At 55.6% G+C, this 115343-nt stretch carries 101 protein-coding genes, 4 tRNA genes, 3 rRNA genes and 1 riboswitch (2 of these 109 running past the window's edge); of the genes, 48 read left to right on the forward strand and 60 right to left on the reverse strand.

Annotation, left to right across the window (positions count from 1 at the left end; translation table 11 throughout):
- From wecC to trxA, 6 genes are all read right to left on the reverse strand, one after another.
- On the reverse strand, positions 1-252 hold the 5' portion of the coding sequence (gene wecC, locus L462_RS05385) for a UDP-N-acetyl-D-mannosamine dehydrogenase (RefSeq protein ID WP_032679222.1). 1011 nt of this gene lie to the left of the window's left edge; the window shows 252 of its 1263 coding nt (coding positions 1-252); the start codon lies at positions 250-252; its stop codon lies beyond the left edge, outside the window.
- Complete coding sequence (gene wecB, locus L462_RS05380) at positions 249-1379, reverse strand: non-hydrolyzing UDP-N-acetylglucosamine 2-epimerase (protein WP_032679224.1); 1131 nt, start codon at positions 1377-1379, stop codon at positions 249-251. Before wecB ends, wecC begins: the two co-directional genes overlap by 4 nt.
- A 55-nt stretch (positions 1380-1434) precedes the next feature.
- Positions 1435-2481: an ECA polysaccharide chain length modulation protein gene (gene wzzE, locus L462_RS05375; RefSeq protein WP_032679226.1), complete on the reverse strand. Its 1047-nt coding sequence runs from the start codon at positions 2479-2481 to the stop codon at positions 1435-1437.
- 12 nt (positions 2482-2493) lie between these two features.
- Entirely contained in the window at positions 2494-3597 is a 1104-nt protein-coding gene (gene wecA, locus L462_RS05370) for a UDP-N-acetylglucosamine--undecaprenyl-phosphate N-acetylglucosaminephosphotransferase (RefSeq protein WP_032679228.1), read from the reverse strand.
- Between the two features lie 242 nt (positions 3598-3839).
- Positions 3840-5099, reverse strand: coding sequence for a transcription termination factor Rho (gene rho, locus L462_RS05365; protein ID WP_008501566.1), 1260 nt, complete (start codon positions 5097-5099; stop codon positions 3840-3842).
- 341 nt (positions 5100-5440) lie between these two features.
- Entirely contained in the window at positions 5441-5770 is a 330-nt protein-coding gene (gene trxA, locus L462_RS05360) for a thioredoxin TrxA (protein ID WP_004386384.1), read from the reverse strand.
- 144 nt (positions 5771-5914) lie between these two features.
- Here trxA and rhlB point away from each other — a divergent pair, with 144 nt between their 5' ends.
- Entirely contained in the window at positions 5915-7180 is a 1266-nt protein-coding gene (gene rhlB / locus L462_RS05355) for an ATP-dependent RNA helicase RhlB (protein WP_014172158.1), read from the forward strand.
- Positions 7181-7186: 6 nt separating this feature from the next.
- Positions 7187-8671: a guanosine-5'-triphosphate,3'-diphosphate diphosphatase gene (gppA, locus tag L462_RS05350; protein ID WP_032679229.1), complete on the forward strand. Its 1485-nt coding sequence runs from the start codon at positions 7187-7189 to the stop codon at positions 8669-8671.
- Between the two features lie 48 nt (positions 8672-8719).
- Here the strand turns inward: gppA and rep are convergent, their stop codons facing one another.
- Positions 8720-10744 (reverse strand): DNA helicase Rep, encoded by a 2025-nt coding sequence (rep, locus tag L462_RS05345; RefSeq protein ID WP_014172160.1) that lies wholly within the window; start codon positions 10742-10744, stop codon positions 8720-8722.
- An 85-nt stretch (positions 10745-10829) separates the two neighbouring features.
- Here rep and ppiC point away from each other — a divergent pair, with 85 nt between their 5' ends.
- Positions 10830-11111: a peptidylprolyl isomerase PpiC gene (gene ppiC / locus L462_RS05340; RefSeq protein ID WP_008501570.1), complete on the forward strand. Its 282-nt coding sequence runs from the start codon at positions 10830-10832 to the stop codon at positions 11109-11111.
- Between the two features lie 68 nt (positions 11112-11179).
- Here ppiC and ilvC read toward each other — a convergent pair whose 3' ends face one another.
- Positions 11180-12655 (reverse strand): ketol-acid reductoisomerase, encoded by a 1476-nt coding sequence (ilvC, locus tag L462_RS05335; protein WP_014172161.1) that lies wholly within the window; start codon positions 12653-12655, stop codon positions 11180-11182.
- A 153-nt stretch (positions 12656-12808) separates the two neighbouring features.
- Here ilvC and ilvY point away from each other — a divergent pair, with 153 nt between their 5' ends.
- Complete coding sequence (gene ilvY, locus L462_RS05330) at positions 12809-13699, forward strand: HTH-type transcriptional activator IlvY (RefSeq protein WP_020882896.1); 891 nt, start codon at positions 12809-12811, stop codon at positions 13697-13699.
- On the opposite strand, the gene ilvA is transcribed toward ilvY, so the two are convergent.
- The 7 genes from ilvA to ilvL form a co-directional block, all read right to left on the reverse strand.
- Positions 13696-15240, reverse strand: a complete 1545-nt coding sequence (gene ilvA / locus L462_RS05325) for a threonine ammonia-lyase, biosynthetic (RefSeq protein WP_025202773.1) — start codon at positions 15238-15240, stop codon at positions 13696-13698. The two genes, ilvY and ilvA, sit on opposite strands and share 4 nt — an antisense overlap.
- Positions 15241-15242: 2 nt before the next feature.
- Complete coding sequence (gene ilvD / locus L462_RS05320) at positions 15243-17093, reverse strand: dihydroxy-acid dehydratase (RefSeq protein WP_020882897.1); 1851 nt, start codon at positions 17091-17093, stop codon at positions 15243-15245.
- 60 nt (positions 17094-17153) lie between these two features.
- Positions 17154-18083 carry a branched-chain-amino-acid transaminase gene (gene ilvE, locus L462_RS05315; RefSeq protein ID WP_025202772.1) on the reverse strand — a complete coding sequence of 310 codons (930 nt, stop codon included), beginning with the start codon at positions 18081-18083 and terminating at the stop codon, positions 17154-17156.
- 18 nt (positions 18084-18101) lie between these two features.
- Positions 18102-18365, reverse strand: coding sequence for an acetolactate synthase 2 small subunit (gene ilvM, locus L462_RS05310; RefSeq protein WP_014172166.1), 264 nt, complete (start codon positions 18363-18365; stop codon positions 18102-18104).
- Complete coding sequence (ilvG, locus tag L462_RS05305) at positions 18362-20008, reverse strand: acetolactate synthase 2 catalytic subunit (RefSeq protein WP_032679230.1); 1647 nt, start codon at positions 20006-20008, stop codon at positions 18362-18364. The genes ilvM and ilvG overlap by 4 nt, the downstream gene beginning before the upstream one ends.
- Positions 20009-20010: 2 nt before the next feature.
- Positions 20011-20061, reverse strand: coding sequence for a peptide IlvX (gene ilvX / locus L462_RS25205; RefSeq protein ID WP_102046757.1), 51 nt, complete (start codon positions 20059-20061; stop codon positions 20011-20013).
- An 86-nt stretch (positions 20062-20147) separates the two neighbouring features.
- The gene (ilvL, locus tag L462_RS24625; protein ID WP_001311244.1) at positions 20148-20246 is read right to left on the reverse strand and encodes an ilv operon leader peptide; all 99 of its coding nucleotides are present in this window, start codon (positions 20244-20246) and stop codon (positions 20148-20150) included.
- Positions 20247-20585: 339 nt separating this feature from the next.
- On the opposite strand from ilvL, the gene L462_RS05300 reads away from it, so the two are divergent.
- Positions 20586-22106, forward strand: a complete 1521-nt coding sequence (locus L462_RS05300) for a YifB family Mg chelatase-like AAA ATPase (RefSeq protein WP_032679231.1) — start codon at positions 20586-20588, stop codon at positions 22104-22106.
- 27 nt (positions 22107-22133) lie between these two features.
- Here the strand turns inward: L462_RS05300 and L462_RS05295 are convergent, their stop codons facing one another.
- Positions 22134-22472 carry a MaoP family protein gene (locus L462_RS05295; protein ID WP_014172168.1) on the reverse strand — a complete coding sequence of 113 codons (339 nt, stop codon included), beginning with the start codon at positions 22470-22472 and terminating at the stop codon, positions 22134-22136.
- Between the two features lie 118 nt (positions 22473-22590).
- On the opposite strand from L462_RS05295, the gene hdfR reads away from it, so the two are divergent.
- Positions 22591-23412: an HTH-type transcriptional regulator HdfR gene (gene hdfR / locus L462_RS05290; protein ID WP_014172169.1), complete on the forward strand. Its 822-nt coding sequence runs from the start codon at positions 22591-22593 to the stop codon at positions 23410-23412.
- Positions 23413-23510: 98 nt separating this feature from the next.
- Here hdfR and L462_RS05285 read toward each other — a convergent pair.
- The 9 genes from L462_RS05285 to btuB all read right to left on the reverse strand — a co-directional run bounded on the left by L462_RS05285 (position 23511) and on the right by btuB (position 31864).
- A tRNA-Trp gene (locus L462_RS05285) sits at positions 23511-23586 on the reverse strand.
- Between the two features lie 53 nt (positions 23587-23639).
- Positions 23640-23716, reverse strand: a tRNA-Asp gene (locus L462_RS05280).
- Positions 23717-23771: 55 nt separating this feature from the next.
- Positions 23772-23887 (reverse strand): 5S ribosomal RNA (gene rrf, locus L462_RS05275).
- Between the two features lie 63 nt (positions 23888-23950).
- Positions 23951-26856, reverse strand: a 23S ribosomal RNA gene (locus L462_RS05270).
- Positions 26857-27036: 180 nt separating this feature from the next.
- Positions 27037-27112 (reverse strand) — tRNA-Ala (locus L462_RS05265).
- 38 nt (positions 27113-27150) lie between these two features.
- Positions 27151-27227: transfer RNA gene (locus tag L462_RS05260), tRNA-Ile, on the reverse strand.
- A 70-nt stretch (positions 27228-27297) separates the two neighbouring features.
- Positions 27298-28837, reverse strand: a 16S ribosomal RNA gene (locus L462_RS05255).
- The 16S, 23S and 5S rRNA genes sit together here with 4 tRNA genes alongside, the layout of an rRNA operon.
- 383 nt (positions 28838-29220) lie before the next feature.
- Positions 29221-30072 (reverse strand): glutamate racemase, encoded by an 852-nt coding sequence (gene murI / locus L462_RS05250; RefSeq protein ID WP_020883936.1) that lies wholly within the window; start codon positions 30070-30072, stop codon positions 29221-29223.
- A complete protein-coding gene (gene btuB / locus L462_RS05245; protein WP_032679232.1) occupies positions 30017-31864 on the reverse strand; it encodes a TonB-dependent vitamin B12 receptor BtuB in 1848 nt (615 codons plus the stop codon). Before btuB ends, murI begins: the two co-directional genes overlap by 56 nt.
- A gap of 65 nt (positions 31865-31929) precedes the next feature.
- Positions 31930-32106: riboswitch (cobalamin riboswitch) on the reverse strand.
- 104 nt (positions 32107-32210) lie between these two features.
- Between btuB and trmA the strand changes: the two genes are divergently transcribed.
- A complete protein-coding gene (gene trmA / locus L462_RS05240) occupies positions 32211-33311 on the forward strand; it encodes a tRNA (uridine(54)-C5)-methyltransferase TrmA (RefSeq protein ID WP_032679233.1) in 1101 nt (366 codons plus the stop codon).
- A 41-nt stretch (positions 33312-33352) separates the two neighbouring features.
- Here the strand turns inward: trmA and L462_RS05235 are convergent, their stop codons facing one another.
- Positions 33353-33712: a YijD family membrane protein gene (locus tag L462_RS05235; RefSeq protein ID WP_020883939.1), complete on the reverse strand. Its 360-nt coding sequence runs from the start codon at positions 33710-33712 to the stop codon at positions 33353-33355.
- 9 nt (positions 33713-33721) lie between these two features.
- On the reverse strand, positions 33722-34360 hold the full coding sequence (gene fabR / locus L462_RS05230; protein ID WP_008501784.1) for an HTH-type transcriptional repressor FabR: 639 nt from the start codon (positions 34358-34360) through the stop codon (positions 33722-33724).
- Positions 34361-34556: 196 nt separating this feature from the next.
- Between fabR and sthA the strand changes: the two genes are divergently transcribed.
- Positions 34557-35957, forward strand: a complete 1401-nt coding sequence (sthA, locus tag L462_RS05225; protein ID WP_014172175.1) for a Si-specific NAD(P)(+) transhydrogenase — start codon at positions 34557-34559, stop codon at positions 35955-35957.
- Here sthA and oxyR read toward each other — a convergent pair.
- From oxyR to argC, 4 genes are all read right to left on the reverse strand, one after another.
- Entirely contained in the window at positions 35940-36857 is a 918-nt protein-coding gene (oxyR, locus tag L462_RS05220) for a DNA-binding transcriptional regulator OxyR (RefSeq protein ID WP_014172176.1), read from the reverse strand. The two genes, sthA and oxyR, sit on opposite strands and share 18 nt — an antisense overlap.
- 327 nt (positions 36858-37184) lie before the next feature.
- Positions 37185-38558 carry an argininosuccinate lyase gene (gene argH / locus L462_RS05215; RefSeq protein WP_014172177.1) on the reverse strand — a complete coding sequence of 458 codons (1374 nt, stop codon included), beginning with the start codon at positions 38556-38558 and terminating at the stop codon, positions 37185-37187.
- A gap of 78 nt (positions 38559-38636) precedes the next feature.
- Positions 38637-39413 (reverse strand): acetylglutamate kinase, encoded by a 777-nt coding sequence (argB, locus tag L462_RS05210; protein ID WP_086462987.1) that lies wholly within the window; start codon positions 39411-39413, stop codon positions 38637-38639.
- A gap of 6 nt (positions 39414-39419) precedes the next feature.
- Positions 39420-40424, reverse strand: coding sequence for an N-acetyl-gamma-glutamyl-phosphate reductase (gene argC / locus L462_RS05205; RefSeq protein ID WP_032679234.1), 1005 nt, complete (start codon positions 40422-40424; stop codon positions 39420-39422).
- An 88-nt stretch (positions 40425-40512) separates the two neighbouring features.
- On the opposite strand from argC, the gene argE reads away from it, so the two are divergent.
- From argE to L462_RS05180, 5 genes are all read left to right on the forward strand, one after another.
- Positions 40513-41664 (forward strand): acetylornithine deacetylase, encoded by a 1152-nt coding sequence (argE, locus tag L462_RS05200; RefSeq protein ID WP_020883942.1) that lies wholly within the window; start codon positions 40513-40515, stop codon positions 41662-41664.
- Between the two features lie 270 nt (positions 41665-41934).
- The gene (gene ppc, locus L462_RS05195) at positions 41935-44586 is read left to right on the forward strand and encodes a phosphoenolpyruvate carboxylase (RefSeq protein WP_014172182.1); all 2652 of its coding nucleotides are present in this window, start codon (positions 41935-41937) and stop codon (positions 44584-44586) included.
- A gap of 63 nt (positions 44587-44649) precedes the next feature.
- A complete protein-coding gene (locus L462_RS05190) occupies positions 44650-45414 on the forward strand; it encodes a helix-turn-helix transcriptional regulator (RefSeq protein ID WP_032679235.1) in 765 nt (254 codons plus the stop codon).
- Between the two features lie 128 nt (positions 45415-45542).
- The gene (gene fsa / locus L462_RS05185) at positions 45543-46205 is read left to right on the forward strand and encodes a fructose-6-phosphate aldolase (RefSeq protein WP_032679238.1); all 663 of its coding nucleotides are present in this window, start codon (positions 45543-45545) and stop codon (positions 46203-46205) included.
- A 12-nt stretch (positions 46206-46217) separates the two neighbouring features.
- On the forward strand, positions 46218-47321 hold the full coding sequence (locus L462_RS05180) for a bifunctional L-1,2-propanediol dehydrogenase/glycerol dehydrogenase (RefSeq protein WP_032679239.1): 1104 nt from the start codon (positions 46218-46220) through the stop codon (positions 47319-47321).
- A 49-nt stretch (positions 47322-47370) separates the two neighbouring features.
- Here the strand turns inward: L462_RS05180 and katG are convergent, their stop codons facing one another.
- The 4 genes from katG to metB form a co-directional block, all read right to left on the reverse strand.
- The gene (katG, locus tag L462_RS05175; protein WP_025202761.1) at positions 47371-49551 is read right to left on the reverse strand and encodes a catalase/peroxidase HPI; all 2181 of its coding nucleotides are present in this window, start codon (positions 49549-49551) and stop codon (positions 47371-47373) included.
- Positions 49552-49760: 209 nt separating this feature from the next.
- Entirely contained in the window at positions 49761-50651 is an 891-nt protein-coding gene (gene metF, locus L462_RS05170; RefSeq protein WP_014172187.1) for a methylenetetrahydrofolate reductase, read from the reverse strand.
- A 226-nt stretch (positions 50652-50877) separates the two neighbouring features.
- Complete coding sequence (locus L462_RS05165; protein ID WP_020883947.1) at positions 50878-53310, reverse strand: bifunctional aspartate kinase/homoserine dehydrogenase II; 2433 nt, start codon at positions 53308-53310, stop codon at positions 50878-50880.
- Between the two features lie 2 nt (positions 53311-53312).
- The gene (gene metB / locus L462_RS05160; protein WP_014172189.1) at positions 53313-54473 is read right to left on the reverse strand and encodes a cystathionine gamma-synthase; all 1161 of its coding nucleotides are present in this window, start codon (positions 54471-54473) and stop codon (positions 53313-53315) included.
- 276 nt (positions 54474-54749) lie between these two features.
- Here metB and metJ point away from each other — a divergent pair, with 276 nt between their 5' ends.
- Positions 54750-55067 carry a met regulon transcriptional regulator MetJ gene (gene metJ, locus L462_RS05155; protein ID WP_007369220.1) on the forward strand — a complete coding sequence of 106 codons (318 nt, stop codon included), beginning with the start codon at positions 54750-54752 and terminating at the stop codon, positions 55065-55067.
- Between the two features lie 48 nt (positions 55068-55115).
- Here metJ and rpmE read toward each other — a convergent pair whose 3' ends face one another.
- Entirely contained in the window at positions 55116-55328 is a 213-nt protein-coding gene (gene rpmE / locus L462_RS05150) for a 50S ribosomal protein L31 (RefSeq protein ID WP_003862040.1), read from the reverse strand.
- 200 nt (positions 55329-55528) lie between these two features.
- Between rpmE and priA the strand changes: the two genes are divergently transcribed.
- The 7 genes from priA (at position 55529) to rraA (ending at position 63497) form a co-directional block, all read left to right on the forward strand.
- Positions 55529-57724, forward strand: a complete 2196-nt coding sequence (priA, locus tag L462_RS05145) for a primosomal protein N' (protein ID WP_032679240.1) — start codon at positions 55529-55531, stop codon at positions 57722-57724.
- Positions 57725-57843: 119 nt separating this feature from the next.
- The gene (gene cytR, locus L462_RS05140) at positions 57844-58869 is read left to right on the forward strand and encodes a DNA-binding transcriptional regulator CytR (protein WP_020883949.1); all 1026 of its coding nucleotides are present in this window, start codon (positions 57844-57846) and stop codon (positions 58867-58869) included.
- 93 nt (positions 58870-58962) lie between these two features.
- Positions 58963-59964: a cell division protein FtsN gene (gene ftsN / locus L462_RS05135; protein ID WP_014172193.1), complete on the forward strand. Its 1002-nt coding sequence runs from the start codon at positions 58963-58965 to the stop codon at positions 59962-59964.
- 94 nt (positions 59965-60058) lie between these two features.
- Entirely contained in the window at positions 60059-60589 is a 531-nt protein-coding gene (gene hslV / locus L462_RS05130; RefSeq protein ID WP_014172194.1) for an ATP-dependent protease subunit HslV, read from the forward strand.
- Between the two features lie 9 nt (positions 60590-60598).
- Complete coding sequence (gene hslU / locus L462_RS05125) at positions 60599-61930, forward strand: HslU--HslV peptidase ATPase subunit (RefSeq protein ID WP_014172195.1); 1332 nt, start codon at positions 60599-60601, stop codon at positions 61928-61930.
- Positions 61931-61998: 68 nt separating this feature from the next.
- Entirely contained in the window at positions 61999-62919 is a 921-nt protein-coding gene (gene menA, locus L462_RS05120) for a 1,4-dihydroxy-2-naphthoate polyprenyltransferase (RefSeq protein ID WP_014172196.1), read from the forward strand.
- 92 nt (positions 62920-63011) lie between these two features.
- Positions 63012-63497, forward strand: coding sequence for a ribonuclease E activity regulator RraA (gene rraA, locus L462_RS05115; RefSeq protein WP_014172197.1), 486 nt, complete (start codon positions 63012-63014; stop codon positions 63495-63497).
- Between the two features lie 59 nt (positions 63498-63556).
- Here the strand turns inward: rraA and zapB are convergent, their stop codons facing one another.
- Positions 63557-63796: a septal ring assembly protein ZapB gene (gene zapB, locus L462_RS05110; RefSeq protein WP_008501806.1), complete on the reverse strand. Its 240-nt coding sequence runs from the start codon at positions 63794-63796 to the stop codon at positions 63557-63559.
- 398 nt (positions 63797-64194) lie between these two features.
- Between zapB and L462_RS05105 the strand changes: the two genes are divergently transcribed.
- From L462_RS05105 to fpr, 4 genes are all read left to right on the forward strand, one after another.
- Positions 64195-65040 carry an MIP/aquaporin family protein gene (locus tag L462_RS05105; RefSeq protein ID WP_014885705.1) on the forward strand — a complete coding sequence of 282 codons (846 nt, stop codon included), beginning with the start codon at positions 64195-64197 and terminating at the stop codon, positions 65038-65040.
- 21 nt (positions 65041-65061) lie between these two features.
- Positions 65062-66570, forward strand: coding sequence for a glycerol kinase GlpK (gene glpK / locus L462_RS05100; RefSeq protein WP_014172201.1), 1509 nt, complete (start codon positions 65062-65064; stop codon positions 66568-66570).
- A gap of 109 nt (positions 66571-66679) precedes the next feature.
- Entirely contained in the window at positions 66680-67690 is a 1011-nt protein-coding gene (gene glpX, locus L462_RS05095) for a class II fructose-bisphosphatase (protein ID WP_032679241.1), read from the forward strand.
- A gap of 96 nt (positions 67691-67786) precedes the next feature.
- Positions 67787-68533, forward strand: coding sequence for a ferredoxin--NADP(+) reductase (fpr, locus tag L462_RS05090; RefSeq protein ID WP_014172203.1), 747 nt, complete (start codon positions 67787-67789; stop codon positions 68531-68533).
- Here fpr and L462_RS05085 read toward each other — a convergent pair whose 3' ends face one another.
- Positions 68534-68953: a DUF805 domain-containing protein gene (locus L462_RS05085; RefSeq protein WP_025202755.1), complete on the reverse strand. Its 420-nt coding sequence runs from the start codon at positions 68951-68953 to the stop codon at positions 68534-68536.
- A gap of 112 nt (positions 68954-69065) precedes the next feature.
- Between L462_RS05085 and L462_RS05080 the strand changes: the two genes are divergently transcribed.
- Positions 69066-69662 carry a DUF1454 family protein gene (locus L462_RS05080; protein ID WP_020883954.1) on the forward strand — a complete coding sequence of 199 codons (597 nt, stop codon included), beginning with the start codon at positions 69066-69068 and terminating at the stop codon, positions 69660-69662.
- A gap of 111 nt (positions 69663-69773) precedes the next feature.
- Entirely contained in the window at positions 69774-70541 is a 768-nt protein-coding gene (gene tpiA, locus L462_RS05075; RefSeq protein ID WP_032679242.1) for a triose-phosphate isomerase, read from the forward strand.
- Between the two features lie 33 nt (positions 70542-70574).
- Here tpiA and L462_RS05070 read toward each other — a convergent pair whose 3' ends face one another.
- The 6 genes from L462_RS05070 to cpxP form a co-directional block, all read right to left on the reverse strand.
- The gene (locus tag L462_RS05070) at positions 70575-71879 is read right to left on the reverse strand and encodes an SLC13 family permease (protein ID WP_025202752.1); all 1305 of its coding nucleotides are present in this window, start codon (positions 71877-71879) and stop codon (positions 70575-70577) included.
- 73 nt (positions 71880-71952) lie between these two features.
- Entirely contained in the window at positions 71953-72696 is a 744-nt protein-coding gene (locus L462_RS05065) for a CDP-diacylglycerol diphosphatase (RefSeq protein WP_025202751.1), read from the reverse strand.
- Positions 72697-72805: 109 nt separating this feature from the next.
- The gene (locus tag L462_RS05060; protein WP_032679243.1) at positions 72806-73795 is read right to left on the reverse strand and encodes a sulfate ABC transporter substrate-binding protein; all 990 of its coding nucleotides are present in this window, start codon (positions 73793-73795) and stop codon (positions 72806-72808) included.
- Between the two features lie 209 nt (positions 73796-74004).
- Positions 74005-74967: a 6-phosphofructokinase gene (gene pfkA, locus L462_RS05055; protein WP_014172210.1), complete on the reverse strand. Its 963-nt coding sequence runs from the start codon at positions 74965-74967 to the stop codon at positions 74005-74007.
- Positions 74968-75140: 173 nt separating this feature from the next.
- Positions 75141-76034 (reverse strand): CDF family cation-efflux transporter FieF, encoded by an 894-nt coding sequence (gene fieF, locus L462_RS05050; RefSeq protein WP_020883958.1) that lies wholly within the window; start codon positions 76032-76034, stop codon positions 75141-75143.
- Positions 76035-76187: 153 nt separating this feature from the next.
- Entirely contained in the window at positions 76188-76694 is a 507-nt protein-coding gene (cpxP, locus tag L462_RS05045) for a cell-envelope stress modulator CpxP (RefSeq protein WP_032679244.1), read from the reverse strand.
- Positions 76695-76844: 150 nt separating this feature from the next.
- On the opposite strand from cpxP, the gene cpxR reads away from it, so the two are divergent.
- Positions 76845-77543 carry an envelope stress response regulator transcription factor CpxR gene (cpxR, locus tag L462_RS05040; RefSeq protein ID WP_014172213.1) on the forward strand — a complete coding sequence of 233 codons (699 nt, stop codon included), beginning with the start codon at positions 76845-76847 and terminating at the stop codon, positions 77541-77543.
- Positions 77540-78913, forward strand: a complete 1374-nt coding sequence (cpxA, locus tag L462_RS05035; RefSeq protein WP_010436910.1) for an envelope stress sensor histidine kinase CpxA — start codon at positions 77540-77542, stop codon at positions 78911-78913. The genes cpxR and cpxA overlap by 4 nt, the downstream gene beginning before the upstream one ends.
- 54 nt (positions 78914-78967) lie before the next feature.
- Here the strand turns inward: cpxA and yiiM are convergent, their stop codons facing one another.
- Together yiiM and sodA are read right to left on the reverse strand one after the other, a co-directional pair.
- A complete protein-coding gene (gene yiiM / locus L462_RS05030) occupies positions 78968-79642 on the reverse strand; it encodes a 6-hydroxyaminopurine reductase (protein ID WP_032679245.1) in 675 nt (224 codons plus the stop codon).
- Between the two features lie 70 nt (positions 79643-79712).
- Complete coding sequence (gene sodA, locus L462_RS05025; protein ID WP_014833772.1) at positions 79713-80333, reverse strand: superoxide dismutase [Mn]; 621 nt, start codon at positions 80331-80333, stop codon at positions 79713-79715.
- A 289-nt stretch (positions 80334-80622) separates the two neighbouring features.
- Between sodA and rhaT the strand changes: the two genes are divergently transcribed.
- Positions 80623-81657: an L-rhamnose/proton symporter RhaT gene (gene rhaT, locus L462_RS05020; RefSeq protein WP_020883962.1), complete on the forward strand. Its 1035-nt coding sequence runs from the start codon at positions 80623-80625 to the stop codon at positions 81655-81657.
- On the opposite strand, the gene rhaR is transcribed toward rhaT, so the two are convergent.
- Complete coding sequence (gene rhaR / locus L462_RS05015) at positions 81658-82506, reverse strand: HTH-type transcriptional activator RhaR (RefSeq protein ID WP_014172216.1); 849 nt, start codon at positions 82504-82506, stop codon at positions 81658-81660. It lies immediately after the preceding gene.
- A 73-nt stretch (positions 82507-82579) separates the two neighbouring features.
- Positions 82580-83416, reverse strand: a complete 837-nt coding sequence (rhaS, locus tag L462_RS05010) for an HTH-type transcriptional activator RhaS (RefSeq protein ID WP_025202747.1) — start codon at positions 83414-83416, stop codon at positions 82580-82582.
- A gap of 301 nt (positions 83417-83717) precedes the next feature.
- Between rhaS and rhaB the strand changes: the two genes are divergently transcribed.
- From rhaB to rhaM, 4 genes are all read left to right on the forward strand, one after another.
- Complete coding sequence (gene rhaB, locus L462_RS05005) at positions 83718-85187, forward strand: rhamnulokinase (RefSeq protein WP_032679247.1); 1470 nt, start codon at positions 83718-83720, stop codon at positions 85185-85187.
- Positions 85184-86443, forward strand: a complete 1260-nt coding sequence (gene rhaA, locus L462_RS05000) for an L-rhamnose isomerase (RefSeq protein WP_020883965.1) — start codon at positions 85184-85186, stop codon at positions 86441-86443. The genes rhaB and rhaA overlap by 4 nt, the downstream gene beginning before the upstream one ends.
- Positions 86444-86552: 109 nt before the next feature.
- Positions 86553-87383: a rhamnulose-1-phosphate aldolase gene (rhaD, locus tag L462_RS04995; RefSeq protein WP_014172220.1), complete on the forward strand. Its 831-nt coding sequence runs from the start codon at positions 86553-86555 to the stop codon at positions 87381-87383.
- Between the two features lie 27 nt (positions 87384-87410).
- Positions 87411-87725 carry an L-rhamnose mutarotase gene (gene rhaM, locus L462_RS04990; RefSeq protein ID WP_032679248.1) on the forward strand — a complete coding sequence of 105 codons (315 nt, stop codon included), beginning with the start codon at positions 87411-87413 and terminating at the stop codon, positions 87723-87725.
- A gap of 37 nt (positions 87726-87762) precedes the next feature.
- Here the strand turns inward: rhaM and L462_RS04985 are convergent, their stop codons facing one another.
- The 4 genes from L462_RS04985 to L462_RS04970 form a co-directional block, all read right to left on the reverse strand.
- A complete protein-coding gene (locus L462_RS04985; protein WP_032679249.1) occupies positions 87763-89028 on the reverse strand; it encodes an MFS transporter in 1266 nt (421 codons plus the stop codon).
- Positions 89029-89072: 44 nt separating this feature from the next.
- On the reverse strand, positions 89073-91196 hold the full coding sequence (locus L462_RS04980; RefSeq protein ID WP_032679251.1) for an alpha-galactosidase: 2124 nt from the start codon (positions 91194-91196) through the stop codon (positions 89073-89075).
- A 104-nt stretch (positions 91197-91300) separates the two neighbouring features.
- Positions 91301-92296, reverse strand: a complete 996-nt coding sequence (locus L462_RS04975; RefSeq protein WP_032679253.1) for a substrate-binding domain-containing protein — start codon at positions 92294-92296, stop codon at positions 91301-91303.
- Between the two features lie 17 nt (positions 92297-92313).
- Positions 92314-92862 (reverse strand): helix-turn-helix domain-containing protein, encoded by a 549-nt coding sequence (locus L462_RS04970; protein WP_014172225.1) that lies wholly within the window; start codon positions 92860-92862, stop codon positions 92314-92316.
- Between the two features lie 104 nt (positions 92863-92966).
- On the opposite strand from L462_RS04970, the gene L462_RS04965 reads away from it, so the two are divergent.
- Together L462_RS04965 and L462_RS04960 are read left to right on the forward strand one after the other, a co-directional pair.
- Positions 92967-93626 carry an AzlC family ABC transporter permease gene (locus tag L462_RS04965; RefSeq protein ID WP_014172226.1) on the forward strand — a complete coding sequence of 220 codons (660 nt, stop codon included), beginning with the start codon at positions 92967-92969 and terminating at the stop codon, positions 93624-93626.
- Positions 93626-93949 (forward strand): AzlD domain-containing protein, encoded by a 324-nt coding sequence (locus tag L462_RS04960; RefSeq protein WP_020883971.1) that lies wholly within the window; start codon positions 93626-93628, stop codon positions 93947-93949. The genes L462_RS04965 and L462_RS04960 overlap by 1 nt, the downstream gene beginning before the upstream one ends.
- Before the next feature lie 41 nt (positions 93950-93990).
- Here the strand turns inward: L462_RS04960 and L462_RS04955 are convergent, their stop codons facing one another.
- Positions 93991-94203 (reverse strand): YdgH/BhsA/McbA family protein, encoded by a 213-nt coding sequence (locus tag L462_RS04955; protein ID WP_020883972.1) that lies wholly within the window; start codon positions 94201-94203, stop codon positions 93991-93993.
- Positions 94204-94317: 114 nt separating this feature from the next.
- On the reverse strand, positions 94318-95154 hold the full coding sequence (fdhD, locus tag L462_RS04950) for a formate dehydrogenase accessory sulfurtransferase FdhD (protein ID WP_032679255.1): 837 nt from the start codon (positions 95152-95154) through the stop codon (positions 94318-94320).
- A gap of 383 nt (positions 95155-95537) precedes the next feature.
- Here fdhD and fdnG point away from each other — a divergent pair, with 383 nt between their 5' ends.
- The 5 genes from fdnG to L462_RS04920 all read left to right on the forward strand — a co-directional run bounded on the left by fdnG (position 95538) and on the right by L462_RS04920 (position 102241).
- A complete protein-coding gene (gene fdnG / locus L462_RS04940; protein WP_088202997.1) occupies positions 95538-98588 on the forward strand; it encodes a formate dehydrogenase-N subunit alpha in 3051 nt (1016 codons plus the stop codon).
- A gap of 12 nt (positions 98589-98600) precedes the next feature.
- The gene (gene fdxH / locus L462_RS04935) at positions 98601-99503 is read left to right on the forward strand and encodes a formate dehydrogenase subunit beta (RefSeq protein WP_014172231.1); all 903 of its coding nucleotides are present in this window, start codon (positions 98601-98603) and stop codon (positions 99501-99503) included.
- Entirely contained in the window at positions 99500-100135 is a 636-nt protein-coding gene (fdoI, locus tag L462_RS04930; RefSeq protein WP_014172232.1) for a formate dehydrogenase cytochrome b556 subunit, read from the forward strand. Before fdxH ends, fdoI begins: the two co-directional genes overlap by 4 nt.
- Positions 100132-101061 carry a formate dehydrogenase accessory protein FdhE gene (gene fdhE / locus L462_RS04925; protein ID WP_014172233.1) on the forward strand — a complete coding sequence of 310 codons (930 nt, stop codon included), beginning with the start codon at positions 100132-100134 and terminating at the stop codon, positions 101059-101061. Before fdoI ends, fdhE begins: the two co-directional genes overlap by 4 nt.
- A gap of 265 nt (positions 101062-101326) precedes the next feature.
- A complete protein-coding gene (locus tag L462_RS04920) occupies positions 101327-102241 on the forward strand; it encodes an alpha/beta hydrolase (protein ID WP_032679257.1) in 915 nt (304 codons plus the stop codon).
- Positions 102242-102269: 28 nt separating this feature from the next.
- On the opposite strand, the gene fabY is transcribed toward L462_RS04920, so the two are convergent.
- The 6 genes from fabY to L462_RS04890 form a co-directional block, all read right to left on the reverse strand.
- Positions 102270-103211 (reverse strand): fatty acid biosynthesis protein FabY, encoded by a 942-nt coding sequence (gene fabY, locus L462_RS04915; protein ID WP_020883976.1) that lies wholly within the window; start codon positions 103209-103211, stop codon positions 102270-102272.
- A gap of 44 nt (positions 103212-103255) precedes the next feature.
- Complete coding sequence (gene dtd / locus L462_RS04910; protein ID WP_032679259.1) at positions 103256-103693, reverse strand: D-aminoacyl-tRNA deacylase; 438 nt, start codon at positions 103691-103693, stop codon at positions 103256-103258.
- The gene (locus tag L462_RS04905; RefSeq protein WP_014172237.1) at positions 103690-104571 is read right to left on the reverse strand and encodes a virulence factor BrkB family protein; all 882 of its coding nucleotides are present in this window, start codon (positions 104569-104571) and stop codon (positions 103690-103692) included. Before L462_RS04905 ends, dtd begins: the two co-directional genes overlap by 4 nt.
- Positions 104565-105164, reverse strand: a complete 600-nt coding sequence (yihX, locus tag L462_RS04900; protein ID WP_014172238.1) for a glucose-1-phosphatase — start codon at positions 105162-105164, stop codon at positions 104565-104567. The genes L462_RS04905 and yihX overlap by 7 nt, the downstream gene beginning before the upstream one ends.
- 122 nt (positions 105165-105286) lie before the next feature.
- Entirely contained in the window at positions 105287-106087 is an 801-nt protein-coding gene (locus tag L462_RS04895) for a DeoR/GlpR family DNA-binding transcription regulator (RefSeq protein WP_032679260.1), read from the reverse strand.
- Positions 106088-106121: 34 nt separating this feature from the next.
- Positions 106122-107018: a sugar kinase gene (locus L462_RS04890; RefSeq protein ID WP_032679262.1), complete on the reverse strand. Its 897-nt coding sequence runs from the start codon at positions 107016-107018 to the stop codon at positions 106122-106124.
- 155 nt (positions 107019-107173) lie between these two features.
- On the opposite strand from L462_RS04890, the gene yihU reads away from it, so the two are divergent.
- The 7 genes from yihU to ompL form a co-directional block, all read left to right on the forward strand.
- Entirely contained in the window at positions 107174-108064 is an 891-nt protein-coding gene (gene yihU / locus L462_RS04885; RefSeq protein ID WP_032679264.1) for a sulfolactaldehyde 3-reductase, read from the forward strand.
- A gap of 17 nt (positions 108065-108081) precedes the next feature.
- Positions 108082-108957, forward strand: coding sequence for a sulfofructosephosphate aldolase (gene yihT, locus L462_RS04880; RefSeq protein WP_025202734.1), 876 nt, complete (start codon positions 108082-108084; stop codon positions 108955-108957).
- Between the two features lie 14 nt (positions 108958-108971).
- Positions 108972-110213: a sulfoquinovose isomerase gene (gene yihS / locus L462_RS04875; protein ID WP_014172243.1), complete on the forward strand. Its 1242-nt coding sequence runs from the start codon at positions 108972-108974 to the stop codon at positions 110211-110213.
- 16 nt (positions 110214-110229) lie between these two features.
- Positions 110230-112254 (forward strand): alpha-glucosidase, encoded by a 2025-nt coding sequence (locus L462_RS04870; protein ID WP_032679266.1) that lies wholly within the window; start codon positions 110230-110232, stop codon positions 112252-112254.
- Between the two features lie 45 nt (positions 112255-112299).
- Positions 112300-113682 (forward strand): MFS transporter, encoded by a 1383-nt coding sequence (locus tag L462_RS04865; protein ID WP_020883982.1) that lies wholly within the window; start codon positions 112300-112302, stop codon positions 113680-113682.
- Between the two features lie 43 nt (positions 113683-113725).
- Complete coding sequence (locus L462_RS04860) at positions 113726-115150, forward strand: MFS transporter (RefSeq protein WP_032679267.1); 1425 nt, start codon at positions 113726-113728, stop codon at positions 115148-115150.
- A gap of 74 nt (positions 115151-115224) precedes the next feature.
- Positions 115225-115343, forward strand: the start of a protein-coding gene (gene ompL, locus L462_RS04855) for a porin OmpL (RefSeq protein WP_020883984.1). Its footprint extends 568 nt past the window's final position; only the first 119 of its 687 coding nucleotides appear in the window; it begins with the start codon at positions 115225-115227; its stop codon lies beyond the right edge, outside the window.

Consider the following 115343-nt stretch of genomic DNA (forward strand, 5'->3'; position numbering starts at 1 on the left):
TGGCACCGCAATCAGATATGCATCCGCCTCGACCGGCGTCGTGCTGGCACGCAGGAATCCGCCATCAACCGCCTCTTTCACCACGCGGTCGAGATCGGGCTCCACGATATGAATTTCGCCACGGTTAATGGTTTCCACCGCACGCGCGTTGATATCCACGCCCACAACCTGTTTTTGACGGGAGGCAAACGCTGCCGCGGTGGGCAAGCCAATGTAGCCAAGACCAATGACAGAGATGGTAGTAAAACTCATAGCGATACCCGATTGTGTTTAAGTGCATGCAAAATACGGCCACAAGCCTGCCCATCACCATACGGGTTATGGGCCCGGCTCATCGCCTGATACTCTTCGTCGTCGTGCAGCAGGCGCGTCACCTCTTCGACGATCAGCTGTGTATTGGTGCCGACCAGACGTACCGTTCCCGCTTTCACCGCTTCCGGGCGTTCGGTCGTTTCACGCATGACCAGCACAGGCTTGCCGAGAGACGGCGCCTCTTCCTGAATACCACCGGAATCGGTCAGGATCAGCCAGGCGTGGTTCATCAGCCAGACAAACGGCAAGTAGTCCTGCGGTTCAATCAGCAGGACGTTTTCTATATGCCCAAGGATACGGTTGACCGGCTCGCTGACGTTAGGATTAAGGTGCACCGGGTAGACAATCTGCACATCCTGATTCTGCGCGGCGATTTCTGCCAGGGCATGACAGATTTGCTCAAAGCCGCGTCCAAAGCTCTCGCGACGATGGCCGGTGACCAGAATGGTTTTTTTGCCATTGTTCAGGAAGGGGTAGCGTGCGGCGAGTTCTTTCTGAAGATCGTTGTTTGACAGCACGCGGTCACGAACCCAAATCAGGGCATCAATCACCGTATTCCCGGTGACAAAGATTTTGTTGTCGGCAATATTTTCACGCAGCAGGTTCTGTCGTGAGTTTTCGGTGGGCGCAAAATGGTACATCGCCAGATGGCCGGTGAGTGTGCGGTTGGCCTCTTCGGGCCACGGCGAATAAAGGTTGCCGGTGCGCAGACCCGCCTCAACATGGCCGACTGGAATTCGCTGGTAAAACGCAGCCAGGCTGGTTGCCACCGTGGTGGTGGTATCGCCATGCACCAGAACCACGTCAGGTTTGAAGGACTCCAGAATCGGCTTGAGCTCTTGCAGAATACGGCAGGTTATCTCCGTTAACCCCTGCCCCGGTTTCATAATATTGAGATCGTAATCCGGGACGATAGAAAAGAGAGTTAAGACCTGATCGAGCATCTCACGGTGTTGGGCAGTAACACACACCTTCGCTTCAATATCAGGATCACTGGCCAGCGCATGAACCAGAGGCGCCATCTTTATGGCCTCCGGCCTGGTGCCAAATACGGTAAGTACTTTCACATCGATTCTCTTCGATTAGACGATGAAGGCCGCAGCCTTCATCGTAGACGGCGTTTTAGTTAGTGCGACGACGCGTTAACGCCACGCCAGCGCCAGTCAGTGCACCCACAATCCCCCACATGATCATCAGGAATGCGCGGCGCGGACTATCGCGTTTTACAGGCTCTTCAGGCGTTCGCAAATAACGATAGGTCTGAAAAAGCGGATCCATTGTTGGACCGACATTCAGGGTGTTCAGCATCGCGCGGTTTTGATCGTAGTCGAGGTCAAAATCAGGGCCAACGGCCTGGAGGTTTTCCAGTCGAGCCTGCAGCATTGGGCGCCCGAGAAGGAACATTTCGGAATCCGGCAGTTCATCTGCCGGCACGTCCGTCTCAGTGCGGGAAATATTGTGCTGTTCGGCAATTTTCAGCGCCTGCTCAATATTGTGTACACGGCGGGCGAAGATGGCTTTAGCCACCTCTTCCTGACGTTTAACCTGCGCTTTCATCTGGATAGTACGGGCAGCCCAGGCACCTTTCAGCTCTTCATTCAGGTGGCTTGCCGCACGCTGGCTGGCGAAGGCAACGTACTGGCGCAACAGGTTATTGGCATCCGGCGCGGTTTCGGCAATCAGCTTGACGCTGTCGTTGACGTTACGCAGCGCATCTCCCGGCATAAACTGAATGTTGTTAATCATGTCATCCAGCAGCGCGGCATCGGCTTTACTGTTGCCCACCATTCGTTGCTTGTAATAATCCGTCTGGCTCCAGAAATCACGGCGCGTATCCCAGGAAGCCAGCTGCATCACAAACTCTTTATAGGCCTCATCCATGACGGAAGTCTGGTCTGGCGTGGCCAGACTGGCTTTGATATCCAGATTACGCAGGAACTGCTGCTGGGAATAGAACCCCCCGAGCATGTTAACCGTTGGTTTATCTGTGATTGCCGTAGCGCTCCACTCTTGTTTTGCAAAGAAAGTGTATGCGAGCGCGAGGAGCGCGAATCCTAATGCGATGCCTATTATCCAAAGCTTGCCTGCCCATAGAACGCGAAACAAGCCACGGATATCCAGCTCATTCTCGGTCATCTCTGATTTTGCTCCCGCCAACGGTTGAGTCATCACAGTCCCATTTTATTTAGTTAAAGTTGGATTGTTGTCACTATCTCGACGCATCCTGCGTTTTATACGCTTAATGAAACGCGCTACTTTCCAGGCGCGTTTAATACAATAGCCGTAAAGGGAAAATGCTAGCAAGAACAGTACCAACATTACCCATTCGGGAATAAAGTGGGCATATTCCGCTGCAACTCCAATTGCGGCCAGAATAGCAGCCGCCAGCGTAATCAGAACAAAGGCCTGTCGGGAAGTGAAACCCGCTCGCATAATGAGATGATGGATATGCTGGCGGTCGGCCGAAAAAGGACTCATCCCTTTGCGCAGTCGACGATACATAATCGCCACCATATCCATAAGTGGAATAGCAATAACCCACAGTGCAGTCACCGGGCTAATGGGGTGTGTTTTACCTTGGGTGGTTTCGAGCAAGATCCAAATGATGGTAAAGCCTATAAACGTGCTACCCGCATCGCCCATAAAGACTTTATAGCGACGACCCAAAACGCCTAGATTCAAAAGGATGTATGGAAGAATGGCGGCGATCATGGCAAAACACCACATCGCGAGGCTGTATTGACCATCAAACCATAAAATGATCCCAATAGCTGCAAACGAAACACACGATAAGCCACCTAGCAGACCATCAATTCCATCTACCATATTAAACGCGTTTATCGCGACCCATACGGCAAAGAGGGTCAGGAAGTAACCAAATGGCCCAAGAACCATCTCCCACGAACCAAAAATGTACCCCAGGCTACTTAGATGAAGTTTTGCCACGGCCATCATAGCAATGCCGACTGCAGCCTGAACGAAAGCGCGAATTTTTACGCTTATATCATAGCGATCATCAAGTGCCCCAACGAAAACCAGTACCGTGGCGCAGATCAGATACAGTCTGGCATGGGGAATGTAGTAGTCGGCGATAGCGAAAGTAAAACAGATGCCTGCAAAGACGGAGATGCCACCCACCAGTGGGATCATACCCTGATGGCGCTTACGGAAGTTGGGTTTATCCACTAAGCCCAGATATTTTGCTACCTTGCGTGCAAGAAACAAAAAGCAAGTGGTAAACAAAAAAATACTGGTTAGTTCAGTAAACGTATCGAGTAGGTTCACAATGGATGTTCTCAACAAATGTCAGGCAACGAAGTATAACCATGTTGGCGCCAAGCCAGAAGGCATAAAGCATACCTCTTACAACCCCATTTGTTTATTATTCAGGCTATTAATATTTTTAACTGTGCGAATTATCTTATTGTCGCACTGACTGGTCTGAAATGGGAGTCCACATTAATAGCGTATAAGCCATAAAAGAAAAACGCCACGTAAAAACGTGGCGCTTGCTGGCTTTATTTGCGTTACGAGCGTTTCATCATATCGAAGAAATCGTCGTTAGTTTTGGTCATCGCCAGTTTGTTAATGAGGAACTCCATTGCGTCGATTTCACCCATTGGATGGATGATTTTGCGCAGGATCCACATTTTCTGCAGCTCTTCCTGGGTGGTGAGCAGCTCTTCTTTACGGGTACCGGAACGGTTGTAGTCGATAGCCGGGAAGACGCGTTTCTCAGCAATTTTACGAGAGAGGTGCAGTTCCATGTTACCTGTACCTTTAAACTCTTCGTAAATAACTTCGTCCATTTTGGAACCCGTATCGATCAGCGCCGTAGCGATGATGGTCAGGCTGCCGCCCTCTTCCACGTTACGTGCCGCACCGAAGAAGCGTTTTGGACGATGCAGGGCGTTAGCGTCCACACCCCCCGTCAGCACTTTACCGGAAGCCGGAACGACGGTGTTGTAGGCACGCGCCAGACGGGTGATGGAGTCGAGCAGGATGATCACGTCTTTCTTGTGTTCAACCAGGCGTTTCGCCTTCTCGATAACCATTTCCGCAACCTGAACGTGGCGAGATGCGGGTTCGTCAAAGGTAGAAGCAACCACTTCACCTTTAACCAGACGCTGCATCTCGGTCACTTCTTCCGGACGTTCGTCAATCAGCAGTACCATCAGTACGCAGTCTGGGTGGTTATAAGCGATGCTCTGCGCGATATTCTGCAGCAGCATGGTTTTACCCGCTTTTGGCGGTGCGACGATCAGACCACGCTGGCCACGACCGATAGGCGATGCCAGATCCAGGACGCGAGCGGTTAAATCTTCAGTTGAGCCGTTACCACGCTCCATGCGCAGGCGAGAGTTCGCGTGCAGCGGCGTTAAGTTCTCAAACAGGATCTTATTACGGGAGTTTTCCGGTTTGTCGAAGTTAACTTCATTCACTTTCAACAGCGCAAAGTAGCGTTCACCCTCTTTTGGAGGACGAATCTTACCTGAAATGGTGTCACCAGTGCGGAGGTTGAAACGGCGGATTTGGCTAGGGGATACGTAGATGTCGTCAGGGCCGGCGAGGTAGGAGCTGTCTGCAGAGCGGAGGAAACCAAATCCGTCTTGCAATATCTCCAGCACACCGTCGCCAAAGATATCTTCGCCACTCTTAGCGTGCTGCTTCAGGATGGCGAAAATGATGTCCTGCTTGCGCATACGAGCCTGGTTTTCCAGCCCCATATTTTCGCCGAGAGTGATCAGCTCAGAAACCGGCGTATTCTTTAATTCGGTAAGATTCATAATGGTGTGGGTTCTTAAACTCGGGGTGATACTCGAACTTAATGTTGTGAATGGTATGGCAGGGTCATCCATGCCTGTTTAGCGGCCATCAACTCATGTCTGTTCGCTGTCTGGTCACAGGGAAAAAACGCAGAACTGAAACGACAAGACGGATTGAGTGACAAGCCCGGAATTTAGCAACTTCACGCACTGTTTGTGTCAACAACGGGAAGTATCGGGTAAAACAAGATTCAAACAACAAGATATGTTTAAAACGAAGTCATAGCTAACTTAGCACGACTTCAGCCGGGCGTCCAGAGTTCCACATAATTTAGGCGCTCTGGACGCGCAGCAAAGAAACCTTACGCCAGGTTAGCGTCGAGGAACTCTTTCAGTTGACCTTTGGACAGTGCGCCCACTTTGGTCGCTGCCACTTCGCCGTTTTTGAACAGCAGCAGGGTCGGAATGCCACGGATACCGTATTTTGGTGCGGTGCCCGGGTTCTGGTCGATGTTCAGCTTGGCAACGGTCAGTTTGCCCTGATATTCGTCAGCGATCTCATCCAGAATCGGGGCGATCATTTTGCAAGGACCACACCATTCAGCCCAGAAATCGACGAGTGTCAGCCCGTCAGCCTTAAGTACGTCCGTGTCAAAACTGTCGTCAGTCAGGTGAATAATTTTATCGCTCATATATAACTCCACAGGAATAAGCCTGGTGCGTTGGTTTCGCCCTCATCAACGACGTGTTGATGTCGCATTAACCAACTAAAGGTTGACTTTATTTCACCGGATACGCTTTCGTAAAGCAATAGTAAGCTGATATTCTACCACACTATGAGCAAAACACATTTAACAGAACAGAAGTTTTCCGACTTCGCCCTGCACCCAAAAGTGATCGAAGCCCTTGAAAATAAAGGGTTTCATAACTGTACGCCCATTCAGGCTCTCGCCCTGCCGCTGACGCTGGCGGGACGTGACGTAGCAGGGCAGGCGCAAACCGGTACTGGCAAAACGATGGCGTTTTTAACGTCAACGTTTCATTATTTACTTTCTCATCCAGCGATTGCAGACCGCAAAGTTAACCAGCCGCGCGCGCTAATTATGGCCCCGACGCGAGAACTGGCGGTACAGATCCACGCAGACGCTGAACCCCTGATGCAGGCTACGGGCCTGAAAATCGGCCTGGCTTATGGCGGCGATGGTTACGATAAGCAGCTGAAAGTGCTGGAAAGCGGTGTGGATATCCTGATTGGTACCACCGGCCGTCTTATCGACTACGCAAAACAGAACCACATTAACCTTGGTGCCATCCAGGTTGTGGTGCTGGATGAAGCTGATCGTATGTACGATCTGGGCTTCATTAAAGATATCCGCTGGCTGTTCCGCCGCATGCCACCCGCGAATCAGCGCCTCAACATGCTGTTCTCTGCGACCCTGTCGTATCGCGTACGCGAACTGGCATTCGAGCAGATGAACAACGCCGAATATGTGGAAGTGGAACCCGAGCAGAAAACCGGCCACCGTATCAAAGAAGAACTCTTCTATCCTTCCAATGAAGAGAAAATGCGTCTGCTGCAAACGCTGATTGAAGAAGAGTGGCCAGACCGCGCCATTATCTTCGCGAACACCAAGCACCGCTGTGAAGATATCTGGGGCCATCTGGCTGCAGACGGTCACCGCGTTGGCCTGCTAACGGGCGATGTTGCGCAGAAAAAACGCCTGCGTATTCTTGAAGAATTCACCCGTGGCGATCTCGATATTCTGGTCGCCACCGACGTCGCAGCGCGCGGCCTGCACATTCCAGCCGTTACGCACGTCTTTAACTATGACCTGCCGGATGACTGCGAAGACTATGTACACCGTATCGGTCGTACCGGTCGTGCGGGTGCAAGCGGCCACTCTATCAGCCTCGCGTGTGAAGAGTATGCGCTGAACCTGCCGGCGATTGAGACGTACATCGGCCATTCTATTCCGGTGAGTAAGTACAACCCGGATGCGCTATTAAGCGAACTGCCGCCGGCTAAGCGCCTTACCCGCGCCCGCTCCGGCAATGGCCCGCGTCGATCTGGCGCGCCGCGTAATCGTCGTCGCTCAGGTTAAAAAATTATGCTCAGCTCCACCTCGCTTTATGCGGCAATTGATCTCGGTTCGAATAGTTTTCATATGCTGGTTGTGCGCGAGGTGGCGGGAAGCATACAAACGCTGACGCGCATTAAGCGCAAGGTCCGCCTCGCGGCGGGCCTGAGCAGCGATAATCACCTCTCTCCTGAAGCCATGGAACGTGGCTGGCAGTGCCTGCGACTCTTTGCAGAGCGTCTGCAGGATATCCCGCATTCCCAAATCACCGTCGTCGCCACTGCAACACTCCGCCTGGCGGTTAACGCCGTGGATTTTATTGCCAAAGCGCAGGAAATTCTCGGTTGTCCGGTGCAGGTTATCAGCGGTGAAGAAGAAGCGCGCCTGATTTATCAGGGCGTTGCGCACACCACGGGAGGCGACGATCGTCGTCTGGTTGTGGATATCGGGGGCGCCAGTACCGAACTCGTGACCGGCACCGGTGCGCAGGCAACGTCACTATTCAGCCTGTCGATGGGTTGCGTAACCTGGCTTGAGCGCTACTTTACTGACCGCAATCTGGGTCAGGAGAACTTCGACGAGGCGGAAACTGCCGCACGCGAGGTGTTACGCCCGGTGATGGACGAACTGCGCTACCACGGCTGGAAAGTCTGCGTGGGGGCCTCCGGTACCGTGCAGGCATTGCAGGAAATTATGATGGCGCAGGGCATGGATGAGCGGATCACGCTTGCCAAGCTTCAGCAGCTTAAACAGCGGGCCATTCAGTGCGGGCGTCTGGAAGAGCTGGAAATTGAAGGCCTGACGCTTGAACGCGCGCTGGTATTCCCGAGCGGGCTCGCGATCCTGATCGCCATCTTCACCGAACTGAACATCAAATGTATGACGCTGGCGGGTGGCGCGCTGCGTGAAGGTCTGGTCTACGGGATGTTGCACCTGTCGGTCGATCAGGACATTCGCAGCCGTACCCTGCGAAACGTGCAGCGTCGTTTCCTGGTTGATATCGATCAGGCAGGCCGCGTGGCACAGCTGGCGTCACGCTTCGCCGATCATGTGGCTAACGCCTGGGATCTGGACCCTTTGAGTCGTGATCTGCTGCTAAGTGCCTGTGCACTGCATGAAATCGGGCTGAGCATTGATTTTAAACAGGCCCCGACTCATGCCGCTTATCTGGTGCGTAACCTCGATTTACCCGGCTATACCCCTGCGCAGAAAAAGTTGCTGGCAACGCTGCTGTTGAACCAGACCAACGCCGTTGACCTCTCCTCTTTGCATCAGCAAAACGCCGTACCGCCGCGCGTGGCCGAGCATATGTGCCGCCTGCTGCGTCTGGCTATTCTGTTTGCCAGCCGCCGCCGCGATGATTTGCTGCCGGCACTCAATCTGGTGGCGGATGACGAGAAACTTTCGCTGACGTTGCCGGAAAACTGGCTGGATAATCATCCGCTTGGGGCGGAGATGGTCGAGCAGGAGTGTCAGTGGCAGAGCTACGTACACTGGGTGCTTGAGGTGAAATAACAGGGCGGACATGCCCGGTAACGCTACGCTTGCCGGGCGTGTAACAACCTACCCCTTCTCTTTGGCTTTCGCCAGCATGGCGCGGATGTTAGCGACGTTCGCCTGCCCCTTATGCATCCGCTCTTCAGCCGTAATCACTTTACGCTCCTGCTCCCAGATGAGGTCGTCCTGCGGAAGTTCCAGCAGGAAACGGCTCGGCTCCGGGCGCACCAGTTCGCCATATTGTCTACGCTCTTTGCACAGCGTGAAGGTCAGCTCTTTCTGAGCGCGCGTGATGCCAACATAGGCCAGACGGCGCTCCTCATCGACGTTATCTTCATCAATGCTGCTCTGGTGCGGCAGTAACCCCTCTTCCATGCCAACCAGATAGACATACGGGAATTCCAGACCTTTTGATGCATGCAGCGTCATCAGCTGAACCTGATCGGCCTCTTCTTCGCTCTCGCCGCGTTCCATCATATCGCGCAGGGTAAAGCGGGTAACCACCTGCGTCAGGGTCATCGGTTCATCAATCTCCGAGCCTTCCAGCATTTCAGTCATCCAGCTGAACAGCTGGTTAACGTTTTTCATGCGCATCTCGGCCGCTTTCGGACTGGCGGAGGTTTCATACAGCCAGGACTCGTAGTCGATACCGTGGATAAGGTCGCGCACGGCGGCGATAGGTTCGCGCTCTGCCAGCCGCTGCACTTCACCAAGCCAGTGGGTAAAGCGGGTTAATGAATCGTAGCCGCGTCCGGTGAGCGTCTGACTCAGCCCCATATCGAAGCTGGCGGTAAAGAGACTCTTATTACGCGTCATCGCCCACTCGCCAAGCTTTTGTAGCGTCGCCGGGCCAATTTCCCGTTTCGGGGTATTCACGATACGCAGAAACGCGCTGTCATCATCCGGGTTAGTGAGCACACGCAGGTAGGCCAGAAGATCTTTGATTTCGGGCCGCGAGAAGAAGGAGGTCCCGCCCGAAATTTTGTACGGGATGCGGTTTTGCATCAGCATCTTTTCAAAGACGCGTGACTGGTGGTTGCCGCGATAGAGGATCGCGTAGTCTTTGTATTCGGTTTTATTGACGAAGTGGTGGGCGATGAGTTCGCCTGTGACCCGCTCCGCTTCGTGCTCTTCATTGTTGGCGCTGAGCACTTTTAGCTCTGTACCGTAACCCAGTTCGGAGAACAGGCGTTTTTCGAACACGTGCGGGTTGTTGGCGATCAGGATATTCGCGGCTTTAAGGATACGTCCGGAGGAACGGTAGTTCTGCTCCAGTTTGATCACCTGCAGCGCCGGGAAATCTTTACTCAGCAGGACCAGGTTTTGCGGACGCGCACCGCGCCAGGAGTAAATGGACTGATCGTCATCACCGACCACCGTGAAACGCGCGCGCTGTCCCACCAGCAGCTTCACCAGTTCATACTGGCTGGTATTGGTGTCCTGATACTCATCCACCAGCAGGTAGCGGATTTTATTCTGCCAGCGCTCACGCACCTCTTCATTACGCTGCAGCAGTAGCGTGGGAAGCAGGATCAGGTCGTCGAAATCCAGCACGTTACAGGCTTTCATATGCGCATCGTACAGACCGTAGCAGTGGGCGAAGATCCGATCCCGCTCGCCTTTGGCGATCGCCGCGGCCTGGGCCGGGGTCATCAGATCGTTTTTCCAGTTGGAGATCGTTGAGATCAGCTGTTGCAGCAGAACCTTATCATCTTCGATCAGCCCCTCGGTGAGCTCCTTGAGCAGGGCCACCTGGTCGGTATCGTCGAACAGTGAGAAGTTGGATTTCATCCCCAGCGCGGCGTATTCACGTTTGATGATATCCAGCCCCAGCGTATGGAAGGTGGAAATCATCAGACCGCGCGCCTCTTTACGCCCCAGCGTCTGGCCGACACGCTCTTTCATCTCGCGCGCTGCTTTGTTAGTAAACGTCACCGCCGCGATGTGGCGAGCCTGATACCCGCAGCCGCGGATCAGGTGGGCAATCTTATTGGTGATGACGCGCGTTTTGCCGGATCCCGCGCCCGCCAGCACCAGACAGGGTCCAGTGACAAATTCGACGGCTTGTTGTTGTCCGGGGTTTAAACGCATAAATGATCACTCAATGAAAGTCAGGAGGGGAGAATAACAGCGTGGTAGTATAGCGAGCCTAATCCATACCACTCAAGGCACGATCATGGCAAAAACCGCGGCAGCACTGCATATCCTTGTAAAAGAAGAAAAACTGGCTCTGGATCTTCTCGAGCAGATCAAAAACGGCGCCGACTTCGGCAAGCTGGCGAAGAAACACTCTATTTGTCCGTCAGGTAAACGCGGCGGTGATTTAGGTGAATTCCGTCAGGGTCAAATGGTTCCGGCGTTCGATAAAGTGGTCTTTTCCTGCCCGGTGCTGGAACCCACTGGCCCACTGCATACGCAGTTTGGCTACCATGTAATTAAGGTTCTGTACCGCAAATAACAGCAAGGCCTTCTCTGAGAGAAGGCCTTGTACGTTTAGTCAGGTCAGGGCATCAGCCCGCCCGGGTATTAACCTGCTACCGCGATACGTTTCATATCGGTCATGTAGCCACGCAGTTTCTGGCCCACTTTCTCGATTTCATGACCGCGAATGGCTTCGTTTACATCACGCAGCTGCGCGTTATCCACAGCACCTTCCGCAATCGCTTTGCCCAGATCGCCCGGCTGCAGGGTTGTCATGAACTCTTTCAGCAGCGGTACGCAAGCGTAAGAGAACAGGTAGTTACCGTACTCGGCGGTATCAGAGATAACCACGTTCATTTCGTACAGACGCTTACGGGCGATGGTGTTCGCAATCAGCGGCAGCTCGTGCAGTGATTCATAGTAGGCAGACTCTTCGATGATGCCGGAATCCACCATGGTTTCGAACGCCAGCTCAACGCCAGCTTTCACCATCGCAATCATCAGAACGCCTTTATCGAAGTACTCCTGCTCGCCGATTTTACCTTCAAACTGTGGGGCGGTTTCAAAAGCGGTTTTACCGGTCTCTTCACGCCAGGTCAGCAGTTTCTTATCGTCGTTAGCCCAGTCCGCCATCATGCCGGAAGAGAACTCGCCGGAGATAATGTCGTCCATATGTTTCTGGAACAGCGGTGCCATGATCGTTTTCAGCTGTTCAGACAGCGCGTAAGCACGCAGTTTCGCCGGGTTGGACAGACGGTCCATCATCAGCGTAATACCGCCCTGCTTCAGCGCTTCGGTGATCGTTTCCCAGCCAAACTGAATCAGTTTTTCTGCGTATGCCGGGTCTGTACCCTCTTCCACAAGCTTGTCGAAGCACAGCAGAGAGCCCGCCTGCAGCATACCGCACAGGATGGTTTGCTCACCCATCAGGTCAGATTTTACTTCCGCGACGAAAGACGATTCCAGAACGCCCGCACGGTGGCCACCCGTTGCTGCAGCCCATGCTTTGGCGATCGCCATACCTTCACCTTTCGGATCGTTTTCCGGGTGAACGGCGATAAGCGTTGGCACGCCGAAGCCACGTTTGTACTCTTCACGTACTTCTGTACCCGGGCACTTCGGTGCCACCATCACAACGGTGATGTCTTTACGGATCTGCTCGCCCACTTCAACGATGTTAAAGCCGTGGGAGTAACCCAACGCCGCACCGTCTTTCATCAGCGGCTGCACGGAACGCACAACGTCAGAGTGCTGTTTGTCTGGCGTCAGGTTAACCACCAGGTCTGCCTGGGGGATCAGTTCTTCGTAGGTACCGACTTTAAAACCATTTTCGGTCGCTTTGCGCCAGGACGCACGCTTCTCAGCAATCGCTTCTTTACGCAGGGCGTAGGAGATATCCAGACCGGAGTCACGCATGTTCAGGCCCTGGTTCAGACCCTGGGCGCCGCAGCCGACGATGACCACTTTTTTACCCTGAAGGTAGCTCGCGCCATCGGCAAATTCGTCGCGCGCCATAAAGCGGCATTTGCCCAGCTGCGCCAGCTGCTGGCGCAAATTCAGTGTATTAAAGTAGTTAGCCATAATGGACTCCGTGATGTTGTGTTGTTGTGCTTATTGTTCGGTTCGCTTTTGCGAGAATGAACTTACTATATGACAGGAAATTTATTGCGGAAATTGATATATTCACAACGTCACGTTGCAATATTTGCAATGTAAAAAGGGGGAGTGAAATCAGTGGATTTACGCGATCTGAAAATGTTCCTGCATCTGGCGGAAAGCCGTCACTTTGGGCGCAGCGCCCGGGCGATGCACGTCAGTCCCTCCACGCTTTCGCGCCAGATCCAGCGCCTTGAGGAAGACCTCGGTCAGCCCCTGTTTGTACGCGACAACCGCACCGTCACCCTGACGGAGGCCGGTGAGGAGTTACGGGTCTTTGCCCAACAAACGCTGCTGCAGTATCAACAGCTGCGACACACCATTGACCAGAAAGGGCCATCGCTGTCCGGCGAGCTGCATATTTTCTGCTCCGTGACCGCGGCCTATAGCCATCTGCCGCCGATTCTTGACCGCTTTCGCGCAGAACAACCGTCGGTGGAAATTAAACTCACCACCGGTGATGCCGCCGACGCAATGGAAAAAGTGGTGACAGGCGAGGCGGATCTCGCCATTGCCGGGAAACCCGAAACCCTGCCAGGCGCTGTCGCGTTCTCAATGCTGGAGAACCTGGCGGTCGTGTTGATTGCCCCCGCGTTACCCTGCCCGGTGCGTAATCAGGTGTCGGTGGAAAAACCGGACTGGTCCACGGTGCCTTTTATCATGGCCGATCAGGGGCCGGTGCGCCGACGTATTGAGCTCTGGTTTCGTCGCCAGAAGATCAGCAACCCGTCGATTTACGCGACGGTTGGCGGGCATGAGGCGATGGTGTCAATGGTGGCGCTGGGCTGCGGCGTGGCACTGCTGCCGGAAGTGGTCCTGGAGAACAGCCCGGAACCGGTGCGTAATCGCGTGATGATTCTGGAGCGCAGCGACGAAAAAACGCCGTTTGAGCTTGGCGTATGCGCACAAAAAAAGCGGCTGCAGGAGCCGCTTATTGATGCCTTCTGGCAGATACTGCCTAACCACTAGCCCGCCAGGAAGAACCTGAACGCCGGGTTATGGGTTTCATCGTGACACTCATAGCCCAGCTCGTTCAGCCGCGTTTCGAAATCAGGCTCGTGCTCGCCCAGTTCGAAGGCGGCCAGCACGCGTCCATAATCGGTACCGTGGCTGCGGTAGTGGAACAGAGAGATGTTCCAGTGCGTGCCCAACGTATGCAGGAACTTGAGCAACGCGCCCGGTGACTCCGGGAACTCGAAGCTGTAGAGACGTTCCTGCAGCGGCTTCGACGGACGCCCGCCCACCATATAACGCACGTGCAGTTTCGCCATCTCATCGTCGGAGAGATCCACGACGCTGTAGCCACCTTCGTGGAGAAGGTGGAGGATCTCTTTACGCTCTTCCAGACCACGGCTTAACCGTACGCCGACAAAAATGCAGGCATCTCGGGCGTCGGCAAAACGGTAGTTAAACTCCGTGACTGAACGGCCGCCCAGCAGCTGACAAAACTTCAGGAAGCTGCCCTTCTCTTCCGGGATGGTAACCGCCAGCAGCGCTTCGCGTTGCTCACCCAGCTCGCAGCGTTCGGAAACATAGCGCAGACCGTGGAAGTTCACGTTGGCACCAGAAAGGACATGTGCCAGACGCTCGCCGCGGATGTTGTGCTGCGCGATATATTTCTTCATCCCCGCCAGCGCCAGCGCGCCGGAAGGTTCCGCTACCGCACGCACATCTTCGAACAGATCTTTCATTGCGGCGCAGATGGCATCGCTGTCGACGGTGATAATATCGTCGAGATACTCCTGGCAAAGACGGAAGGTTTCATCGCCAATGCGTTTAACCGCCACGCCTTCAGCAAACAGCCCGACGCGTGGTAAGTCCACCGGATGACCGGCATCCAGCGCCGCTTTCAGACAGGCCGAGTCTTCCGCCTCAACGGCAATCACTTTGATTTGCGGCATCAGCTGTTTGATCAGCACCGCTACCCCCGCCGCGAGGCCACCACCGCCAACCGGCACGAAGACGCGGTCGAGATGCGCATCCTGCTGCAGCAGCTCAAGCGCCAGCGTCCCCTGTCCGGCAATGACCATCGGATGATCGAACGGCGGCACCCAGGTAAACCCCTGTTGCTGCGCCAGCTCTATCGCTTTGGCTTTGGCTTCGTCAAAGTTTGCGCCGTGGAGCAACACTTCACCGCCGAAACCGCGTACGGCATCCACTTTGATATCGGCAGTAGCAACCGGCATAACAATCAGCGCTTTCAGCCCCAGGCGCGCAGAGGAGAACGCGACGCCCTGCGCGTGGTTGCCCGCAGAGGCGGTAATCACCCCCCGCGCTTTTTGCTCGTCGGTCAACCCGGCCATCATCGCGTAGGCGCCACGCAGCTTGAAGCTGTGTACCGGCTGGCGGTCTTCGCGTTTCACCAGAATCACGTTGTCGAGGCGCGAGGAGAGTTTTTCCATCTTCTGCAGCGGCGTGACCTGTACGGCTTCATAGACCGGTGCACGTAGCACCGCCCTGAGGTATTCCGCCCCCTCAGGGGCGGCGGATAACGGTTGCGACTCGGCCATCATTAGCCCCCAAGTTTCGATTTGTCGCGCACCGCGCCTTTATCTGCACTGGTGGCAAGGCTCGCATAGGCGCGCAGGGCGAAGGAGACGTCGCGCTGGCGATCTTTTGGCGTCCAGGCTTTGTCACCGCGAGCTTCCTGGGCTTCACGACGCGCCGCAATCTCCTGGTCGCTCAGTTTCAACTGAATACCGCGATTCGGGATATCAATTTCGATCAGATCGCCATCCTCAATAATCGCGATGTTGCCGCCGCTTGCCGCTTCCGGTGACACGTGGCCAATGGAGAGACCAGACGTACCGCCAGAAAAACGTCCGTCGGTGATCAGCGCACAGGCTTTACCGAGGCCCATGGATTTCAGGAAGGTGGTGGGATAGAGCATCTCCTGCATACCCGGCCCGCCTTTCGGCCCTTCGTAGCGAATGACAACCACGTCGCCTTCCACCACTTTGCCACCGAGAATAGCCTCTACCGCGTCGTCCTGGCTTTCGTACACTTTTGCCGGGCCGGTGAATTTGAGAATACTGTCATCCACGCCTGCGGTTTTTACAATACAGCCGTTTTCTGCAAAGTTACCGTAGAGCACGGCCAGACCGCCGTCCTTGCTATAGGCATGTTCCAGTGAGCGAATACAGCCTTCTGCACGATCGTCATCCAGCGTGTCCCAGCGGCAATCCTGTGAGAAGGCCTGGGTGGTACGAATACCTGCCGGGCCGGCGCGGAACATCTTTTTCACCGCATCGTCTTTCGTGAGCATGACGTCGTATTTGTCCAGCGACTCCGGCAGCGTCAGGCCGAGCACGTTTTTGACGTTGCGGTTCAGCAGCCCGGCGCGATCCAGTTCACCGAGAATACCCAGTACGCCACCCGCACGGTGGACATCTTCCATGTGGTATTTCTGGGTACTCGGCGCAACTTTACAGAGCTGCGGTACTTTGCGGGACAGCTTGTCGATATCGCTCATGGTGAAGTCGATTTCAGCTTCCTGCGCAGCGGCCAGCAGGTGGAGAACGGTGTTGGTGGAACCGCCCATGGCGATATCCAGCGTCATGGCATTTTCAAACGCGGCTTTGCTGGCGATATTACGCGGCAGCGCGCTTTCATCATCTTGCTCATAGTAGCGTTTGGTCAGCTCAACGATGCGTTTACCGGCATTGAGGAACAGCTGTTTACGGTCGGCGTGGGTCGCCAGCAGCGAGCCGTTGCCCGGCTGAGACAGACCCAGCGCTTCGGTCAGACAGTTCATGGAGTTCGCGGTGAACATACCTGAGCAGGAGCCACAGGTTGGGCACGCAGAACGTTCAACCTGATCGCTTTGCTCATCAGAAACTTTTGGATCCGCGCCCTGAATCATCGCATCGACCAGGTCGAGCTTGATGATTTTATCGGAAAGCTTGGTTTTACCCGCTTCCATTGGACCGCCGGAGACGAAGATCACCGGAATGTTCAGACGCAGGGAAGCCATCAGCATCCCTGGGGTAATTTTGTCGCAGTTGGAGATACAAACCATGGCATCCGCGCAATGGGCGTTCACCATATACTCCACCGAGTCGGCGATCAGCTCACGCGACGGCAGTGAATAGAGCATACCCCCGTGACCCATCGCGATACCGTCATCCACCGCAATGGTGTTGAACTCTTTCGCCACACCGCCGGAGGCTTCGATTTGCTCGGCAACGAGTTTGCCGAGATCGCGCAGGTGCACGTGGCCCGGCACAAACTGGGTGAAGGAGTTCACCACGGCGATAATAGGCTTACCGAAATCGGCGTCGGTCATCCCGGTGGCGCGCCACAGTGCGCGGGCACCCGCCATGTTACGGCCATGAGTGGTGGTGGCGGAACGATACTTAGGCATGCTTTATTTACTCCCGTCTGACTATTGAATGGGACGGTGCGTGCCGTCCCATATTTATGCTTATTGATTAACCTGATCCAGCCAGCCGTATTTATCTTCCGTTTCACCGGTGAAGAGGCCAAAGAAGGCTTGCTGAATACGTTTGGTGACCGGACCACAGCGGCCAGCACCAACCTGAATACCGTCTACGCTACGAACCGGCGTAATTTCTGCCGCGGTACCGGACATGAACACTTCATCGGCCAGGTACAGGGATTCGCGGGACAGGACCTGCTCACGGACTTCGATACCCAAATCTTTTGCCAGCTTGATGATGGCGTCACGGGTAATGCCCGGCAGAGCGGAAGAGGTAAATGGCGGCGTAAACAGGATGCCGTCTTTCACTTCGAACAGGTTTTCACCTGCACCTTCAGAGATATAGCCATTCACGTCCAGCGCGATACCTTCCTGATAACCGTGACGGCGCGCTTCGCTTCCGACCAGCAGTGAGGAGAGGTAGTTACCGCCCGCTTTTGCCGCCGTCGGGATCGTGTTTGGTGCCACGCGGTTCCAGGAAGAAACCATTGCGTCGATCCCCTGCTCCAGGGCTTCAGCCCCCAGATAAGCACCCCATGGGAACGCAGCAATGATCACATCGGTGGTATAACCGGCTGGCGGGTTCACGCCCATGCCCACATCACCTACAAACACCAGCGGACGAATATAGGCACTGGTGAGGTTGTTCTTACGAATCACGTCGCGGCAGGCTTCCATCAGCTCATCCACGCTCTGAGAAACCGGGAAACGATAAATTTTGGCTGAGTCATGCAGACGCTGCATGTGTTCGCGATGACGGAACACCACTGGCCCTTTGTGTGAGTCGTAGCAACGGATGCCTTCGAAGACAGAGGTACCGTAATGCAGCGCGTGGGACATAACGTGGACTTTCGCGTCCTCCCAGCGAACCATCTCACCATTGAACCAAATGTAATCAGCTTTTTTTGTCGTCATTTTCTCTTCCTGTCGCGCTTAAGCACGGATCTGTTGTGATGTGGTTGTACTCTGGCAGATGGCAACATGTGCAACGTCTACCAGTTTTGTTAACTGACTAAACAGTAAGTCGACCGACCGCGGGCTGGCAACGGTTAATTCGATACTGATATTTTGAGCATCAGTGGCCGTCTCCATATTCATAGAGCAAATCTGAAAGCCACGGTGACGCACCACACGCAAAACGCGTTCTAATGTCTCTGGATTGAAGCGAGCCTGCACGGCGACCTGATGTTGCATCATGATAATTTCTCCAGCATTTGTGAGTTACTGGCACCTGGCGGTACCAACGGCCAGACATTCTCAAGCTCGTCGATTGAGACATGAAGCAGGTACGGCCCTTCGCTTGACAGCATGGTGTCGAGTGCCGCTTCAACCTGGTCTTTACGGGTGATGTGCTGGCCAGGGATACCAAAGGCGCTGGCCAGAATGAGGAAATCAGGGTTATCCGTCAGGGTAGTCTCACTGTAGCGTTCCTGAAAAAACAGCTGTTGCCACTGACGAACCATTCCTAAACGCTGGTTATCGAGCAAGACGATTTTCAACGGTAACTGCTTGCGCTTAACGGTGCCCAGCTCCTGAACGTTCATCATGAAAGAGCCGTCACCGGAGATACAGATAACCGTATCGTTCGGGCGGGCAACCTGCGCCCCTACCGCGGCAGGGAGACCGAAGCCCATCGTCCCTAAGCCGCTGGAGGTAATGAAGTTTTCCGGGCGCGAGTAAGTCATGTGCTGTGCTGACCACATCTGGTGTTGGCCTACATCCGTCGTGACCACACAGTCTGCCGGTTTACGGTCGGACAATTGCTTTAACAGCAGTGGCGCATAGATGGCGTCACCAGGATGGTCGTAACGCCAGGTATGTTCAACGCGCATTTCGGCGGTGTGCTGACGCCATGCGTCGATTTTCAGAGGCTGCTGTAAAGCCGGTAATAACGCGTTGAGATTGCCCTGCAGGGCCACATGCGCCTGACGCAGTTTGTTCATCTCCGCCGGGTCGATATCCATGTGGATCACGTTGGCATTCGGCGCGAAGGTATTCAGCTTGCCGGTGACACGATCATCAAAACGGGCACCTACGGCGATCAGCAAGTCACACGCCTGCACGGCCAGGTTCGCCGCTTTGGTACCGTGCATCCCCAGCATGCCCAGATAGTAAGGATAGTCAGCATCTACCGCGCCAAGACCTTTCAACGTACAGGTGGCGGGCATTTGCGTAACCGCGATGAATTCGCGCAGGGCGGGAACGGCCTGTGCCATACCAACCCCACCCCCTACGTACAACATCGGTTGTTTAGCGTGGGCAATCATCTGCCGCGCCTCTTCCACCGCGGCGTGCGGGAATGCATCGTCGCTTTCAACGGTGGAGAAGTGCGGTTCCAGATCGCCGAGAGCAACCTGGATATCTTTCGGGATATCAACCAGAACCGGTCCAGGACGACCAGAGTTTGCCACCTCAAACGCCTCTGCCATCACACGCGGCAGCTCTTCCAGAGACTGAACGAGGAAGCTGTGTTTAGTGCAGGCCAGTGACAAGCCGAGCACGTCCACTTCCTGGAAGGCATCAGTACCAATGAGGGGTGAGGCCACCTGACCGGTGATGGCGACAACGGGAACGGAATCAAGCAGTGCATCCGCCAGGCCGGTGATCAGGTTTGTGGCGCCCGGCCCTGAGGTTGCCATGCAGACACCGGTTTTACCGGTGGCACGTGCATAGCCAATGGCGGCCATCGCAGCGCCCTGCTCGTGTCGGCACAAGAGGTGTTCCACGCCGCCGTCATACAATGCATCGTAAATCGGCATTATTGCGCCCCCCGGATAACCGAAGACAGTGTCGACTCCCTGTGCGCGCAACGCATGTACTACCCACTGTGCACCATTCATAGTTAGTTCCCCGTCATAAATCGGGAGAAACAGAATTTTGTGCTATTAGTCATTCTCTGCTCCTCGTGTAAGTTTTTTAGTCATAAAAAAACCCCCGGACCTTTCGGTGCGGGGGTCTTAGTTCGTTAAGGCTTGATTTCTAAGCCTTTCCTCGTCCAAGTGCAGCCCCGCACGGTGGGATAATAATCACCACCACGCTAATCACGACCAGGCTAATCACTCGTAGAAGGGCTGTCATTTTCAGTTCTTTTTGCATCTTGTTCGAAGGAATACCTAAAGAGGTATCACAGTTTTTAAATCAAACACAAGATTTATTTATGGCTGGTTTCGTTAGCCTGCGAATCATATTTTATGAACGCATTGTTTTATATGAAGAAATTAGATAGTGAATATTTTTCATTTTTTCAGCACGGACAGAGCGGTATGTCGCCTGTACATTTTTTTGCGAGCAGGGTTCCGCAGAAAAGAAAAGGTTACATCTTGACGTTAAAACCTCGGAAGAGGATGCGTAAATCCGCTAAATGTGGCTAAACATGCATATCGGTCACGGGCATAGTCATCTCCTGAGGAGGTGCTTATGTCACTGTCAGTTGTTTATACCCGTGCGGCCATTGGCGTAAAAGCACCGCTTATTTCGGTAGAAGTTCATCTCAGCAACGGGCTGCCCGGGCTGACGCTGGTTGGATTGCCGGAGACCACGGTAAAGGAAGCCAGAGATCGGGTGCGCAGTGCGATTATTAATAGCGGTTATACCTTTCCGGCAAAGAAAATCACCATCAACCTTGCGCCTGCAGACTTGCCTAAAGAGGGAGGGCGATATGATTTACCTATCGCTATAGCGCTCCTCGCCGCCTCTGAGCAGCTTAACAGCAGCAGACTAGGCGCATATGAGTTCATCGGTGAACTGGCGCTCACAGGCGCGCTGAGGGGCGTTCCTGGTGCCATCTCGGGTGCGCTGGAGGCCATTCGCGCTGGTCGACAAATCATTGTTGCCAATGAAAATGGTGCAGAAGTGAGCCTGATAGTCGAGAGAGGATGTCTGCTAGCCGGGCATTTACAGGAAGTGTGCGCGTATCTTGAGGGGCGACATGTGCTGTCAGAGCCGGAAGAATCAGGCGATCCCCTGGCAGAAAGCCCGGACGATCTGAGCGATATTTACGGCCAGGAGCAGGGGAAGCGGGCGCTGGAGATCACCGCTGCCGGCGGACATAACCTGTTGCTGATTGGCCCACCGGGTACAGGAAAAACGATGCTGGCGAGCAGGTTGAATGGTTTACTGCCTCCACTTAATAACCATGAAGCGCTGGAAAGCGCGGCGATATTTAGTCTGGTGAGTTCCGTGTCATTGCAAAAACAGTGGCGACGTCGCCCGTTTCGCTCTCCGCACCACAGTGCCTCACTGGCGGCCATGGTCGGCGGTGGCACCATACCAGGGCCGGGAGAGATCTCTCTGGCGCACAACGGCATCCTGTTTCTGGATGAACTGCCTGAATTTGAACGCCGCGTTCTGGATGCGCTGAGGGAGCCCATCGAATCGGGTGAGATCCATATCTCCCGTGCACGCGCCAAAATAAGCTATCCCGCGCGGTTCCAGCTGGTAGCGGCAATGAACCCCAGCCCATCGGGCCATTATCAGGGAAACCACAATCGCTCCACGCCTGAACAGACGCTACGCTACCTGGGGAAGTTATCTGGTCCTTTCCTGGATCGTTTCGATTTGTCGCTGGAAATCCCCTTGCCTCCTCCCGGCCTGCTCAGCCAGAGCAGCGCCAGAGGAGAGAGTACGGTGGAGGTTCGCGAGCGGGTTATCGCCGCGCAGGCCCGGCAGTATATGCGTCAACATAAGCTGAATGCCCGTCTGGATAACGCTGAGATTCGGCAGTTTTGTCCTCTTAAAACTGAAGATTCATGCTGGCTGGAGGATACGTTGACGCGCTTTGGGCTTTCCATTCGCGCATGGCAGCGTCTTATAAAAGTCGCCCGCACCATCGCCGATGTGGAAAAGTGCCCTGACATTGAGAGGCGGCATCTGCAGGAAGCGTTAAGCTATCGTGCGATCGATCGCTTGCTCCTGCACCTGCAAAAGTTACTGGCATAAAAAAAGGGGCCACGGCCCCTTTTCTTGTTAGTCGTCAGACTCAGTGTAGTCTTCAGCACCTTCCATCTGCGGTTTACCGCCAGACAGCGTATGGAAACGCTTTGGACGCTTAATGCGTGCCATATACTTGATCCATACACGTTCTGCTTCAGACTGTGGCTCACGCTCGCCACGGCAGACTGCGACAAACTGTTTTTCGTCTTCAGTTGCAGGCTCACGTTTACCCAGATCCAGCTCGTTAAAGGCATAACCATGACGCTCAAGCATCTGCGCCTCTTTGATGGTGAAATCGCCGTGACGAGAGAACCCGCGTGGATAATTTTTATTGTCGAAAAAACGATTAGTCGTCGTAAAGCTTTCCGCCATCCTACACGCTCCTAATTCTTTGGCCGAGCTATTTATGGCGCGGAGTATTAGTTACGCTTGACAGAGTGTAAAACAAAACATTTAAATCATAACGACAAATTATTTTGCGGAGAAAGATGTGGATACGGAATTGCTAAAAACTTTCCTGGAAGTGAGCAGAACGCGCCACTTTGGGCGAGCAGCGGAAGCCCTTTACCTGACGCAGTCAGCAGTCAGTTTTCGTATTCGACAGCTGGAAAATCAACTGGGTGTGAATCTTTTTACCCGCCACCGCAACAACATACGCCTCACGCCAGCCGGTGAAAAACTGCTGCCGTATGCAGAGACCCTGATGAACACCTGGCAGGCGGCACGTAAAGAGGTTGCGCACACCTCGAGGCATAACGAGTTCTCCATTGGGGCCAGCGCATCGTTGTGGGAATGTATGCTCAGTCAGTGGCTTACCCGGCTCTACCCTTCCCACAACCATTTGCAATTTGAAGCGCGGATTGCGCAACGTCAGTCGCTCGTTAAGCAACTGCACGAGCGCCAGCTGGATCTTCTGATCACGACCGAAGCCCCCAAAATGGACGAATTTAGCAGCCAGATTGTTGGCCAGTTTGGCCTTGCGCTTTATGCCTCCGAGCCTTCAATGATGAAAGCCGACCTGACCTATCTGCGTCTGGAGTGGGGGCCAGATTTCCAGCAACACGAGGCGGGATTGATTGCTCCGGATGATGTGCCACAGTTAACAACCAGCTCTGCGGAGATCGCCTGTCAGCAGCTCTCCTTGCTGAAGGGGTGCACCTGGTTACCTGTTCGCTGGGCAGACACGAAACCCGGGTTGCATACCGTTGTGGACTCCACCACGCTTTCCAGACCGCTGTATGCCATCTGGCTCCAGAACAGCGATAAGCAATCGCAGATAAAAGATCTTCTAAAAATTAATATTATGGATTGATGCATGCGCCAGCAGAAATGCTGGCTGCAACGTCTGAAGAGGGGACTCGGCGTCTTTCAGGCAAAAAAAAATCCTTTGCCGAAGCAAAGGATTATATATGGCAGGGGCGGAGAGACTCGAACTCGCGACACCCGGTTTTGGAGACCGGTGCTCTACCAACTGAGCTACGCCCCTAAAGTCTTTTGCCATTAAGCCTGCCGGGTAGGCAGGCTTAATGTCTTAATAAGTGGCGGAACGGACGGGACTCGAACCCGCGACCCCCTGCGTGACAGGCAGGTATTCTAACCGACTGAACTACCGCTCCACCGAAGACTGCTGTAACCACCGGATTTATGCACCGGCTTACTACGTAATTTGATGCCTGGCAGTTCCCTACTCTCACATGGGGAGACCCCACACTACCATCGGCGCTACGGCGTTTCACTTCTGAGTTCGGCATGGGGTCAGGTGGGACCACCGCGCTAAAGCCGCCAGGCAAATTCTGTAATCTGTATCAGCTGAAAATCGTCTCTCATCGCCAAAACATCTTCGGCGTTGTAAGGTTAAGCCTCACGGTTCATTAGTATCGGTTAGCTCAACGCATCGCTGCGCTTACACACCCGACCTATCAACGTCGTAGTCTTCAACGTTCCTTCAGGAGACTTAAAGTCTCAGGGAGAACTCATCTCGGGGCAAGTTTCGTGCTTAGATGCTTTCAGCACTTATCTCTTCCGCATTTAGCTACCGGGCAGTGCCATTGGCATGACAACCCGAACACCAGTGATGCGTCCACTCCGGTCCTCTCGTACTAGGAGCAGCCCCCCTCAATTCTCCAGCGCCCACGGCAGATAGGGACCGAACTGTCTCACGACGTTCTAAACCCAGCTCGCGTACCACTTTAAATGGCGAACAGCCATACCCTTGGGACCTACTTCAGCCCCAGGATGTGATGAGCCGACATCGAGGTGCCAAACACCGCCGTCGATATGAACTCTTGGGCGGTATCAGCCTGTTATCCCCGGAGTACCTTTTATCCGTTGAGCGATGGCCCTTCCATTCAGAACCACCGGATCACTATGACCTGCTTTCGCACCTGCTCGAGCCGTCACTCTCGCAGTCAAGCTAGCTTATGCCATTGCACTAACCTCCTGATGTCCGACCAGGATTAGCTAACCTTCGTGCTCCTCCGTTACTCTTTGGGAGGAGACCGCCCCAGTCAAACTACCCACCAGACACTGTCCGCAACCCGGATCACGGGTCTACGTTAGAACACCAGCCATTAAAGGGTGGTATTTCAAGGTTGGCTCCACGCAGACTGGCGTCCACGCTTCAAAGCCTCCCACCTATCCTACACATCAAGGACCAGTGTTCAGTGTCAAGCTATAGTAAAGGTTCACGGGGTCTTTCCGTCTTGCCGCGGGTACACTGCATCTTCACAGCGAGTTCAATTTCACTGAGTCTCGGGTGGAGACAGCCTGGCCATCATTACGCCATTCGTGCAGGTCGGAACTTACCCGACAAGGAATTTCGCTACCTTAGGACCGTTATAGTTACGGCCGCCGTTTACCGGGGCTTCGATCAAGAGCTTCGCGTTACCGCTAACCCCATCAATTAACCTTCCGGCACCGGGCAGGCGTCACACCGTATACGTCCACTTTCGTGTTTGCACAGTGCTGTGTTTTTAATAAACAGTTGCAGCCAGCTGGTATCTTCGACTGATTTCAGCTCCATCCGCAGGGACTTCACCTACATATCAGCGTGCCTTCTCCCGAAGTTACGGCACCATTTTGCCTAGTTCCTTCACCCGAGTTCTCTCAAGCGCCTTGGTATTCTCTACCTGACCACCTGTGTCGGTTTGGGGTACGATTTGATGTTACCTGATGCTTAGAGGCTTTTCCTGGAAGCAGGGCATTTGTTACTTCAGCACCGTAGTGCCTCGTCATCACACCTCAGCGTTAACAAGGAACCGGATTTACCTGGAACCTCCGCCTACATGCTTAAACCGGGACAACCGTCGCCCGGCTAACATAGCCTTCTCCGTCCCCCCTTCGCAGTAACACCAAGTACAGGAATATTAACCTGTTTCCCATCGACTACGCCTTTCGGCCTCGCCTTAGGGGTCGACTCACCCTGCCCCGATTAACGTTGGACAGGAACCCTTGGTCTTCCGGCGAGCGGGCTTTTCACCCGCTTTATCGTTACTTATGTCAGCATTCGCACTTCTGATACCTCCAGCATCCCTCACAGGACACCTTCAACGGCTTACAGAACGCTCCCCTACCCAACAACACATAGTGTCGCTGCCGCAGCTTCGGTGCATGGTTTAGCCCCGTTACATCTTCCGCGCAGGCCGACTCGACCAGTGAGCTATTACGCTTTCTTTAAATGATGGCTGCTTCTAAGCCAACATCCTGGCTGTCTGTGCCTTCCCACATCGTTTCCCACTTAACCATGACTTTGGGACCTTAGCTGGCGGTCTGGGTTGTTTCCCTCTTCACGACGGACGTTAGCACCCGCCGTGTGTCTCCCGTGATAACATTCTTCGGTATTCGTAGTTTGCATCGGGTTGGTAAGCCGGGATGGCCCCCTAGCCGAAACAGTGCTCTACCCCCGAAGATGAGTTCACGAGGCGCTACCTAAATAGCTTTCGGGGAGAACCAGCTATCTCCCGGTTTGATTGGCCTTTCACCCCCAGCCACAAGTCATCCGCTAATTTTTCAACATTAGTCGGTTCGGTCCTCCAGTTAGTGTTACCCAACCTTCAACCTGCCCATGGCTAGATCACCGGGTTTCGGGTCTATACCCTGCAACTTAACGCCCAGTTAAGACTCGGTTTCCCTTCGGCTCCCCTATACGGTTAACCTTGCTACAGAATATAAGTCGCTGACCCATTATACAAAAGGTACGCAGTCACCCCATAAAAGAGGCTCCCACTGCTTGTACGTACACGGTTTCAGGTTCTTTTTCACTCCCCTCGCCGGGGTTCTTTTCGCCTTTCCCTCACGGTACTGGTTCACTATCGGTCAGTCAGGAGTATTTAGCCTTGGAGGATGGTCCCCCCATATTCAGACAGGATACCACGTGTCCCGCCCTACTCTTCGAGTTCACAACCTGTGTGCTTTCGTGTACGGGACTGTCACCCTGTACCGTGCGACTTTCCAGACGCTTCCACTAACACACAAGCTGATTCAGACTCTGGGCTGCTCCCCGTTCGCTCGCCGCTACTGGGGGAATCTCGGTTGATTTCTTTTCCTCGGGGTACTTAGATGTTTCAGTTCCCCCGGTTCGCCTCGTTAACCTATGTATTCAGTTAACGATAGTGTGTCGGAACACACTGGGTTTCCCCATTCGGACATCGCCGGGTCAAAGGTTCATATCACCTCGCCGGCGCTTTTCGCAGATTAGCACGTCCTTCATCGCCTCTGACTGCCAGGGCATCCACCGTGTACGCTTAGTCGCTTAACCTCACAACCCGAAGATGTTTCTTTCGATTCACCACCGGCTTGCGAAAATTTGAGAGACTCGAACACACATAACATGTGTGTCGTTTCAATTTTCAGCTTGATCCAGATTTTTAAAGAGCAAAACTTCGCAGTGCACCTTTTCAGGTTCACTCTGAAGTTTTCTTGTTTTCGCAGTAAAAGATGGTGGAGCTATGCGGGATCGAACCGCAGACCTCCTGCGTGCAAAGCAGGCGCTCTCCCAGCTGAGCTATAGCCCCATCGTATGACCAACCTCTTCAAATCTGCATGACAGATTTGGTAGGCCTGAGTGGACTTGAACCACCGACCTCACCCTTATCAGGGGTGCGCTCTAACCACCTGAGCTACAAGCCTGTAGAGGTTTTTTACTGCTGTTTTTCATCAGACAATCTGTGTGAGCACTACAAAGGCAGGTTCTTTAAGGTAAGGAGGTGATCCAACCGCAGGTTCCCCTACGGTTACCTTGTTACGACTTCACCCCAGTCATGAATCACAAAGTGGTAAGCGCCCTCCCGAAGGTTAAGCTACCTACTTCTTTTGCAACCCACTCCCATGGTGTGACGGGCGGTGTGTACAAGGCCCGGGAACGTATTCACCGTAGCATTCTGATCTACGATTACTAGCGATTCCGACTTCATGGAGTCGAGTTGCAGACTCCAATCCGGACTACGACGCACTTTATGAGGTCCGCTTGCTCTCGCGAGTTCGCTTCTCTTTGTATGCGCCATTGTAGCACGTGTGTAGCCCTACTCGTAAGGGCCATGATGACTTGACGTCATCCCCACCTTCCTCCAGTTTATCACTGGCAGTCTCCTTTGAGTTCCCGGCCGGACCGCTGGCAACAAAGGATAAGGGTTGCGCTCGTTGCGGGACTTAACCCAACATTTCACAACACGAGCTGACGACAGCCATGCAGCACCTGTCTCAGAGTTCCCGAAGGCACCAATCCATCTCTGGAAAGTTCTCTGGATGTCAAGAGTAGGTAAGGTTCTTCGCGTTGCATCGAATTAAACCACATGCTCCACCGCTTGTGCGGGCCCCCGTCAATTCATTTGAGTTTTAACCTTGCGGCCGTACTCCCCAGGCGGTCGACTTAACGCGTTAGCTCCGGAAGCCACGCCTCAAGGGCACAACCTCCAAGTCGACATCGTTTACGGCGTGGACTACCAGGGTATCTAATCCTGTTTGCTCCCCACGCTTTCGCACCTGAGCGTCAGTCTTTGTCCAGGGGGCCGCCTTCGCCACCGGTATTCCTCCAGATCTCTACGCATTTCACCGCTACACCTGGAATTCTACCCCCCTCTACAAGACTCTAGCCTGCCAGTTTCGAATGCAGTTCCCAGGTTGAGCCCGGGGATTTCACATCCGACTTGACAGACCGCCTGCGTGCGCTTTACGCCCAGTAATTCCGATTAACGCTTGCACCCTCCGTATTACCGCGGCTGCTGGCACGGAGTTAGCCGGTGCTTCTTCTGCGGGTAACGTCAATTGCTGTGGTTATTAACCACAACACCTTCCTCCCCGCTGAAAGTACTTTACAACCCGAAGGCCTTCTTCATACACGCGGCATGGCTGCATCAGGCTTGCGCCCATTGTGCAATATTCCCCACTGCTGCCTCCCGTAGGAGTCTGGACCGTGTCTCAGTTCCAGTGTGGCTGGTCATCCTCTCAGACCAGCTAGGGATCGTCGCCTAGGTGAGCCATTACCCCACCTACTAGCTAATCCCATCTGGGCACATCTGATGGCAAGAGGCCCGAAGGTCCCCCTCTTTGGTCTTGCGACGTTATGCGGTATTAGCTACCGTTTCCAGTAGTTATCCCCCTCCATCAGGCAGTTTCCCAGACATTACTCACCCGTCCGCCACTCGTCACCCGAGAGCAAGCTCTCTGTGCTACCGTTCGACTTGCATGTGTTAGGCCTGCCGCCAGCGTTCAATCTGAGCCATGATCAAACTCTTCAATTTAAGTTTGATGCTCGTGAATTAAACTTCGTAATGAATTACGTATGTTCACTCAGAGACTTGGTATTCATTTAGTGTCCGAAGACATTAAGAATCCATGTCACTTTGAGTGCCCACACAGATTGTCTGATAAATTGTTAAAGAGCAGTTGCGACGCGGCTTACAGCTCACCGTCGCGAGGTCACGTATATTACGTTTTCCTCATTCAGAGTCAAGCATTTATTTTTGCTTTTCTCTGTTGGTGTTCATCTCTGAACCCCGCTAACCCGGCGGCTTGTAAGCCGTTGTTCCGTGTCAGTGGAGGCGCATTATAGGGAGTTCTCAGACGTTGACAACCCCTCTTTTAAAAAAAACGTTCAACCGTCTCTTTTTTGCTCAAAATCGTGCTACAGCGCCAGTTTTTCGAGCGTTTCAAAGCCATAACGGCGTAAAACGGGCAAAAGTTGCTCGGTCTCGTTGGTGATGGCCATACAAAAAGCGATGTTTGCATCGGCAGATTTTGCATCCGGGGCTTCATGTTCCAGCAACCAGGCCGTACGTCGGGCTATAGCCGCCCCCGAATCCACCAGCCGCGTGCCCTCAGGCAGAACTTCTAATAACTCTTCCTGTAATAGAGGGAAATGGGTACACCCCAGCACAACGGTGTCCGGTGGCTCCGGCATCCGCAGCCACGGGCGGAGAATACGGCGCAATTCTTCGAGCGGCACTGCCTTTCCGTGCAGCTTCGCTTCGGCGATCTCGACCAGTTCCGCCGAACCGAGCATCGCAATCTGGCATTCGTTGGCAAAGCGGTCGATTAACTCGCGCGTATAAGGTCGCTTCACCGTGCCTCGCGTTGCCAGTAAACCAACAATGCCATTTGCCGTCAGACGTGCGGCAGGCTTTATTGCAGGAACAACGCCCACAACCGGGAACTGGAATTTTTCGCGCAATGCAGGAAGCGATACTGTACTGGCCGTGTTACAGGCGATGACCGCCAGCGAGAGGGGATAACGCTTTTGTACCGCGGTGACGATTTCAACCACACGCTCAACAATAAAGTCTTCACTCTTTTCCCCATACGGGAACGCGACGTTATCAAAGGCGTAAATGTAATGGAGATCCGGCAGAAGATGTCGGATCTCATCATAGACCGAAAGCCCACCGACGCCGGAATCAAATACCAGCACGGTGGGACGCGGATTAGAAGGTGTAGCTGCCAGACAAGGTGTATTCCCGTCCTGCAGTTTGGTAGCCATAAACTGTCTCGTAATCTTTATCGAACAGGTTGGCTATTTTACCACGAACTGTAAGGTGAGAGGTGACAGGATATGAAACTGCGACATCCCACAGGCTTACGCCGCCCATTTTCACCTTTTCAGACGGGTAGGTACCAAAGTCAGTGTCGTAACGTGTTCCCAGGTAGTGGTAAGTCAGGCTCCAGTCGAATTCATAGACCTGCGTATCAAGCTGATACTTCACCTGCTGCTTAGCCCGGCGATCCAATAGCTGGTTTGTTGCCGCATTGCGTGCATCCACGTAATCGTAACCAACCGTATGAGTCAGTGGACCTGTATCAAAGGACGCTGTGGCTTCAACCCCTTTAATACGCGCCTTGCCTACGTTGTAGTATTCCTGAAGGTTGTTATTAAAGTCGATCAGGTTATCAACGTCATTGCGATAGGCCGATACGCGCCAGTTTACGCCAGCCGTCAGGCCTTCGAACGCGCCTTCCCACTGTTTACTCTCCTCAGGATCAAGATGGTCGTTGCCATAGAAACCATACAACTGCCCGAGGTTGGGTGCTTTATAGGCAGTGCCATACGAGGCAATGAATCGATAACCTTCAATGAACTCCCAGCCCGCACTGCTCTGCCAGGTGCCATGGCGACCAAACTGAGAGTTATCGTCGCTACGCGCTGCCCCTTCCAGGGTAAAGTCGCCAAACTGCTGCAGTGCAGTCAGGTAGACGCCGGTGTTACGCAGGTCATAGCCGTTTGTGACATAGCTTGTTCCTGGTTCGGTGCTCTGCTTCTGCCAGTCGACACCTGCGCCAATATTGCCATGGCCCACCTCAACGGAGTTAGTCCACTGCACGTTGTACTGTTTGATCTCATCCAGCGTGGCATTGGAATCATAACGTCCCAGATGCGGGTCGTAGTTATAATCTTTGCTGTGGCTGTAGCTGGTGAGAAGTTGTGAATGGAAGATGTCATTATTAAAGCGCAGTCCAGCGTCCCAGGTCTGGCTATAGAGCTGACGGGTATCAACCAAAACATCAGGCGTAAATGAACTGTAATAGCCGTCATAGGCGGTACGGTTGCTGTAGCCATAGCCGCGAACGAACCCACTCCACTGATCAGAGAAAGCATGCTCCAGCGCACCGTAGAGGGTTTTATTCATAAAGCCGTCACGATCGGTCTGGGCCAGACCACCGTTGTTGCCATCCGCGACCACGTCAAAGCCTTTGGTATAGGTATAATCACCCGCCAGCGTCACGCGCGTGCTGTCACCCAGGGTTTGCTGGGTGCTGCCGCCGTAATTTTGGTAGCCATGCGAGCCTACGCCCGCATTCAACGTCGTGCCGTCCTTTGCGCGGGTAGTAATAATGTTCACTACGCCACCAATCGCATCAGAACCATAGACTGCAGAGCGTGGCCCGCGAATATATTCAATGCGCTGCACCAGGGCGATCGGGAACTGACTGAGATCGGACGACCCCGTTACCCCAGCCTGGTTAAGACGGATCCCGTCGACAAGAATAAGAACATGACTGGAATTAGTCCCCCGAATAAAGAGAGAGGAAAGTTGCCCCATTCCGCCGTTTTGAGCGGTATCCACGCCAGGCAAGCGACGCATAACGTCAATGACGGTGTTTGCCTGCCAGCGATCAATATCCTCGCGCGTCACCACAGACGTTGGTGCAAGAACGGTATTAACAGGTTGCTCAAAACGGTTTGCTGTCACCACCAACGAGTCGGCGCTATCCTGCGCCCAGCCCGAAAATGCCGTGACGGACAACGCCGTCAACAGCGATACTTTTTTAATCATTGTTAAAGCATCCACAATATAAGAAGGATGCCGCAGGCTTCATCTATAGCACGCGATGACGAAACCAAATGCGACGTGATCCCGGCAGGTCTTCGGGCTAGGTGGCGTTTTGCGGATGAAGACTTCCCATTTTCACAGTGTCTACAATTCTCATCCCGCCAGTCTTTACCGCTGCGCGTCAGCTCCAGATTTTCACTGGATTCCCTTTTCACTCTCAGGAGACCGGAAACAGAATGCTACAATTAGACACGTATAGATGTCCAGATAGCTATTGGCCATTAAATCTGGACATCCACTGCACAATCCCTACAATCCCCGCGTAATTCTTTATCACTCAGGACGCATCATGACCCCCGAACACCTCCCAACAGAACAGTACGACGCACAGCTGGCAGAGAAAGTTGTCCGCCTGCAAAGTATGATGACGCCTTTCAACGCGCCCGTTCCTGAGGTGTTCCGCTCGCCCGTTAGCCACTACCGCATGCGTGCGGAATTCCGCATCTGGCACGACGGTGACGACCTGTACCACATCATTTTCGATCAGCAGACGAAGTCCCGCATTCGGGTTGACAGTTTCCCGGCGGCGAGTGAACTCATCAACCAGCTCATGACGCTGATGATCGACGGCGTACGCAACAACCCTGTGCTGCGCCACAAGCTGTTCCAGATTGATTATCTGACCACACAAAGCAACCAGGCGATCGTCTCTCTGCTGTATCACAAAGCGCTGAATGACGAATGGCGCGAGCAGGCAGAAGCGCTGCGCGATGCCCTGCGCGCGCAGAACATCAATGTTCACCTGATTGGTCGTGCAACAAAAACCAAAATCATGCTGGATCAGGATTTCATCGACGAACGTCTGTCGGTGGCGGGAAAAGAGATGGTGTACCGCCAGGTTGAGAACAGCTTTACCCAGCCAAACGCAGCAATGAACGTACAGATGCTGGACTGGGCGCTGAAGGCGACCGAAGGGTCAAAGGGCGATCTGCTAGAGCTGTACTGCGGGAACGGCAACTTCTCCCTGGCGCTGGCGCGTAACTTTGAGCGCGTCCTGGCGACGGAGATTGCCAAGCCGTCCGTTGCCGCTGCACAGTACAACATTGCCGCCAATCACATCGACAATGTGCAGATCATTCGTATGTCTGCAGAAGAGTTCACGCAGGCCATGAATGGCGTACGCCAGTTTAATCGCCTGGAGGGGATCGATCTGAAGAGTTACCAGTGTGAGACGATTTTTGTCGATCCGCCGCGCAGTGGCCTGGACAGCGAAACCGAGAAGATGGTGCAGGCGTACCCGCGTATTTTGTACATATCCTGTAACCCGGAAACGCTGTGCAAGAACCTCGAAACATTAAGCCAGACGCACAATGTTGAACGTCTGGCTCTCTTCGATCAGTTCCCGTATACGCACCATATGGAGTGCGGCGTACTTCTTACCGCGAAGTAACGTGATGGCAGGCAGGTCAACCTGCCTGCCATCACACTCTCTTACTCCGGCAGCTCGTGCTTGCGGCTACGCATGCGCGAGCCAATCCAGAACACCAGTGCCACAGAAAGTACCGCCGGCAGGAAGTTAGAACCGATATCCGGATACTCTGCACGCACCACGGTGCTATACAGCAACACGCCAAGAATAAAGCAGGCCGCGGCCAGCCCAGGCAACCCGACCGGCATGGTGCGGTTCAGGTAACGCTGATGCAGACAGTACACCGTCAGCACCAGCGCAATAAGCGGGAAAATAGAAAATGGAACGATCGAGCTGAACACAGCCGCAAACGTGCCATTAATTGATAAGCCAGCGATCAATGCCAGCAACAGCGTACCCTTATCCTGACCTGACTGTTTCATTACTCACCTTCACTCTTCGGTTTGATGTGCCAGTTTCTCTTGTTCACGGCGATACCAGTAGTACGCGCCTTTGGAGATCATCCTGAGCTGTAATACCAGTCGCTCTTCGAGCTGCTTGCGTTGTTCGATGCTGACATCCAGCGCTTCGGCACCCGCGCTGAAAACAATCGTCACCATCGCCTCAGCCTGTGCTTCAGTGAACGCACGCGGCATATGGTTTTCGAGTTCAAGATAGTCGGCAAGTTCCGCGATAAAATGCTGAATTTCACGCGCCACAGCGGCACGGAACGCGGCTGATGTTCCGGAACGTTCCCGCAACAGCAGGCGAAACGCGTTGGGGTTATTGCCAATAAATTCCATAAAGGTCGACACAGAGGTGCGGATCACGCTCCCCCCTTTAGCGATACGCTGCCGCGCCTGGCGCATAAGCTGACGCAGCATCAGTCCGCTCTCGTCGACCATGGTCAGACCCAGTTCATCCACATCACGGAAATGACGGTAGAAGGACGTTGGCGCAATCCCGGCCTCGCGCGCAACTTCACGCAGGCTTAAACTGGCAAAACTACGCTCGGCACTCAGTTGACTGAATGCGGCTTCCACCAGCGAACGCCGGGTTTTCTCTTTTTGTTGTGCTCTTACGCCCATCACGATAGTTGAATCCTTCCAAAGGCCTGATGGCACTATACCAGAGAATAAAATTAATCTGTTTGCCTGGCTTTGTGAATGATTGTTTACGTACGGTTTGTGCTCCACTGCCGGAAAAAAGCACAACGATAATTGGGTTACTCGGGCAATGATGTTATGATTCTGTTGCTTTTATGTATAAGAACAGGTAAGCCTTACCATGCCACATTCCTACGATTACGACGCAATTGTGATAGGTTCCGGCCCCGGCGGCGAAGGCGCTGCTATGGGACTGGTGAAACAGGGAGCCAGAGTAGCGGTGATAGAGCGCTACCATAACGTTGGCGGCGGTTGCACCCATTGGGGCACCATCCCTTCCAAAGCCCTCCGCCATGCCGTTAGCCGCATTATTGAATTTAACCAGAACCCTCTTTACAGCGACCACTCCCGACTTCTTCGTTCCTCCTTTGCTGACATCCTGAATCATGCGGATACCGTTATTAACCAGCAGACACGGATGCGCCAGGGGTTTTATGAGCGTAACCACTGTGAAATTTTGCAGGGCAATGCGCACTTTGTTGATGAACACACCCTGGCGCTCGAATGCCACGACGGGTCGGTCGAAACCATCACGGCGGAAAAATTTGTTATCGCCTGTGGTTCACGCCCGTACCATCCGGCAGACGTGGACTTCTCCCACCCGCGCATTTACGACAGCGACTCCATCCTGAGCCTGCACCACGAACCCCGTCATGTGATTATCTATGGCGCAGGGGTGATTGGCTGCGAATATGCGTCGATCTTCCGGGGCATGGACGTGAAAGTTGACCTGATCAACACCCGCGACCGCCTGCTGGCCTTCCTCGATCAGGAAATGTCAGACTCGCTCTCTTACCACTTCTGGAACAGCGGCGTGGTGATTCGCCACAACGAAGAGTACGAGAAAATTGAAGGCTGCGACGACGGTGTGATCATGCATCTGAAATCGGGCAAGAAGCTGAAAGCTGACTGCCTGCTGTACGCCAACGGCCGTACCGGTAACACCGATTCTCTGGCTCTGGAAAATATCGGGCTCGAAACCGACAGCCGCGGTCAGCTGAAGGTGAACAGCATGTACCAGACAGCCCTGCCGCATGTGTATGCCGTCGGTGATGTTATCGGTTATCCAAGCCTGGCTTCTGCAGCATACGATCAGGGACGCATCGCGGCGCAGGCGCTGGTGAAAGGCGAAGCGACGGCACATCTGATCGAAGATATTCCGACAGGTATTTATACCATCCCGGAAATCAGCTCCGTCGGGAAAACCGAGCAGCAGCTGACGTCAATGAAGGTGCCTTACGAGGTGGGTCGCGCACAGTTTAAACATCTGGCGAGGGCGCAAATCGTGGGAATGAGCGTGGGTACGCTGAAGATCCTGTTCCATCGCGAGACGAAAGAGATCCTCGGTATTCACTGCTTTGGTGAACGCGCGGCGGAGATTATTCATATCGGCCAGGCGATCATGGAGCAAAAAGGTGGTGGTAACACCATCGAGTACTTCGTTAACACCACCTTCAACTACCCGACCATGGCGGAAGCCTATCGGGTCGCGGCACTGAACGGTTTAAACCGCCTGTTTTAACGCATTGTCAAAATGGCCATCCATCGAACCACGGATGGCCTCTGCCAGCTGCTCATAGCGGCTGCGCAGCGGTGAACCCGGACGATAAACCAGACCAATGGTACGACGTGGCTCTGGTTTAATGCATGGCAGATAAACCACGCCGTCACGTTTACGTTCGCGCGGCACGGCCAGTGCCGGCAGCAATGTGATCCCACTGCCCGCCGCCACCATATTCCGCAGCGTTTCAAGGCTGGTTGCGCGGAAATGGGTATCCTCGTCAGCACCCGCTTCGAAGCAGAAGCCCATCGCCTGATCGCGCAGGCAGTGACCATCTTCCAGCATCAGCAGTTTTTCACCGGCCAGATCGGCCATCGGCACGCGATCGCGGTTCGCCCACGGGTGATCTTCATAGATCGCCAGCATCATGGGCTCATCAAACAGCGGCACTTCGATAAAAGCTTCGCTCTCTTTGACCAGCGCCAGAATGGCACAGTCGAGCTTGCCGCTGTCTAACTGCGCCAGCAGCTGATGGGTTTGCGCTTCATGCAGATACATTTCGAGTTTCGGGAACGTCTGATGCAGCATTGGAATGATGTGCGGCAACAGGTACGGGCCAACGGTTGGGATCAGGCCAATATGCAACGGGCCGGACATTGCCTCCCCCTGCTGGCTTGCCATTTCCTTGAGCACTTTGACCTCGCGCAGCACGGTGCGCGCCTGATCCACCAGCAGCAGACCTGCCTGGGTGAACAGTACCTTACGACTGGTGCGCTCCAGCAGCATCACGCCCAGCTCGTCTTCCAGCTTGCGGATCTGGCCGCTCAGGGTAGGCTGGCTGACGTGGCAGGAATCTGCCGCGCGGCGAAAATGGCGGTGCTCGGCTAACGCTACCAGGTATTCAAGATCACGAATATTCATTATTCATCCTCCGTCGCCACGATAGTTCATGGCGATAGATAGCATAGCAACGAACGATTATCCCTATCAAGCATTCTGTTGAATAATACACCACATAGACGAGGCGGCACGTGTTTGACCCTTGACGTCCCCGCACCGTCAGCGAGTTTCTCTCAAAACTCGAACAACTAAAGCCAACGTGAACTTTTGCGGACCCCGTGGTCCGCATTTTTTTTGCGTAAAAAAGGCCGGGGATAAAAGCAAAATGGCAACCGAAGTTGCCATTTTTAGTGTTTACTCCCTCTCCCCGTGGGAGAGGGCCGGGGTGAGGGCACCAGCCCGCACTCATCAAACCAGCCGGTTTTTCGCATCCGCAATCGCCTGCGCGACTTGCTTCGGTGACACGCCGCCTTTCGCTGCACGCTTATCCAGACAAGACTGCAACGCCAGAATCGGATACACATCATCACCGATAACCGCACTGAATTTCTGCAGGTCGGTCAGCGGCAACGCTTCCAGTGCCTTACCCTGACGAATGGCTTCAACCACCGCTTCACCGACAATGTGGTGCGCTTCACGGAACGGTACGCCTTTCGCCACCAGGTAATCGGCAAGCTCGGTCGAGTTTGCATAGCCCTGCTGCGCCGCTTCCTGACAACGCGGGCGTTTCACCTGAATGCCATCCAGCACCAGCGCGCCCATATGCAGGCAGTCCAGCCAGGTATCGAGCGCGTCGAACAGCCCTTCTTTGTCTTCCTGCATATCTTTGTTATACGCCAGCGGCAGCCCTTTCAGGGTCATCATCATGCCGGTCAGCGCGCCCTGCACACGGCCACACTTACCGCGGATAAGCTCCAGCGCATCCGGGTTTTTCTTCTGTGGCATCAGGGAGGAGCCTGACGTCACGCGGTCAGACAGCTCAACAAACCCGGCTTCACCGGAGTTGAAGAAAATCAGGTCTTCGGCAAAGCGCGACAGATGCACCATGCCGATAGACGCATTGGAAAGCAGCTCCAGCACGTGATCACGGTCAGAGACGCTGTCCAGGCTGTTACGGGTGGCTGAAGCAAAGCCCAGCCAGCCTGCCAGCTGGTCACGGTCGATTTCATAGGCCGTCCCTGCCAGCGCACCGCTGCCCAGCGGGCTCACGTCCAGACGCTTCAGGGTATCCTGCAGACGGCTTTCATCACGCGCCAGCATCTCAACGTAGGCCAGACACCAGTGCGCAAAGGTTACCGGCTGCGCGCGCTGCAGGTGGGTATAACCCGGCATCACCGCGTCCTGGTTGTTCTGCGCGGTTTCCACCAGCGCGCCCTGTAGCTGACGGTTGGCTGCCAGCAGTTCACCAACGGTATCTTTACACCACAATTTCAGATCAGTCGCGACCTGGTCGTTACGGCTACGCCCGGTATGCAGTTTTTTACCCAGCTGGCCGACTTTATCGATGAGTTTCCCTTCCACCCAGCTGTGAATATCTTCCGCATCGCTGGCGAGGATCTGCTGCGGGTCCAGACGCACCTCTTCCAGCAGGTTATTCAGCGCCTCTTCCAGCTGCAGCTGTTCGTCTGCGGTCAGGACGCCCACGGTGACCAGCGCTTTGGACCAGGCCACAGAGCCGACGATATCCTGCTCGGCCAGGCGGTAGTCGAAGCGCAAAGAGTCGTTGAACTGTTTGAACCGCTGATCCGCTGCCTGTGTAAAACGCCCACCCCAAAGTGCCATAACATGCTTCCTTAATATCTTTGAATTTCATTGCCCGGCTGCGCTGCGCTGACCGGGCCTGCAGAATCGGTAAATTGCTTACGCCAGAATACGCGTGCCAATCGGCGTGCCGTTAAACAACGCCGGGAGTTGCTCCGCATGGCGCCAGGACGCGATGTCCACCGGACGTCCAAGCGTACGCGCGGCATCCAGCGCCGCATTGACTTTGACGATCATGCCGTCGGTAATAATGCCCTGCTCGATAAGCTGTTCGGCTTTCGCTGCGGTCATTTCCGCAATACGCTGGCCTTTGCCGTCGAGAATACCGCTTACGTCAGAGAGCAGAATCAGGTCCGCGCCCAGCGTAGCCGCCAGAGCCGTTGCCGCCTGGTCTGCATTGACGTTCATCAGCTCGCCCTCTTCGGTCACCCCGATAGAGCTCACCACCGGCAGGAATCCTCCTTCCAGCAGCATGTTAATCAGCTTAGGCGAACCAGGCTGTGCCAGTCCAACGTGTCCGAGCTCTTCGTCGAGCTGGGTCACTTTTACGCTGTCACCATCGCCCAGACACAGGCCGACAGAGGCGATATGGTGTTTCTTCGCCCACGCCAGCAGCGTTTTGTTCGCCGTCCCCGCCAGGGCACCGGTAATAATATCAATCTGGTCAGCAGGCGTGACGCGCAGGCCATTTTTCTTTTTCACCGGCAGGTTGAGCCCTTTCATCAGCTCATCAACCACGCAGCCGCCGCCGTGCACAATCACCAGCGGACGTTGGTGTGATTCGCGATAGTTCACCAGCGCGGTAAAAAGACGCTCCAGCGCTTCTTCGCTGTCCAGCAGTACACCACCGAGTTTGATAATTAATGGGTTCATCATCACACCTTAAATAAGAGCCTGGGTTTCCGGGAAACCGAAACGAATATTTGCACACTGCATTGCCTGCGCGGCAGCGCCTTTAAGTAAGTTATCTTCCGCAGCCACCACAATCAGGTGCTCACCCTGCACGGCAAAGCCAATGTCGCAGAATGGCAGGCCAACCACGTTTTTCAGCGCCGGCACGCCTTTGTCGTACAGGCGCACCAGCGGTTTGTCCGCATAGGCCTGCGTAAAGGCTTCGCTCACCTGTTCGTGGGTCACGCCGGGTTTCAGGCGGCAGGTGATGGTTTCGAGGATCCCACGCGGGAAGCTGCCCAGATGCGGCGTGAAGATGACATCCGCACCCAGATGCGTCGTGATTTCAGGGTGATGGCGGTGATTGAACACGCCATACGGCTGAAGGCTCACTTCGCAGAAGCTGTTAGCGATAGCGGCTTTACGCCCCGCGCCGCTGACACCACTGGTGGCGTTGATCACCGGCCACTGGTTCAGATCCAGCAGGTCTGCGTCGATCAGCGGCTTCAGAGAAAGCTGTGCCGCCGTCGGATAACAGCCCGGCACGGCAACCAGATCCGCTTCCTTCAGTTTATCTGTGCTCCACTCCGCCAGGCCGTATACCGCTTTTTCCAGCAGCTCAGGGTGTTGATGGGTGAAACCGTAATATTTTTCGTAGAACGCGCCGTCATTCACACGGAAGGCGCCGGAGAGGTCGAACACCACACAGCCGGCCGCCAGACAGTGCGGAACCAGGTCGTGGCTGACTTCGTGCGCGGTAGCTAAAAACACCACGTCGACGCCGTCGGTGAACGCGCGGATGTCAGACATTGGCTGCAGCGGCAGATCAACAATGCCTTTAAGTTGCGGATGCAAATCGGAAATTAACTTTCCTGCATCATTGCTTTGCGCTGACACGGTCAAAGCGGTTATGGTCATATGAGGATGGCGATTCACGTAGCTTACAAGCTCTGCGCCCGCATAACCGCTAGCGCCTACAATCAGCGTATTCAACATCGGGTTCCTTTATGCTCAACGTTAATGTATTTTTATTCACATTTATTGCATGAATATTGATACTATCACGACCTAAGGTGTGTCAACAATGAAAATGAACTTACCGCCATTTATCGAGATTTACCGCGCCCTGATTGCCACACCCTCCATCAGTGCGACCGAAGAAGCGCTGGATCAGAGCAATGAGTCTTTAATCAATCTGCTGGCAGGTTGGTTTAGCGATATTGGGTTTAACGTTGAGGTTCAGCCCGTCCCCGGAACACGCCATAAATTTAACCTGCTCGCCAGTACCGGACAGGGTGCCGGCGGCCTGCTGCTGGCCGGTCATACCGATACCGTTCCCTTTGACGATGGTCGCTGGACGCGCGATCCGTTCACCCTGACCGAGCATGACAACAAGCTTTACGGTCTGGGCACCGCCGACATGAAAGGCTTTTTTGCTTTTATCCTCGATGCGCTGCGTGACGTGGACGTGACAACGCTGAAGAAACCGCTCTACATTCTGGCCACTGCCGATGAAGAGACCAGCATGGCCGGGGCGCGCTACTTCTCTGAAAACACCTCAATTCGCCCGGATTGCGCCATTATTGGTGAACCAACGTCACTGCAGCCAATCCGCGCCCACAAGGGCCATATCTCCACGGCGGTGCGCGTGCTGGGCCAGTCAGGCCACTCCAGCGATCCGGCGCGCGGCGTCAACGCCATCGAACTGATGCACGACGCCATCGGCCGCATCATGCAGTTGCGCGACTCGCTGAAAGAGCGTTATCACTACGACGCATTCACCGTGCCTTACCCGACGCTGAACCTCGGCAGCCTGCACGGTGGCGATGCATCCAACCGTATCTGCGCCTGCTGCGAACTGCATATGGATATCCGTCCGCTGCCGGGCATGACGCTGAGCGATCTCGACGGCCTGTTGACCGAAGCGCTGGCGCCGGTCAGCGAGCGCTGGCCGGGCCGCCTGACGGTCTCCGAGCTTCATCCGCCGATCCCTGGCTACGAATGTCCACCGGATCATCAACTGGTTGAAGTCGTGGAAAAGCTGCTCGGCGAGAAAACCGACGTGGTGAACTATTGCACCGAAGCACCGTTTATTCAGACCCTGTGTCCTACGCTGGTGCTTGGCCCGGGTTCCATCAACCAGGCTCACCAGCCGGATGAATATCTGGAAACGCGCTTTATCAAACCGACCCGTGAACTGATTACCCAGGTCGTGCATCACTTCTGCTGGCATTAAAATGCCCCTGAGGGTTCCCTCTCCCGGTGGGAGAGGGTCAGGGTAAGGGCAACAAATCCCGCGATCTTCGTCACATTCCCATAAGCATCTCTTATCTGACGCAAAGCGAATTAAATTTCGTAAATTACCCACATTTATTCGTTTGCTGAACCGTTTTCGCAGCAATTGACGACGGGGGTTTTACGTGGCTTTATAAAGGGAGATGACAAAATATTGTCCAAAAGATTTTCGATTGGGCATAAACAAAAATGATGGGGTGACTGGGTTTTTATGAACGAACAATATTCCGCGTTGCGTAGTAATGTCAGTATGCTCGGCAAAGTGCTTGGAGATACCATCAAAGATGCGTTGGGGGAAAACATCCTCGACCGCGTTGAAACCATCCGCAAGCTGTCAAAATCTTCCCGTGCAGGTAACGAGGCCAGTCGTCAGGAGCTGCTCACCACCTTGCAGAACCTTTCTAACGATGAGCTGCTGCCCGTTGCCCGCGCCTTCAGCCAGTTTCTGAACCTGGCAAACACCGCTGAGCAATACCACAGCATTTCGCCGAATGGCGAAGCTGCCAGCAACCCGGAAGTCATTGCCCGTACGCTTCGTAAACTGAAAGACCAGCCAGACCTCAACGAAGACATCATCAAAAAAGCGGTGGAGTCCCTTTCGCTGGAGCTGGTTCTGACCGCTCACCCAACCGAAATCACTCGCCGCACCCTGATCCACAAAATGGTGGAAGTGAACAACTGCCTCAAGCAGCTGGATAACAAAGACATTGCTGACTACGAGCGCAACCAGCTGATGCGCCGTCTGCGCCAGCTGATTGCCCAGTCCTGGCACACCGATGAAATTCGTAAGCATCGTCCAAGCCCGGTCGACGAAGCCAAATGGGGCTTTGCGGTGGTGGAAAATAGCCTGTGGGAAGGGGTGCCGAACTACCTGCGTGAGCTGAACGAGCAGCTGGAAGCGAATCTGGATTACCGCCTGCCGGTCGATTTTGTGCCGGTGCGCTTCACCTCCTGGATGGGCGGCGACCGTGACGGCAACCCGAACGTCACCGCGGAAATTACCCGCCACGTGCTCCTGTTGAGCCGCTGGAAAGCAACCGACCTGTTCCTGAAAGATATTCAGGTATTGATCTCCGAGCTGTCGATGGTAGAGGCCACGCCTGAACTGCGCGCGCTGGCCGGCGAAGAAGGTGCCAGCGAGCCGTATCGTTTCCTGATGAAAAAACTGCGTGGCCAACTGATGGCGACGCAGGCCTGGCTGGAAGCGCGTCTGAAAGGCCAGCGCCTGCCAAAGCCGGAAGGCCTGCTGAGCCAGAACGAGCAGCTCTGGGAGCCGCTGTATGCCTGCTATAAATCACTGCAGGCCTGCGGAATGGGCATCATCGCGAATGGCGAACTGCTCGACACCCTGCGCCGCGTGAAGTGTTTCGGCGTGCCGCTGGTGCGTATTGACGTCCGTCAGGAAAGCACCCGTCATACCGAAGCGCTGGGCGAACTGACCCGCTATCTCGGCATCGGCGACTATGAAAGCTGGTCTGAAGCGGACAAACAAGCCTTCCTGATCCGCGAACTGAACTCCAAGCGCCCCCTGCTGCCACGTAACTGGGAGCCAAGCAACGAAACCCGCGAGGTGCTCAACACCTGTAAAGCGATCGTTGATGCGCCAAAAGGATCGGTGGCTGCCTATGTGATCTCCATGGCGAAAACGCCGTCTGACGTGCTGGGCGTTCACCTTCTGCTCAAAGAAGCCGGTATCGACTATGCCCTTCCGGTTGCACCGCTGTTTGAAACCCTTGATGACCTGAACAACGCTAACGACGTCATGACGCAGCTGCTGAATATCGACTGGTACCGCGGCTTTATTCAGGGCAAACAGATGGTGATGATTGGCTATTCCGACTCCGCAAAAGACGCGGGCGTCATGGCGGCATCCTGGGCGCAGTATCAGGCACAGGATGCGTTGATCAAAACCTGTGAAAAAGCGGGCATCGAACTGACGCTGTTCCACGGACGCGGCGGCTCGATTGGCCGTGGTGGCGCGCCAGCGCATGCGGCACTGCTGTCACAACCGCCGGGAAGCCTGAAAGGCGGCCTGCGCGTGACCGAACAGGGTGAAATGATCCGCTTTAAGTACGGCCTGCCGGAAGTGACCATCAGCAGCCTGTCGCTCTACACCAGTGCAATTCTGGAAGCGAACCTGCTGCCACCGCCAGAGCCGAAAGAGTCCTGGTGCCATATCATGGACGAGCTATCAGATATCTCCTGCGATCTGTACCGCGGCTACGTGCGTGAAAACAAAGATTTTGTGCCTTACTTCCGTTCAGCTACCCCTGAGCAGGAGCTGGGTAAACTGCCGCTGGGTTCACGTCCGGCTAAGCGCCGCCCGACCGGTGGCGTAGAGTCTCTGCGTGCCATCCCGTGGATCTTCGCCTGGACCCAGAACCGTCTGATGCTGCCCGCCTGGCTGGGCGCAGGTGCGGCGCTGCAGAAAGTGGTGGAAGATGGCAAACAGAACGAACTGGAAACCATGTGCCGCGACTGGCCATTCTTCTCCACCCGTCTGGGTATGCTGGAGATGGTCTTCTCGAAAGCAGACCTGTGGCTGGCGGAATACTACGATCAGCGTCTGGTGAAGCCTGAGCTGTGGACGCTGGGTAAAGAGCTGCGCGAACTGCTGGAAGACGACATCAAAGTGGTGCTGGACATAGCTAACGACTCGCACCTGATGGCGGATCTGCCGTGGATTGCCGAGTCCATCCAGCTGCGTAACATCTACACCGACCCCCTGAACGTCCTGCAGGCGGAGCTGCTGCACCGTTCACGTCTGGCGGAAGAAGAAGGTAAAGAGCCGGATCCACGCGTCGAACAGGCGTTGATGGTGACGATTGCAGGCGTTGCGGCAGGTATGCGTAACACAGGCTAATCCATTGGCTTCATACAGGCCCGGCAGCGCTAACGCTGCCGGCCGATATCCGGTATTCACGCCATGCACCACGACATCAGCCCCCTTCTGACCGACCTCATTAATGGCACCGTAGCGCTACGTGACGTACGGTTTTTCACCCCGCCCGACCCACACTCCCGCACATCGCCTTGCCTGGTCATTAACCTCGATAATGCCTGCGAAGCGTGGTTTTCTTACTCTGCAGAGGGGTTACTTCATACCGGACACGCGCTCAGCATCAGCTTCGGTAAACAGCAGCTGTCGCTTCGTCTTTATCGGGATAACGTGCTTATACAGCACCAGCAGGTTGCCCGGCGCGGCCCCCGAACCGGAGCGTTTCTCCTGCAAACGCTGGCCGAACTGCAGATGCAGCCTGATGAACAGGAAACGGCCAGACTAGTGGTACTGAGTATGCTCAGCCACTGTCGCGATCTTCTTGGCAGCGACATTCATACTGACAGCCGCAGTCGTGCTTTGTTTGAAGCCATCCGGCGCTATCTCGATGAACATCACGCCTCACCGCTGACCCGCGATTCCGTGGCACGGGCGTTTTATATTTCACCCAACTACCTTTCACATCTGTTTCAGAAGACCGGGAACGTGGGGTTCAATGAATACCTGACCCAAACGCGTCTGGAACACGCGCGCCAGTTGCTCAAGGGTTATGACCTAAAAATCAAAGACATTGCCGCCCGCTGCGGCTTTACAGACAGCAACTACTTCTGCCGCCTCTTTCGTAAACATACCGAACGCTCCCCTTCCGAGTACCGCCGCCAGTATCACAGCCAGCTGACTGCCAAAAACTAGCATTGTGATCGCCCTCTCACTTCACTAAGCACATTACATTTGTCCAGTATTTGGCAAAATTGACCTGTATCCCCGGCCAGCAGCCCCACCTTATCCTTAGGTTAACCTTTCTGACTTAAGGAAAAATAATGGAACTGTATCTGGATACCGCCAACGTGGCAGAGGTTGAGCGCCTGGCGCGCATTTTTCCGATTGCCGGCGTCACCACCAACCCGAGCATTGTAGCCGCCAGCGGCGAAACCCTCTGGAATGTACTGCCGCGTCTGCAAAACGCCATCGGGCCACAGGGTACGCTGTTTGCCCAGACCATGAGCCGTGAAGCCGAAGGGATGGTGGCAGAAGCCAAACGCCTGAGTAACGCCATTCCTGACATCGTGGTGAAAATCCCGGTGACCGCGCAGGGCCTTATAGCGATAAAAATGCTGAAAAAAGAGGGCATAACCACGTTGGGCACGGCCGTTTACAGCGCCGCCCAGGGTTTACTGGCCGCGCTGGCGGGAGCGAAATATGTCGCACCGTATGTTAACCGCGTCGACGCTCAGGGCGGGGACGGCATTCGTATGGTACAGGAGCTGCAATCCCTGCTCGAACGGCACGCCCCAGAAAGCAGCGTGCTGGCCGCCAGCTTCAAAACACCACGTCAGGCGCTGGACTGCCTGCTCGCCGGATGTGAAGCAATCACGCTTCCTTTAGATGTAGCGCAACAAATGCTCGGCACCCCGGCGGTAGAGTCAGCCATAGAGAAGTTTGAGCACGACTGGAAAAACGCGTTTGGTAACCTCAACCTCTAAGGGAGATCTGTTATGGACCGTATCATTCAATCGCCGGGGAAATATATCCAGGGCGCTGATGTTCTCACCCGTCTCGGCGACTATCTAAAACCACTGGCAACACGCTGGTTGGTTGTGGGCGATAAGTTTGTGCTGGGTTTTGCACAAGAGACCTTGCTTGAGAGTTTCAAAAAAGCGGAAATTCATGCTGAAATCGCGCCCTTCGGTGGCGAATGTTCGCAAAACGAAATCGATCGCCTGAAAAAACGGGCCGACGGCGCCGACTGTATGGCGGTGCTCGGTATCGGCGGCGGGAAAACGCTGGATACCGCCAAAGCGCTGGCGCATTTTATGGACGTGCCCGTTGCCATCGCCCCGACTATCGCCTCCACCGACGCCCCGTGCAGCGCCCTTTCTGTCATTTATACCGACAGCGGTGAATTCGATCGCTACCTGATGCTGCCGCATAACCCGAACATGGTGATTGTCGACACCCGGGTGGTGGCTGGCGCTCCGCCGCGTCTGCTGGCCGCCGGGATAGGCGATGCCCTTGCCACCTGGTTTGAAGCGCGCGCCTGTTCCCGTAGTGGCGCGATCACCATGGCGGGCGGAAAATGTACCCAGGCTGCGCTAGCCCTCGCCGAGTTGTGCTACAACACGTTAATTGAAGAGGGTGAGAAAGCGATGCTCGCGGCCGGGCAGCACGTGGTCACACCGGCGCTGGAGCGCATCATTGAAGCCAATACCTATCTGAGCGGCGTTGGATTTGAAAGCGGTGGACTGGCGGCCGCGCACGCCATTCACAACGGAATGACCGCCGTGCCGGAGGCACATTCGTTCTATCACGGTGAAAAAGTGGCGTTTGGGACGCTGACGCAACTGGTGCTGGAAAATGCCCCGGTAGAGGAAATTGAAACCGTCGCAGCGCTGTGTCACAGCGTAGGTTTGCCCATCACGCTGGCACAACTGAACATTAAAGAGGATATTCCGCTTAAAATGCGGCTGATTGCCGAGGCTGCCTGCGCAGAGGGTGAAACCATTCACAACATGCCAGGCGGGGTGTCACCGGATCAGGTTTACGCGGCGCTGCTGGTGGCCGATCAGTACGGGCAACGGTTCCTGCGGGAGTGGGCGTAACCGGTATTTCCGGATGGTAAAAAAATCCCCGCCGAAGCGGGGATTGTATTTACTGCAGATCAAACCGATCCAAATCCATCACCTTCGCCCAAGCGGCAACAAAGTCGCGGACGAATTTCTCATGGGCGTCGCTGCTGGCGTAAACCTCGGCCAGCGCGCGCAGCACGGCGTTCGAACCGAATACCAGATCGGCACGCGTGGCGGTGTATTTCACTTCACCGCTGGCGCGATCGCTGCCGGCAAACAGCTCGTTTGATTCATCGGTCGCTTTCCACTGGGTATTCATGTCCAGCAGGTTCACGAAGAAATCGTTGCTCAGCACGCCTTCACGATGGGTGAACACGCCGTTCTGACTGCCATCGAAGTTCGCCCCCAGTACGCGCAGACCGCCAATCAGCACCGTCAGTTCTGGTGCAGTGAGCGTCAGCTGCTGGGCCTTATCAATCAACAGAGACTCGGTAGTGGAGGCATCAACCTGTGCACGGTAGTTACGGAAGCCATCGGCAATCGGTTCGAGCAGGTTAAACATCTCGATATCCGTCTGATCCTGGCGCGCATCAACGCGGCCCGGCGTGAACGGTACATTGACGTAAACGCCGGCCTCTTTCGCCGCCTGTTCAACACCCACCACACCTGCCAGCACGATGATATCGGCCAGTGACGCTTTGTTGGTGGTACGCTGAATAGCTTCCAGGGCGGGTAACGCGCGAACCGCTGCGGCGTTAACTTCCCAGTCGCGCTGGGGTGCCAGTGCCAGACGCGCACCGTTGGCGCCGCCACGCTTATCGCCACCGCGGAAGGTCGATGCAGATGCCCAGGCAACGGAAACCAGGTCGCTCACGGACAGACCCGAGGCAATGATTTCCGCTTTCAGACTCTCGATGTCCTCTTTGGTCGGGTTGAACACCGCCTGCGGCAGTGGATCCTGCCAGATGAGATCTTCTTTCGGCACTTCCGGACCAATGTAACGCGCTTTTGGCCCCATATCACGGTGGGTCAGCTTGAACCACGCGCGCGCAAAGGCTTCGTTAAAGGCCTGCGGATCGTTCAGGAAGCGGCGGGAGATTTTCTCGAACTCGGGGTCAAAACGCAGCGTCAGATCGGTGACCAGCATCGTCGGTTTGCGCTTTTTCGACGGGTCGAACGGATCAGGCATAATGTCTGGTGCATCCACGGCTTCGAACTGAATCGCACCCGCCGGGCTGCGGGTCTGCACCCACTCGTATTTGAACAGGTTCTCGAAGAAGTAGTTACTCCACTGGGTCGGCGTTTGCGACCAGATGACTTCCAGCCCGGAGGTGATCGCATCTGCGCCAACACCGGTACCGTGCGTACTGGTCCAGCCCAGACCCTGCGCTTCAATTGGCGCGGCTTCCGGGTCGGCACCGACATGGGTCGCTTCACCTGCACCGTGGGTTTTACCGAGGGTATGACCGCCTGCAATCAACGCAACGGTCTCTTCGTCGTTCATCCCCATGTTGCCAAAGGTGGCACGGATCGCCGCGGCCGCTGACAGCGGTTCACCGCTGGCGTTTGGCCCTTCCGGGTTAACGTAAATCAGCCCCATTTCGGTGGCTGCCAGTGGGCGCTTCGCCAGTGCTTCCGGGTCACGGTGGGTGAGCCAGGCTTTTTCATCACCCCAGTTCACGTCCATATCCGGTTCCCAGACATCTTCACGCCCGGCCCCAAAACCAAAGGTACGGAAACCAGAGTTCTCCAGCGCCACGTTACCGGCAAGGATGAAGAGGTCAGCCCAGGAAATTTTTTGACCGTATTTTTGCTTGATAGGCCACAGGAGACGGCGCGCTTTATCCAGACTTACGTTATCTGGCCAGGAGTTCAGGGGGGCAAAGCGCTGTTGACCGCGCCCTGCGCCACCGCGACCGTCAACGGAGCGATAGGTACCTGCGCCGTGCCAGGCCATACGGATAAACAGGCCCGCATAGCTGCCCCAGTCGGCTGGCCACCACGGCTGAGAGTCGGTCAGAAGTGCTTTGAGATCGCCCTTGAGCGCTGAGTAATCAAGTTTGCTGAATTCTTTGCGGTAGTCAAAGTCTTCACCCAGAGGGTTAGAACGGTTGGAATGTTGATTAAGAAGATCGACGCGGAGTTGTTTTGGCCACCAGTCGCGGCTGCCTGTGCCTGCCCCCGCGCTGTGATCGACGCTGCCCTGATGGAACGGGCACTTGCCGATTGATGCCGCATTATTGCTGTCGTCTGACGTGCTCATCGCTATGCTCCCTTTTACAGTGTTACCGTTACGATATACGCCCTTGTTGATAAGGTATAGTTGAGATAACCCACAGATTCGATAGTTAATTCCGTTTAATTTCCCATTGAAAGTATGTGCGTTCTGTACGTCAAAGGCAGCATTGCTGATATGGCGGGGAAATAAAACCCTTATAAATCAAAAAACCCTCCGAAGAGGGCTTCTATTTATTATGCGCCAGGCCGAACACCCAGCGTATGGCAAATGGCGTAACTCATTTCCGCGCGGTTGAGCGTATAGAAGTGGAAATCCTTCACTCCTTCACGACTCAAGATCTTCACCATGTCCATCGCGATGTTTGCGCCCACCAGCTTGCGTGTTTCCGGATCATCGTCCAGCCCTTCGTACATTTTAGACATCCAGTGCGGAATGCGCACATTGGTCATATCGGCAAATTTCTTCGCCTGTTTGAAGTTAGAGACCGGCAAAATTCCCGGGATAATTTCGACGTCTATGCCCGCGGACACACAGCGGTCACGAAAGCGCAGGTAGCTTTCCACATCAAAGAAGAACTGGGTAATGGCGCGGTTCGCACCGGCGTCCACTTTACGCTTCAGGTTAAGCAGATCCGCCTGGGCGCTTTTCGCTTCCGGGTGAACTTCAGGATAAGCAGCAACGGAAATGTCGAAGTCTGCGACCTCTTTCAGCAGCGCGACCAGATCGGTGGCGTACATGTCCGGTTTACCGCTCCCCGGCGGCAGGTCACCGCGCAGGGCGACGATATGGCGAATACCGTTGTTCCAGTAGTCCTGGGCAATGGCACGCAGCTCATCGCGCGTCGCGTCGATACAGGTCAGGTGCGGAGCCGCTTCCAGACCCGTACGGTCCTTAATGCCTTTAATGATGCTGTGCGTACGGTCACGCTCACCGGAGTTGGCACCGTAGGTGACGGAGACAAACTTCGGTTTCAGGCTGCTCAGGCGATCGATAGAGCTCCAGAGGGTTTGCTCCATTTCACTGGTGCGCGGCGGGAAAAATTCAAAAGAGACGTTAATCTGACCATTTACTTCGGCCAGGCTCTGATTCAGGGCTTCCCGCTGGTTGGCGTGAAAAAAGCTCATACCTTACCTCATCAATCGCGTGTCATTGTGTGTTGTGTTTCGAACTTCTATACGTTTAGACGTCCAGATGTAAAAATGACGGAAAAGCGGAGGGACGTCAACAGAAATAATCGCCAGGAATGGTGAGGAATGCTCAGGGAAGATGAAGGGAGTTCATGATGGCGGGTGAGTGCGGTCTGATGCCCTCACTCTGTCCCTCTCCCACCGGGAGAGGGAACAAGAAAGATTACAGCAGTTTAGCCAGACGGTTGATGTCGGACTGGATGGCCCCGGCGGTCACATCGCGCCCCGCACCCGGGCCACGGATCACCAGTGGGTTATCACGGTACCAGCGGCTTTCAATGGCGAAAACATTATCGCACGGCAGCAGTGCCGCCAGCGGATGTTCAGGACGAACCGCCTCGACACCCACACGTGCTTTTCCGTTCGCTTCGAAACGCGCCACGTAGCGCAGCACCAGGCCCATCTCGTTTGCCGCTTCCAGACGTTGCACCATCTGCTCGTTCAGCTCTTCGCCGTTCTCGAAGAAATGGTCGACAGAGTCGTCCTCACAGCCAGCAGGCACCAGCGACTCAACGCGGACGGCATCAGGTTCGATGTCATAACCGGCTTCACGCGCCAGGATCACCAGCTTACGCATAACGTCTTTACCGGAGAGGTCAACGCGTGGGTCAGGCTCCGTTAAGCCCTGCTGCCATGCCTGATCCACCAGGTCAGTGAACGGTACGGTGCCATCAAACTGCAGGAACAGCCAGGAGAGCGTGCCGGAGAAGATGCCACTCAGCGCCAGAATGCTGTCGCCGCTTTCAATCAAATCACGCACGGTATGGTTAACCGGCAAGCCAGCGCCCACCGTGGCGTTATACAGCCAGTGACGGCCTGTCTTTTCAAACGCGTCGTGGATTTGACGGTACTTGTCCGTGCTGCTCGCCCCCGCCAGCTTATTGGCGCTAATAACATGGAAACCGTGGCTGGCGAAATCAAGATACTGATCGGCAAGCTGTTCACTGGCGGTCACGTCCAGTACCACCAGATCGTCATACGGGTGCGCGCGCATCCAGAGGAACAGCGACTCTTCGTCCTGTTCAACCGCTTCATCGTTAAAGAAGGCCAGCGCCCGGCTGGCGTCCAGCCCTTCGTAGTTCAACAGGCTGCGGCGGCTGTCCACCACGCCCGCGAGAATAAATTCAAACCCGGTACGCGCTGAGAGGGTCACCTGCTCGCGAGCGAACAGCTCCAGCCAGCGTGAGCCGATGTTTCCTTTGCCAAACAGCACCAGTCCAATGCGTTTCTCCGCACGGAACAGAGAGGTATGCAGCCCCTGAATCAGACTCTCGGTGGGTCCTTTACGCAGTACGGCCACCAGGCTGATGCCCTCTTCCGACTGCCAGGTGAATTCAACCGGCTGGCCTTTCAGCTGCTGCCAGAAACGGTGGCAGTGCAGCGGGTTGCGGGTAACGCCCGCCCCCACCATCGCCACCAGCGCCAGACCCTGACGCAGGCGAAGCTCGCCCGGCAGGCCCGCTTCATCAAGAATTTTCAGGGCGCTGTCCGCCACTTCAGCGGTGTAGCAGAACTGCAGCAGCTGGCGATCGTTATGCACGCCAACGGCGAGCGGACGCACCTGGGCGCGTTTGAGGATCAGGTCGATGTCTTTGTGTGCCAGTTTGAAATCCTGGCCCGCCGGGACCTGGAACTCAATCAGGCAGATGTCGTCATGGCTGGTCACAATTCGCGCCCCCGTACCGGACGCCAGGACGCGTTCGATACGGGTAGAGCCTTGATCCGGGGTGTAACTACAGCGCAGCTGCAGGTCGATGTCGCTCCCGGAAACCGGCTGTAGCGTACGCGCATGCAGAACCGGTGCCGCCAGGCGTGCCAGCTCGCTGGCCTCGTCCAGACGCAGCAGCGGCAGCAGGCAGGCATCTTTCACTTTACGCGGGTCAGCACTGTAGACACCGGCCACGTCGCTCCAGATGGTGACGCGGGAAACGCCTGCCAGCGCACCAATTTGCGTCGCTGAGTAGTCAGAGCCGTTACGTCCCAGCAGCACGGTTTCACCGGCACTGCTGCGGCTGATAAAGCCGGTCACCACAATACGTTTGCCCGGATGCTGAACCAGCAGCTGTTGCAGCAGCGGATATGACAAACCTTCATCCACCTGCGGCTGAGCGGCGCGTTCGGCGCGCAGGAAGTCACGCGCGTCAAGCCAGGCCGCATCCACGCCCAGGTGTTGCAGCACGGCCGCCATCAGGCGCGCAGACCACACTTCACCGTGGCCGACCACCTCGGCATACACCGCGTCGGTAATACCGCTGTCCAGCAGGGCAGCCAGACGCTCAAGGTCATGCGTAAAGGCGCTAATCAATCCGTCCGCGACGTCCGCAGGCAGTAAGCCGGCAATCAGCTCACTCTGGTAACGACGTAAGGACTGTTGCACCTGATGCGCAGAGAGGCGATCGGTCTGACTCAGTTTGAGCCAGCTAATCAACTGGTTGGTGGTGCTGCCAGCCGCGGAGACAACCATCATGTCCCCCGGCTGCGAATACTCTGTCATGATCCCTGCGACACGCAGGTAACACTTCACATCAGCAAGACTACTACCACCAAACTTGTGCAGTTGACGACCCTTCGCCCCTGCCTGCGCTATCACACTCATGATTACCCCTTGGCTGCGACCCGGAAGCCATTTTCCAGATCGGCAATTAAATCTTCAGAATCTTCAATACCGGTCGAGATACGCAGCAGCGTCTCAGAAATACCGGCGGCGGCACGTGCTTCTGGTGCCATACCTGCGTGCGTCATGGTCGCGGCGTGGGAGATCAAGCTTTCAACCCCACCTAATGATTCCGCCAGCGTAAACAATGACAGCCCGCTCAGGAAGCGACGCAGCGTTTGCTCGTCACCGTCCAGTTCAAAACTTAACATCGCGCCAAATCCCTTTTGTTGACGCGCGGCAATCTCGTGCCCCTGGTTTTCCGGCAGCGACGGGTGATAGAGCTTTTTCACCAGCGGCTGGGTCTTCAGGAAATCGACAATCGCCTGAGCATTGCGCTGCGCCACTTCCATGCGCGGCGACAGCGTGCGGATACCGCGCAACAACAGGTAGCTGTCGAAAGCGCTCGCAGTGACGCCAATGTTATTGGCCCACCATGCCAGTTCGGTGACAACGTCGGGATCTTTTGCAATCACCACGCCCGCTACCACATCAGAATGACCGTTCAGATATTTTGTGCATGAATGCAATACCAGATCGGCACCCAGCGCAAGCGGGTTCTGAAGGGCCGGACTGAGGAAGGTATTATCCACTACACTTATCGCTCCCGCATCCCTTGCGCGCTGACAAATTTTCGCAATATCGACGACGCGCAACAATGGATTGCTTGGACTTTCCACCAGCACCAGCTTCGGTTTCTCTGCCAGCGCCTGTTTCAGCGCCTGTTCGTCGTTTTGATCGACAAACAGCACGCGGTAGCACCCGCGTTTTGCGAGGCTGTCAAACAGACGATAGCTACCACCGTAACAGTCGTGCGGTGCCACCAGCAGGTCGCCCGGCTTCAGAAATACCGTCGTCACCAGGTGAATCGCAGACATCCCGGTGTTGGTTAACACGGCGCCTGCACCGCCTTCCAGCTCCGCCAGCGTGCGCTGGGTTACGTCACGCGTCGGGTTGCCGCGACGGGAGTAGTCATGCGCACGGGGTTCATTAAAACCGGTAAAATTGTAAGTACTGGAAAGATGAATTGGCGGGACAACACAGCCGTACTGCTCGTCATCATTTAATCCGCTACGCACTGCGATGGTGGCCTGTTTACGCGTCATGGTGAAGGCTTCCTGGCTAAAAGAGGTGAAAAGTCAGGCACCAGAGTAAACACTGAAAGTATGGACGTCAATACATCTGGACATCTAAACTTCTTTGCGTATAGATTGAGCAATGCGCAAATAGCCGTTAAAATTATATGCTTTAGTGCACGCTGCAGCGGCAATATCCGTGCCACGGTATCGTCTCTACGGTAAACTACGCTGGATTACGGTCAAAACTGGCGATGACGGGTTTTGCACCTTTAGATTAATGACTGAGAGGATTAAAGGTATCTCATGGCTGAATGGAGCGGCGAATATATCAGCCCATACGCTGAGCACGGTAAGAAGAGTGAGCAAGTAAAGAAAATTACGGTTTCCATTCCTCTGAAGGTGTTGAAGATCCTCACCGATGAACGTACGCGTCGTCAGGTGAACAACCTGCGCCACGCGACCAACAGCGAACTGCTGTGCGAAGCGTTTCTGCATGCGTTTACCGGTCAACCGTTGCCAAACGATGAAGATCTGCGCAAAGAGCGTAGTGATGAAATTCCGGAAGAGGCGAAGGTGATCATGCGTGAACTGGGTATCGACCCGGATACGTGGGAATACTGAGAAGCGGATACAAAAAAGGCACCTTGCGGTGCCTTTTTTTCGGGAAACTTACTTAGCGCCCGGGATGCTGAAACGCTTGTTGAAGCGGTCAACACGGCCACCGGTTGCAACATCACGCTGCTTACCAGTGTAGAACGGGTGGCATTTGCCGCACACGTCCAGGTTCAGATCGTGACCCACGGTAGAGCGGATCTGGATAGAGTTACCGCAAGAACAGTTTGCAGTAATCATTTCGTATTTCGGGTGAATATCTTTTTTCATGGGAGAACCTCAGTTAAGGCCGCGTCGCTCTTCCAGCCCTAACGCCAGACACCACGCGATGTTGAATGTAAGTTCTTTGGCGTAAAGTACACCAAAGGCGGCGAATCATACAGAATTTGACCAACGTATGCAAACTGATCCGCACGCCGCTTTCACTAATGTGTATACTAACGCGCCACTTTTCAAGTCAGGAAGATTCGATGCCCGTCGCTCACGTTGCCCTGCCCGTTCCGCTTCCCCGCACCTTTGACTATCTGCTGCCTGACAGCATGAGCGCCAAAGCGGGCTGTCGCGTGACCGTGCCATTTGGCAAACAGCAGCGTATTGGGATTGTGGTGTCGGTGAGCGATAAGAGCGAATTGCCGCTCAATGAGCTGAAAGCCGTCGCAGAGGTACTGGACAGCGAGCCCGTTTTCTCCACCAGCACCTGGCGACTCCTGCTGTGGGCGGCAGATTACTACCATCACCCTATCGGCGATGTCCTGTTCCACGCCCTGCCTGTTATGCTTCGTCAGGGTAAAAGTGCCAGCCACGCTCCCCTCTGGTACTGGTTTGCCACTGAAGAGGGTCAGGCAGTCGATATCAATAGCCTGAAACGCTCGCAGAAACAGCAGCAGGCGCTGGCGGCCCTGCGTCAGGGGAAAATCTGGCGGCATCAGGTTGACGAGCTTGAGGTGAGCGAAACGGCGCTACAGGCCCTGCGCAAAAAAGGGCTGAGCGAACTGGCAAGCGAGGCGCCCGCCCTTTATGACTGGCGGGACAGTTTCTCCGTTTCAGGGGATCGTCTGCGACTCAACACCGAGCAGGCCACCGCCGTAGGAGCCATTCACAGCGCCTCCGATCATTTCTCCGCCTGGCTACTGGCAGGGGTCACCGGCTCCGGCAAAACAGAAGTGTATCTCAGCGTACTGGAAAACGTGCTTGCGCAGGGTAAACAGGCGCTGGTGATGGTTCCGGAAATCGGCCTTACGCCACAAACCATCGCCCGTTTTCGCGAGCGGTTTAATGCGCCGGTTGAAGTGTTACATTCGGGCCTGAACGACAGCGAGCGCCTCAGCGCCTGGCTGAAAGCCAAAAACGGCGAAGCGGCGATTGTGATTGGCACCCGTTCCTCGCTGTTTACGCCGTTTAAAAACCTCGGCGTTATCGTCATCGATGAAGAGCATGACAGCTCCTATAAGCAACAGGAAGGCTGGCGCTATCACGCCCGCGATCTGGCCGTTTATCGCGCCCATAGCGAGCAAATCCCGATTATTCTTGGCTCCGCGACGCCCGCCCTCGAAACGCTGCATAACGTTCGCCAGCGTAAATACCACATGCTGCGCCTTACGCGGCGCGCAGGGAACGCGCGCCCTGCTATTCAGCATGTGCTGGATCTAAAAGGCCAGCAGGTGCAGGCGGGGTTAGCGCCTGCGCTTATCACCCGGATGCGCCAGCATTTGCAGGCCGGTAATCAGGTCATTTTATTCCTTAACCGCCGCGGGTTTGCCCCGGCGCTGTTGTGTCACGACTGCGGCTGGATTGCCGAATGCCCGCGCTGCGACCACTACTACACGTTCCATCAGGCCCAGCGCCATTTACGCTGCCACCACTGCGACAGCCAGCGGCCGGTACCACGCCAGTGTCCGTCATGTGGCTCAACGCATATCGTGCCGGTCGGCCTGGGGACGGAGCAACTAGAAGAGGCCCTTAAGCCTTTCTTCCCTGACGTTCCTCTTTCCCGCATCGACCGTGACACTACCAGCCGCAAAGGGGCGCTGGAACAGCAGCTGGCGGAAGTGCATCGCGGTGGCGCACGCATTCTGATTGGCACGCAGATGCTGGCCAAAGGGCACCACTTCCCGGACGTAACGCTGGTCGCCCTGCTGGACGTAGACGGCGCGCTGTTTTCGGCCGATTTTCGCTCAGCAGAACGTTTTGCCCAGCTTTATACCCAGGTTGCCGGACGTGCCGGTCGCGCAGGCAAACAGGGTGAGGTGGTTTTACAGACCCACCATCCTGAACATCCGTTACTGCAAACCCTGCTGCATAAAGGCTATGACGCGTTTGCGGAGCAGGCGCTGGCAGAACGCCAGACGATGCAGCTTCCGCCGTGGACCAGCCACGTCATCATTCGCGCAGAAGATCACAACAACCAGCAGGCACCGCTTTTCCTGCAGCAGCTGAGAAACCTCCTGCAGGCCAGTCCGCTGGTGGATAACCCGCTGTGGATACTGGGGCCGGTGCCGGCGCTGGCACCAAAGCGTGGTGGACGTTTCCGCTGGCAGATTTTGCTCCAGCACCCTTCGCGCATCCGCCTGCAACATATCGTCAGCGGCGCGCTGGTGCTGATCAATACCCTACCGGAAGCGCGCAAAGTGAAGTGGGTACTGGACGTTGATCCTATCGAAGGCTGAAGACGGATCGAAAAATTTAACGCTCCTCACACTTTTTATGAAAATTCTGTAACCGATTCCATTAACTATCTGTAAAAATGGTGGCGTCAGAAGTTCGGTGTTCAGGCGAGGAGAAGACGTTGAAGTCCAGGAAAGAGGTTGCCACGGCGACCATGAAAGACGTTGCCCAGAAAGCACAAGTCTCTACGGCAACCGTGTCCCGCGCATTAATGAACCCGGATAAAGTCTCCCAGGCGACCCGTAACCGGGTAGAGCAGGCTGCGCTGGAAGTGGGCTATTTCCCGCAGGCGATGGGACGAAACGTTAAACGCAATGAGTCGCGCACCATCCTGGTGATTGTGCCGGACATCTGCGATCCCTTCTTCAGCGAGATTATTCGCGGTATCGAAGTGACGGCGGCAGAACAAGGTTATCTGGTGCTGATTGGCGACTGTGCTCACCAGAACCAGCAGGAAAAAACCTTTATCGACCTCATTATCACCAAGCAGATCGACGGCATGTTGCTGCTTGGGTCTCGCCTGCCGTTTGATGCCAGCATTGAAGAGCAGCGCAATTTACCGCCGATGGTGATGGCCAACGAGTTTGCACCCGAGCTGGAGCTGCCGACGGTACATATTGATAACCTGACCGCCGCGTTCAACGCCGTCAACTATCTTCAGGAGCTGGGGCACAAGCGTATTGGCTGCATTGCCGGGCCGGAAGAGATGCCATTGTGCCACTACCGCCTGCAGGGCTACGTTCAGGCGCTGCGCCGTACCGGCGTCACCGTCGATCCGCACTACATTGCTCGCGGGGATTTCACCTTTGAAGCCGGTGGACAGGCGCTGGAGAAGCTGCTGGATCTGCCCGAGCCGCCGACCGCGGTGTTCTGTCACAGCGATGTGATGGCACTGGGGGCATTATCGTATGCGAAGCGCCGCGGCCTGCGCATACCGAAAGATTTGTCGATCATCGGATTCGATAATATTTCGCTGTCAGAATTTTGCGATCCTCCACTCTCGACCGTGGCGCAGCCGCGCTATGATATTGGGCGTGAAGCGATGCTTCTTCTGCTGGATCAGCTGCATGGTCAAACAGTTAACAGCGGCTCGCGGTTGCTGGACTGTGAATTGATTGTGCGCGGTTCTACCCAGGCATTGACTTAAAGTAAATGTCTTTCAGACACCCTTATCTGGTCAAAGCCCCGCCGCTTAAGTAACATGGCGGGCTGACGAACGAATAAATACAGCGAAACGATAGTGGCACAACGAGATTATGTACGTCGCGGCCAGCCGGCACCTTCGCGACGCAAAAAGAGTAGCTCAAGGAAAAAGCAACGTAACCTGCCTGCTGTCTCGCCAGCGATGGTCGCTATTGCTGCGGCTGTAGTCGTGGCCTTTATTGGTGGTCTGTACTTTATCACGCACCATAAAAAAGAAGAGTCCGAGGCGCTTCAGGCCAGCAAGGTTGCCGGAAACGGCCTTCCGCCGAAGCCTGAAGAGCGCTGGCGCTATATCAAAGAGCTGGAAAGCCGTCAGCCTGGCGTACGTGCACCGACCGAACCTTCAGCGGGTGGTGAAGTGCAAAATGCCAGCCAGTTGACGGATGAACAGCGTCAGTTGCTGGCACAAATGCAGGCCGATATGCGCCAGCAGCCTACGCAGCTGAATGAAGTGCCGTGGAACGAGCAGACGCCGGAACAGCGTCAGCAAACGCTGCAGCGTCGTCAGGCGCAGCAGCAGCTCCAGCAGCAACAGCAGCAACAACAGCAGTGGGCGCAAACCCAGCCAGTGCAGCAGCCTAAAACGCAGCCGCGGGTGACGGAACAGCCGTATCAGCAGCAAACGCGAACGGCGCAGTCCCAGCCAGTGCAGCAACCGCCGAAGGCCCAGCCGCAGAAACAGGCGGCTCAGCCGTATCAGGATCTGCTGCAGACGCCGGCGCATACCACTGCTCAGCAGCCGAAAACGCAGCAGGCCGCACCGGTAACCAAAGAGACCGATGCGCCGAAGCAGACTGCTGAGAAAAAAGACGAACGCCGCTGGATGGTGCAATGTGGTTCATTCAAAGGTGCTGAGCAGGCGGAAACGGTGCGCGCACAGCTGGCTTTCGAAGGGTTTGATTCACGCATTACCACCAATAACGGCTGGAATCGCGTGGTGATTGGCCCGGTCAAAGGCAAAGAAAATGCCGACGGAACCATTTCCCGTTTGAAAGTGGCGGGACACACAAACTGCATTCGACTCGCTACCGGGGGTTGAAACCCCCAAATTCCCCCCCATCTATCATTCTATTCAGCCCTGAGCACAGGCTCAGGGCTTCTGTTTCCCGATTCTGTAACCAGGGGGTCTGCTCGTGACAACAATAGTAAGTGTACGCCGTAACGGCCACGTGGTAATCGCCGGTGATGGCCAGGCCACGCTGGGTAATACCGTAATGAAAGGCAACGTGAAAAAAGTTCGTCGTTTATACAACGACAAAGTGATCGCCGGTTTTGCAGGCGGTACGGCTGACGCCTTCACGCTGTTCGAACTATTTGAACGCAAACTGGAAATGCACCAGGGTCACCTGGTGAAAGCCGCCGTTGAGCTGGCGAAAGACTGGCGTACCGATCGCATGCTGCGCAAACTTGAAGCGCTGCTGGCGGTGGCCGATGAAACCGCTTCGCTTATCATCACCGGTAACGGTGACGTCATTCAGCCTGAAAACGACCTGATTGCTATTGGCTCTGGTGGCCCGTACGCCCAGGCTGCAGCCCGTGCGCTGTTGGAAAATACCGACATGAACGCGCGCGATATCGCGGTGAAGGCGTTGGATATTGCAGGTGATATCTGCATCTATACCAACCACAACCACACCATCGAAGAATTACCGTCTAAAGCGTAAGGATCTCCCATGTCTGAAATGACCCCACGCGAAATTGTCAGCGAACTGGACAAACATATTATCGGCCAGGACAACGCCAAGCGTTCCGTGGCTATTGCCCTGCGTAACCGCTGGCGCCGCATGCAGCTCGAAGAAGAGCTGCGCCATGAAGTGACGCCAAAAAACATTCTGATGATCGGCCCGACCGGTGTCGGTAAAACCGAAATCGCCCGTCGTCTGGCGAAACTGGCTAACGCCCCGTTCATCAAAGTCGAAGCCACCAAGTTCACCGAAGTGGGCTATGTGGGTAAAGAAGTGGACTCCATCATTCGCGATCTGACCGACTCGGCGATCAAAATGGTGCGCGTCCAGGCGATTGAGAAAAACCGCTACCGCGCCGAAGAGATGGCGGAAGAGCGCATTCTTGACGTCCTGATCCCACCGGCGAAGAACAACTGGGGCCAGGCTGAACAGCAGGCTGAGCCGTCAGCGGCACGTCAGGCGTTCCGCAAAAAACTGCGTGAAGGCGAGCTGGACGACAAAGAGATTGAGATCGATCTTGCTGCTGCCCCTATGGGTGTGGAAATCATGGCACCGCCTGGCATGGAAGAGATGACCAGCCAGCTGCAGTCCATGTTCCAGAACCTGGGCGGCCAGAAGCAGAAAGCGCGTAAGCTGAAAATCAAAGACGCCATGAAGCTGCTGATCGAAGAAGAAGCGGCGAAACTGGTGAACCCGGAAGAGCTGAAGCAGGATGCTATCGACGCGGTTGAGCAGCACGGTATCGTGTTTATCGACGAAATCGACAAAATCTGTAAGCGTGGCGAATCCTCAGGCCCGGATGTCTCCCGTGAAGGCGTTCAGCGCGACCTGCTGCCGCTGGTTGAAGGCTGCACCGTCTCCACCAAACACGGTATGGTCAAAACGGACCACATCCTGTTTATCGCCTCTGGCGCATTCCAGGTGGCGAAACCGTCTGACCTGATCCCGGAACTGCAGGGTCGTCTGCCGATTCGCGTGGAGCTGCAGGCGCTGACCACTGAAGATTTCGAACGCATCCTGACCGAGCCAAATGCCTCTGTGACCGTACAGTACAAAGCGCTGATGGCAACCGAAGGTGTGAACATCGAGTTCACTGAAGACGGTATCAAACGCATCGCCCAGGCCGCCTGGCAGGTCAACGAAACCACCGAGAACATCGGTGCCCGTCGTCTGCACACCGTGCTGGAGCGCCTGATGGAAGATATCTCTTATGATGCGAGCGACCTGAACGGTCAAAGCATTACCATTGACGCAGAATATGTGGGTAAACACCTGGATGCGTTAGTGGCAGATGAAGATCTGAGCCGTTTTATCCTATAATCGCGGTTACTGCATTCTCATCACGTTTAATGGGGGCTAAAGCCCCCATTTTTATTGGCTAAATTACTATGACTGACATCAGCCGTACTCAGGCGTGGCTCGAAAGTCTGCGCCCTAAAACTCTTCCTCTGGCCTTTGCCGCCATTATCGTCGGTACGGCGCTTGCCTGGTGGCAAGGCTATTTCGATCCGCTGGTTGCCGGGCTGGCACTGATTACCGCCGGTCTGCTGCAAATTCTCTCCAATCTCGCCAACGACTATGGCGATGCGGTTAAAGGCAGCGACAAACCCGACCGTATCGGGCCACTGCGCGGTATGCAGAAAGGGGTCATTACCCAGGCACAGATGAAACGCGCGCTGATCATCACCGTGGCGCTGATTTGTCTTTCCGGCCTGGCGCTGGTAACGGTCGCGTCTAAAACCCCCAGCGATTTCATTGGGTTCCTGGTACTGGGTCTGCTCGCCATTATTGCCGCCATTACCTATACCGTCGGTACCCGCCCTTACGGGTATATTGGGCTGGGTGACATCTCCGTGCTGGTGTTCTTCGGCTGGCTGAGCGTGATGGGGAGCGGGTACTTACAGGCACATACCCTGATCCCGGCCCTGTTCCTGCCGGCAACCGCCTGCGGCATGCTGGCGACGGCGGTGCTTAACATCAACAACCTGCGCGATATCGACAGCGACCGTGAGAACGGCAAAAACACGCTGGCCGTGCGTCTGGGGCCCGTTAATGCACGCCGTTATCATGCGTGTCTGCTGCTGGGCGCTCTGCTGTGCCTGGCGCTGTTTAACGTTATCTCGCTGCACAGCATATGGGGCTGGCTGTTTGTACTCGCCGCACCGCTGCTGATTAAGCAGGCGCGATTCGTCATGCGTGAACTCAGCCCTGCGGCCATGCCGCCAATGCTGGAACGTACGGTAAAAGGGGCACTGCTGACTAACCTGTTGTTCGTCATCGGGATTGTCTTAAGTCAGACGCTGGGTTAACTGACAAATATCAATTAACAATTGATGATTTTGCCAACAACGCATTTAGCACGATATACTGAACACATTCGCAGCAACTGAGCGTTAAACCTATGAAATACGATACCTCCGAGCTTTGTGACATCTACCAGGAAGATGTCAACGTCGTTGAACCGCTGTTCTCCAACTTTGGTGGGCGGTCGTCGTTTGGCGGACAAATCGTCACGGTGAAATGTTTCGAGGATAACGGGTTGCTCTATGATCTGCTCGAACAGAACGGCCGTGGCCGCGTTCTGCTGGTTGATGGCGGGGGCTCCGTACGTCGTGCCCTCATTGATGCTGAGCTCGCCCGTCTTGCCGTACAGAACGAGTGGGAAGGCATTGTGGTGTATGGCTCAGTGCGCCAGGTGGACGATCTCGAAGACCTGGACATTGGCATTCAGGCTATCGCGGCCATTCCGGTGGGTGCTGCAGGTGAAGGTATCGGCGAAAGCGACGTGCGCGTCAATTTCGGCGGCGTGACCTTCTTCTCCGGTGACCATCTCTATGCCGATAACACCGGGATTATCCTTTCCGAAGATCCGCTGGATATCGAGTAATAAAAAAGCCGGGTGGCGGCGACGCCTTACCCGGCCTGTTCTGCATTTCCCGAAAGAAATTACACTTCTTCCATACGCCCCAGCAGCGCCTGCAGACGATCCTGCCAGCCATTCTGCTGTTCACGCAGCTGGTTGTTTTCGCGCTCCAGTTCTTCACGGCTGTGCTGGGCGTTCTGAACTTCCTGCGCCAGGCTGTTGTTCTTCTCTTTCAGCTCTTCAATTTCCATCTGCAGCAGCGTGATGGTGTCAATCGCCTGCTGTACTTTCGATTCCAGTTTCTCAAACACTTCTAAAGACATGATCCTACCTCTCCTGAATTGCAAGGCGACGCTTTAACGTAAACGCGCACAACAGATATGCCGATTGTATGAAGCCCCGTCGCCCCTGTCCAGCGGCAGACCGCGCAGATCGTGGTTTGCAACACTTTTCGGCCTCGTCCTGGTGCGTTCGCGGCATATACCCCTAAATTGTTAACTCATTCGTTAATGAAATGATTCAGCTCACATTTTGCTATTGGTGTAAAAATGCGCTTTATGGCGCGAAAACGCTCATTTTATTGACGCAGACCACACATTTTGATTTCGATATTTCTCGTTTTTGCTCGTTAACGATAAATTAACACTATGTCTACAGGGCATCGTGGCTGTCACGGGCGGTCATGCTAACAATAAACATCAATTTCTTCAGGATTCCGATTATGAGTCAGACATCAACCTTAAAAGGCCAGTGCATTGCCGAGTTCCTTGGTACCGGGTTGTTGATATTCTTCGGAGTGGGCTGTGTTGCTGCACTGAAAGTGGCGGGTGCCAGTTTCGGTCAGTGGGAAATCAGTATTATCTGGGGTCTGGGCGTGGCGATGGCCATCTACCTGACCGCAGGGGTTTCCGGCGCACATCTTAACCCGGCGGTGACCATCGCGCTGTGGCTGTTCGCGTGCTTCGACGGACGCAAAGTTGTTCCCTTCATCCTTTCTCAGTTTGCCGGCGCGTTTTGCGCAGCGGCGTTAGTTTACGGGCTTTATTACAATCTTTTCATCGACTTCGAACAGACACATCATATGGTGCGTGGCAGTGTCGAAAGTCTGGATCTGGCAGGTATTTTCTCAACCTATCCCAACCCGCATATCAATTTTGTGCAGGCGTTCGCAGTTGAAATGGTGATTACCGCTATTCTGATGGGCGTTATCCTGGCGCTGACCGACGACGGAAACGGCATTCCGCGCGGCCCGCTGGCACCGCTGCTGATTGGCTTGCTGATTGCGGTGATCGGTGCATCCATGGGCCCGCTGACCGGGTTTGCGATGAACCCGGCGCGTGATATCGGACCTAAAGCTTTTGCCTTTATCGCAGGATGGGGCGACGTGGCCTTCACCGGCGGTAAAGATATCCCTTACTTCCTGGTACCGCTGTTTGCACCGGTTGTCGGGGCTGCGCTGGGTGCATTTAGCTACCGCAAATTAATTGGTCGCCATTTACCGTGCGACACCTGTGTGGAAGAGGAGAAGGAAACGACTTCTACCGCACAACAAAAAGCTTCGCTGTAATCTGACTACGGGACACATACCATGACCGAAAAAAAATATATCGTTGCGCTCGACCAGGGCACTACCAGCTCCCGCGCTGTCGTAATGGATCATGACGCGAATATCGTCAGCGTGTCACAGCGCGAATTTGAGCAAATCTATCCTCGTCCAGGCTGGGTTGAACACGATCCTATGGAGATCTGGGCTTCACAAAGCTCCACGCTGGTAGAAGTGCTGGCGAAAGCCGATATCAGTTCCGACGAGATTGCCGCTATCGGTATTACCAACCAGCGTGAAACCACTATCGTCTGGGAGCGCGAAACCGGTAAGCCCATTTACAATGCCATCGTCTGGCAGTGCCGCCGTACATCAGAAATCTGCGAACAGCTGAAGCGCGACGGTATGGAAGACTATGTACGTAGCGCAACCGGTCTGGTCGTTGACCCGTATTTCTCCGGTACCAAAGTGAAATGGATCCTCGACCACGTTGAGGGTTCACGTGAACGTGCAAAACGCGGTGAGCTGCTGTTCGGTACCGTCGACACCTGGCTTATCTGGAAGATGACCCAGGGGCGTGTCCACGTCACTGATTACACCAACGCCTCGCGCACCATGCTGTTCAACATCAATACCCTGGAGTGGGATGACAAGATGCTGGACGCGCTGGATATCCCGCGCGCGATGTTGCCAGAAGTCCGCAAATCTTCTGAAGTTTACGGTCAGACCAATATCGGCGGCAAAGGCGGCACGCGTATTCCAATCGCCGGTATTGCCGGTGACCAGCAGGCGGCGCTGTTTGGCCAGCTGTGCGTTAAGGAAGGGATGGCGAAAAACACCTACGGTACCGGCTGCTTTATGCTGATGAACACCGGTGAGAAAGCGGTGAAATCAGAAAACGGTTTGCTGACCACCATCGCCTGCGGCCCACGCGGTGAAGTGAACTATGCGCTGGAAGGTGCGGTGTTCATGGCAGGTGCGTCTATTCAGTGGCTGCGTGACGAGATGAAACTCATCAGCGATGCGTTTGACTCCGAGTATTTCGCAACCAAAGTGAAGGACACCAACGGCGTGTATGTGGTTCCGGCCTTTACCGGTCTGGGCGCCCCCTACTGGGACCCGTATGCACGCGGCGCGATTTTCGGTCTGACCCGTGGGGTAAACTCGAACCACATTATCCGCGCTACGCTGGAATCCATCGCTTATCAGACGCGCGACGTACTGGAAGCGATGCAGGCTGACTCCGGCATTCGTCTGCACGCCCTGCGCGTGGACGGCGGCGCCGTTGCCAACAACTTCCTGATGCAGTTCCAGTCCGACATTCTGGGCACCCGCGTAGAGCGCCCGGAAGTACGTGAAGTCACCGCGCTGGGTGCGGCGTACCTTGCAGGTCTGGCTGTCGGCTTCTGGCAGAATCTGGATGAACTGCAGGAAAAAGCGGTTATCGAACGCGAATTCCGCCCTGGCATCGAAACCACTGAGCGTAACTATCGCTACAGCGGCTGGAAGAAAGCGGTGAAACGCGCCCTGGCGTGGGAAGAGCACGAGCAGTAATTTCTCCCCTCACCCTTCCCCTCTCCCCGCCGGGGAGAGGGGACCGACCGCACCCACTCCCACTCTGTGATAAACTTCGTGCAATTCCTTTTGATTGCACGAGTACCTCATGAAACGTGAACTGGCTATCGAATTTTCCCGCGTCACCGAAGCTGCCGCACTGGCGGGCTATAAATGGCTCGGCCGTGGCGACAAAAATACCGCAGACGGTGCGGCTGTCCATGCCATGCGCATTGTGCTTAACCAGGTCAATATCGATGGCACCATCGTCATTGGCGAAGGCGAGATCGACGAAGCGCCAATGCTCTATATCGGTGAGAAAGTGGGCACCGGCAAAGGTGATGCCGTGGATATCGCGGTTGACCCGATTGAGGGTACCCGCATGACGGCAATGGGCCAGGCCAACGCGCTGGCCGTGCTGGCGGTAGGGGACAAAGGCTGTTTCCTCAACGCACCGGATATGTACATGGAAAAGCTGATTGTCGGCCCCGGCGCCAAAGGGGCTATCGACCTGAGCCTGTCGCTGGAAGAGAATCTGCGTAACGTTGCCAGGGCGCTGGAAAAACCGCTTAGCGCGCTCACCGTGACCATTCTGGCGAAACCGCGCCACGATGCCACCATTGCCCAGTTGCAACAGCTCGGCGTTCGCGTCTTTGCCATCCCGGATGGCGACGTAGCAGCGTCTATCCTGACCTGCATGCCAGACAGCGAAGTGGATGTCCTTTACGGCATCGGCGGCGCGCCGGAAGGTGTGGTCTCCGCCGCGGTGATCCGCGCTCTGGATGGCGACATGCAGGCCCGTCTGTTGCCCCGTCATGAAGTCAAAGGCGACAGCGAAGAGAATCGCCGTATTGGCGAAGAAGAGCTGAAACGCTGCGAAGCGATGGGTATTGAAGCCAACAAGGTGCTTGCGCTGGATGACATGGCGCGCAGCGACAACGTTGTCTTCTCCGCAACCGGCATCACCAAAGGTGACCTGCTGGATGGCATCACCCGTAAGGGCAATATGGCCACCACCGAAACCCTGCTGATCCGCGGTAAATCGCGCACCATTCGCCGCATTCGGTCTGTTCACTATCTGGATCGTAAAGACCCTGACGTGCAGGCGCACATTCTGTAAAACCGTTTGATCGATAGAGCTTTCCGGCCCATATGGGCTGGAAATCTTCACCACAAGTCCGGAAGATAGAACAGAGAAAAAGCACAGGAGAAGATCATGGCGGACTGGGTAACAGGTAAAGTCACAAAGATACAGTTCTGGACCGATGCGCTATTTAGTCTCACCCTGCATGCTCCCGTCCACCCGTTTACGGCCGGGCAATTTGCGAAGCTGGGACTGGATGTTGACGGCGAGCGCGTGCAGCGCGCCTATTCCTACGTTAATGCCCCCGATAACCCGGATCTCGAGTTCTATCTGGTCACCGTCCCGGACGGCAAACTCAGCCCACGCCTTGCCGCGCTTAAGCCCGGTGACGATGTGCAAATTGTGAGTGAAGCGGCCGGTTTCTTCGTGCTGGACGAAATCCCGGACTGCGACACCCTCTGGATGCTGGCAACCGGCACGGCCATTGGCCCCTATCTCTCTATTTTGCAGTACGGCAAAGACCTTGAGCGCTTTAAAAACATCGTGCTGGTTCACGCCGCGCGCTATGCCGCAGACTTGAGCTATCTTCCGCAGATGCAGGCGCTGGAAAAGCAGTACGGCGGGAAACTGAAAATTCAGACCGTGGTCAGCCGCGAAACCGCAGCAGGTTCACTGACGGGCCGCGTGCCGGCATTGATTGAGAGTGGTGCACTGGAAGACGCAATTGGCTTGCCGATGAGCGCTGAAACCAGCCACGTCATGCTGTGTGGCAACCCGCAGATGGTTCGCGACACGCAGCAGCTTCTGAAGGATACCCGGCAGATGACGAAACATCTTCGCCGCCGGCCGGGCCATATGACTGCCGAACACTACTGGTGATCAGCGGTATTTCACCTCAAGGGTGTCTTTGCCGTATTTGTTTTCGCTCTGGGTGCCGATAAACGCGCCCAGATCGACCACCATCATGACAAAAATAATGGTTGGTAGCAGTCTGCCCACCACCCAGGGAAGGATGGACGGAAGTATCGACCAGTTCCCGGCCACCAGCATCCACGCCAGAATAATCAGAAAAGCCCACGCGCCGGAACGGCCGCGATCGTGCAGACGTTTCACCACCACGGCCGCAGTTGGCCACAGTAAACAGACCAGCGCAAACGCCGCCGTTTGTGTGCTGAGCCATGCGTTGAAGGCCACGAAAAACAGAAGCAGCATGGCAACGATCCACGTCGCCATCCAGATCCAGAAGTCACGGCGTCCAATACGCCCTTTGAATGAAAACAACCACTGCTGTATGGTCATGTAAGGTTCCTTATTATCATATAGCGCGCATTTTACCCTGGAGTTGTGACCTTTTGACAAGCCGACCAGATATCGATTTAATCATGAACACTTACGGCCAGGGGCAATGTTGATGAAAAGTTCGGCACGTTCTCTTTTCCTGTGTTTAGCGATGCTCATCGCGGGTGTTCCCCTGCACGCCGCCGAAACCACTGCCCCGACGACAGCCCCCTATCTGCTGGCAGGTGCGCCCTCGTTCGATCAGTCAATCAGCCAGTTTCGTGAAACCTTCAATAAAACCAACCCCACGCTACCGCTGGATGAATTCCGCGCCATTGACAGCTCCCGGGATACGCCAACCCTGACCCGGGCTGCGAGCAAGATTAACGAGAATTTATATGCCTCCACTGCGCTGGAGCGCGGCACGCTAAAAATCAAAAGCATGCAGATAACCTGGCTGCCGATTCAGGGGCCAGAGCAGAAAGCCGCTAAGGCAAAAGCGCTCGAGTACATGAGCGCGATACTGCAGGCTTTTACGCCCGCGCTGACCAAAAAGCAAAGCCAGCAAAAGCTGCAAAAACTTCTCACCGCCGGTAAAAACAAGCGTTACTACGCCGATACCGAAGGGGCCATACGCTATGTGGTGGCAGATAACGGTGAAAAAGGACTGACCTTCGCTGTTGAACCGATTAAGCTGGCACTATCAGACACACTCGGCGGGGCGAATTAATGACAAAAAGCAAAGCCTTTCGAGGGAAAATCTCTATACTGATTCACAGACCATGCTGCCCGACAGGGCGGCCATATTCCTTAATTCGCTAATTTAGCGTGGAGAATTGAAATGCGACATCCTTTAGTGATGGGTAACTGGAAACTGAACGGCAGCCGCCACATGGTAAACGAACTGGTTGCGAACCTGCGTAAAGAGCTGGCGGGCGTGACGGGCTGCGCGGTTGCTATCGCTCCGCCGGATATGTACCTGGATCTGGCTAAACATGCCGCTGACGGCAGCCACATCATTCTGGGCGCACAGAACGTTGACGTTAACCTGTCAGGCGCATTCACCGGTGAAACCTCTGCTGAAATGCTGAAAGATATCGGCGCGAAATACATCATCATCGGCCACTCTGAGCGTCGCACTTACCACAAAGAATCCGACGAATTTATCGCGAAGAAATTCTCGGTGCTGAAAGAGCAGGGTCTGATCCCGGTTCTGTGCATCGGTGAAACCGAAGCCGAAAACGAAGCAGGCAAAACGGAAGAAGTGTGTGCTCGTCAGATCGACGCCGTGCTGAAAACACAGGGTGCTGCCGCATTCGAAGGCGCGGTTATCGCGTACGAACCAGTCTGGGCGATCGGTACCGGCAAATCAGCGACCCCTGCGCAGGCACAGGCGGTTCACAAATTTATCCGTGACCACATTGCTAAAGCGGATGCGAAAGTGGCTGAGCAGGTAATTATTCAGTACGGCGGTTCCGTTAACGCATCCAACGCTGCTGAGCTGTTCACCCAGCCAGACATCGATGGCGCGCTGGTTGGCGGTGCATCCCTGAAAGCTGACGCTTTCGCGGTGATCGTTAAAGCAGCAGAAGCGGCTAAACAGGCGTAAAAACCGACTTCCCTCCCCCACCGGGGAGGGAAATTACACTTTCCCCAGCACGCTAAACCACAGATAATCCAGCGGCAGCAGCACCAGATACGTTGCAATCGCCAGCGCCAGACAGAGCAACATCCCCGCCTTTGCAGGCACCTTCCCTAAACCCATTGCCACCACAATCGGCGACGCCTGATACGGCAGCAGCGGCGTGGAATACCCCAGTACCTGAATCATGATCACCGACAACAGCGGGAAACCGGTGGCGTCCGAAAAACTCTGTGCCAGCGTGGTATACAACGCCGGTACACCGTTCGCGGTCATAATGAAGTTGAGCGCCGTGGTAATACCGGTAAGCGCCAGGAAGCTGGTGAACGGTCTGTTGGCATCAAGCGGCATAATCCGCAATAACGCCTCCCCCACCGCGGAACCGATACCCGTTTGGGTCACCACAATCGCCAGCCCGAGAATCCCCGCCACGTAAATGCAGGTGCGCATGTTCACTCCAGCAGAAAACTCTTCACCGGTGATAAACCCAACGCGTGGCAGCATGACGATGACCGACGCCGCAAGGCCCGTCCACGCCGGTCCAACGCCGTGCCAGCTCTCTGTCACCCACATCCCCAGCACCACCGCCAGCAGCCAGGCGAGACGTTTTTCATCCCGCCCCATCGGTTCAGACGGCGTAAGATCGGTGGCCGGTTTCGGGCTGCCGGGGAACAACCAGCAGATCAGGCCGATCAGAATGCCCCCTTTCAGGATCCCGAGGACGGGTGTATGCAGCAGCAGATACGGGACATAGTTCAGATGGATCCCGTACGAGCCCTCCGCGGCGCCACTCATCACCAGATTCGGCACGTTGGCAGGCAGGATGGTCGCCGAGAGCTGGAAGGTTCCGAACCCGACGGCCAGCGCCAGGCCATACCACGCGCGGGAACCGTCGGGGATGGCGGCCCTTTTGGCCATGGCGGCGACAATCGGCATCAGCAGCGCGATACGGCCCATATTCGACGGCATCACAAACGCCAGCGCGTAGCTCAGCCCCACCACGCTTGCCACCATCAATACCCACGAATCCGTGAGTTTTGCCGACAGTGCCCGTGCGGCCCTGTCCGCCAGACCGGTTTTACGGATTGCCACCCCCAGCACGAAGCCGCTAAACACTAACCAGAATGCAGACGAGGCAAAACCACCAAAAATCACCTCCGCCGGGGCGATTCTGGCGGTCATCGCCGCCGTGAAAAACAGCAGTGCGGTGATAAATTCCGGCAATAGCGACGTCGCCCACAGCACGATGGTGACGCCGACTATCAATGAGGGCACAAACAGAGGATGCGTTAACCAGAGCGACATTCCTGTCTCCTGTCGTTTTTTTCAGCAAGTCTACGGCGACAGGCAGGACGAGTAAACGCTATTTATGGTGATATCACTTCAGGATATCGCATTGATGATCCTGCAATTCCTCAGCCGACGCGCGATTCAGGGTCAGCAAGTTACGTTCGGTCGCCAGTAAGACAAACGATCCATCCGACTGCTGCGCCATGGCCAGCGCGAAGCGCCCCATATGGTCACGCGCTTCCGGCAGCTCTTCAGCCAGCATCATAAACGGACTGCGCTGTACCAGCTCATTTTCCGTCACGCGACGGGCGAGGTACTCATGCCCTTCCAGCCCGCCCGGGAACGGTAACCACTGGGTACTGATTTGCCCCTGCGCGGCATTAAGCTTCTCGCGCACGTCCGGGCGCAGGCAGGAGATATGGATATGAAAATGGTTCTGCGTACGGCCTGTCGGGGAGTTAATGGTGAGCGAAATTGCGCTGTCCGGCACCTCGGCCCCGCGCTTCATGCTCATAAAGTTGCGTGACTGCCAGGCCAGCCAGAAGAAGTTGGGCGTATTCGGTTCGGTCAACAGCGGGCTTTCGGTTCCTTTGATACGGTAAGTCGGCATCAGGAGATACTGCAGCGGCCCGTTGCGGTCTTTAAACACCACATAACCCGCATCAGGCTTCACCTGCGCGCACGGGGCCGGGTTACGGTGCTGGAGTTGATTCGGCAGACACTGGTCGAGAACGATATGACGCAACGCATTCGGATTACCCGCTTTCATCCAGTACCAGCCACCCGCGGCAAGAATGATGACAACCAGAATCAGTAATAGTATTTTTTTCACAATGCGTTCCCTGTTTTCGATAGTGGCGAAAGAGTAACGCAAAATGATGACCAAATAAAAAACCCGGCGGATTTCTCGCGCCGGGTCACCGTGTCTGTCCTGCTAACGTTTAGCGCTTGCTGATCTGGTCGAAAGTTCCGCCGTTAGAGAAGTGCTCTTTCTGCGCTTTCGCCCAGCCGCCGAACTCTTCATCAATGGTGAAAAGCTTCAGTTTCGGGAAGACGCTTTCATATTTCTTCGCCACTGCCGGATCGCGTGGACGATAGTAGTTTTTCGCCGCAATTTCCTGGCCTTCTGGCGAGTAGAGATACTTCAGGTACGCTTCCGCCACCGTTTTGGTCTCTTTCTTCTCAACCACTTTATCAACCACAGAAACGGTAGGTTCAGCGAGGATAGATTCGCCTGGCGTAACGATCTCGAACTTGTCTTTACCCAGTTCGTGGGTGGCGAGCAGGGCTTCGTTTTCCCATGCGATCAGCACGTCGCCAATCCCACGCTCAACGAAGGTATTCGTGGCACCGCGTGCGCCAGAGTCCAGCACCTCAACGTTTTTATACAGCGCTTTCACGAACGCCTGGGCTTTCGCCTGGTCACCGTTGTTGTGATGCAGCGCGTAGCCCCAGGCCGCCAGGTAGTTCCAGCGTGCGCCACCCGAGCTTTTCGGGTTCGGGGTGATAATGGAAACGCCCGGCTTAACCAGATCGTTCCAGTCATGAATTTGTTTTGGGTTGCCCTTACGCACCAGGAAAACAATGGTCGAGGTGTAAGGCGCTGAGTTGTCTGGCAGGCGTTTGATCCAGTTTTTATCGATACGCCCACGCTCGGCGATGGCGTCGACGTCATAGGCCAGCGCCAGGGTAACCACGTCGGCTTCAATCCCGTTGATTACCGAGGTCGCCTGCTTACCGGAGCCACCATGCGACTGACGCACCACCACGTTGTCGCCGGTTTCCTGTTTCCAGTGTGCCGCGAAGGCTTTGTTGTACTGCTCGTACAGCTCACGCGTCGGGTCGTATGACACGTTCAGTAACTGGATGTCCTTAGCCAGAACGCTGGTCGATGCCAGCAATAATGTTAACCCCACGCCCCATTTATTCATCGCCCGGATCTCTTGTGTAGTGTTTTGATGCTTGCAGCGTGCCAGAAAGCTAACCAATGATTAAAGAATAAAAAAAGATTGGCTATAACGTAGAGGAATAAAAAACGAGCAGGCATAAAAAAGCCGGGCGGCGATATCGCCTTACCCGGTCTTTATGAGCGTGGACTGCGGACCCGGTTAACTCAGCGCGACCGGGGGAAAGTCACCGCTCAGTACAGTTTTTTTGCGCAGTCCAGCCAGTCACCCTTGAACGGACGCTTCATGTTTTCAATGGCGTCGATGATGTCATGGTGAACCAGTTTTTCGTTCTGAATACCCACGCAACGACCGCCATGACCCTGCAGCAGCAGTTCAATGGCGTATGCACCCATACGTGATGCCAGGATGCGGTCGTATGGACCCGGGGAACCCCCACGCTGGATGTGGCCCAGAACGGTAGCGCGCGTTTCACGTTTGGTTTCGGTTTCGATGTACTTCGCCAGCTCGTCAACGTCACAGATATGCTCGGTGATGGCTACGATGGCGTGTTTCTTGCCTTTTGCGATACCCGCTTTGATTTCAGCCACCAGATCTTCACGGCTGAATTCCACTTCCGGAACCACCACGAACTCACAACCGCCGGCGATGGCCGCAGCCAGCGTCAGGTCACCACAGTAACGGCCCATCACTTCCACGATGGAGATACGCTGGTGGGAAGAAGAGGTGTCGCGCAGGCGGTCAATCGCTTCAACAACGGTGCCCAGTGCGGTGAAATAACCGATGGTGTAGTCAGTGCCTTTGATGTCGTTGTCGATCGTACCCGGCAGCCCGATGCACGGGAAGCCCATTTCAGTCAGACGTTTTGCACCCATGTACGAGCCGTCACCACCAATAACAACCAGTGCGTCGAGGCCACGTTTTTTCATGTTCTCAATAGCCACTTCACGGACGTGTTCATCACGGAATTCCGGGAAGCGCGCAGAACCGAGGAAGGTACCGCCACGGTTGATCATGTCGGACACGCTGTAACGGTCGAGCTGAACCATGCGATCTTCATACAGGCCCAGATAACCATCATAGATACCAAAAACTTCCAGGCCTTCCGTCAGCGCTGAACGGACAACCCCACGAATTGCCGCGTTCATGCCCGGCGCATCACCGCCGCTTGTCAACACACCGATTTTCTTAATCATGACTACCTCTGAACTTAGGAATGCAAAATTGAAATCTGTTGCCGGAAGAATTTATCGACCAACGAATACTGCAAATAGTATATCAATCACTTCCAGCTGAATTGATTCAGGTCAGACCAAATGGCGGTAATTTATACACAAAATGCTGGCCTGGCTCACTTTTTTACAACCAATTACGAAAGCTCAACATGTCCGGGTACAACCGAGCAGGGATCCTGGTGAATAATGACGTCTGAACCAGGAAAACGCTGCAAAATCGCCTGCTCGACCTGCTCAGCAATAACGTGAGCCTGAACCAGTGGCAGGTTGTCTTCCATTTCAATATGAATCTGAATAAAGCGGGTCGGCCCTGACTGCCGCGTTCGAAGATCGTGTGCACCTCTGACACCAGGCCAGGAGGTCACGATAGAAAAAATTTCATTACGTTCTGAGTCCGGGAGGGCGCGGTCCAGAAGCGATTGCACCGCTTCATACCCCATCCGTAAGGCGCTATATAAAATATAGATGCCAATCCCTAACGCAAACAACGCATCGGCCCGATGCCAGCCATACCAGGCCAGACCGAGCGCAATAAGAATAGCGCCATTCATCATAACATCAGATTGATAATGAAGCATATCCGCCCGTACAGCCTGGCTTTGCGTTTTGCGAACAACCCAGCGCTGGAACGTTACCAGAACAAGTGTGCATATAAGTGCCACAATCGTCACGACCACGCCCACGCCGGGATCGTTCATCGGTGACGGCGAGACGAGATGCTGAATACCGGTTAAAAACAGAAACAGCGCGGAGCCGGAAATAAACATGCTTTGCGCCAGCGCGGCCAGCGATTCGGCTTTCCCGTGCCCAAACGTGTGTTCTTCATCCGCCGGTTGCAGCGAGTAACGCACAACCAGCAGGTTCGTCAGCGAGGCGGCAATATCCATCAACGAGTCCACCAGCGCCGCGAGAATACTGACTGAGCCGGTATACCACCACGCAAAAATTTTAATCACTAACAGGCTTGAAGCCACGATAGTCGCTGCAATCGCTGCCCGACTTACCAGTCTTCCATAGGATTGATTCATAAACGCTCCTGTCATGTCATGCCGCTAGTATAACGGAAGCATGGGGAGTCAAAGGATGAATAAACGGTTAACAAAGCAGAATGAAGGGCAAAAAAAACCCCCACATCATGTGGGGGAAGACAGGGATGGTGTCTATGGCAAGGAAAACAGGGTTTACTGGTTACTACGGGTACTGCTATTGCTACTGAAAAACGTTGTTTCTGAGCTTCGCTGCATCCGTGCAACCTCACGCAACTGGTCCATTCGCTGCTGATGTTTTGTGTTCAAAACCGCTTGCTGCTCGGGCGTTAGCAGGTGGAACATCTGGTTGCGGACCTTCGCCATCTCTACCTGGCGGGCAACCTGCTCCTGTGCCATTTTTTCGGCCTGAGCGCGTACAGCGCTTTCGTCAAATTTTTCTGCGGTGACAAGGCGGTGCATTGTCTCCATTTCGCTAACATTAACAGGGGGCTGGTCGTGTCGTGCCCTCTGCATCAGATCTCGCATCTGTTGACGCTGATGTTCGGTTAAACTTATGCCATCAAACATATGGCTTTGGCTGCTGTGCTGCGTTGCCCCCTCCGTTGAGGGCCCGTTATCGCCGGGGATAGCTACAGCGGCCTGGCTTAATGTACTGAACGCCAGCGTTGAGGCCATGACGGCAGCGGTAACTTTGCGCATCACTTGCTCCCAAAATCTTTCGTGTCGCGATTCAACGAGAGACAGTCTACGATTCAGGCTGCAAACATGCGTCAGGGGGTGTAAAACAACGTAAAGTCATGGATTAGATAGCCTTGATGTCGTAATTTCTGCCTCGGAGGTATTTAAACAATGAATAAAATCCTGTTAGTTGATGATGACCGAGAGCTCACATCCCTTTTAAAGGAGTTGCTCGACATGGAAGGTTTCAACGTTCTGGTTGCCCATGATGGCGAGCAGGCGCTGAGTCTCCTTGACGACAGCATCGATTTACTTTTGCTCGACGTTATGATGCCGAAGAAAAACGGCATTGATACGTTGAAAGAGCTTCGCCAGACACACCAGACGCCCGTAATTATGCTGACCGCTCGCGGCAGCGAACTTGACCGTGTACTTGGCCTTGAGCTGGGCGCGGATGACTATTTACCAAAGCCGTTTAACGACCGTGAACTGGTTGCCCGTATTCGCGCTATCCTGCGTCGCTCTCACTGGAGCGAACAGCAGCAGAACAGCGACAACAGTTCACCGACGCTGGAAGTCGACTCCCTGAGCCTGAATCCGGGCCGTCAGGAAGCGAGTTTTGACGGTGAAACGCTGGAACTGACTGGCACCGAGTTCACCCTGCTGTACCTGCTGGCCCAGCACCTCGGCCAGGTGGTATCGCGTGAACATTTGAGCCAGGAAGTGCTCGGCAAACGCCTCACCCCGTTTGATCGCGCCATCGATATGCATATCTCGAACCTGCGCCGCAAGCTGCCGGAACGCAAGGACGGGCACCCGTGGTTTAAAACCCTGCGTGGTCGCGGTTATCTGATGGTTTCCGCTTCATGATAGGAAGCTTAACAGCCCGCATCTTCGCCATTTTCTGGCTGACGCTGGCACTGGTTTTAATGCTCGTTTTGATGTTGCCAAAACTCGACTCACGCCAGATGACGGAGCTTCTCGACAGCGAGCAACGTCAGGGCGTGATGATCGAGCAGCACGTGGAAGCCGAGCTGGCAAACGACCCGCCGAACGATTTAATGTGGTGGCGCAGGCTGTTTCGCGCTATCGACAAATGGGCACCGCCAGGACAGCGCCTGTTGCTGGTGACCAGCGAAGGGCGCGTGATTGGCGCCGATCGCAATGAAATGCAGATCATCCGTAACTTCATTGGTCAGGCGGATAACGCCGACCATCCTCAGAAGAAAAAATACGGTCGGGTTGAGATGGTGGGCCCCTTCTCCGTCAGAGATGGCGAGGATAATTACCAGCTTTACCTGATCCGCCCGGCGAGCAACTCCCAGTCCGATTTCATCAACCTGCTGTTTGACCGTCCGCTTCTGTTGCTGATTGTCACCATGCTGGTTAGCTCACCGCTGCTGCTGTGGCTGGCGTGGAGTCTGGCGAAACCGGCGCGTAAGCTGAAAAACGCGGCGGACGAAGTGGCGCAGGGTAACCTGCGACAACACCCTGAACTGGAAGCCGGTCCACAGGAGTTCCTTGCCGCCGGGACCAGTTTTAACCAGATGGTGAGCGCCCTCGACCGTATGATGACGGCACAGCAACGCCTGCTGTCGGATATCTCGCACGAGCTGCGCACGCCGCTCACGCGCTTACAGCTCGGCACCGCGCTGCTGCGTCGCCGCAGCGGTGAGAGCAAAGAGCTGGAACGTATTGAAACGGAAGCGCATCGTCTGGACAGCATGATTAACGACCTGCTGGTCATGTCGCGCAATCAGCAGAAAAATGCGCTGGTGAGCGAAACGGTGAAAGCCAACCACCTATGGCATGAAGTGCTGGATAACGCGGCGTTCGAAGCGGAGCAGATGGGGAAATCCTTTACCGTCAACTTCCCGCCAGGGCCATGGCCGCTGTACGGTAACCCCAACACGCTGGAAAGCGCGCTGGAGAACATCGTGCGTAACGCCCTGCGCTATTCGCACACGAAGATTGAAGTAGCCTTCTCGGTGGATAAAGACGGGATCACCATCATCGTTGATGACGATGGTCCTGGGGTAAGCCCGGAAGACCGCGAACAGATTTTCCGTCCGTTCTACCGTACCGATGAGGCGCGTGACCGTGAATCTGGCGGCACGGGGTTGGGTCTGGCGATTGTGGAAACCGCCATGCAGCAGCATCGCGGCTGGGTGAAAGCCGACGACAGCCCGCTGGGTGGGTTGCGGTTAACGCTGTGGCTGCCGTTGTATAAACGTTCGTAGCCGTTTAGCCGGGCGGCGGTATCGCTGACCCGGCTTGCCTCTTCTGCGGGGAAACTATTTCCCCCACAATCTCCGCGAATTATCTTCGATCTTGCTACTTAAACGGCGTTTCTGCATCGTTCGGGTCCAGCTCGTGGACAGCCCTGCAGCGGACAAAAGCCGATGGTACTGGTCGTCATCAAACGGCATATGCCAAGCGATCGCGCAGGCGTCATATACCGAGACATCACTCAGGCGCGATGCCAGCACCAGCGGCGCATCTGCCGATACCTGACCTGCCAGCACCACCCGATATAACCAGCCCGTTTTACCCGCGCTCTGCAGCCGGGCAGACATGTCGCTGATGCCGAAATGATAGTTTAGTTTGAAGCACGGCGAGCGCGGCTGCGTCACCTGAATCAGGGCATCGCCCCAGCGGTAGATATCGCCGATAAAGACGTTTTTCTCGGTCAGCCCTTCCGTTGAGAGATTCTCACCAAACGCTGGCGCGACAAACATATCCGCCTGTTCGGGAAACTCGGTTATCCAGTGCTGATAGTGTTCCCGCGGATAGTGGCACAGCGCGCGGTCAGGCCCGCCATGGATTTTCTTTTCGGCCTGCTCATCGCCCACCAGCCCGAGGTCGGTTAACGTCAACTCGCCGTCGACCTGAATTTTGGCGATGGCGCTCGGGCGGCTGCCGTCGTACTCCCTTACCTTGCCTGTAAAGACATTCACCGGAAAATGCATCGCTGCTCCTTTCTGCAGATACAAAAAAAGCGAGTCATCAGACTCGCTTCTCACAGGCGTCAATGCAACCTTATTTTTTCGCGGCGAAACGCGCTGCTGCTTCGTCCCAGTTCACCACGTCCCAGAAGGCTTTGATGTAGTCCGGGCGACGGTTCTGGAATTTCAGGTAGTAAGCGTGTTCCCACACGTCCAGACCCAGGATAGGGAAACCGGATGCGCCAGAGATTGCTTCACCCATCAGCGGGGAGTCCTGGTTAGCCGTTGAAACAACCGCCAGTTTGTCACCTTTCAGAACCAGCCACGCCCAGCCAGAGCCGAAACGGGTCGCAGCGGCTTTTTCGAATTCCGCTTTGAAGTTGTCTACAGAACCGAAATCGCGCTCGATAGCCGCTTTCAGGTCGCCCTGCAGGGTGGTACCGGTTTTCAGGCCTTTCCAGAACAGGCTGTGGTTAGCGTGACCACCTGCGTTGTTACGCAGAACGGTTTTCTTGTCAGCTGGCAGCTGGTCCAGTTTGGTGATCAGCTCTTCAACAGGCAGGCTAGCGAACTCTGGCAGGCTTTCCAGCGCGGCGTTCGCGTTGTTCACATAGGTCTGGTGGTGTTTAGTGTGATGGATTTCCATCGTCTGCTTGTCGAAATGCGGTTCCAGTGCGTCGTAGGCATACGGCAGGGATGGCAGTGTATAACTCATAATCCTCTCCATTATTGTCGGGCGGCACAGCTGTTAATGCCGCGTAAGCAGTTGGTTCATTATAGTTAATTAAATGATATTGAAAATGATTATCAATGCCGTAGTTTTTATAAGGTTATTCGGTTTTCGGTTATTGCTGAAATTGTGAGTCTGCTCACCCGGTTAACGCGTTGATTGCCATTCAAAACCAAAGTGCGGCAACCTTCCGAAGGTTACCCGACTGCTTAATTTTTACACTCATCGGGTTGGTGGGAAGCCACCGGCATATAAAAACGATGAGGATGTAAACATGAATCATGCGATTACGATGGGTATTTTCTGGCATCTGATAGGCGCGGCCAGTGCAGCCTGTTTCTATGCCCCGTTTAAACAGGTCAAACAGTGGTCATGGGAAACCATGTGGTCCGTCGGCGGTGTGGTCTCGTGGATAATTCTTCCCTGGACCATCAGCGCCATGCTGCTCCCGGATTTCTGGGGCTACTTCTCCTCCTTTAACGCCTCCACCCTGCTGCCGGTCTTTCTTTTTGGCGCCATGTGGGGCGTCGGTAACATTAACTATGGCCTCACCATGCGCTACCTCGGCATGTCGATGGGCATTGGCATCGCGATTGGTATTACGCTGATTGTTGGCACTCTGATGACGCCGATCCTCAACGGTAACGTCGACGTGCTGATCAACACCAAAGGCGGCCAGATGACGCTGCTGGGCGTGCTGGTGGCCGTCATTGGCGTGGGCATTGTCACCCGCGCAGGGCAGCTGAAAGAGCGCAAAATGGGCATCAGAGCCGAAGAGTTTAACCTGAAGAAAGGCCTGCTGCTGGCGGTGATGTGCGGGATCTTCTCCGCAGGCATGTCATTCGCGATGAACGCCGCCAAACCGATGCATGAAGCTGCTGCCGCACTGGGCGTAGACCCGCTGTACGTGGCACTGCCAAGCTACGTGGTGATCATGGGTGGCGGAGCGGTGGTTAACCTCGGTTTCTGTTTTTTCCGTCTGGCAAACGTGAAGACCTTGTCGCTGAAAGCCGACTTCTCGCTGGCTAAACAGATGATTATCGGGAACGTGCTGCTCTCGGCGCTCGGCGGGCTGATGTGGTATCTCCAGTTCTTCTTCTACGCGTGGGGTCACGCCAGTATTCCGGCGCAGTATGACTATATGAGCTGGATGCTGCACATGAGCTTCTACGTGCTGTGCGGTGGGCTGGTTGGTCTGCTTCTGAAAGAGTGGAACAACGCCGGGCGTCGCCCGGTGGGCGTGCTGAGTCTGGGGTGCGTGGTGATCATTATTGCGGCCAACATTGTGGGTCTCGGCATGGCGAACTGATTACGCCGCGTTACGACTGCGATGACGCCACTGAACCGGCGTCATCCCCACCTCGCGGTTAAAGACCACCGAAAAATAGTTACTGTCCTCAAAGCCGCAGCGCATCGCCACATCGCTGACCATCAGTTCCGTATGCTGAAGCAGGTACTGGGCATGGCAGATGCGCAGCTGGCGCAGATAGTGGTTCACCGTCATCCCGGTCTGGGTGCGGAATTGCTGGCGCAACGCGCGCTCGCTGCACTGCGCCTGCTCACAGAATTTCTCCAGCACAAAGCTTTTGTTAAGGCTGCCCGCCAGGGTGGTAATGAGCTTATCGAGCAGGGCTTCCTGCGCGGTAGCCGACGGGTTATCAATGGCGTAGCGATGGCGCGTCAACGTCATGACCAGCTGGGCGAAAAGCAGTTCTGCCATCTGGTGAGCCTCAGGATCGCTTTTCTGGCTCTCCTGCTCCAGCTGAGAAATCACCTGTCGCACCTGCGTCATGCCGTTACTGCTCAGTCGCCAGTGCGCCGCGCACTTCGTATCATTAAAACCCGGAATGTAAGCCGCCCAGTCGACGTTGAGTTTCAGCCTGTCGGGGCAGTAAATCACGTTCTGCAGGACCAGGTCGTTGACCGAAGCGTAGGCGTGTTTGTCTTCAGCACGGATGTAAAACAGATCCCCACGCGTAATGCGGTAGGGCCGGTCGTTGAGGATATGCAAGCCATTGCCCCGCCACACCAGCACCAGCTCGCAGAACTCATGAGTGTGCTCGGCAAAGACGTTTTGCGGATAGCGATCCGCCACCGCGACGGCCTGGCCGGCGGAGGCAAAAAAATCCACTTTGCGAAGCATTAGCTGAGCAACCACGACACCACCTCGACAGCAAATAACCTGACATTATTAGCGTTTTTGCCCACGGGAAACGGTGACAACCCTCGCGTTACTGCAGTGACGCGTCCTTTCCCTGGCGAATATCGCGCGGTGACCAGCTAAATTCCCGGCGAAACAGGGTCGAAAAGTGGTTACTGTCGCCGAAACCGCAACGATAGGCGATATCCGTGACGCTCTCATCGGTATGACGCAGCAGATGGCGCGCTTTAATCAGGCGCAGACGGTTCAGATAGCGCTGGGGCGTCAGCCCGGTTTGCTGCTTCAGCTGACGATGCAAGGTCCGGAGCGACAGCGAAAAATCATCCGCCAGCGTTTCCCAGCAGACATCCTCGGCGAAATGGTCCTCCAGCCAGGCCATCAGTTGAGTCAAACGCGCATCGTTATTCCCCAGCCCGGCCACCATGCTACTGCGCCGCAGCAGCACCAGCAGCTGCATAAACAGCAGCTCACGCGTGGCGATGACGTGGGTCTCCTGTCCCTCGTCGCGCTGTTCCATCTGGCTCACCAGCTGACGCACCTGCTGCAGCGTGGACTGATTCACCCGCCAGTGCGAAGGATAGATGCCGTCCTTCTCCTGCGGCAGGAGATGGTTCAGCCCGGACAGGAACTGGAACGCATCGGGCGAACGGTAAAGCACGTTAGTCAGGCACAGGTTGTCGGTATGTTCATATAAGTGCCGGTCATGATCGCGCACAAAGCAGACCGTCCCACCACTGATGGTATACGGCTGGCCGTTAAACACATGGATCCCCGTTCCGTGTTCAACAATCACAATTTCGTGAAAATCATGATGATGCTCAGGAAACGCCACCTGAGGGAGTCGCGGTTCAATCGCGACAGACGACCCACCCGAAGGAAAAAAATCCACGCTGTGCAGTACGGTCATAACGGCCCCCACCAATGAGAAATGTTCTCAAAATAGTAATTAAGGCCCCGCCCCCTCACCTTAAATTTTCGACCGTAAACCTCGCAAAAACTGTCCGTTTTTCAAGAAACAGGCTGAAAGATCAGGAAATGCGGTAAGCGTCACACTGCCTGCAAACCCCGTCACGCCTGGAAACTGTGAACTCCCTCACGTTCATCTTTGCTTTCTTGCCAGCCCCGGAAAACCGCTGTCACTGGCGAGAAGGTGGTGATGGGTTCCTTTTTTTACACTCACCGCTAATGACTTTAAGAAGGACACAACCATGACTTTTCGCCATTGCGTGGCTGTAGATCTCGGTGCATCCAGCGGCCGTGTAATGCTGGCCACTTATGACGGCAAGCGGCAGACGCTTTCGCTTCGCGAGATGCACCGCTTTGTTAACTGCCTGCAAAAGCAGGACGGCTGTGAGGTGTGGGATATCGACAGCCTTGAGGCAGCGATCCGCACCGGACTGCAGAAGGTCTGCGATGCGGGGATCCGTATCGACAGTATCGGCATCGATACCTGGGGCGTCGATTATGTACTGCTGGACAGCAACGGTGAACGCGTTGGTTTGCCGATAGCCTATCGCGACAGCCGCACCGACGGCCTGATGGCGCGTGCGATTGCCGGGCTTGGCAAAGAGAATATTTATGGCCGCAGCGGCATTCAGTTCCTGCCATTCAATACGCTCTATCAACTGCGCGCGCTGGTCGAACAGCAGCCGGCGCTGGTTCCCCGCGTGGCGCATGCACTGCTGATCCCGGACTACTTCAGCTACCGCCTGACCGGCAACATGAACTGGGAATACACCAACGCCACCACCACGCAACTGGTGAACATCAACTCCGATAACTGGGATGAACACCTGCTGGCCTGGACCGGGGCTTCACCCTCCTGGTTCGACACGCCGACGCATCCTGGCAATGTGATCGGGCAATGGATGTGCCCGCAGGGTAATGCGATCCCGGTGGTGGCGGTTGCGAGTCACGATACCGCCAGCGCCGTCATTGCGTCACCGCTTGCCGGTAACGACGCGGCCTACCTCTCTTCCGGGACCTGGTCGCTGATGGGCTTTGAGAGCAAAACCCCCTACACCAGCGATGCCGCGCTGGCCGCGAACATCACCAACGAAGGCGGTGCCGAGGGGCGCTACCGCGTGCTGAAGAACATCATGGGTCTGTGGCTGCTCCAGCGCGTGCTTAAAGAGCAGAACATTACCGACCTGCCCGCGCTTATTGCCGACACCGAAAGACTGAAAGCCTGCAGTTTCCTGATCAATCCCAATGATGACCGCTTTATCAACCCGGCGGACATGAGCGCCGAAATCCAGGCCGCCTGCGTCGACGCCGGGCAGCCCGTGCCATCGAAACCGGCAGAACTGGCACGCTGTATTTTCGACAGCCTCGCCCTGCTGTATGCCGAGATCCTGAGCGAGCTGGCCGACCTTCGCGGCCGGCCGTTCACTCAGCTGCATATTGTCGGCGGCGGCTGCCAGAACCAGCTTCTGAACCAGCTCTGCGCCGATGCCTGCGGGATCACCGTGGTGGCGGGCCCGATTGAAGCGTCGACGCTCGGCAATATTGGCATTCAGCTCATGACCCTGGACGAACTCGCCAGCGTGGACGATTTCCGCACGGTGGTGTCGGCGAACGCCACGCTGACCACGTTCATCCCCAATCCCTGCCATGAAATTGCCCGCTATCGGGCGCAGTTTCAGCAAAACCGACTGACTAAGGAGCTTTGCGCATGACCACTCAACTTGAACAAGCCTGGGACCTGGCTAAACAGCGTTACGCCGCCGTCGGCGTGGATGTCGATGAGGCGCTGCGCCAGCTCGATCGTCTGCCGGTCTCCATGCACTGCTGGCAGGGCGACGACGTTGCCGGTTTTGAAAACCCGGGCGGCTCGCTGACGGGGGGCATTCAGGCCACCGGCAACTATCCGGGCAAAGCGCGTAACGCCACCGAGCTGCGCGCCGACCTGGAGCTGGCGCTGAGCCTGATCCCGGGGCCTAAGCGGCTGAACCTGCATGCTATCTATCTGGAATCTGACACGCCGGTCGCGCGTAACGAGATCAAACCTGCGCATTTTAAAAACTGGGTGGCGTGGGCGAAAGCCAACCAGCTGGGCCTGGATTTCAACCCATCTTGCTTCTCGCACCCGCTGAGCGCCGACGGTTTTACCCTTGCCCACGCGAACGACGACATCCGCCAGTTCTGGATTGACCACGTAAAAGCCAGCCGCCGCGTCTCCGCGTACTTTGGCGAGCAGCTCGGCACGCCGTCGGTGATGAACATCTGGATCCCGGACGGCATGAAAGACATCACCGTTGACCGTCTGGCCCCGCGTCAACGCCTGCTGGCGGCGCTGGATGAAGCCATCAGCGAAAAACTGAACCCGGCGCACCACATCGACGCCGTAGAGAGCAAGCTGTTCGGTATTGGTGCGGAGAGCTACACCGTGGGCTCGAACGAGTTTTACATGGGGTACGCCACCAGCCGCCAGACCGCGCTGTGCCTGGATGCCGGCCACTTCCACCCGACGGAGGTGATCTCCGACAAAATCTCCGCCGCCATGCTCTACGTACCCCGCCTGCTGCTGCACGTGAGCCGTCCCGTACGCTGGGACAGCGACCACGTGGTGCTGCTGGATGACGAAACCCAGGCCATTGCCAGCGAAATCATTCGCCACGATCTGTTTGACCGCGTGCACATTGGCCTCGACTTCTTTGACGCCTCCATCAACCGCATCGCAGCCTGGGTGATTGGCACCCGCAACATGAAAAAAGCCCTGCTGCGTGCGCTGCTGGAGCCCACCAGCGCCCTGAAACAGCTGGAAGAGAACGGCGATTACACCGCGCGCCTGGTGCTGCTGGAAGAGCAGAAAACCCTGCCATGGCAGGCGGTGTGGGAGATGTACTGCCAGCGTAACGACACCCCAGCGGGCAGTCAGTGGCTGGATAACGTGCGGATGTATGAGAAAGACGTGCTGAGTCAGCGCGGATAAATATGCCCTCACCCTCTTCCTGTGGAAGAGGCCACTTTTACCCCCTCTCCCTGTGTGAGAGGGCCGGGGTGAGGGAAACGCTCACCGCGATCACGGGAAATGAAACACTATGCAGACCATCACTAACGCCTGGTTCGTCCAGGGCATGATTAAAGCCACCTCCGACGCCTGGCTAAAAGGCTGGGACGAGCGCAACGGCGGTAACCTGACGCTGCGCCTGGATGATGCCGACATTGAACCGTTCGCCGCCGAGTTCCATCAGAAGCCGCGCTATATCGCCCTGAGCCAGCCAATGCCGCAGCTCGCCAGTACGCCGTTTATCGTCACCGGTTCCGGTAAATTCTTCCGTAACGTGCAGCTCGACCCGCAGGCCAACCTCGGGGTGGTGAGAGTGGACAGCGACGGCGCAGGCTATCACATCCTCTGGGGGCTGACGGACGATGCAGTGCCCACGTCTGAACTCCCGGCGCACTTCCTCTCTCACTGTGAGCGTATCAAGGCAACCCACGGCAAAGACCGGGTGATCATGCACTGTCACGCCACCAACCTGATCGCCCTGACCTACGTGCTGGAAAACAGTAGCGACTACCTCACGCGGAAGCTGTGGGAAGGCAGCACCGAATGTCTGGTGGTCTTCCCCGACGGGGTCGGCATTCTGCCGTGGATGGTGCCGGGTACCGACGAAATCGGCCAGGCCACCGCCATCGAAATGCAGTCCCACTCCCTGGTGCTGTGGCCGTTCCACGGGGTATTCGGCAGCGGGCCGACGCTCGACGAAACGTTTGGTCTGATTGATACCGCCGAGAAGTCCGCCGAGGTGCTGGTGAAGGTTCTGTCGATGGGCGGCATGAAGCAGACCATCACCCGGGAAGAGCTGATTGCACTCGGTAAACGCTTTGGCGTCACGCCGATGCAGTCGGCACTGGATTTGTACCCATAGCGGCCCGCGAAAGCGGCTGGAGGCATGATGATCCGCAAAGCATTTGTGATGCAGGTGAACCCTGACGCGCACGACGAGTACGCGCGTCGCCATAACCCCATCTGGCCAGAGCTGGAGGCGGTATTAAAAGACCACGGTGCGCACCACTACGCTATCTATCTCGATGAGGCGCGTAACCTGCTGTTTGCGAGCGTTGAGATTGAATCGGAAGCGCGCTGGAACGCGGTGGCAAAGACCGACGTTTGTCAGCGCTGGTGGAAATACATGGGTGAGGTAATGCCCTCGAACCCCGACAACAGCCCGGTGAGTGCCGAACTGAAAGCGGTGTTTTACCTGCCCTAAAGCGTTAACGCTGCCGCATCCGCGGCAGCGTCCTGCGTTAGTTTGCCTCCACCGCAGCGCGGCGCGCCGCAATCTCCTGCTTACTGCTCAGCGTAAAGGCCGAGACCACCGTAATCGCCAGTACAAAACAGCCCAGCATCAGGTAGGTCTCCTGGAAACCGATCCGGTCATACATATTCCCGGCTAAAGCAGAGAGGAAAATCGCCGCCGACTGTTTGGAAAACTGGAAGCCAATCAGATAGATAGTGGCCGACAGACGGGTATCGAACACGCCGGTGATGTATTTGAACGCCCCCACCAGCAGGAACGGAACCTCCAGCGCGTGCAGCATCTTCAGGGCAATGACCTCCACCGCGGTGGTGGCGAACGACGAGCCGATAATGCGCGTCGCCATAATCAGCCCGGCAATCAGCAGCGTATTCTTCGCGCCGATACGGTTGATGATCCACGGCGAGCAGAACATGATGATCGCGTTGCAAATTTCCCCTGCCGTGGTGGCAAAACCAAAGGCTCGCGTTCCCTCCTGCGGCGTTGCGAAGAAGGTTTTAAAGAAGGTGGCAAACTGCTGGTCAAAAACGTCATACACGCAGGCCACACCGATGACGTACAGAATGAACATCCACATTCTACGCTGACGGAACAGGTTAAAGACCGTCCTGGCGGTGATCTGCGGCTGGTTGGCCCCCAGCGCATTCATCACCTGCGCAGTCTGGTTTGGCTTCGGTTTCGCAACCACCAGCAACAGCATCAGCAGCAGCGCAGCCGCTGATCCCATCCAGAAGACATACGACGGGTCGATGCCAAACAGAATACCGCCCGTTGAAGCGCACAGCCCCCAGCCGAGACAGCCGAACATGCGCGCCTTGCCGTATTCAAACACGCTGTTACGGCTCACGCGTTCGATGTAGGCCTCAATCGCGCCTGAACCTGCGGAGAAGACAAAACCGATATACAGACCGCCGCTCAATGCCCCCAGCCAGATACTGCTTTTCAGCAGTGGCGCAAAGACATACAGGAAGAACGGCGCGAACAGAAACAGCAGCACCGTGATAATCCACAGCAGGTGTTTTTTCAGCCCCAGCTTATCCGAAATGACCCCAAGTACGGGCTGGAAGGCGATGGCCGAAAGCGAGATACAGGAGAATACGATCCCGGTATGGGTTTTGTTCAGGCCGATGACATCCGACAGCCAGATCGGCAGAAACGGAAAGCAGGTGGCCATAATGAAGAAGTAGAGAAAGAAGAACAGCCCGAAGATCCAGAAGTTAGGGTTGTCTTTGTGGGTACAGGTTGTTGTGTTCATTATTTTTATCCTCAACGGAGGGCCAGTCTCCCGGCCCATCACCCTTACACGCGTTCAACGCCAATCAGAATGGCGGTTTCCGGGTCCAGAATCGGCAGTGCGATCCCCGCCTGCATCAGCCACTCACCGCTGGCCGTCTGGGACGTTTCCATCCACGCCGGTAGCTTGCGCATGGTGTGCCCGCCCTCACCGGTGAGTCGAATGTTGGGGTGGTCGAGCAGCGTGATGCGGTACTGCGCCTGCGCGTCGAGCCCCGGCATGCGCAGCGGCATCATGAGCGTGTAATCCGGCATGGCCAGTTGGCTGACCATAAACAACCCCTGCGTTTTGTCTTCGCTCACTATACCCTGCGCCAGCGTGCTGGCATCCGGCATATCCACGCGCCACTGGGTACCGTGATGGATGACTTCCCGCCACTGCTTGTGCAGCGCGGCGTAATGGCGATAGCCTTCACGCTCCTGAGCATCGACGGTGAGCGGGTCAAGCTCCAGTCCCATGTGGCCAAACAGTGCCGTCAGGCCGCGGAAAGCAATGCTGTGCTGGCGGAATGTGGCGTGACATTTATGATGACCGATATGCGCGCCCATCACTTCCGGCGGGAAGAAGTAACTCATGCCACGCTGGATGGTATTGCGCTCCAGCGCGTCGTTGTTGTCAGAGGCCCAGAAGCGGTGGCTGCGGGTCAGGACTTCATAATCGATTCGCCCGCCGCCCGAGGAGCAGGACTCAAATTCAATGTGCGGGAAACGCTCGCCCAGCACGTCTAACAGACGATAAAACTGCCGCGTCTGCGCATCCGCAGCGGCTTTGCCGTGGTGCCCGGGCTGTACCAGTTCGCGGTTCATATCCCACTTAACGTAGTCGATGTCATGTTCGCCCAGCAGCCAGCTCATGCGCTCGACCAGATAATCAAAAGCCTGCGGAATATTCAGGTTGAGCACCAGTTGATGACGGCCCGTTGCCTGGGTGTAGCCCGGCAGCGCCAGCACCCAGTCGGGATGGGCACGATACAGATCTGAGTCCGGGTTAATCATCTCCGGCTCAATCCAGATACCAAATTCCATGCCGCGCTTTTTCACATGGTTAATCACCGGCGTCAGCCCGTCCGGGTATTTTTTCTCGTCCAGGTACCAGTCACCCAGCGCCGCGTGGTCATCGTTACGGCCTTTGAACCAGCCGTCGTCGATGATAAAACGCTCCACGCCCAGCGCCGCAGCCTCATCGGCCATGCGCATGATGTACGCCGGGTCATGGCTGAAGTAGATCCCCTCCCAGGTATTGAGATGTACCGGGCGCGGTTTGTTTTCAGGGAAGCGGATAACGTTGTCGCGCAGATACCGGTGGAACGACTGGCTCATGCCGTTCAGACCCCGTGCGGAGTAGCTCGCATACAGGCGTGGTGTCCAGAGCGTTTCCCCCTCTTCAATCGCCATTTCTCCCGGCAGGTAGAGGGCTTCGGCCTGCAGATAGCGGCGTCCGTCGGTTTTGACTTCCGCACGCAGGCGGTGGTTGCCGCTCCAGCCCAGATGCACGCCCCAGACGTCGCCGTGCATTTCGTTAAATGAGGACGTACCGGCGATCAGCGCCGGGAAGTGTTCGTGAGAGGTCCTGCCGCGGCGGTTTTCAATCACAACGCTGTCGTGTTCAAGCTTCACGCGATGCGGCTGGAACTCACGGATCCAGCGTCCGTGGAACGCCATCACGTCCTGCGCGCGTTCAGCGACCGGTAGCGTCACGGCAAAACGATCAACCTGCCACGCCTGCGCCCGTAGGTTAGTTAAACCGTGACGCACCACCAGTACCCCGCTTGCATCCAGTGCCAGCTCGCTGGTCAGACGCAACCCGGCATGTTCATCTTCCGCCGTTAAGGTCAGGGTTTGTCCCTGGTGCTGCACATGGGTGGTTTTAAAGACAGGCGACCCGTCCAGCCCCTGGCGGTGCCCTTCAATACCGGGCGAACCAAACAGACCGTGTCCCAGCTCCGCCATCAGCGTCACCGGGGCGTCAACGTCGAGCCTGCCGTTCGCCACAGGACGAGACAGACTTACCACATCTTGCGGTGAAAAGTGGTGAAGGTGCGGCCCCCAGTAGAGAATTTCGGCGAACGGGTGCGTGGTTATCACCAGGTCAACCGCCTTACTTTCGAGTCGAAAAATGGAATCGTGCATCAGACCTCTCCTGTCATCGGGATGATCTGAGTGTTGATCCGAAACGTTTCGGATACAAACCAAAACGTTTCGGATCTGTGATCGGCTTTGGAATTTTGCTGTGTTTAGGCCGTCTGGCCCGGGAAGAACTCTGGCTGCCAGAGCACCTGAAGCTGAGCGATATCGTCGCCGTTAATCAACTGACGCACCATGTCAGCGATCTGTTTCCCGACACCCTGGCGGGTGGACTGAATAACCGCCGCCACATCAACATCGACAATGCTGTCCTGCGGTAAGCCGTCGTAAACCACCAGCGAAACGGCGTTTTCACCGCAGAGAAGACCCCGCTGCGCCAGCGCCATGGCCGCGCCGTCGCCGTGAGTGTTGCAGTCGGTAATGATGGCCGTGGGGGGCTGCGGCAAGGAGAGAAGTTCATTCGTCGTGGCGTAACCCACGCGGCGCGAAGGCGGCATGGCGCGCAGCCATTCGCTGGATAACCCGGCTTCGCGTAGCGCATCCAGAAAACCCTGGCGGCGCTGGGTGATGAAGGCCTGATTGTTGCTTTCGCCCAACAAGGCGATACGGCGATGTCCCTTTTCAATCAGCCAGCGGGTGGCATTATACGTGCCGGCATAGTTGTCGAAATCAAACCACGCATAGGGCTGCGGCAGCTGGCTGCGCCCGAGCGCGAGAAAGGGAAAACCGGCGGCCTGAAGCTGTTCCAGCCGCGGGTCATGATCCAGCGTGTGCGCCACAATCAGCGCATCCACGCGACGACTTTGCACCATACGCATATAGCTGTGCTTGTCCGCCAGATCGTCATCGGCAATCAGCAGGAGATCGATTTCATGTCGCGCCAGTTCGTGGCTAATTTCGCCGACCATGTCCATAAAGACGCTGTTATTGAGCGGAACAGGATGCACCGGAAAAACCAGACCCACGGCGTCGATTTTGCCCATCTTCAGGCGACGCGCAAAGGTGTTTGGCCGGTAGCCACGGCGCTGAGCCTCCGCTTCGACGCGGGCGCGCGTCTCGCGGGAGACATCGTCATACCCGTTAAGGGCGCGGCTGACGGTGGTAACAGACAGCCCCAGTTCTTTGGCAATGGCTTTAAGCGACATGATTTTCCGTATCTGCGTTAATTTTGTTCAGCCACCAGAAGCGCGTGCGTATCCGGCTCCAGGGCCTTAAAGATATGCGGCTGGTCAGCGGGATAGCAAATGTAATCCCCCGGGCCAAGCTCTTCCGCCGCGTCGATCAGACCAACCAGCGCTCTACCCTGCGTCACAATAATATGCTCCACTGAGCCTGCCGGATGTGGCTGAGAAATGCGGTCGGCACCCGGCTGGGTGAGTAACAGGTAGATGTCACGACGCGCGCCCGGCGGGCACGCCGCCAGCAAAATGGCTTCATAGTTGGCCTGTCCGGCAACCACCTTCGTTCCTTCTCCACGGCGGATCACCTGAGTGGTCGGCTGCTGCGGTTCGAGCAAACGGGCAAAAGGAATGTCCAGCGCCACACAGAGTGACCAGAGCGTCTCCAGGCTGGGATTCCCGTTGCCGGACTCCAGCTGCGACAGCGTGGATTTAGCGATCCCGGCACGGCGCGCGATTTCCGCCAGTGAAAGTCCGGTTCGCAGGCGTTCTCGCACCAGACTTTTAGCGATCACGCTGATTGGCTGCGTCATAAAAACGGCCCCTTTGTTCTATAAATCGAACGAATCGTTCGTCTTGAAAAACGGTTCTGATGCGTTCATTATAATGGAAATACGTTCGATATGGCTAAAATTGTATGAAGCATCATCTCTCAACCCTGAAAGGCGACACGATAAAAGCAATCATCCTGGTGTGTCTCGCGGTAGGCGTCGTCGGGATGTCCTATGGCTCGCTGGCAATGGCCTACGGTTTCCCGGTCTGGGTCCCGTTTTTACTCTCCATTACCGTGCTGGCGGGTGCCTCTGAATTTATGTTTATCGGCATTGTGGCAAGCGGCGGTAACCCTCTGGCGGCGGCTGCTGCCGGATTACTGGTTAATGCACGCCATGTACCGTTTGGGGTGACGGTGCGTGAACTGGTGGGTAAACGTGGCCTGAGTTTTCTGGGTTGCCACATCATGAACGACGAAAGCGTGGTATTCGGGTTGTCGCAAAAAACGCCCGAACAGCGTAAGGCGGCATACTGGTTATGCGGATTAGGCGTGGCGATCGTCTGGCCGCTGGGTACATTGCTGGGCACCATGGTTGGCAAACTGTTGCCGGACCTTGAAACCATCGGGCTGGATGCGGTATTCCCGGCGATTTTACTGGCGTTAGTGGTGCCGGCTTTTAAAAATCGCACCACCCTGATCCGCGCCTGCAGCGGTGCTGCATTGTCACTGGCCGCCGTGCCGTTTGCCCCGGTGGGTTTACCGGTTCTGCTCTCTTTACTGGGTCTTGCTGCGAGGAAAAAATAATGGGGAATATGACGGTCTTTATTCTCGGTATCGCCCTTCTTTCTGTGGGAACCTATTTAATGCGTCTCGGCGGGGCAAAACTCGGCAACCGACTGGCGCTGTCAGACCGCTCTCAGGCTCTGCTTTCAGATGCGGCAACGGTTTTGCTGTTTTCCGTCGCGCTGGCGACCACCTTCTATGAAGGTGAGCATTTTGCCGGTATGGCGCGCGTACTGGGCGTGGCGTTTGCAGTGTTTCTGGCATGGCGAAAAATGCCGTTAATTGTGGTGATCGTGGCGGCAGCGGTCGTGACTGCATTGCTGCGTCTGGCGGGTATCCAATAAAAAAAAGCGCCCCGGGGGCGCTCTTTCGACGGTGTGGCAGCTTATTTGTTCAGTTCAGCGGTCATGTGTACGCGGTTACCGGTAAACGCCTGGGTAATTTTATAAGATGACGCGCCCGCTTCCTGAGCCTGTGCAGCAATTTTGGCTTCTGCGCCATCAATGGTAGTGGCGGTTGCGGTCACAGTCTGTGCAGCGAAAGAACCGAAAGATGTAGCCAGAGCGATTACTGCGACAAAAGTTTTGATGCTTTTCATGATATAAACCCTTTCAATTAGTTGTTTTTTTAAGGCGCCGTGCCTTGATGAGATAAATAGTAGACCTCATCATGAACAACTAAAAGCGGAAGGATTTGCTATTCTTTTTCAAATTTACTGATCAACTATTAATCGCTGCGGATGGGTATAAATCGTCGCCCTTCCCGGCTTACAAAATCCCACCAGCGTCAGGTTACAGCGCTCCGCCACTTCTACCGCCAGCGTGGTCGCGGCCGATACGGCAAAAAGGATTTCAACGCCGCACATCGCCGACTTTTGCACCATCTCGTAGCTGGCGCGGCTGGAGACCAGTGCCGCCCCCTGCTGCCAGAGGTCGCTTTCGCGCGCCCGGCGGCCCATCAGTTTATCCAGCGCCACATGGCGGCCGACATCCTCATGTCCGCCGGCAATATCGCCCGATGGCAGAACCCATGCCGCCGCATGCGTGCATCCGCTCAGCTGGCCGACAGGTTGCACGTCATTCAGATGTTCAAGGGCATGGTCGAGATGGGCCAGATTGAAGGTCTGGGTAAACGGCAGAGGTGCGACAGGCTTACCGATATCATTGAGCTGCTCTACCCCGCAAACCCCGCATCCGGTACGCCCGGCCAGCGCGCGTCGCCGCTCTTTGAGCCCCATAAACCGGCGGCTTGAGAGTTCGATTTGCACTTCAAGGCCGTTGCAGACCTTCACCACATCCATGCCGTAAATCTCTTGCGGGTGCTCAATGATGCCTTCCGAGAGGGAAAAACCAATCGCGAACAGCTCCAGATCTTTCGGCGAGGCCATCATCACCACATGGGAAATACCGTTGTAAACCAGAGCAACGGGCACTTCCTCCGCCAGAAAATCAGGCGTGGTGTGGGTAATGTGGGGCGGTCTGTGTACCGACAGTTCCACGATACCGGCAGGCAGTGGCGACGAGTGGGTAACACGGTTTTGTTTAGACACAGCGGTATTCCTGAACAACCACGGAGGTGAGCCTGCTATTGCATCACAAACCGCAGGCCATACGCATAGTATGGATCAACTTTTCAGCACCCATCCTCATCAAGTTTACCTACTCATTTGGGAGAGGCGCAACCGAGGCGGTGATACAGCCCTTTAACATGCCCGGGCAATAATGTGACTCGTGTCACACTTTATAATCAACACAGTGATAATACGTTCACTTTGTATTAACGCCATTGGAACAGGCGTACCGACATTGTGGTATTCTGATGATATCCCTCGTAGAACTGAGGGATTAACGCAAATTTTTCTCCTTTGCGGTCACCGTTCAACCGCGAAGTCAAAACTACATATGTAAGCAATGTCGAAACAAGGAGTGACCCATGCAGGTCAGCAGAAGGCAGTTCTTTAAGATCTGCGCTGGCGGTATGGCAGGCACCACGGCGGCGGCACTGGGTTTTGCACCCGGTGTAGCGCTGGCGGAGACGCGGCAATATAAACTGCTGCGCACCCGTGAAACCCGTAATACCTGTACGTACTGCTCTGTCGGTTGCGGGCTGTTGATGTATAGCCTCGGCGACGGTGCTAAAAACGCCAAAGCGTCTATCTTCCATATCGAAGGTGACCCGGACCATCCGGTCAACCGCGGTGCGCTGTGCCCGAAAGGTGCCGGCCTGGTTGACTTTATCCACTCCGAAAGCCGCCTGAAATTCCCTGAATATCGTGCGCCAGGTTCCGATAAATGGCAGCAAATCAGCTGGGAAGACGCATTTGACCGCATCGCTAAACTGATTAAAGAAGACCGCGATGCCAACTTTATTGCGAAGAACGCTGAAGGCGTCACCGTCAACCGCTGGCTCTCCACCGGGATGCTGTGTGCGTCTGCTTCCAGTAACGAAACCGGCTATTTAACCCAGAAATTTACGCGTGCACTCGGTATGCTCGCGGTCGACAACCAGGCGCGTGTCTGACACGGACCAACGGTAGCAAGTCTTGCTCCAACATTTGGTCGCGGTGCGATGACCAACCACTGGGTCGACATCAAGAACGCCAACCTTATCGTGGTGATGGGCGGTAACGCCGCTGAAGCGCACCCTGTCGGGTTCCGCTGGGCGATGGAAGCCAAAATCCACAACGGTGCGAAACTGATTGTGATCGATCCCCGCTTTACGCGTACTGCGTCAGTGGCGGATTTCTACACCCCTATTCGTTCAGGTACTGACATCACTTTCCTGTCAGGCGTATTGCTGTACCTGATGACCAACGAAAAATATAACCGCGAATACACCGAAGCCTATACCAACGCCAGCCTGATCGTGCGTGAGGATTACCACTTCGAAGATGGACTGTTCAGCGGTTATGACGCCGAAAAACGCAAATACGACAAGACCAGCTGGAACTATGAGCTGGACGAGAAAGGCTTTGCGAAGCGTGATACGACGCTGCAGCATCCGCGCTGCGTGTGGAACCTGCTGAAAGAGCACGTTTCCCGCTACACGCCGGACGTTGTCGAAAACATCTGTGGTACGCCGAAGGAAGACTTCCTGAAGGTGTGCGAGCTTATCGCCGAAACCAGCGCGAAAGACAAAACGGCGTCGTTCCTCTACGCACTCGGGTGGACCCAACACTCTGTCGGCGCGCAGAACATCCGTACCATGGCGATGGTTCAGCTGCTGCTCGGCAACATGGGGATGGCAGGCGGCGGCGTGAACGCCCTGCGTGGTCACTCCAACATTCAGGGTCTGACCGACCTTGGTCTGCTGTCTCAAAGCCTGCCAGGTTACATGAACCTGCCAAGCGAAAAACAGACCGACCTGCAAACCTACCTCACAGCCAGTACGCCTAAACCGCTGCTCGAAGGTCAGGTGAACTACTGGGGCAACTATCCGAAGTTCTTCGTCTCGATGATGAAAGCCTTCTTCGGTGACAAAGCGACAGCGGAAAACAGCTGGGGCTTTGACTGGCTGCCGAAGTGGGACAAAGGTTACGACGTTCTGCAGTACTTCGAGATGATGCATCAGGGCAAGGTGAATGGCTATCTGTGCCAGGGCTTTAACCCGGTCGCCTCATTCCCGAACAAGAACAAGGTGGTTGAATCGCTGTCGAAACTGAAGTTCCTGGTGACGATTGACCCACTCAACACCGAGACGTCGACCTTCTGGCAGAACCACGGTGAGTCGAATGACGTTGACCCATCGAAGATTCAGACTGAAGTGTTCCGTCTGCCTTCTACCTGCTTCGCGGAAGAGAACGGTTCCATCGTGAACTCTGGCCGCTGGCTGCAGTGGCACTGGAAAGGTGCGGACGCCCCGGGCATCGCCATGAACGACGGCGAGATCCTGGCCGGTATCTTCTTACGCCTGCGTAAGATGTATGCGGCAGAAGGCGGTGCGAACCCGGAACCGGTGCTGAACATGACCTGGAACTACTCGACGCCGGAAAACCCAGCGCCGGAAGAAGTGGCGATGGAGAGCAACGGTAAAGCGCTGGCAGATGTTATCGACCCGGCCACCGGAACGGTGCTGGCGAAGAAAGGCGATCAGCTCAGTACCTTCGCGCACCTGCGTGATGACGGCACGACCGCCAGTGGCTGCTGGATCTTTGCCGGTAGCTGGACGCCGAAAGGTAACCAGATGGCCAACCGCGATAATGCTGACCCGTCAGGACTCGGCAATACGCTGGGCTGGGCCTGGGCATGGCCGCTGAACCGCCGCATTCTCTACAACCGTGCTTCCGCTGACCCGCAGGGTAATCCGTGGGATCCGAAGCGTCAGTTGCTGAAATGGGACGGCGCGAAATGGGGCGGTGTGGATATTCCGGACTACAGTACTGCCCCTCCAGGCAGCGATGTCGGGCCGTTTATCATGCAGCCTGAAGGGATGGGACGCCTGTTTGCTATCGATAAGATGGCGGAAGGGCCATTCCCGGAACACTACGAGCCGTTTGAGACGCCGCTGGGCACCAACCCGCTGCACCCGAACGTGGTCTCTAACCCGGCAGCCCGCATCTTTAAGGGCGATTTCGACGCGCTGGGTAAAAAAGACAAGTTCCCGTATGTGGGCACCACTTACCGTCTGACCGAACACTTCCACTACTGGACCAAGCACGCGCTGCTTAACGCTATCGCGCAGCCGGAACAGTTTGTGGAGATCGGCGAGAAGCTGGCGAACAAGCTCGGCATTGCCCATGGCGATACCGTGAAGGTCTCTTCTAACCGTGGCTACATCAAGGCCAAGGCGGTGGTGACCAAGCGTATTCGCACGCTGAACGTTCACGGTCAGCAGGTGGATACCATCGGTATTCCGATTCACTGGGGTTATGAGGGCGTGGCGAAGAAAGGGTTCATTGCGAACACCCTGACGCCGTTCGTCGGTGATGCGAACACGCAGACGCCGGAGTTTAAGGCCTTCCTCGTGAACGTGGAAAAGGTGTAACGGAGACGACTTATGGCTTATCAATCTCAAGACATTATCCGTCGTTCCGCGACTAACGGTTTCACGCCCGCGCCTCAGGCGCGGGACCACCAGCAGGAAGTGGCGAAGCTTATCGACGTGACCACCTGTATCGGCTGTAAAGCCTGCCAGGTGGCCTGTTCTGAGTGGAACGACCTCCGTGATGAAGTGGGTCACAACGTCGGGGTGTACGACAACCCGGCTGACCTGACCGCCAAGTCCTGGACGGTGATGCGTTTCTCGGAAGTGGAACAGAACGACAAACTGGAATGGCTTATCCGCAAAGATGGCTGTATGCACTGTGCGGATCCGGGCTGCCTGAAGGCATGTCCGTCAGAAGGGGCTATCATTCAGTATGCTAACGGTATCGTCGACTTCCAGTCCGAGCAGTGCATTGGCTGCGGCTACTGCATAGCGGGCTGCCCGTTCGATGTCCCTCGCATGAACCCGGAAGACAACCGCGTCTACAAATGCACGCTGTGCGTAGACCGCGTAAACGTCGGCCAGGAGCCTGCGTGCGTGAAAACCTGTCCGACGGGCGCTATCCACTTTGGTTCCAAAGAGGATATGAAAACGCTGGCGGCTGAACGCGTGGGCGAACTGAAAACCCGTGGCTACGACAACGCAGGCCTGTACGATCCGGCCGGCGTGGGCGGCACGCACGTGATGTATGTGCTGCACCACGCAGACAAGCCGAATCTGTATCACGGCCTGCCGGAGAACCCGGAAATCAGCGCGACCGTGAAGTTCTGGAAAGGCATCTGGAAACCGCTGGCAGCGGTGGGTTTTGCTGCCACCTTCGCAGCGAGCATTTTCCACTATGTCGGTGTCGGTCCGAACCGCGCGGAAGAGGAAGACGACAACCTGCATGAAGAGAAAGACGAGGTGCGCAAATGAAAAAACGTGACACCATCGTGCGCTATACCGCGCCGGAACGCATCAACCACTGGGTCACCGCCTTCTGCTTCATGCTGGCGGCGATAAGCGGGCTGGGGTTCTTCTTCCCCTCCTTCAACTGGCTGATGCAGATCATGGGGACACCACAGCTGGCGCGTATACTGCACCCGTTTGTTGGCGTCATCATGTTCGCGTCGTTCATCATCATGTTTTTCCGATACTGGCACCATAACCTAATCAATCGGGATGATATCTTTTGGGCGAAGAATATTCGTAAGATCGTCGTCAACGAGGAAGTGGGTGATACCGGGCGTTATAACTTCGGCCAGAAGTGCGTATTCTGGGCGGCGATTATCTTCCTGGTCCTGTTGCTGGTGAGCGGCGTGATCATCTGGCGTCCGTATTTTGCGCCTGCTTTCTCAATCCCGGTGATCCGATTCGCGCTGATGCTGCATTCATTTGCCGCAGTGGCGTTAATTGTGGTTATCATGGTGCATATTTACGCCGCCCTTTGGGTGAAAGGCACCATTACCGCGATGGTGGAAGGCTGGGTAACCAGTACGTGGGCGAAGAAACATCACCCGCGCTGGTACCGAGAGGTCCGCCAGAAACAGGAAAAGTCATCTGAATGAGTATTCGCATAATCCCGCAAGATGAGCTGGGTTCGAGCGAGAAACGCACGGCGGATTATATTCCGCCGTTGTTATTCCCCAGACTCAAGAACCTCTATAACCGCCGCGCAGAGCGTCTGCGCGAGCTGGCAGAGAACAACCCACTGGGTGATTTTCTGCGTTTTGCCGCGCTGGTTGCCCATGCGCAGGAAGTGGTGCTCTACGACCACCCGCTGCAAATTGACCTGACCGCGCGCATCAAAGAGGCCAGCGAGCAGGGTAAGCCTCCGCTGGATATTCACGTTCTGCCGCGCGATAAGCACTGGCATACGCTGCTGCACTCCCTGATTGCCGAGCTGAAACCCGAGATGAGCGGTACCGCGCTGGCGGTCATTGAGAATCTGGAAAAAGCCTCCGATCAGGAGCTGGAAGAGATGGCGAGCGCGCTGTTTGCGTCCGATTTCTCCCTGGTCAGCAGCGACAAAGCGCCGTTCATCTGGGCGGCGTTGTCGCTTTACTGGGCGCAAATGGCCAGCCTGATCCCGGGTAAAGCCCGCGCCGAATACGGCGAAGCGCGTCAATTCTGCCCGGTATGCGGCTCAATGCCGGTGTCCAGCATGGTGCAGATCGGTACCACTCAGGGGCTGCGTTATCTGCACTGCAACCTGTGTGAAACCGAGTGGCACGTGGTGCGCATTAAATGCAGCAACTGCGAACAGACGCGCGATCTCAACTACTGGTCGCTGGAAAATGAAGACGCGGCGGTCAAAGCTGAAAGCTGCGGTGACTGCGGTACCTACCTGAAGATCCTTTATCAGGAAAAAGACCCGAAAGTCGAAGCCGTCGCCGACGATCTCGCCTCGCTGATTCTGGACGCCAAAATGGAGCAAGAGGGCTTTGCCCGCAGCTCTATTAACCCGTTCCTGTTCCCGGGTGAAGGGGAGTAATCCCCACTCACAGTGCCGGGCAACGTTGGTTTGCCCGGCCTGTATCTGGTTGACTGCAACATCCTCGCCTTCCTCTCGCATATCTTCCAGCATCACTGTTCAGGCAAACTACACGTGCGTTATTCAGGACTAAAGCCAAATTTAATATCCATGTTTACTTTTGCGAGCCGCTTTCCAGAATCGTTTTCAGCCTCGTTTTCCCTGTTTCACTCGACAACAAACTGAGTTATAACACTGTATATTTATACAGATTAAAGGGACCCACATGGCACTCGAAAAAGGGATTGATACGCTGGTTCAGGCGTTCATCGCAGCAGGACGTCCTTCTGCGCGTAGCCAAAGTATTGATGACCGGAGAGCAGGCTATATTGCCAGCACGGCGCTTGCCGGTGAGACAGAAACGCGCGTTGACGTAGAAACGCTGAACCTCGAAGGCATCACATATCGCGTCTTCTCTCCGCCAGATGCTGCTGAAAAGCTGCCGACCGTTATCTACTACCACGGGGGATGCTTCATAAGCGGCGGCTTCGATACTCACGATAATCAACTGCGCCAGTTAGCGTTTTATGGCAACTGCCGCGTCATTGCGATCCAGTACAGACTTGCTCCTGAACATACCTACCCTGCCGCCCATGATGATGCAGAAAGAGGCGCACATCTGGTCTGGCAATACGCGGATATGTTTGGCGTGGATAAAAACCGTATCACCCTGTGCGGGGACAGCGCAGGAGGCCATCTGGCATTGGTGACTGCCCTGCGGCTCACGTCTTCCGGACTCTGGCAGCCGGCGCAGCTCATTCTTATCTACCCAATGCTGGATGCCACGGCCTCTTTTGAAAGTTATACCCGTAACGGCGCGGATTACGTCATCACCCGCGATACGCTGCTGAGCGGATATGAGCTCTATCTGGCCCACACGGAACGCCAGCATCCTGAAGCGAGCCCGCTCTGGCGAAAGGATTTTAGCGGCCTGCCTCCCGTGCACATCATTACTGCCGAGTTTGATCCGCTTTGCGACGAAGGTGAAGCGCTATATCAGCGCCTGACTGAGCAAGGCGTCACGTGTACGGCTCAGCGGTGGCTGGGGGTTATCCATGGATTTTTCCAGCTTGGCGGGGTCAGCCCGTCTGCGCGCGATCTTCTGAGGGATATTGCCAGACGGATCGGCGCGGGGAATTAGCCCGGCAATCATGCCGGGACGCCGGAGCCTACTCTTCTTCGTTTCCACCCTCTTCAAACGCGCCAAACGGCTTCGCAGGAAGAACGATGTAGGTACCTTCAAAGACGGCACCCGGCGTTTCATCGCCGAACAGCTCAACGCGCATCTGTACGCGCGCTTTACGCCCGCGCGCCAGGCGGTCGAGATCGCCACCAAGTGCGCCAAGATCGGCAACGGCGCTCGGCTTACCACTGATCGGCGCGCTGTAACGTATATGGGCATCGGCCAGAATAATGGTGCCGCCAAGATGGCGTTCGCGGAGCATCAGCCAGATAAGCCCCCAGCCGGTCAGCGTGGCGAGTGAAAACAGGCTGCCGGCAAACAGGGTGTGATGGGGGTTCTGATTGCCGATTTCCGGCATGGTGGTAATGAATTTTTGCCCGGTGTACTGCTGAATACGCACGCCCATTTTTTCACTCAGGGGAATGTGCTGATACCAGGCCTGCTGGAGCTGCCCACACCAGTCGGCGCGATGGAGAATATCATCCAGCGTAGCGATGGGTTTGATCATCAAAAAGTGACGAATCGGCGTGGTTTGCGGGGCGGTGATTTCCCCCTGGTTAACAAAACCGAGTTTGGCGAAGAATTCGACGGCGTCTTCGCGGGCGCTACAGGTGACGCGCTTAACCCCTTCCTGACGGGCGACGGACTCGAGGGTCATCGCCATCAAGGTGCCGAGGCCTTTATCCTGCACGGAAGGATGAACCGCCATAAAGCGGATTGAAGCTTCGTTATCGGCATTGATGTACAAACGCCCGACGGCGACGAGGTTACCCTCTTCGTCCATCACCATCTGGTGATGGGCCATCGCATCCCAGGCGTCGCGCTCAGACCCTTTTGGCTGATGTAATGGCTTGCGTAACATTTCCCAACGGAACTGGTAATAGGCTTCTAACTCTTCTTCCGTTTGCGGTACTCGAAGGTGATACATAGCTGTACTCTCTCTTGTTACCCGCGGCCACGCCGCCAGTTGGCTCATACCTGGAGCCAGAATGTGACGGGGCCATCGTTCACCAGCGATACCTGCATATCTGCAGCGAATCGTCCGGTTTGCGTATTCATGTCCTGGTGACGACAACGCGCCACAAAGTACTCGTAAAGGGCTTCTGCACGATCCGGTGCGGCACCTTTAGAGAAACCCGGGCGCATGCCGCGCTCGGTATCGGCCGCCAGCGTAAACTGGGAGACCACCAGCACGCTGCCACCCGCCTGCTGAACGTTCAGGTTCATCTTACCTTCCGCATCGCTGAAAATGCGGTAGCCCAGCACGCGCTCGCACAAGCGGTTGGCTTTCTGTTCGTCATCATCCTTTTCGACACCTAACAACACTAAAAGTCCTGGGCCAATTTCACCCGTCACCTCTCCCTCCACGGTGACGCTGGCACGGGTTACGCGCTGTATCAATGCAATCATGGTTGGTCTGCTTCTTGTTGTTTTTCAGCTTCTGCTGCTTTTTTAAGTTCGCGGTATACGCCGAGAGTGACAGTTATTTCGGCACCAAGCAAGACGATACACCAGGTCCAGTAGACCCAGACAAATAAAATGGGGATCACCGCCAGCACGCCGTAAATCAGCTGATAAGACGGGAACATGGTGATGTAAAGGGCAAACCCTTTTTTGCCCAGTTCAAAGAGCAATGCCGCGACCAGCGCGCCCACGACCGCATCGCGGTTAGGCACGCGCGTGGTCGGTACCACGCTGTACAGCAGCCAGAAAGAGAGCCACGATAAAATCAGCGGGAAGATACGCAACAGGTTATCGATAACGCCGTTGAGATCGCTGGCCCAGCGCAGCGAAAGCAGATACGAACTGATAGCCAGACTCGCACCGGCCAGCAAGGGCCCCAGCGTTAAGATCATCCAGTACACCGCAAAGGAATAAACCTTGGGCCGCGCCTTTTTACTCCGCCAGATGGCATTCAGCGCGTTATCTATGGCGTACATCAATAACAGCGCCGTGACGATCAGGCCGCACGCCCCGACCGCCGTCATTTTGCTGGAGTTAGCGACAAACTGTTCAATGTAGTTCTGTATGACATCCCCGGTGGCGGGAATAAAATTCGCAAAGACAAAGTGGCGAAGCTGCAGGCTGACATCTGCAAACATTGGAAAAGCGGAAAATAGCGCAAAAATGACGGCCACCAGCGGCACAAGCGAGAGCAGTGACACGTAGGCGAGGTTACCCGCCAGCGTGGTCATGTTGTCCTCATCAATGCGATGCCAGAGCAGTTTCAGCCACGCCCTGAGCGGACGAGTATGATGCGTGGCTTTTTGATGAACGGTTTTTAGCATAACTGCTTCGCAAAATAGTTTGGTATCGTCTCCTTTCCGGTCACCAGAATTGACGTAATACCCAACTGGTTAGCTCCCTCTATATTATCGGCATTGTCGTCGAAAAAGACCGCATCGGCCGCGGTGAATCCTTCCGCCTGCAGAACCGCCTGATAGATACGCGCTTCGGGTTTACGCATCCCCATCTCCTGGGAGAGGTAGATTTTATCGGCCGCCGCCTGCACCTCAGGATACTCGTCAGGCCAGAACGTGGTATGCAGACGGTTAGTATTCGACAGCACCACAACCCGATGCCCCTGCTCGCGGAGTTTATGCATAATGGCGATCACGTCCGGGCGGATCGCGACGAACACTGCCTGCCAGCCATGGGAAAATTGCTCGTAACTTAACGGCACATCCATTTCATGACACAGACGTTCAGCAAATTCTTCATCGCTAATTTCGCCGCGCTCGTGCTGATGGAAGGTCTCGCCCATGGCGAAACTCTGCTTTAACGTCGCCAGCGGGACACGGCTAAAGTCGCTCCATGCGCCCAGCACCCGATTAAAATCGATATCGACGATTACATTTCCTAAGTCAAAGATATAAAGCATTTTTTATCTCCTGCTCGCCGTGGAAAAGTAACTGTAGCGGGAAAGATAAGGTTTGGCTATGCGCCAGATTCAGCTTACAGAAAGGAAAGGCCCGAGCCTGAATATCGGGCCATTAAGAAGGGTTAGCCTGCCTGCTGTTCGTCGCCTGAATTCACCTCAACGACTTCAACCTTGCTGGATTTGAGATGATTGTGCAGCGCAGATCCCGGTAGCTCATCGGTGAAGAGCGCGGTTGCCTGCGACACGTTACCAATTTCAACGGCAGCAGAGGCGTGGTATTTCGTATGATCGGCCGCCAGTAAAATATGTCGCGCGTGGGCCATCATGGTTTTCACCACGCTGGCTTCATTAACGTCAAACTCCATCATCGCGCCGTCGTGTTCAATTGCTCCGACGCTGGTCACCAGGTAATCGGCACGGAAGCCTGACACGAACGCCGTCGCTGCAGGCCCGATAATGCCTCCGTTATGCGGACGCAGCGTACCGCCAGGCACCATCACTTCAAAGCGCGGGTTCTTATACAGAATATGCGCCACCCGCAGGCTGTTGGTGATGATGCGCAGATGATTATGGTTGAGCAGCGCCCGGGCAACGTGCTCCACCGTCGTCCCGATAGTAATGAAGATGGTTGAACCATCGGGAATGTAGTCGGCAATCGCTTCGGCAATGGCCCGCTTCTCTTCGGTCAAGGAGACTTCACGTTGCTCAAATGCGGTGTTCACCACGCTGGATGCCCTGCCCGCGCCGCCATGATGACGCGTGATCAGCCCCTGCTCACTCAGCTTGCGGATATCCCGGCGCACGGTTTGCGTTGAGACGTCCAGCAGTTGCGCCAGTTCATCAATGTTCATATAGCCGCGGTCAGCAATCAACGTAAGCAGTTGATCGTGCCGCGGGTTGCCGGTCAGTTCGGTAAGGCTCATGGGCTGTCCTCTGAAAACCATCACGCCCCGCATTTTATACAAAAAGTGACAAAAAAGAGCGGGTTTGATCACAGTCAGGTATACCCGCCCGTCCTCCGGTCCGGGTACATTTCAGTGCCGCAACCGCACTCGCGAAACGTACCGCGTCTGTTGCATCCCCCTGCTGCGCCAGACTCACCGCCAGCGCGCCGTGAAAGACATCCCCTGCACCTGTGGTATCCACCACGTCGACCGCAAATCCCGGCTGATGACGCAGCGCGCCCTGCTCCAGCCAGTAACACCCTTCACACCCTTGCGTGACGTAGACATGTCCATTTGTGAGCGTTTGTGCTTTTCTCAGTGCGTTTTCCGTATCGTCCAGCTGGCTTAAACGCCGCAAACCCGGCGCGGAGAAGGCCGCGTGATCGCTTAAGGCGACCAGCTCAGCAATGTCCTGCGGGGTGACATCGGCATCAAGCAGCGTGCTGACGCCCTGCTGGCGGGCAAGGGTGAACGCCTGTTTAGCCCCTTCGTGCCAGCGCACGTCGGCTAATACGATATCCCATTGCGAAAAATCGATATCCTGCAGCCATGCCGCCGTAGCCGGGAGATCGGGGCTGGGGTAGTTAGCAATAACTCGCTCCCCGTGGCCATCCACCAGCACGGCCGATTGCGATGAACGGGCTCCTTTCACCATCCGCGTATAGCGCGTGTTTACCCCCAGGGACTCCAGCTCCGCGAGCAGTCTTCTGCCGGTATCGTCATCACCCACCCGGCCAATAAAGTCCACCTCAGCCCCCAGTTTCGCTGCCGCCACCGCCGCAGTCGCCGCGGGACCACCGCCCACCTCCGTATAGTCTTTTGCGACATATTTGCCACCTTCTTTCGGTAAATCATCGAGATACCAGATGCGATCCAGCACGGTAATGCCGACACAAACGATGCGAGTCATGGTGATTCCTTCTGCGTTTTCTGATGCTCTCATTTTAATTTCACGAAATGTTTAAAAAGTGACCCCTGTCAATTTTTTGACTATAAATTACAAATACGATCAAAAACAGACAACGAAAACGCTCAATAATTGACACGATGTGACAGGAGAGAAGCATGTCAGCAATTGCCTTTATCGGGTTAGGACAGATGGGTGCGCCCATGGCAACGAATCTGCTTAAACAGGGCCACCAGCTTCACGTTTTTGATGTAAACCCGCAGGCGATACAGGCTCTGGTGGCGCGTGGAGCCCGGGCTGCAGCCACGCCTGCACAGGCAGTAAAGGAGGCCGAATTTGTCATTACCATGCTGCCAAACGGAGACCTGGTTCGCACAGTCTTGTTTGGTGAGCAGGGCGTCTGCGAAGGGTTATCCCGCGAAGGGCTGGTCATTGATATGTCCACCATTCACCCGCTACAGACCGATGCCCTGATCCGCGACATGGCTGAACGTGGTTTCAGCATGATGGATGTGCCTGTCGGACGCACATCGGACCATGCCGTCGCCGGAACATTACTCCTTCTGGCTGGCGGCACCGCGCAGCAGGTTGAACGTGCCACGCCGGTGTTGATGGCGATGGGCAATGAACTGATAAACGCAGGTGGGCCAGGCATGGGCATCCGCGTGAAGCTTATTAACAACTACATGAGCATTGCCCTGAACGCGCTGTCCGCTGAAGCCGCCGTGCTGTGTGAAGCCCTCGGCCTCTCTTTCGATGTGGCGCTCAGCGTCATGAGCGGTACGCCAGCAGGCAAAGGCCACTTCACCACCTCATGGCCTAACAAGGTGCTCAAAGGCGATCTTACACCGGCCTTTATGATCGACCTCGCGCATAAAGATCTGGGGATCGCGCTGGACGTGGCAAACCAGCTCCACGTCCCGATGCCGCTGGGCGCCGCCTCCCGTGAAGTCTACAACCAGGCGCGGGCCGCCGGACGCGGGCGCGAAGACTGGACAGCCATTCTTGAACAGGTTCGCGCATCCGCCGGGCTGAAAAAAACACACTGATACGAAAGGACTGAGGAATGACGATGTACACCCTGAAAGATATCACCCGACCTTCCGGCGGTTTTGCGATGCTGGCCGTTGACCAGCGCGAAGCGATGCGCCTGATGTTTGCTGCGGCTGGCGCACCGGTGCCGGTCACCGATCGGCATCTCACCGACTTTAAGGTCAACGCGGCCAAGATTCTGTCGCCGTATGCCTCCGCCATTCTTGTCGATCAGCAGTTTTGCTACCAGCAGATCGTTGAGCAACAGGCCGTTGCCAAAAGCTGCGCGATGATTGTGGCAGCAGACGAATTTATTCCGGGAAACGGGATCCCCGTTGATAGCGTCGTCATCGATAAAAACGTTGATGCCCAGGCGGTCAGGCGCGATGGCGGTAAAGCGCTGAAGCTACTGGTGCTGTGGCGTAGCGACGAAGATCCGCAGCAGCGTCTGGAGATGGTGAAAGCGTTCAATCAGCTGTGCCATGACAATGGACTGCTCAGCATTATTGAGCCGGTAGTCCGCCCGCCGCGTCGCGGCGCGACGTTTAATCGTGAACAGGCCATTATCGACGCGGCAAAAGAACTGGGAGACAGCGGAGCTGACCTTTACAAAGTGGAGATGCCCCTGTTCGGCAAAGGCTCTCAGCAGGAATTGCTGACTGCCTCGCAAAAACTGAACGAGAACATCGCCATGCCGTGGGTGATCCTCTCATCCGGCGTGGACGATAAGTTGTTCCCAAGGGCGGTGAGTGTTGCGATGCAGGCGGGTGCATCCGGCTTTTTAGCTGGCCGCGCCGTCTGGTCATCAGTGATTGGCCTGCCGGACACGGAACTGATGCTCCGTGATATTTCTGTGCCGAAACTGCAGCGTTTGGGTGAGATCGTCGACGAAATGATGGCTCGCCGTTAAGAAAGGACCCGAACATGAAATGGTTTAACACCCTGAGCCATAACCGCTGGCTTGAACAAGAGACTGACCGCATTCTCGATTTCGGTAAAAACGCCGCCGTGCCGACCGGCTTTGGCTGGCTGGGCAATAACGGTCAGGTGCGCAGCGATATGGGCACGCATCTGTGGATCACCGCCCGTATGCTGCACGTTTATGCCGTGGCGGCAAACATGGGGCGTCCCGGCGCATATGCCCTGGTGGAGCATGGCATCAACGCCCTGAACGGTCCGCTGCGTGACCCGCAATATGGCGGCTGGTACGCCTGTATTAACGATGAAGGCGTTATGGATGCCTCCAAGCAGGGCTATCAGCACTTCTTTGTTTTGCTGGGCGCGGCCAGCGCCGTCACAACCGGCCATCCACAGGCTCGCAAGTTACTGGACGATGCCATCGAGGTGATTGAGCGTTATTTCTGGAGCGAACAGGAACAGATGTGCCTGGAATCCTGGGATGAGGCCTTCAGCAAAACCGAAGAGTACCGTGGTGGCAACGCCAATATGCACGCTGTCGAAGCCTTCCTGATTGTGTATGACGTGACGCATGACCGTAAATGGCTCGACCGCGCCCTGCGCATTGCCTCGGTGATCATTCACGACGTGGCACGCAAGGGCGAGTACCGGGTTAATGAGCATTTCGATACGCAATGGAACCCCATCCGCGATTACAACATTGATAACCCCGCTCACCGTTTTCGCGCCTACGGCGGTACGCCAGGCCACTGGATCGAGTGGGGCCGCCTGATGCTGCACCTGCGCGCTGCGCTGGAAGCGCGTTTTGAAACACCCCCCGCATGGCTGCTGGAAGATGCAAAAGGGTTGTTCCACGCCACAATCCGCGACGCCTGGGCACCCGATGGTGCCGACGGTTTTGTCTATTCCGTTGGCTGGGATGGTAAACCCATCGTTCGCGAGCGCGTGCGCTGGCCGATTGTCGAAGCGATGGGAACGGCCTATGCGCTCTATACCGTCACCGGCGAGGCGCAGTACGAAGCCTGGTATCAGAAATGGTGGGATTACTGCATCAAATACCTGATCGACTACGAGAACGGTTCATGGTGGCAGGAGCTGGATATCCATAACGAAGTGACCACCAAAGTCTGGGACGGCAAGCAGGATATTTATCATCTGCTGCATTGCCTGGTGATCCCTCGCTTACCGCTGGCGCCAGGGTTAGCCCCGGCCGTTGCCGCCGGATTACTGGATAGCCAGGCCAAATAATAAAAACGGAGATCTTATGCGTACCCTACACAATATTATTCTTAAAAGCAGTGAACATGGTTTCACCCTGAGCTGGCAGGATCGTCTGATTCTGTCCCACACCGCCGACACCCCGTGCCTGTGGATCGGCGCAGGTGAAGCCGATATCGAGATGTTTCGCGGCAACTTCAGCATCAAAGACAAACTCAACGAAAAAATTGCCCTGACCGAGGCCACCGTCGCGCCGCAAAATGCGGGCTGGGCGATTCGCTTTACCCGGGGTGACGCCGTCAGCGCCACGCTACTGGTGGGTGTGGATGCCGAAGGACGCCTGGAGCTGAAACTCAAAAATGATGCCTCCAGCCATAACCGCATCTGGCTGCGGCTGGCGGCCCAGCCCGAGGATCATATCTATGGTTGCGGAGAGCAGTTCTCCTACTTCGACCTGCGCGGCAAGCCGTTCCCGTTGTGGACCAGCGAGCAGGGCGTGGGCCGTAATAAGCAGACCTACGTCACCTGGCAGGCAGACTGCAAAGAGAACGCGGGCGGCGATTACTACTGGACCTTCTTCCCGCAACCCACCTTTGTGAGTACCCAGAAGTACTACTGCCACGTGGATAACAGCTGTTATATGAATTTCGACTTCAGCGCGCCGGCGTTCCATGAGCTGGCCTTCTGGGAAGATAACGCCACGCTGCGCTTCGAATGTGCCCAAACGTATGTCGATCTGCTGGAAAAACTGACCGGGTTACTGGGCCGCCAGCCCGAACTGCCGGACTGGGTTTACGACGGGGTAACGCTGGGCGTTCAGGGCGGCACCGACGTGTGCCAGCAAAAGCTCGACACCATGCGCAACGGCGGTGTGAAGGTGAACGGTATCTGGGCGCAGGACTGGTCCGGCATCCGGATGACCTCCTTTGGCAAACGCGTGATGTGGAACTGGAAGTGGAACAGCGATCTGTATCCGCAGCTGGATACACGTATCCCGCAGTGGAAGCAGGAAGGCGTGCAGTTCCTCTCCTATATCAACCCTTACGTGGCAAGCGACAGAGACCTCTGTGAAGAGGCGGCGAAACGCGGTTATCTGACCAAAAACGCCGACGGTCAGGACTATCACGTCGAGTTCGGCGAGTTCTATGCGGGCGTTATCGACCTGACGAATCCGGAAGCCTACGACTGGTACAAAGAGATCATCAAAAAGAACCTGATAGAACTGGGCTGTGGCGGCTGGATGGCTGATTTTGGTGAATATTTGCCGACTGATACCTTCCTGCACAACGGCGTGAGCGCGGAAATCATGCACAACGCCTGGCCTGCGCTATGGGCGAAATGTAACTACGAGGCGCTGGAAGAGACCGGCAAGCTCGGCGAGATCCTGTTCTTTATGCGCGCGGGTTATACCGGCAGCCAGAAACACTCGGTGATGATGTGGGCCGGCGATCAGAACGTCGACTGGAGCCTGGACGACGGTCTGGCGTCAGTGGTTCCTGCGGCACTCTCACTGGCAATGACCGGGCACGGGCTGCATCACAGCGACATCGGCGGTTATACCACGCTGTTTGAGATGAAACGCAGCAAAGAGCTGCTGCTGCGCTGGTGCGACTTCAGCGCCTTCACACCGATGATGCGTACCCACGAGGGCAACCGCCCTGGCGATAACTGGCAGTTTGATGGCGACGGCGAAACCATCGCCCACTTTGCGCGTATGACGACCGTCTTCACTACCCTGAAGCCCTACATCAAAGCCGCCGTTGCGCAGAACGCGAAAAGCGGCCTGCCGGTGATGCGCCCGCTGTTCCTGCATTACGAAAACGATGCGCGCAGCTACACGCTGAAATACCAGTATCTGTTTGGCCGCGATCTGCTGGTGGCACCGGTCCATGAAGAAGGCCGTCGTGACTGGACGCTCTATTTGCCTGAGGACACCTGGGTGAATGCCTGGACGGGTGAAACGCATGAGGGCGGTGACATCACCGTTGACGCTCCGCTCGGCAAACCGCCGGTGTTTTATCGCCAGCAAAGCGAATGGGCAGACCTGTTTAGCACCTTACGTCATATCTGATAAGGCTCGCCCGCAGGGAAACCTGCGGGCAGATGGAGAACAATAATGCGTCAACACGCTTCCGATCCGGCAACGCTACGCCTGCCGTTTAAAGAGAAACTCGCCTACGGGATGGGCGATCTCGGCTCTAACATCCTTCTGGATATCGGCACGTTGTATCTGCTGAAGTTCTACACCGACGTTCTTGGCCTGCCTGGTACCTACGGCGGGATCATCTTCCTGATTGCCAAGTTCTTCACCGCCTTCACCGATATGGGCACGGGTATCATGCTTGATTCCCGACGCAAGATCGGTCCTAAGGGCAAATTCCGCCCGTTCGTGCTGTATGCGGCGTTCCCGGTGACGTTACTGGCCATCGCAAACTTTGTCGGCACGCCGTTTGAAATCACCGGCAAAACGGTGATGGCAACCGTGCTGTTCATGCTTTACGGCCTGTTCTTCAGCATGATGAACTGCTCCTACGGTGCGATGGTGCCGGCCATTACCAAAAACCCGGACGAGCGCGCTTCGCTGGCCGCCTGGCGTCAGGGCGGCGCCACGCTTGGCCTGCTGCTCTGTACCGTCGGGTTTGTGCCGGTAATGAACCTGATTGAAGGCAATGACCAGCTTGGGTATATCTTTGCCGCGACCCTCTTCTCGCTGTTCGGGCTGTTCTTTATGTGGTGGTGCTATAAGGGCGTGACCGAGCGTTACGTTGAGATGCAGCCCGCCAATCCAGCCCAGAAGCCCGGCCTGCTGCAGTCGTTTCGCGCCATCGCCGGTAACCGACCGCTGTTTATTCTCTGCATCGCCAACCTGTGCACGCTGGGGGCCTTTAACGTCAAGCTCGCCATTCAGGTTTACTACACGCAGTACGTGCTGAACGACCCTATTCTGTTGTCCTACATGGGCTTTTTCAGCATGGGCTGCATTTTCATCGGCGTCTTTATGATGCCCGGCGCGGTGCGTCGCTTCGGCAAGAAAAAGGTCTATATCAGCGGGCTGCTGATTTGGGTGGCAGGCGACCTGCTCAACTACTTCTTTGGCGGTGGTTCGGTGAGCTTTGTGGCGTTCTCCTGTCTGGCCTTCTTCGGCTCAGCCTTCGTGAACAGCCTCAACTGGGCGCTGGTGTCCGATACCGTGGAGTACGGCGAGTGGCGCACCGGCGTGCGATCCGAAGGGACGGTCTATACCGGCTTTACCTTCTTCCGGAAGGTCTCACAGGCGCTGGCCGGCTTCTTCCCCGGCATCATGCTCACGCAAATCGGCTATGTGCCAAACGTGGTGCAATCCGCCGGAACGGTTGAAGGGCTGCGGCAGCTGATATTTATCTACCCCAGTCTGCTGGCCGTCATCACCATCGTGGCGATGGGCTGTTTCTACAACCTCAACGAGAAGATGTATGTGCGCATCGTGGAAGAAATTGAACTGCGCAAACGTACAGCATAACTGACTTGAGAGAGCGCCCTGCGGGGCGCTGTGAGGATCGACCATGACACACAAGAGTGATCCGTTAACCCTGAAGCTGAGCCTGCGCGAAAAGTGCGCCTACGGGATGGGCGATTTTGGCTCTAACCTGATGCTCTGTATTGGCACGCTGTATCTGCTGAAGTTTTATACTGATGAACTGGGCATGCCCGCTTTTTATGGCGGCATTATTTTCCTGGTGGCGAAGTTCTTTACCGCATTCACCGACATGCTGACCGGGGTGTTGCTGGATTCGCGGCGTAACATCGGTGCCAGAGGCAAATTCAGGCCGTTTATTCTTTATGCCTCGGTGCCGGTTGCCCTGGTGGCCACGGCGCAGTTTGTGGCCACCGATTTTAGCCTGACGGTGAAAACCGCTATTGCCACCCTGCTCTTCATGATGTTTGGCCTCTGTTATAGCCTGATGAACTGCTCTTATGGCGCGATGGTTCCCGCCATCACTAAAAATCCGAACGAGCGGGCGCAGCTTGCGGCCTGGCGTCAGGGTGGCGCAACGGTTGGGTTGTTGCTCTGCACCGTGGGGTTTATGCCAATTCAGGCGCTGTTTGTCAGCCAGCCCTCCCTCGGCTATCTGGTGGCCGCACTGGTGTTCGTCACCGGTGGTCTGTTCTGCATGTGGTGGTGCTACAGCGGTGTGAAAGAGCGCTATGTGGAGGTTACGCCCGATCATCATAAGCCTGGTATCCTGAAATCCTTCTGTGCCATTTTCCGCAACCCGCCGTTGCTGGTGTTGTGTATCGCCAACCTCTGCACCCTCGCCGCGTTTAATATCAAACTGGCGATTCAGGTCTACTACACCCAGTACGTGCTAAACGATCTGCATCTGCTGTCGTGGATGGGTTTTTTCAGTATGGGCTGCATTCTGGTTGGCGTGTTTCTGGTGCCTGGCGCGGTTAAGCGCTTCGGCAAGAAGCCGGTCTACCTTGGCGGGCTGACGCTGTGGGCCGTGGGCGACGTGATGAACTTCCTCTGGGGAACCAGCTCCCTGCTCTTTGTGCTCTTTTCCTGCATGGCCTTTTTCGGTACGGCATTCGTAAACAGCCTCAACTGGGCGCTGGTGCCCGATACCGTGGATTATGGCGAGTGGAAAACAGGCATTCGCGCCGAAGGGTCGGTTTATACCGGTTATACCTTCTCACGCAAAATCTCCGCCGCCCTCGCCGGTTTCCTGCCGGGCATTATGTTGACGCAGATTGGCTACATTCCACACGCCGTGCAGAGTGCGGGCACGCTACTGGGGCTCCGTCAGCTAATTTTTCTCTGGCCGTGCGGCCTGGCGATCGTTGCCGCGATAATCATGGGACTCTTTTATAAACTCAACGAAGCACGCTTCGCCTTTATTATTGAGGAGATTGGAAAACGGAAAAAACAACCCGCAAAACCCCCTGAGTTAACCACCAACAATAAAGCGTCAGCAGTCACTTTATAACAATAAATCCGGCCCTAATTCCCTTCCTGTGTAACAGGAGGGGGGCCTTTCTGTACCTCATACATGGACTGATTATGAAAAGAATCGTTACTGCACTGGTTGTGTCGTCTGTGTCCTGCTCGGCAGTTGCCGGCGCCTATGTCGAAACGCGCGAAGCCTATAATACGGCCTCTGAACTGCACGAAGTGATCCT

Origin of the sequence: Enterobacter sp. BIDMC 26, from assembly GCF_000534435.1 — a bacterium.
Lineage (GTDB): Bacteria > Pseudomonadota > Gammaproteobacteria > Enterobacterales > Enterobacteriaceae > Enterobacter > Enterobacter ludwigii.

Excerpts from the sequence above, each read along its gene's own strand:
- wzzE (WP_032679226.1), bottom strand. The coding sequence starts at position 2,481 with ATGACTCAACCGTTGGCGGGAGCAAAATCAGAGATGACCGAGAATGAG.
- rho (WP_008501566.1), bottom strand. The coding sequence starts at position 5,099 with ATGAATCTTACCGAATTAAAGAATACGCCGGTTTCTGAGCTGATCACT.
- trxA (WP_004386384.1), bottom strand. The coding sequence starts at position 5,770 with ATGAGCGATAAAATTATTCACCTGACTGACGACAGTTTTGACACGGAC.
- rhlB (WP_014172158.1), top strand. The coding sequence starts at position 5,915 with ATGAGCAAAACACATTTAACAGAACAGAAGTTTTCCGACTTCGCCCTG.
- gppA (WP_032679229.1), top strand. The coding sequence starts at position 7,187 with ATGCTCAGCTCCACCTCGCTTTATGCGGCAATTGATCTCGGTTCGAAT.
- rep (WP_014172160.1), bottom strand. The coding sequence starts at position 10,744 with ATGCGTTTAAACCCCGGACAACAACAAGCCGTCGAATTTGTCACTGGA.
- ppiC (WP_008501570.1), top strand. The coding sequence starts at position 10,830 with ATGGCAAAAACCGCGGCAGCACTGCATATCCTTGTAAAAGAAGAAAAA.
- ilvC (WP_014172161.1), bottom strand. The coding sequence starts at position 12,655 with ATGGCTAACTACTTTAATACACTGAATTTGCGCCAGCAGCTGGCGCAG.
- ilvA (WP_025202773.1), bottom strand. The coding sequence starts at position 15,240 with ATGGCCGAGTCGCAACCGTTATCCGCCGCCCCTGAGGGGGCGGAATAC.
- ilvD (WP_020882897.1), bottom strand. The coding sequence starts at position 17,093 with ATGCCTAAGTATCGTTCCGCCACCACCACTCATGGCCGTAACATGGCG.
- ilvE (WP_025202772.1), bottom strand. The coding sequence starts at position 18,083 with ATGACGACAAAAAAAGCTGATTACATTTGGTTCAATGGTGAGATGGTT.
- ilvM (WP_014172166.1), bottom strand. The coding sequence starts at position 18,365 with ATGATGCAACATCAGGTCGCCGTGCAGGCTCGCTTCAATCCAGAGACA.
- ilvG (WP_032679230.1), bottom strand. The coding sequence starts at position 20,008 with ATGAATGGTGCACAGTGGGTAGTACATGCGTTGCGCGCACAGGGAGTC.
- ilvL (WP_001311244.1), bottom strand. The coding sequence starts at position 20,246 with ATGACAGCCCTTCTACGAGTGATTAGCCTGGTCGTGATTAGCGTGGTG.
- L462_RS05300 (WP_032679231.1), top strand. The coding sequence starts at position 20,586 with ATGTCACTGTCAGTTGTTTATACCCGTGCGGCCATTGGCGTAAAAGCA.
- L462_RS05295 (WP_014172168.1), bottom strand. The coding sequence starts at position 22,472 with ATGGCGGAAAGCTTTACGACGACTAATCGTTTTTTCGACAATAAAAAT.
- murI (WP_020883936.1), bottom strand. The coding sequence starts at position 30,072 with ATGGCTACCAAACTGCAGGACGGGAATACACCTTGTCTGGCAGCTACA.
- btuB (WP_032679232.1), bottom strand. The coding sequence starts at position 31,864 with ATGATTAAAAAAGTATCGCTGTTGACGGCGTTGTCCGTCACGGCATTT.
- trmA (WP_032679233.1), top strand. The coding sequence starts at position 32,211 with ATGACCCCCGAACACCTCCCAACAGAACAGTACGACGCACAGCTGGCA.
- L462_RS05235 (WP_020883939.1), bottom strand. The coding sequence starts at position 33,712 with ATGAAACAGTCAGGTCAGGATAAGGGTACGCTGTTGCTGGCATTGATC.
- sthA (WP_014172175.1), top strand. The coding sequence starts at position 34,557 with ATGCCACATTCCTACGATTACGACGCAATTGTGATAGGTTCCGGCCCC.
- oxyR (WP_014172176.1), bottom strand. The coding sequence starts at position 36,857 with ATGAATATTCGTGATCTTGAATACCTGGTAGCGTTAGCCGAGCACCGC.
- argH (WP_014172177.1), bottom strand. The coding sequence starts at position 38,558 with ATGGCACTTTGGGGTGGGCGTTTTACACAGGCAGCGGATCAGCGGTTC.
- argB (WP_086462987.1), bottom strand. The coding sequence starts at position 39,413 with ATGATGAACCCATTAATTATCAAACTCGGTGGTGTACTGCTGGACAGC.
- argC (WP_032679234.1), bottom strand. The coding sequence starts at position 40,424 with ATGTTGAATACGCTGATTGTAGGCGCTAGCGGTTATGCGGGCGCAGAG.
- argE (WP_020883942.1), top strand. The coding sequence starts at position 40,513 with ATGAAAATGAACTTACCGCCATTTATCGAGATTTACCGCGCCCTGATT.
- ppc (WP_014172182.1), top strand. The coding sequence starts at position 41,935 with ATGAACGAACAATATTCCGCGTTGCGTAGTAATGTCAGTATGCTCGGC.
- L462_RS05190 (WP_032679235.1), top strand. The coding sequence starts at position 44,650 with ATGCACCACGACATCAGCCCCCTTCTGACCGACCTCATTAATGGCACC.
- fsa (WP_032679238.1), top strand. The coding sequence starts at position 45,543 with ATGGAACTGTATCTGGATACCGCCAACGTGGCAGAGGTTGAGCGCCTG.
- L462_RS05180 (WP_032679239.1), top strand. The coding sequence starts at position 46,218 with ATGGACCGTATCATTCAATCGCCGGGGAAATATATCCAGGGCGCTGAT.
- katG (WP_025202761.1), bottom strand. The coding sequence starts at position 49,551 with ATGAGCACGTCAGACGACAGCAATAATGCGGCATCAATCGGCAAGTGC.
- metF (WP_014172187.1), bottom strand. The coding sequence starts at position 50,651 with ATGAGCTTTTTTCACGCCAACCAGCGGGAAGCCCTGAATCAGAGCCTG.
- L462_RS05165 (WP_020883947.1), bottom strand. The coding sequence starts at position 53,310 with ATGAGTGTGATAGCGCAGGCAGGGGCGAAGGGTCGTCAACTGCACAAG.
- metB (WP_014172189.1), bottom strand. The coding sequence starts at position 54,473 with ATGACGCGTAAACAGGCCACCATCGCAGTGCGTAGCGGATTAAATGAT.
- metJ (WP_007369220.1), top strand. The coding sequence starts at position 54,750 with ATGGCTGAATGGAGCGGCGAATATATCAGCCCATACGCTGAGCACGGT.
- rpmE (WP_003862040.1), bottom strand. The coding sequence starts at position 55,328 with ATGAAAAAAGATATTCACCCGAAATACGAAATGATTACTGCAAACTGT.
- priA (WP_032679240.1), top strand. The coding sequence starts at position 55,529 with ATGCCCGTCGCTCACGTTGCCCTGCCCGTTCCGCTTCCCCGCACCTTT.
- hslU (WP_014172195.1), top strand. The coding sequence starts at position 60,599 with ATGTCTGAAATGACCCCACGCGAAATTGTCAGCGAACTGGACAAACAT.
- menA (WP_014172196.1), top strand. The coding sequence starts at position 61,999 with ATGACTGACATCAGCCGTACTCAGGCGTGGCTCGAAAGTCTGCGCCCT.
- rraA (WP_014172197.1), top strand. The coding sequence starts at position 63,012 with ATGAAATACGATACCTCCGAGCTTTGTGACATCTACCAGGAAGATGTC.
- zapB (WP_008501806.1), bottom strand. The coding sequence starts at position 63,796 with ATGTCTTTAGAAGTGTTTGAGAAACTGGAATCGAAAGTACAGCAGGCG.
- L462_RS05105 (WP_014885705.1), top strand. The coding sequence starts at position 64,195 with ATGAGTCAGACATCAACCTTAAAAGGCCAGTGCATTGCCGAGTTCCTT.
- glpK (WP_014172201.1), top strand. The coding sequence starts at position 65,062 with ATGACCGAAAAAAAATATATCGTTGCGCTCGACCAGGGCACTACCAGC.
- glpX (WP_032679241.1), top strand. The coding sequence starts at position 66,680 with ATGAAACGTGAACTGGCTATCGAATTTTCCCGCGTCACCGAAGCTGCC.
- fpr (WP_014172203.1), top strand. The coding sequence starts at position 67,787 with ATGGCGGACTGGGTAACAGGTAAAGTCACAAAGATACAGTTCTGGACC.
- L462_RS05085 (WP_025202755.1), bottom strand. The coding sequence starts at position 68,953 with ATGACCATACAGCAGTGGTTGTTTTCATTCAAAGGGCGTATTGGACGC.
- L462_RS05080 (WP_020883954.1), top strand. The coding sequence starts at position 69,066 with ATGAAAAGTTCGGCACGTTCTCTTTTCCTGTGTTTAGCGATGCTCATC.
- tpiA (WP_032679242.1), top strand. The coding sequence starts at position 69,774 with ATGCGACATCCTTTAGTGATGGGTAACTGGAAACTGAACGGCAGCCGC.
- L462_RS05070 (WP_025202752.1), bottom strand. The coding sequence starts at position 71,879 with ATGTCGCTCTGGTTAACGCATCCTCTGTTTGTGCCCTCATTGATAGTC.
- L462_RS05060 (WP_032679243.1), bottom strand. The coding sequence starts at position 73,795 with ATGAATAAATGGGGCGTGGGGTTAACATTATTGCTGGCATCGACCAGC.
- pfkA (WP_014172210.1), bottom strand. The coding sequence starts at position 74,967 with ATGATTAAGAAAATCGGTGTGTTGACAAGCGGCGGTGATGCGCCGGGC.
- fieF (WP_020883958.1), bottom strand. The coding sequence starts at position 76,034 with ATGAATCAATCCTATGGAAGACTGGTAAGTCGGGCAGCGATTGCAGCG.
- cpxP (WP_032679244.1), bottom strand. The coding sequence starts at position 76,694 with ATGCGCAAAGTTACCGCTGCCGTCATGGCCTCAACGCTGGCGTTCAGT.
- cpxR (WP_014172213.1), top strand. The coding sequence starts at position 76,845 with ATGAATAAAATCCTGTTAGTTGATGATGACCGAGAGCTCACATCCCTT.
- cpxA (WP_010436910.1), top strand. The coding sequence starts at position 77,540 with ATGATAGGAAGCTTAACAGCCCGCATCTTCGCCATTTTCTGGCTGACG.
- yiiM (WP_032679245.1), bottom strand. The coding sequence starts at position 79,642 with ATGCATTTTCCGGTGAATGTCTTTACAGGCAAGGTAAGGGAGTACGAC.
- sodA (WP_014833772.1), bottom strand. The coding sequence starts at position 80,333 with ATGAGTTATACACTGCCATCCCTGCCGTATGCCTACGACGCACTGGAA.
- rhaT (WP_020883962.1), top strand. The coding sequence starts at position 80,623 with ATGAATCATGCGATTACGATGGGTATTTTCTGGCATCTGATAGGCGCG.
- rhaS (WP_025202747.1), bottom strand. The coding sequence starts at position 83,416 with ATGACCGTACTGCACAGCGTGGATTTTTTTCCTTCGGGTGGGTCGTCT.
- rhaB (WP_032679247.1), top strand. The coding sequence starts at position 83,718 with ATGACTTTTCGCCATTGCGTGGCTGTAGATCTCGGTGCATCCAGCGGC.
- rhaA (WP_020883965.1), top strand. The coding sequence starts at position 85,184 with ATGACCACTCAACTTGAACAAGCCTGGGACCTGGCTAAACAGCGTTAC.
- rhaD (WP_014172220.1), top strand. The coding sequence starts at position 86,553 with ATGCAGACCATCACTAACGCCTGGTTCGTCCAGGGCATGATTAAAGCC.
- rhaM (WP_032679248.1), top strand. The coding sequence starts at position 87,411 with ATGATCCGCAAAGCATTTGTGATGCAGGTGAACCCTGACGCGCACGAC.
- L462_RS04985 (WP_032679249.1), bottom strand. The coding sequence starts at position 89,028 with ATGAACACAACAACCTGTACCCACAAAGACAACCCTAACTTCTGGATC.
- L462_RS04980 (WP_032679251.1), bottom strand. The coding sequence starts at position 91,196 with ATGCACGATTCCATTTTTCGACTCGAAAGTAAGGCGGTTGACCTGGTG.
- L462_RS04975 (WP_032679253.1), bottom strand. The coding sequence starts at position 92,296 with ATGTCGCTTAAAGCCATTGCCAAAGAACTGGGGCTGTCTGTTACCACC.
- L462_RS04970 (WP_014172225.1), bottom strand. The coding sequence starts at position 92,862 with ATGACGCAGCCAATCAGCGTGATCGCTAAAAGTCTGGTGCGAGAACGC.
- L462_RS04965 (WP_014172226.1), top strand. The coding sequence starts at position 92,967 with ATGAAGCATCATCTCTCAACCCTGAAAGGCGACACGATAAAAGCAATC.
- L462_RS04960 (WP_020883971.1), top strand. The coding sequence starts at position 93,626 with ATGGGGAATATGACGGTCTTTATTCTCGGTATCGCCCTTCTTTCTGTG.
- L462_RS04955 (WP_020883972.1), bottom strand. The coding sequence starts at position 94,203 with ATGAAAAGCATCAAAACTTTTGTCGCAGTAATCGCTCTGGCTACATCT.
- fdxH (WP_014172231.1), top strand. The coding sequence starts at position 98,601 with ATGGCTTATCAATCTCAAGACATTATCCGTCGTTCCGCGACTAACGGT.
- fdoI (WP_014172232.1), top strand. The coding sequence starts at position 99,500 with ATGAAAAAACGTGACACCATCGTGCGCTATACCGCGCCGGAACGCATC.
- fdhE (WP_014172233.1), top strand. The coding sequence starts at position 100,132 with ATGAGTATTCGCATAATCCCGCAAGATGAGCTGGGTTCGAGCGAGAAA.
- L462_RS04920 (WP_032679257.1), top strand. The coding sequence starts at position 101,327 with ATGGCACTCGAAAAAGGGATTGATACGCTGGTTCAGGCGTTCATCGCA.
- fabY (WP_020883976.1), bottom strand. The coding sequence starts at position 103,211 with ATGTATCACCTTCGAGTACCGCAAACGGAAGAAGAGTTAGAAGCCTAT.
- dtd (WP_032679259.1), bottom strand. The coding sequence starts at position 103,693 with ATGATTGCATTGATACAGCGCGTAACCCGTGCCAGCGTCACCGTGGAG.
- L462_RS04905 (WP_014172237.1), bottom strand. The coding sequence starts at position 104,571 with ATGCTAAAAACCGTTCATCAAAAAGCCACGCATCATACTCGTCCGCTC.
- yihX (WP_014172238.1), bottom strand. The coding sequence starts at position 105,164 with ATGCTTTATATCTTTGACTTAGGAAATGTAATCGTCGATATCGATTTT.
- L462_RS04895 (WP_032679260.1), bottom strand. The coding sequence starts at position 106,087 with ATGAGCCTTACCGAACTGACCGGCAACCCGCGGCACGATCAACTGCTT.
- L462_RS04890 (WP_032679262.1), bottom strand. The coding sequence starts at position 107,018 with ATGACTCGCATCGTTTGTGTCGGCATTACCGTGCTGGATCGCATCTGG.
- yihU (WP_032679264.1), top strand. The coding sequence starts at position 107,174 with ATGTCAGCAATTGCCTTTATCGGGTTAGGACAGATGGGTGCGCCCATG.
- yihT (WP_025202734.1), top strand. The coding sequence starts at position 108,082 with ATGACGATGTACACCCTGAAAGATATCACCCGACCTTCCGGCGGTTTT.
- yihS (WP_014172243.1), top strand. The coding sequence starts at position 108,972 with ATGAAATGGTTTAACACCCTGAGCCATAACCGCTGGCTTGAACAAGAG.
- L462_RS04870 (WP_032679266.1), top strand. The coding sequence starts at position 110,230 with ATGCGTACCCTACACAATATTATTCTTAAAAGCAGTGAACATGGTTTC.
- L462_RS04865 (WP_020883982.1), top strand. The coding sequence starts at position 112,300 with ATGCGTCAACACGCTTCCGATCCGGCAACGCTACGCCTGCCGTTTAAA.
- L462_RS04860 (WP_032679267.1), top strand. The coding sequence starts at position 113,726 with ATGACACACAAGAGTGATCCGTTAACCCTGAAGCTGAGCCTGCGCGAA.